This window comes from Streptomyces sp. NPDC003379, from assembly GCF_053589195.1.
Genome location: NZ_JBSFRK010000001.1, coordinates 279,775 through 395,117, shown reverse-complemented (window position 1 = coordinate 395,117; position 115,343 = coordinate 279,775). Strand labels below are relative to the sequence as shown.

The following is a 115,343-nucleotide window of genomic DNA, read 5'->3' as shown; positions in this document are numbered from 1 at the left end:
CCGTCAGGGAGATGATCCGGGTCTGCCGCTCGTCGAGCGGCCGGTCCGTGGCGAGGATCAGCGTGCCGAGCAGTTCCTCGCCCGCCAGGATCGGGCACACCCAGGTGCCGCTGGGTGTCATCACCGGCTGCCTCCCGGAGTGCACCCCCATGGCGGCCTCGCGGAGCTCGGCCTCGTCGAGACCCAGGACCGGCGTGGCCGTCAGATCGGTGCCGCTGGGGTCGCGGACCAGGAACGTACCTCCGAGCAGCTCGCCGGCCTCGTCCACCAGGGCGTGGAGATCGCCGCCGCGCAGCACCAGGTCGACGAGTTCGGCGTAGACGACGTTCAGCTGCCGCGCCGAGGCGTACGAATCCTCGGCCCGGGAAGCGTCGAGCCGGAGCTCGCTCGCCTCGTCCTGTGCCTGGCCGAGCCGTTGCGCCTTCTCGATCGCGACCGCCGCCAGGTCACCGAGCGACGACATCAGGGTGATCTCGTCCGCCGTGAACGGGCGCATTTGCCGGTGCCCGACGTAGAGCACACCCAGGATGGTGGCGTCCCGGCGCAGAGGCACACCGAGGACGGCCCGCAGCCCCTCCGCCCGCACCGCACCGTGTGTGGTGTCGGTGCGGGGGATCTCGTCCTCACTGAGATAGTCGGCGGTCCACACGGGGGCGGCTCGCTCGGTCACCAGATTGCCGAGCCCGCCCGAGGCGGGCACCTTCATCCCCACGCTGACCATGCTGATGTGGCCGTCGGCCGCGTGCACCACCGACTCACCGCCCGAGGGGGAGTGGATCGACAGCCAGGCCATGTCGAGGCCGAGCAGGAAGCGGGCTCGGCGCGCGATGACATTGAGCAGGCTTCCCAGATCGTAGGGGCGGGTCAGTTCGCGCGCGGTGTCGATGAGCGCCGCGAGGCCGGTCTGCCGGTTCTGCTGCTGGGACATCAGCCCCTGTACGCGCAGCGCGAGGTTCCTGGCCCGTTCCACCTGCTCAAGCCGATCGGCGTCCGCGCCTCGCTCACGTGCCCGGAGCAACGGTTCCTCAAGCCGCTCAGGTGGTGCTCCTGTGGCCAACAGGGCCAATATTTCCCCGATTTCGTCTTCGTCGTGTCCGTTGTCCTTGTTCATGGTTCCTCCGCCGTCATGGTCTTCCGCCCCGACTCGTGTCGAGCCTTCGCCCGCAACCGCAGAACCCTAAAGAAGGGTCACCTGGAGGTCAACAGATTGTTGAAGTGAAAGGCGCAGGTCAGACGGGGGTTTGGTGGCCCGGTCACCGTTGGTGGTGGCCCGGCCTGTCGCGGAGGCGCCTTCCCGCCGTATTTCCGGGGCGGCAGGGTGATGCCTACATCCGATGCTCTTACCGGTACCGCTCCCTCCATGAGTGCGCCTATGTCGACGTCGGCTACCGTGCCCACCGCCGCTTCCTGGCCGAGGCTCCCGACCGACTGCTCGTCGCCGGTCAGTGGGCAGCGGCGTGCCAGGCGTTCCGGCACCGGGTCAGCTCCGCCGCGAGCAGACCCGGGGCCGTCCCGGGCCCGGCTCCGTCCGCGTCGGACAGGAGCAGTGCTTCCTCTCCTTCCCGTAGGCCCGGCATGGCATCGCCCGTCAACTCCGCCTTCAGGGCAGCTGATTCCAGCTGAGGCGCGGTGAGGGCGACCCCGGTGTTCCAGCCGACCAGCCGGGGCAGGTGGTGGGTCTGGAGCGACGACCACAGAAGCGTCGGGGGAGCGACACTGCCGGCCCGCAGCACCCGCCACCAGGTGTTCCGCAGGCGTCGTTCGCGGAGCGCGTACAGCAGCCGGGCCATCGCCACGCCGGCGGTTGGTACGCCGGCGGTCCGTGCGTCGGCGGTCGGTACGTCGGCGGTCCGTGCGTCGGCGTTGTCCAAGAGGCCCACCGGACAGGTCAGGAAGACTCTGGTCTCCATCGGAGCGGTGCCCGCGACCAGGGCGCGTTCCATGCCGCCGAGCAGTGCGTCGAAGACCCGGTCGGCCTGCTCGACCGTGCAGACCAGCGTGGCGTTCACGCTGATGCCCCGGGCCAGACACTCGCTCATCGCTTCAAGGCCCGCCTCGGTTGCCGGAATCTGGACCAGCAGATTCGGCCGGTCCACGTCGGCCCGGAGCGACCGCGCGGCCCGCACGAGGGACGGAGCGTCATCGGCGAACGCGGGGTCGACCGGAGCCGACACCAGCCCGGGCGACCCGCCGATCAGGAACGTGGGCGCCTTCCGTGCTCGCTCGCACAGCCGCTGTACAGCCTGCGGATCGGGCGGCACGTGCGCGGGAAGCAGCACACCGTCAGGGGTCCGGAGCAGGTGCGGGAGCTGGTCCGGTACGGCGATGTGCGGTGCGTCTCCCACGGCCAGCCATGACTGGACTCCCTCGGCGGCGAGTTGTTCCACGAGGCCGACAGCCCTTTGGCTCATCATGCGGCGGATCTTAGAGAGGGCCGTCCCGCCGGAACAGCGCTTCCCGCAGGCTCTGTCAGGTCTTCGGCGCAGCGGGGACGAAGCGGGACAGATTCCATGCCACTTGACGAAGTCGCAGGCCACGGCCTGTGCCGCCGGCCGCCGGATACCTACTGTCTTGCCCGTCGCCGACGAGTCCCTTTCCGCTGAACCCGCCCTCAGGAGTACGCATGACCATCGCAGACATCAAGGTGCCCGACAGCGTCCTGGCCAAGGAGGCCACAGAGCTGGTCCGCGACACGGCAGACGAACTGATCTTCCATCACTCCCGCCGCGTGTACCTCTTCGGCGCACTGCAAGGGGACCGTCGCGGTCTGACGTACGACCCCGAACTGCTCTACGTGGGCGCCATGTTCCACGACCTCGGGCTCACCGAGAAGCACCACGCCTCCACTCGCCGTTTCGAGATCGACGGCGCCGAGGACGCCAGGGAGTTCCTTCTGGCGCGCGGCGTCACGAAGGACGCGGCCCGCGTGGTGTGGGAGGCCATCGCCCTGCACACCACCCCCGAGATCCCCACCCATATGGCCCCGGAGATCGCCCTGGTCACGGCCGGTGTCGAACTCGACGTCCTGGGCATCGGCTACGACGACATAACCGACGAGCAGCGGGCCGCCGTGGTCGCGGCGCACCCGCGCCCCGACTTCAAGCGCCGGATTCTGCAGGCTTTCAACGACGGCATCGCGCACCGCCCCGACACCACCTTCGGCAACATCAAGGCCGATGTCCTCGCGCGCTACACCGAGGGCTACGTCCGGCCGAACTTCGTCGACGTCATCACCGACTCGCGCTGGCCCGAGTGATGCACCGCCCGCCGCCCGCCGACCGCTCCCGCCACCCCACTGAGAATGGGTCCGTGAGACGTCATGAAGTCCATCTGTCTCCATACGCGCTCCCTCAAGCGCTGGGCGGTCTTCGGCTCCTCACCGCCATGACTTTTGCCACCACGGTCACTGGTCCCGCGTCCGCGGCGGCCGGCGGCGCCGGGGCGAACCCGGCGCCCCCGCCAGGCCTCTGCCCAGCCGCGCGCCGCGCCGCGCCGCGCCTGACATGTCCCCTTGCCCCGTAACCGGCCCGGAATTGCCGGGCATGTCGCCCTCCGCCCTCCCACCTCCCACGCGCCGCGACTGAGACCCTTGGAGCGGAAAGGGGCAGCACGTGGATGGGGCAGTGGCGGGATCCGGCTCGGGAGACGGTGAGCAGCAGGCGCTTTTCGGGTGGGCGGATGCCGTGCCGGGGCGCGCCGTGCACGGGGCGTTTCGGGACAGTCCGGAGGCGCGGCGGATGCTCGATGTGCGGGAGGTCTACGCGGAGCCCGCGGCTCTCGACTCTCCGCGCGGGCAGCAGATCATGGCCCGGCTGCCGGGGGTGCGGGTGACCGAGGTCGACAGCCACTGGCGGATTCCCTCGCTGCACGGGAACGACGGCAACATCGGTCGGTGGGTGCGTATCAAGACCGAGACGCTTGTCCTCGGGGTCAAGCACCATCTCGTGACGCGGCCCAACGGCAGGTCGGCCGACTGGATCGCCCCCGGCCCCTCCAACGGGTGCGCGATGGCCTGCGCCTACTGCTATGTGCCCCGTCGCAAGGGTTACGCCAATCCCATTACCCTGTTCACCAATATCGAGGCGATCGTGGCCCATGTCCGGCGCCACGTACGGGCGCAGGGGACCAAGACGGCACCCAACCAGTGCGATCCCCGGGCGTGGGTCTACGACATCGGCGAGAACGGTGACTGCTCCGTCGACGCCCTGGTCTGCGACAACACCGCGGATCTGATCGCCGCGTTCCGCGGCCTGCCGACGGCCAAGGCGTCCTTCGCGACGAAGTTCGTCAATCCCGATCTGCTCGCGCTCGATCCGCAGGGGCGTACGCGGGTGCGCTTCTCCGTCATGCCGCCCGACGACGCCCGGCTCCTGGACATCCGCACCAGTCCGGTCGATGAGCGGATCGCCGCTGCCGCCGACTTCCTCGACGCCGGCTACGAGGTTCATTTCAACCTCTCGCCCGTCGTCCTGCGCCCCGGCTGGGAGCGGGACTGGGCCGACCTGCTCACCCACCTCGACGACGTGCTGCCCGCCCGGGTGAAGGAGCAGGCAGCCGCCGAGGTCATCATGCTGACCCACAACCAGGCGTTGCACGAGGTCAACCTGGGGTGGCACCCCCGCGCCGAGGAAGTGCTCTGGCAGCCGGACATCCAGGAGGTCAAGCGCTCACAGAACGGGGCCTTGAACGTTCGCTACGCCCTTGAGGTCAAGCAGCAGTCCCTGGCACGGCTCCGGCAACTCCTCGCGGAGCTCGTGCCCTGGCTGCGCGTCAGGTACGCCTTCTGATGCCTACGCGTCCGCTCAGCTCCTCGGCCGACAGGCCACCCGGCTGCCGGCGCATGCGCACGCTCTCCCGGGCGGCATCCTGGAGGGCCGCGTTCACCGGGGTGGGCACGCCGTGCCGGCGGCCCAGCAGCACCATCTCTCCGTTGAGGTAGTCCGTCTCGATCGAACCCGCGCCCCTCGCCAGGCTCTGCCAGGACGAGCCGCGGGCGCGCTCGCCGGGTATCGGCTGGGGGTCGACCGTCCCGGTGCGCAGCTCGGTTATCTCGGCACCGCTCGCGTAGGCGATCCCGGCGGCGTCGAGGGCCGCGGCACCCTCGGCCTTCGCCCGAGCGATCAGGTCCTTCGCGGGGGCGTCCGACGCGGAACCGCACACCGCCTCTACGACGTTGGCGAGGTTGCCCAGGAGTTTGCCGTACTTCCAGCGCATCACGTCCGTCACCACCGGTGCCAGGAACTGGGCCTTCTCCAGGTCGTCCGCGATCCGCCGGGCGGTGTCGTCCGTGCCCCCCGTCCCCTCCTCATCCACGGCCGCCCCGTACCGGCCGATGACCAGCGCGCCGGTGTACGGGCCGCAGGGCGCGACGACCTCGCCCGGGTTCAGATGGCTGCTGGGCAGGATGACGCAGACCCCGTACACCTCGCGGAAGCGGCGCAGCGCCAGGCGTTCGTTCTCCACGCCGTTCTGGGCGCACACCAGAGGCAGGCGTTCGCCCGCCGTGCCGCCGCCCGCCACCGGCCGCGCCGCCCATGCGTCGAGGGCGGCCACGCTGTCCTGGGTCTTGACGGCGAGTACGAGTACGTCGTCGGCGCGCAGTTCGACGTCCTCGGGGCGTGTCACGACCGGTACGTCGAGAGTGAGCGTGCCGGTGGGGACCGTGAGGCGCAGCCCGCTGTCGCGCAGCGCCTCGAAGTGCGCGCCGCGGGCCACCAGGACGACCGGCCGACCGCTTTCGTGCAGCCGTCCCCCGATCGAACCGCCGACTGCTCCGGACCCGATGATGATGTAGCGCATTCCGTTTCCGCTCCCTGGCTCTCCGCGACGTGAATTGTTATCAGGTGCGGGCGTCCCCATGGCTGTCCCCGTGGCCGTCCCCGTAGTCGTGCCTGCGGTCGTGCCTGCGGTCGTGCCCGTGGTGGTCGTCCTCGCCGTGGTGGCCCGTCCACCGCACCCCCTCGGCGTACCACCGGGCGAGCTCCTGTGCGCGCCGCTCGACCTCCTGGTCGTCGGCGCCGGTCAGGACGTAACCCGCCACGTACATACCGGACTTCTCGCCCCCGTGGTACGCCGTGCCCACCGTACCCCGCAGGCGTTCCTCCGCCACGAAGGGCGGGGGGTCCGCGGGGAGGGCCGCCAGCGTGGCCCGTTCGGGGTAGAAGACGACCCAGCCCGCGCTCCGTCCGGGCGCGACGCCGTGCATCCCGGTGTCGAGGGTGCCGTGCGGGGCCACCTGGGCCCGGAACCACTGCTCGTCGAGGTCGAAGCCGGTGGCGGCGCGGATGGCGGGGGCGGTCAGCGCGCCGCCGGTCCTGCTGCCGATCTCGCACAGCACGAGGCGGTCGTCGGGCGTGTGGAAGACCTCCAGGTGGAAGGTGGTGCACTCGGGGGTGGGCAGCGCGTCGAGGATCTTCCGCGCGTAGCCGATGAGCCGGTCCGTCAGCGGGTGGTCGCGGGTCAGCTGCGCCGAGCCCAGGTACGTGCCGTCGCGGAAGGACAGGCAGTCGTTGAGGTAGCGCGAGACGAACGCGGCCACCGGCGCGCCCGCCACCACCAGTCCGTCGACCACGTACATCGGGCCCTCCACGAACCGCTCCACCTCGGCCTGTTCGGGCAGGCCATCGGCGAGGAGCCGGGTCAGGTCCGCGGGGCCGCGCAGCACCTGCGTGGCCGTGGAACCGGAACCGAAGGCGGGTTTCACCACCACCGGATAGCCGTGCTCGCGGACGAAGCCGAAGAGGTCGAAGGCGACGCGTACCGGGGCGAACTCCGGTACCTCCAGGCCGCTGCGGCGCACCAGCGTCTTCATGTGGACCTTGTCGCGGAACCCGAGGGCGCTGGCGAAGTCCTGGCCCGGCACGCCCAGCAGCTCCCGCAGCCGCGCGGCGCGCAGCAGGTCGCCCTCCATCCGGGCGACCACCGCGCCGGGCGGCATGCGCGCGGCGAGGTCGAGGGCCGTCCGCTCCGCGTCGCCGCCCTCCCGGTAGTCGGCGATGGAAGTGGTGTCCGGAACATGCCGATACTGCGGGAATTTGGCCGCGGAGACCAGAAGGTGCGGACGTACGCCCGTATCGTCGGCCCACTTGTCGTACGGAGTGTCCGCATAGTCGCTGTCCACAAAAGCCAGAACATTCCGTTCTGCTCCAGTTTTCACCGGCACCTCCCAGGACTCCTGAAAAGCACGCGTCCGGTCGCGTGCGGGACCAAGGCTAGGTGCATGTGCCCAGGTCAGGGCCATCGTGACGAATACCTTCGCTTTACCTCGGAAAGATTGTTCTGCTCATTCCGGCCGTGTAGGAATGCAGGGGACTTGAGATCGTGATCTTGCACAGGGGGGAAGTTGAAGAACCAACTGAATTTCTTGGCAACGCCGTCGGTCCGTGACCATGAGCTGGCGAATTACCTGCACACCCTCGCGGGCCTGCTCGATCTGAAAATGTACGGACGGGCACGGCAGTTCGTCGCCGAACTCGCCGGTGAGCCCGCGCCGGAGCGGCGGTCCGAGTCGCTCCTGCACGCCCTCCTCGCCGGCAAGCGGGTGGCCGCCGCCGAGCGGGGCGTCACCCTCCGCCTCGCCGACCAGCCGCCGCCGTCGCGCGCGTCCCGCGCCGCCGTCGCCTCGCACGACCTCGTGACAGTGCTCGGCAATCTCATCGACAACGCCGTCGACGCGGCGGCCACGCACTCGGCGGCCACCCATCCCACGGCCACGCACCCCACCTCCACGCCCCGTGCGGCAAAGCCCTTCGCCGAAGTCGGCGTGTGGTCGGAACCAAGCGGCGCCACCGTGCTGCGCGTCGCCGACAACGGACCCGGCGTGCCGGCCGCCCTGCACACCGCGGTGTTCCGCGAGGGCTGGTCGACGAAGCAGGCGCCGCCGCACCGCGGCCGGGGGCTCGGCCTCGCGCTCGTCCACGGCGTCGCGCGACGCTACGGCGGGTCGGTCCTGCTGAGCGAACGGCCGGGCGGCGGGGCCGTGTTCACGGTCCGGCTGCCCCGCGCACTGCCTGTCGCGGCGGGAACCGCATCATGATCGACGTTCTGGTCGTGGACGACGACTTCTACGTCGCCGAGGTCAACTCCGCCTACGTCTCCCGCATCCCGGGATTCCGCGTCGTCGGCCGGGCGCACACGGCCGCCGGGGCGCTGGCGGCCGTCGAACGCGGCGGCGTCGATCTGATGCTGCTCGACCACTACCTCCCCGATGAGGACGGGCTCCAGCTGGTGCGCAGGCTCCGCCGACTCGGCCACGAGACCGACGTCATCATGGTCTCGGCGGCCCACGGCGCGGAGCTGGTGCGCTCGGCGCTGAGCAACGGCGTCCTGCAGTACCTCGTCAAGCCGTTCGGGTTCCCGGCGCTGCGGGCCAAGTTGACGTCGTACGCGCAGATGCGCAACCGTCTCGACCGGTTCGACGACCTGGGACAGGGCGAGGTGGACGAGATCTTCGGCACGCTCCACGCGCCGGTCCCGGTGGAAGCGCCGCCCAAGGGGTACTCAGCCGCCACCACCGAGCGCATCCGCGATGTCCTGCTCCAGGCCGGCAAGGCGCTCTCCGCGCAGGAGGTGGCCGACCTCACCGGGGTCAGCCGCTCCACCGCGCAGCGTTACCTCAAGCGGCTGCAGGAGCGCGGCAGCGTCCAGCTCACCCTGAAGTACGGGGGCGCCGGCCGCCCCGAACACCACTACGAGTCCGCACGACACGGCGACGCCTCCCACGCGCGCCCGCGCCCTGCCTGAGCGGCCCCCTCTCAGCGGCCCCCGCGTCCACCAGGCCCCGCATCCCCGAAGGATGCGGGGCCTGCGCCGTTCCCTCGGGCCATCGGGCGCCGACGGGCGTCACTCGCCGTTACCGCCCGGTAGTCAAAAGAAGCAGAGGGCGCTTTCCGCGGTAAAGCCACAGTGCACGCAGAACCGTGTCCCGCCCCGTCCCCTGATCTAGTGTCCGTCTCGTTCCGAAGCCCTCACCACAGCCCTCACCTGCAAGGACACCGGAGATCCGCTATGGGCGCGACCCGCCGTACGCTCCGTCTGGGAGCCTTTCTGCTGACCCCCGGGTACCACGTGGCCTCCTGGCGGCACCCCACGGCCCGCGCGGACGGCGGCCTGGACTTCGCCCACTACCGCGAGCTCCTGCACACCGCCGAACGCGGCAAGTTCGACATGTTCTTCGTCGCCGACGGAGTGGGCATCCGCACCCCGTACCGCGACGCCGACGAGCTGAGCCGCTGGGGCCGCTTCCTCCAGTTCGACCCGCTGACGCTGCTGTCCGCCCTCGCCGTGCACACCACGCACATCGGTCTCGCGGCGACCGCGTCGACGACGTACAACGAACCGTTCCACATCGCCCGGAAGTTCGCCTCGATCGACCACCTCAGCGCCGGCCGGGCCGCCTGGAACATCGTCACCTCGGTGACGGACGCCGAGGCGCGGAACTTCAACCGCGAATCCCAGCCCGACCACGCGTCGCGCTACCACCGGGCCAGGGAGTTCATGGAGGTCGTCACCGGCCTCTGGGACAGCTGGGACGACGACGCGTTCGGGTACGACAAGGAGTCCGGGCGCTACTTCGAGCCCGCCGGGATGCACGTACTGGACCACAAGGGCGAACACTTCTCGGTGCGTGGCCCGCTCAACGTGGCCCGCTCGCCCCAGGGCTACCCCGTGCTCATCCAGGCGGGCGCCTCCGCGGACGGCCAGGACTTCGCCGCCCGCTGGGCCGAGGTGGTGTTCACCGCCGCCCAGACCCTGGACGAGGCCCGGACGTTCTACCGCGGCATGAAGCGGCAGGCCGCCGCCTACGGGCGCGACCCGGGCCGGATGAAGGTGATGCCGGGCCTCTTCCCGGTGATCGGCCGCACCCGCGCGGAGGCCGAGGACAAGTACGCCGTACTCCAGGAACTGGTCGACCCGGTCGTCGGTCTCGGGCTGCTCACCCAGCTCCTCGGCGACATCGACATCTCCGGCTGCCCGCTGGACGGACCGCTGCCCGAACTGCCGCCCACCGAGGGCAGCACGAGCCGCCAGCAGCTCGTCTACGACAAGGCGCGCCGCGAAGGTCTGACGATCAAGGAGCTGTACCGGTCCCTGACCGGGGGCCGCGGACACCGCATCGTCATCGGCACCCCCCAGGACGTCGCCGACCTCATGGAGGAGTGGTTCACCGGCGAGGCCGCCGACGGCTTCAACGTCATGCCGCCCGTCCTCCCCGAGGGCCTGGACGACTTCGTCGACCTCGTGGTGCCCGAACTGCAGCGCCGGGGCCTTTTCCGCACCGAGTACGAGAGCACCACCCTGCGCGGAAACCTCGGCATCGACCGGCCCGCACGGGGCGCCGCCGCCGGACTTCCGCTCGGCCCAGGCCCGTTCCAAGTCCAGGAGTAAGTACACCTCATGCCGTCCTTCGGTAGAACCCTCAGCGAGATACCACCCTCCCCGCTGGTGGCCGTCGACCGGCTGCTGCGCTCCGGCGCGCACGCCGAACCGGTACCGCTGCAGCAGGGAAAGACCGTCTTCGAGCCGTGCGCGCGCCCTGCCACCTGGGAGCGCGCGGAGTTCGGGATCGCGGCCCACGAGCACGCGCCGCCCGCCGGAGTCCCCGCGCTGCGCACGGCGTTCGCCGACGCGGCGAGCCGACGCCGGGGCACCCCCGTCGACCCCGGGCAGATCCTGGTGACGAGCGGCGCCACCCACGCCATCGCGGTGACCCTGCACGCCATCCTGAGCCCGGGCGACGAGGTCCTCATCCTCTCCCCGCAGTGGCTGTTCGCCACCGGACTGGTGTGGGCGGCCGGCGGCACGCCGCGCGAGGTGCCCGTCTTCCTGGAGCTGTGCGAGGACCCCGGCTTCGACTTCGTCGCGGCGATCGAGCGGGCCGTCGGGCCGCGCACCCGCGCGATCTACTTCAACAACCCCAACAACCCGACGGGCTTCCGCCTGGACGAGCGTGCCCTCGGCGCGCTCGCCGAGCTGGCCGAGCGGCACGACCTGTGGCTGATCGCCGACAACGCGTACGAGAACTACGACTTCGACGACGGCGGTTTCCTCGACACGGCGACCGTCCCCGGCGCGGCCGAGCGCACCTTCTCGGTGCACAGCTGCAGCAAGACGTACGCGATGCCAGGCGCCCGCGTGGGCCATCTGATCTCCCCGCCCGGCGCGGAGGAGACCCTCACCAAGTGGTCGCTCCACACGCTGTACTCCGTGTCCACGGCCGCGCAGTACACCGCGTTCCGCGCACTGGCCACCCCCGCCGACGAACTCGCGCGGCGCCGCGCGCTCGCGGAGCGGGCCTGGCACCTCGCCGACGCCGCGCTGGAGGTCCCGCACACCCGCGTCGCGGGCGGGCTCTACACCTTCCTCGACCTGAGCCGGTACGGCGACGGCGCGGCCTTCGTGCGCCGCTGCGCCGAGGCGGGGGTCGGACTCGCACCGGGCCGGGTCTTCGGCGGCCACTGCGACGGCTGGGCCCGGCTCTGCTTCACCGCGGCACCCGAAGAGGCCGTCGCGGACGCCATCGGCCGAATCAACAAGATCTACTGGGAGGGCGGCGGCCTTGACCGTTGACACCACCATGACCAGGCCGGCGGCGGCTTCCGCGCTGGCTCCGTATCTGCACCGGTACGACAGCCCGGCACAGCTCGGCCTCAAGATCAACGCGTATCGGGGCTACGAGGTGGAGGGCCTCGCCGAGGCGCTGCGCGCACCGGATCTGCGCGGCGCCCCCGTCGAGTGCGTGATGGTCGGCGACTCGTACTTCATGACGCACCTGGGCCGTGGCACCACCGCGCTGTCCGGCCCCGACGAGCAGGAGTGGGGCCTCGCGACCCTGACCGGCCTGGTGGCCGAGGTGCGCAAGGCGCTCGACGCCGAATTCCCGGCGGACAGGCGGCCGTTCCTGCTCGCCGACCTGCCGGACGGGGCGACCGCCGACACCGCCGCGGCCCGCGCCGCCGCCGCCCGGTTCGCCGACGCGGGCGCCGACGCCGTCAAGATCGAGGTGGCGGGGGAGGGCGAGTTCGGCTGCGTCGAGGCGGTGGCCGCGACCGGCACACCCACCCTGGCGCACCTCGGCTACACCCCGCAGCGCGGCGGCCTGGCCCGGCACGGCGACGCCCTGGACGGCGCGCTGATCCTCTTCGCGCAGGCCCGCCGGGCCCGGGACGCGGGCGGCTGCGGACTGATCGTCGAGATGGTCAGCGAGGCCGTGAACCAGGCGCTGAGCAGGCCACACCCCGAAGGGCTGCCGCTGTACTCGGTGTTCAGCGGCCGGGCCCGCTGGGGCGGCCAGAGCCTCAACCTGTGGGACGCCGTCGTACGCCCCGTGCCCGGCGGCCGGTACTTCCCGCCGACCCCGGTGATCGACGCGGCCGAGGTGGCGGAGCGCTACACCCCGGAGCTGATCGCCGACCGCATGCGCGAGCTGCTGCGGCTCAGCCTCGCGGGCTGGTTCCCGCTCTCCCCGCGCACCGCGCTGACCCCCCGCGAGACGGCCGAGATCACCGGCATCGACCCTTGGAGTGCCTCATGACCACCGCCGAACCGGTCACCGCCGAACCGGTCACCGCCGAACCGGTCACCGCCGAACCGGTCACCGCCGAACCGGTCACCACCGACCCGGTGACCCCTGGGACCGACACGGCCGTCTTCGACGAGCTCGAATCGGCCGTACGCACCTACTGCCGCCGTTTCCCCGCCGTCTTCACGCGGGCGTCGGGACACCGCATGTGGGACGCGGACGGCCGCGAGTACATCGACTTCCTGTCGGGCGCCGGCGCGCTGAACTACGGCCACAACCCGCCCGAGGTGCGCGCCGCCCTCATCGACTACCTCCAGGCCGACGGGCCCGTCCACGGCCTCGATCTGCACACCGGCGCCAAGGCCGCGTTCCTGCACCGCTTCCGCGAGGTGGTGCTCGCCCCGCGCGGTCTCGACCACCGGGTGCAGTTCACGGGGCCGACCGGCACCAACGCCGTGGAAGCGGCGTTCAAGACGGCCCGCCGGGTCACCGGACGCACCGACATCATCGCCTTCACCGGCGGCTTCCACGGCCTCTCGCTCGGGGCGCTCGCCGCGTCCGCCACCTCGTTCAAGCGCGGCGCGGCCGGGGTGCCGCTCGGCCACGTCACGCGCATGCCGTACGAGGGGTACGCGGGTGAGGGCGTCGACACCATCGACTACCTCACCCGGATGCTCGACGACCCGGGCAGCGGCATCGACCTGCCCGCGGCCTTCGTGGTGGAGACCGTGCAGGGCGAGGGCGGCCTCACGGCGGCGAGTGCGCCGTGGCTGCGCAGCCTCGCCGACGTGGCGCGCGAGCGGGGCATCCTGCTGATCGTCGACGACATCCAGGCCGGGTGCGGACGTACCGGCACCTTCTTCAGCTTCGAAGAGGCGGGCATCGTCCCCGACCTGATCTGCCTGTCCAAGTCCATCAGCGGCTTCGGCCTGCCCATGGCCCTCGTCCTGGTCCGCCCCGAGCTGGACCAGCTGGGCCCCGGCGAGCACAGCGGCACGTTCCGCGGCAACAACCTCGCCTTCGTCACCGCCACGGCCTGTCTGGACCGCTGGGCGGAGCCGGAGTTCGCCGCGCGGGTGCTGCGCAACGCCGCCGCGCTGGAGGAGCGACTCGCCGAGCTGGCCGCCGAGTTCGCGGACCTCGGCTGCACCGTGCTCGGCCGCGGTCTGATCCGCGGGCTCGGCTTCACCGACCCGGCGCTCGCGGACCGGGTGTCGCGGGCCGCCTTCACGCGCGGGCTCCTGGTGGAGACGTCCGGCGCACGCGGCCAGGTCCTCAAGATCATGCCGCCGATCGTGGCGGACGCCGGAGAGCTGGCGCCCGGCCTCGCCCTGCTGGCCGATGCCATCACCGCGGCCGCCCAAGGCGCCGTAAACGAAGGGGAGTCGAGTTGAGCATCACCGAGCACGAGCACACCGTCGAGGACGGGTTCGAGCACATCGACGAGACCGTGCTGCGCCGGATCGCCGACACCTGGCCGCGGCGCGCCACGATCCGCACCGATCTGGACCGGATATCGGAGCCGGAGGAGTACGACGAGCGGCTGCCGGACTACCCCGAGCACCTGCTGCCGTTCGCCGCGCACCCGCTGTACCTCGCGGCCACGCCCGAGCAGCGCCAGAAGGTCCTCACCATGGCCTGGCTCGTCTACAACGAGCGGGTCATCGCGGCCGAGGAGTACGTCGCCAACCCCACCTTCGCCATGATCATGCACGGTGCCTTCCCCGGTGCCGACGGAATCCAGCTCAAGCGCGCCGTCCAGCAGACGCACGTGGACGAGGTCTGGCACACGTACATGCACATGATCGCGATGCAGCGCACCCGCGACGTCCGGCAGATCACCGGCGAGCCCGCCTATCCGCACACGGTCACCTACCGCCGCCTCCTGGAGGCCGACGCGAAGCTGTCGGAGCGCTGGGAGAAGGACCTGCTGAAGCTGGTGTGGACGACTGTCTCGGAGATCAGCGTCAACGCCTATCTGGAACTGCTCTCCCGCGACAGGACCGTCCAGCCGCTGCACTCCCTCGTGCCCCGGCTGCACGCCCGCGACGAGTCCGCGCACTCCTCCGTCATGGTCGAGGTCGCCAAGGCGCTGTACGTGCACATGAACGCCGAACAGCGCCGCGCCTTCGCCGACTCGCTGCCCAAGGCGCTGCACGCCTTCGTGGAACAGGACTTCGCGGTGTGGCCCGGCATTCTGCGGGCGGCCGGGTTCGAGAAGGCCGACGAGATCGTCGAGGACTGCCGCCGCCAGGCCGGCACCGGCCTGCTGGTGCGCGACTTCTCCGGGGTGCGGCGCATCGTGCGCGAGATGGAGCTAGAGGACCAGGTCGACTTCGACTTCGGGGACGAGTGACGTGAAGCTCACCGCGGGCGGCCGCAGGCTCGCCGTCGCCGCGCTCGTCCAGTCGCTCGGCATCGGCCTGTTCATGGCGAGTTCCATGGCGTACTTCACCCGGCAGGTGGACCTCTCGGCGAACCAGGTGGCCTCCGGGCTCGCCCTCGCCGGGATCGTGGCCCTCGGGATCTCGCTGCTCGGCGGGGTCCTCGCCGACCGGTACGGGGCGCGGCGGGTGCTCGCGGCCGTGTACCTGGGGCGCGGGGTGTGCTGTGTGGCGTACGTCTTCGTCACGGACTTCTGGCAGTTCATGGCGGTGACGCTGTGCGCGGTGGCGTGCGACCGGGCGGGGCCTCCCGTGCTCCAGGCGCTGGTCGCGGTGGCCGTGCCGGAGCGTCAGGAGCGTACCCGGCTGCTCGCGGTGGTCAATGTCGTACGCAACTGTGGTCTCGGCGTCGGCGCGATGGCGGCCGGTGTCGCGCTGATCGGCGACACCCAGGCGGCCTACCGGGTCACGCTGGTGACCATCGGGCTGGCCTTCCTGGGCGGCGCGGTGCTCGTGCTGCGGGTGCCCGAGCTGGCGGCGCCGACGGCCGCGACCTCCTCGGTGGCCTCGGCGGCCCCCGGCGGGGAACGGCCGGTCAAGGGGCGGGTGTTGCCCGACGGGCGCTATCTGGCGCTGACCGGGCTGAACTTCCTGCTGTTCTTCTTCGACACGATGCTGCTGGTCGCGATGCCCGTGTGGGTCCTGGAGCACACGGACGCCCCGCGGGTCACCGTGTCCGTGCTGTTCGCGCTGAACACCGCGCTCGTCGTGGTGCTGCAGATCCCGGTCAGCAAGCTGGCGACCGGTCAGCGGCGCACCGCCCGGATGCTGACGTGGACGGGCGCCGTGCTCGCGGTGAGCAGCCTCTGCTTCGCCGCGTCCGGCTCCGTCGCGTCCGGCCCGGCGGTGGCGTGGCTGGCCACCGCCGTGGTGACGCTGTCCCTCGCCGAGGTGATCGCCAACTCCGCGGTGTGGGACCTGTCCATCGCCCTGGCCCCCGAGGAGCAGCGCGGACGCTACCTCTCCGTCTTCAATCTGAGCGTGGCCGGACAGCGGGTCCTCGGCCCCGTGCTGGTCACCGGGCTGCTGATCGGCTCCGGTCCGCTCGGCTGGGTGGTGGCCGCGGCGGTGCTCGTGGTGGCGGGCGGCGCCGCCGAGCGGGTCGCCCGCGCCGCCGGGGAGCGGATGCGCGCCGGGGTGCCCGTCGATGCCTGAACTGCCCGTCCTGGTCTGCGCGTCCGTCGCGGTGTTCCTCGGCGCGCTCGTCCAGGGCAGCCTGGGAGTGGGCCTCGCCCTGGTGTCGGCGCCGGTGGTGCAGATCGCCGCGCCGCGTCTCATGCCGGGGTCGCTGCTCCTGGTCGCCGCCGTCCTCGCGGTGCTCGGGGCGGTCAGGGAGATCTCCCACACCGACTGGCGCGGCGTGTCCTGGGCGATGGGCGGGCGGATCGCGGGCACGGCGGCGGCCTCGTACGTCATCCTCGTGGTCTCGGTGCCGATGCTCGACCTGCTCTCGGCGGGCATCACCCTGGGGGTCGTCTCGCTGCTCGCCTTCGACCCGGCCAGACTGCCGAAGAACCGGGGCACCCTGATCGCCTCCGGAGCCGTGGCGGGCCTCACCGGGACGACGTCGTCCATCGGCGGCCCGTTCATCGCGCTCGTCTACCACCGGGAGTCCGGGCCCACGATCCGCGGCACCCTCAGCGTCTTCTACACGGCGGGGACGCTGCTCTCGCTCGGCTCCCTCACCGTCGTGGGCCGTCTGCCGGGCGAGCAACTTGCGTTCGGCGCCCTGCTGTTGCCCGCGGTGGTCGCCGGGTTCGCCCTGTCGGGGCCGGTCCGGCGGCATGTCGACGGCGGGGGCCGGGCGCGCGGCGCGGTGCTCGTCCTCGCGGTGGTCGCGGCGGTCGTCCTGATCGTGCGGGGGCTGGTCGCCATATGAACGGCATGAGCGCGTCCGTCCGGACGCGTGAGCACAAGTACGAGAAGGGAATGGGTTGATCATGCGGGTGGGATGTGTGGGCCTGGGGTCCATGGGCGGCGGGATGTGCCGCAGGCTCGCGGAGCGCGGCTTCGACGTGGTCGCGTACGACGCCGATACGAGCGTCGCCACGGCGGCCGGTACGCACCCGGGCGTGCGCGCGGCGGCGGACATCGCGGACCTGGCCGCTCCGGTGGTCGTCACCATGCTCCCCGACGGGGCGGCCGTGCGGCAGGTGGCGGAGCGGCTGCTCCCGCACCTCGCCGCGGGCTCGCTGATCGTCGACACGGGCTCATCGGCGCCCGAGGACACGCTGGCCCTCGGCCGCGCGGCCGCCGCGTACGGCGTGTCCGTGGTGGACGCGCCGGTCTCCGGCTCACCGGCCGCCGCGCGCGCGGGTGAGCTGACGCTGATGGCCGCGGGCGACCCCGGGGACGTGGAGCGGGCGGAGCGGGTGCTCGGCGCGCTCGGCACGGTGTACCGGGTGGGTCCGGCGGGCGCGGGACACGCGCTGAAGGCGCTCAACAACCTGCTCTCCGCGGTCAATCTCGCCGCGGTCGCCGAAGTGATGCTCGCCGGGCGGGCGTTCGGCCTGGAACCCGCGGCGATGCTGGAGGTGATCAACGCGTCCACCGGCCGCAACCACGCCTCGCAGACCAAGCTCCCCGACCATGTGCTGCCCGGCACGTTCGACTCGGGCTTCGCGCTGCGCCTGATGCTCAAGGACATCCGTATCGGCACGTCGCTGCTCGACTCCGCGGGCGGCCCCGCCGCCTTCGGCCACGCCTGCCGGGAGCTGTGGGAGAAGGCGCACGACGAGCTGCCGGAAGGCGCCGACAACGTCGAGGTCGTGCGCTGGCTGGAGAACGCGTCGGGACGGGAGCTGCGCGCATGACACACGGGAACGCACCGCGGATCGCGGTCATCGGTGGCCAGATCGCCGCCCTGAAGAAGGCACGGCAGGCCGGTTTCGACATCGTCTGGGTGCACGGGCCGCACGAACTCGACCATGCCGGGCTGGAGCTGGTGGCCGAGGCCCACCTCACGGACTACCGTGACCCGCGGGCCGTCGCCGATCTCCTCGCCGCCGTGCACCGGCACCGCCCGCTGGCCCGCGTCGTCTCGATGATCGAGGACGGCCTGGAGTCGGCGGCGGCCGCGACGACGGCGCTCGGCCTGCCGGGCACCGGCCTCGACACCGTGCGCGTGCTCCAGGACAAGCTGGCCTTCCGGACGCTGCTCGCCGACCGCGGCATCGAAGGGGTCGCCGCCCGCCTCGGGCACACCGAGGCCGACATCCGCGCCTTCGTCACCGAGTACGGGCCCGCGGTGATCAAGCCCAGGTACGGCTCCGGCAGCCTCGGCGTGCGGCTGGTGAACGGCCCCGGCGCGGTCTCCGAAGTCGCCGCCTGGGCCGCGGAGTTCGGGCTGCACACGTTCGTGATGGAGGAGTATCTGCGGGGCCCCGAGTTCAGTGTGGAGGCGTTCAGCTTCGCGGGTGAGCACGTGGTCGTCGCGTACACGGCCAAGGAGAAGCTGGACTCGTTCGTCGAGGTCGGGCACGTACAGCCGGCGGGCCTCGACGCGGACGGCACGACCCGCATCGCGTCGCTGGTCACCCGGATGCTGGACGCCGTCGGCATCGAGGACGGCCCCTCGCACACCGAGGTGATCGTCACGCCCGACGGCCCCCGCCTGGTGGAGTCCCACAACCGGCGCGGCGGCGACCGGATCGCCGACCTGGTCGACGAGGTGTACGGGACCGACATCGACGCCCTGGCCTTCCTCTGGTACGCGGGCCGCACCGAGCCCATCACGCCGGGCCCGGCCAGGGGTGGCGGCGCCATCCGCTTCCTGACCGCCGAGCCGGGCGTCGTCGAGTCCGTCACCGGAGCCGACGAGGTGCGCGCCGATCCCGGGGTGGTGGCGCTCCAGCTCTCCGTCGCGCCCGGTGACACGGTGGCGCCCATCGCCTGGTCGTACGACCGGTCAGGGCTGCTCATCGTGCGCGGCGACTCGGCCGACGACGCGCGCGCCCGCGCCCACGAACTGGCCGCCCGCATCACCATCAAGACCCGGCCCGACACCGGGCCGGGCGCACCCCGCTCCATCGCGGCCGTGGCCCCCCGGCCCGAACGGCTGCTCGGCACCCTGCCCGCCGGGACGGGGTCGTGACCACGGCGGCGCCCACGGTCGGTGCCGGGGAGCTGCGCTCCGCGCTGCGGGGACACGCGTCCGGCGTCGCGGTGCTCACCGCGGCCACGCCCTCCGGCCCCGCCGGGGTGACGATCACCTCGTTCACCTCGGTGAGCGCCGAACCGGCGCTCGTCTCCTTCGCGCTCGCCGAGACGTCCTCGACCTGGGCCAGGATCAAGGACTGCCAGTGGTTCGGGATCCAGCTGCTCGGCGCCGCCCAGCGCGACCTGGCCGAGCGGTTCGCGGCCGTGGGCGTCGACCGCTTCGCACCGCCGACCCGCTGGCACACCGGGCCGCACGGCGTACCGCTGCTCGACGGCTGCGCCGCCTGGCTGGTCTGCGAGCGCCACCGCCAACTGCGGCTCGGGGACCACGCGTTGACCGTGTGCGCGGTGGAGTACGTACGGACCGGGCCGCCCGGTGACGGCCTGGTGCATCTGCACGGGGGCCTGCACGCCGCCCCCGGAACGCCCCGTCCACCGGGGGAACCGGACAGCTCAGAGACTGCAGAGAGGTAACCCCTATGGGCAAGCTCTACGAGGGGCTGACCCCTCCGCTGCGTGACTTCATCGCGCAGGCACCCCTGTACTTCACGGCCACCGCCCCCCTGTCCGAGGACGGGCACGTCAATGTCTCCCCCAAGGGCGGCATGGACACGTTCGCCGTCCTCGACGACACGACGGTGGCCTACCTGGACCTCATAGGTTCCGGGGCCGAGACCATCGCGCACGTGCGGGAGAGCGGCCGGATCACCTTGATGTTCTGCTCGTTCACCCGCCGCCCCAAGACCCTCCGCCTGTACGGCACCGCCCGCTGCGTCTTCCCCGACGCCCCCGAGTGGGACCGCCTGATCGGCCACTTCGGCAAGCACCCGATCCCGCGCTCCATCATGGTCGTCTCCCTCACCCGCATCACCGACTCGTGCGGATTCACGGTGCCGGAGATGGACCTCGTCCGCGAGCGTGACCTCCAGGACCAGTGGGGTATGCGCAAGTCGGACGAGGAACTGGAGGAATACATGCGCCGGAAGAACTCCACCAGCATCGACGGCCTGCCGGCCCGTCCGGAGCCTCGCATGGTGCGTGACATGGACATCTGAGGGACGATCGTGAGGTACGGAACTGGCTGGGAGGAACGTATGGACCACTCGCGCGTACCGGTTCTTGAGGCGTTGCAGGAGTTCCGACGCCGCGGAGACGTGGTCTTCGGGCCGCCGGGGCACAAGCAGGGCCGTGGCGTCGACCCGCGGGTGGCGGACATCGTCGGCCTCGACGTGTTCCGCGCGGACGTCCTCTCCCTCAACGGCCTCGACGACCGCCGCCAGTCCCAGGGCGTGCTCAGTCGGGCGCAGGAGCTGATGGCCGACGCGGTCGGGGCCGACCAGGCGTTCTTCTCCACCTGCGGCAGCTCCCTGTCGGTCAAGACCGCCATGCTGGCCGTGGCCGGGCCCGGCGAGAAGCTGCTGCTGTCCCGCAACGCGCACAAGTCCGTCATCGCGGCCGTCGTGGTCAACGGGGTGGTGCCGATCTGGGTCCACCCGAAGTTCGACGCGGAGCGGCACCTCGCGCACCCGCCGGAGCCCGACGACGTACGCCGCCGCCTCCAGGAGCACCCGGACGCCAAGGGCATGCTGCTCATCACGCCCACCGACTGGGGCACCTGCGCGGACGTGGCGGGCGTGGCCCGGGTGTGCCACGAGTTCGACGTGCCGTTGATCGTGGACGAGGCGTGGGGCGCCCATCTTCCCTTCCATCCGGAGCTGCCCGTCTGGGGGATGGACTCCGAGGCCGACCTGGTGGTGACCAGCGTCCACAAGATGGGCGGCGCCATCGAGCAGAGCTCCGTCTTCCACCTCCAGTACGACCGGGTGTCGCCCGAGGCCCTCAAGCAGCGGGAGGACCTGCTCGGCACCACCAGCGCCTCGTCGCTGGTCTACGCGACCCTCGACGGCTGGCGCCGTCAGATGGTCGAACAGGGGCACGATCTCCTGGACGCGGCGCTGCGCCGCGCGGAGCGGATCAGGTCGGCCGTCGGTGATCTGCCGGGCCTGCGGCCCATGGGCGGGGAGGTCGTCGAGGAAGGGTTCGCCGCCGACTTCGACCCGCTCAAGATGGTGATCGACGTACGGGAACTGGGCATCAGCGGCATGCAGGCGGCCGAGTGGCTGCGCACGCACCGGCACGTGGATGTCGGCGGCTCCGACACCTGCCGGATCAGCGCCTCGATCACGCACTCCGACGACGACGAGACGGAGAAGATCCTCCTTGACGCCCTGCGCGCGCTCGTCGACAGCGCCGATTCCATCGAGAAGCAGCCGCCGGTCCGCCTGCCCGAACCCTCGGCCCTGGAGCTGGAGCAGGCGATGCGGCCGCGTGACGCGTTCTTCGCCCCGGTGGAGCACGTACCCGCCGAGCGCGCGGCAGGCCGTATCGCCGCCGAGATGATCAGCCCCTACCCGCCGGGCGTGCCCGTCGTCGCTCCCGGCGAGGTCATCACCGACGAGGTGGTGGAGTATCTGCGCAGCGGTGTCGAGCACGGGGTCCTGATCCCGGACGCGGCCGACTCCTCGGTCGAGACGTTCCGCGTGGTGGCGCGGGACTGACGCGGTCGCGGAGGATCGTCCGAGCCGGTCTCACCCGGTCTCACCCGGGCTGATGAGGAGCAGGGCGATGTCGTCGCCCGGGGTGGGCGCGTGCCGGATGAGCGCGTCGGCCATGGCGTCGAGGTCGGTGGGGTCCGCCTGTTCGAGGAGGCCGGCGAGGGCCGCGGTGGCGTCGTCGATGTCGACTCCCGGGGCCTCGACGAGCCCGTCGGTGTAGAGCGCGAGCACACATCCGGGCGGCAGCGGGAACTCCCGTGCCGTGTAGAGCGCGTCCGGTTCGATGCCGAGCAGGAGGCCGGGCGGGACGCGCAGGAGTTCGGTGCGTCCGTCGGCATGGCGCAGGAGGGGCGGCGGGTGGCCGGCGGTGGCCAGGCAGGCCCGGTTCCTGGCCAGGTCGAGGTGCACGTAGGCGCAGCTCGTGAAGAGCCCGGGGTCGAGATCGGTGAGCAGCCGGTTGGTGCGGGCCAGGACGTCGTCGGGGGACGCGCCCACGGTGGCGTGGGCGTGGACGGCGGTGCGGACCTGCCCCATGAGGGCCGCGGCGTCGACGTTGTGTCCCTGCACGTCGCCGATGGTGGCACCGGCCGTGTGCGCGTCGAGGCGGATCAGGTCGTAGAAGTCGCCGCCGATGCCCAGGCCCCGGGCGGCGGGCAGGTAGCGCGCGGCGACGCGCAGGCCGGGGACGCGGGGCAGGGCGTGCGGCAGCAGGGCGGACTGGAGGCGGTGGGCGAGGTGGTGCTTGGCGTCGTAGAGGCGGGCCCGGTCCAGGGCCTGCCCGACCAGGCCCGCCAGCGAGGTCAGCACGGCGCGTTCGCCGGGCGGGAAGTGGCGGGGCCGGTCGTAGGCGAGGAGGAGGGAGCCGATGGGGCGGCCGGACGCGATCAGCGGCAGGAAGGCCCATGAGGCCATCCCGTCCTCGTGCCGGGTGGACGGGTAGGCGCGCTTCAGCTCGGCGAAGGTCGTGAAGAAGTCCGGGACCCCGGTGGTCAGGACCTTGCCGCCGGGGATGTCCGAGTTCAGCGGGATGGCGTCGAAGCGGTCCATCAGCTCGGCGCGGTAGCCGCGCTCACCGAGGATCATCAGACGGCCGTTCTCCGCGGTCATCAGCACCATGGCCTGTGCGCCCAGGGCGGGCAGCAGCTGGTCGGCGGTCTGCTCGACCACGTCCTGTACGCCGACGGCCTCGGTCAGGGTGGCGGCCAGGTGCATCAGGTGGTAGAGCACGGTGGCGCGGCTGGGGCCCGCGGTCGGCGCGGACGGCGACGCGGGCGCCTCCTCGGAGGGGCCGCCGCGTGTGATGCGGACGCTGATGCCGGAAGGGTCCGGGTACAGGTCGAAGGCCAGCCACACATCCGGCGGGCGACGGACGGTGAACGTCTGTGGCCGGCGGCTGACCAGCGCGGCCCGGTAACGGTCCTCGACCTGGGGTACGTCCATCCACGGCAGCGCCTCCCAGGGCAGGGCGCCCAGCAGGGCGGCCGGATCGGCACCGAGGAGGCCGGCGGCGGACGGGGTGACGAAGGTGATCCGGCCCTGCACGTCGAGCGCGCAGGACCCGCCGGGCAGACGGTCGACGAACGCCGCGAGCGCCGCCGCCTCGGCGGGGGAGGGGGTGCGCCCGGCCGGCGGCGACAGGGTCATCGGGCGGTCGGCGGGCAGCAACGGTTCGCCGCGGTCAGCGGCCTCTCGCAGGGCAACGCCCAGGCGGCGGCAGCCTGTCTCGATGGCGTCGCTCTCGTCAGGGCTCAGCCGGGGTGGATGGGCCCCGGACCACAGCAGAACCAACCCGCCCCGGACCGTGGTGCCGGAGGCGACGGGGGCGGCCGCCAGCGCGAAGTCGTACGGCAGTACGAGCGCCGGCCGGGGGTAGCGGCGCGCCATCTCCTCCTGGCCGCTGATCCAGACCAGGCGACGCTCGCGTACGGCGTCCGCGACCGGCATCGCGTCGGTCAGCGCGATCCGCCTCCACGGAGCGGCGATCCCGTGCGGAACCCCTGCCACGATGACCAGCCACAAGGCGTCGTCGCCCGGAGGACACACATAGAGCAGCCCGCCGAACGCGCCGGTCTCACGGATGACGGAGGCCATCGCGGATTCCATCAGTCGCCACGCCCAACATCGCCCATAAGCGGACACTACGCCCAATCGGCGGTGCGGGCATCCGGCACCGGAGCGTTCCCGGAAACGCCTATCGGGCGCCTCCTCACAGGACCGCGAGCGGTTTCGCCCGCCCGACGGGAAGCCGCGTAGCCAGCGTGGCCGCTGTCCGTGCGAAGGGGGTGGTCATGATCCCGGCGACGCTGGTGCGGCCGGCGATATAGGCGTCGAGGCGGCGCCACGCCGGAGGCAGGCGGGTCAAGGCGGTGTGGACGAGGCCGGGGTTGCGGGCGAAGAGGGTCATCAGGGTGCCGCTGGCGCGCATCTCGGCGCCGAGGATGTCGTTGACCTGCCGTCCGTAGTGGTCGGCGGCGTCCTCCTCGGCGGTGGCGTCCCCCTCGGCCGCGCCGGCGAGGCGGGTGGCGGCGTGCCCCGCGAGTCTCCCTGAGCGCAGGGCGTAGGAGATGCCCTCGCGTGACCAGTGGTCGACGAGCGCCGCGGCGTCACCGGCGACCAGTACCCGTCCGCGGGCCAGCGGCGAGTCGGGGCGGCGGCACCGGGTCAGGTGGCCGGTGTCGTGGAGGGGGCGGGGGCCCAGCAGGCCCTGGCGTGCGAGGAAGTCCTCCTTGTAGGCGCGGAGGGCGGCGGGGTTGCCCCGGGCGGCCACCACTCCGGCCGTACAGACGTCCCCCTTGGGGAAGACCCAGCCGAAGGAGCCCGGCAGCGGGCCCCACTCCATCAGGGCGCGTCCTCGCCAGCGGTCGGCCGTCCTCTCGTCGACCGGCACCTCGGCCTCCAGGGCGAGGTCGACCTGCGCGCACCGCACTCCGACGTACCGGGAGACCCTGCTCGCGCTGCCGTCGGCGCCGACGACCGCCCGGGCGCGGAGGGTGTCGCCGCGGTTCGTCCGCACGGTGACGGTGTCGCCCTCCTGCTCCAGGGTGGTCAGCGCGGTGCCGTCCCGGACCTCGGCGCCCGCCGCGGCGGCGGCCTCGGTCAGTGCCGCGTCGAGTTCGCTGCGGTAGACCATGGCGCAGGTCGGGGAGGTGGAGTCGAGGGTGCGTTCTCTGCGGCCGTTGTGGGCGAAGGTGAACCGGCGGGCCGTGTCGCGGACGTTCAGGGGCAGGCCGGGAGGCAGGGCCGCGAGGGAGGCTCCGATGAGGCCGCCGCCGCAGGTCTTGTAGCGGGGGATGGCGGCGCGCTCCAGCAGCAGCGTCGCGCAGCCGTTCTCGGCGGCGACGCGGGCGGCGGTGGTACCGGCCGGACCGGCGCCGACGACGATCACGTCCCAGGTGCCGGGTGCGCGGGTGGGCACGGGAGGAGGGGGTGGGGGAGGAGGCATGCGGTGGTCACCTAGCGGTTCGGTGGGAGGGGCTGCGAGAGACGGGCGTGGGCCGTGTCAGTTGGAGGCGGCCGAGCAGACTGCGGAGGATTCCGGCGCGGAATCCGTCTCGTCCGGCCCTTGCTCGGGGTGGAGACGGCCCAGGAGATAGCGGGTGAGCGCGGAGGCCGTCGGGTGGGTCCACATCACCGTGGTGGGGATGTCGAGGGCCAGTTCGCGCTGGAGGCGGTTGCGCAGGGCGATGGCCATGAGCGAGTCCAGGCCGAGCGTGACCAGGGACGTGTTGGCGTCGAACCGGTCGGTGCCGAGCCGCAGGACCGCGGCGATGTGGCCGACGACCTCCGGTTGCAGCAGCTGCCGCCGCCGCTGCGGGCTGTCCGCGTCCCGCAGCGAGTCCAGCAGGGCGCTGCGGGCACCGGCGGCCTCCGCGCCCGCCGCCGGGGTGGCCAGCTCGGCGAAGAAGGCGGTGCGGCCGGTCGCAGGGTAGGACTCCAGCCACCGGGACAGGTCGACGGGCGTGTAGGCGGTGCGGTCGCGGTCGTGGCTGAGGATGCGCTCCAGGGCGGCGATGCCCTCGGCGGGCTCGATCATGGCGTAGCCGCGTTCCGCCATCCCGGCGCCCCGGCCGACCTCCGCCCACGGCCCCCAGTTGACGCAGGTGGCGGGCAGTCCCTGGGCCCGGCGCCAGGACGTGAACTCGTCCAGCCAGGCGTTGGCGGCCGCGTAGGCGCCCTGTCCCGGGTTGCCGAGGAGGGAGGCGGCGGAGGAGAAGGTGACCCACCAGTCCAACTCCTGGCCGCTCACGGCGTGGTGGAGCAGCCAGGCTCCCGTCGCCTTGGGGCGCCAGACCCTCTCCAGAAGGGCGGCGGAGAGGGTGGCGACGGTGGCGTCCTCGACGACGGCCGCGGCGTGGACGACACCGCGCAGGGCGTGGCCCGTGTCCAGGGCGGCCCGTACGAGGTCATCGGCGACGCCCGGCTCGGCGAGGTCACCGCTCACCACCTCGACGCGGGTCCCGAAGTCCTCGGTGAGCGCGTCGAGGGCGGCGCGCGTGGCCGCGGTGGGTGCGCCGCGGGAGGTCAGTACGACGGCGGCGGCGCCCCGTTCGGCCAGCCACTGGGCGACCAGGAGCCCCAGTCCGCCGAGCCCGCCCGTGACCAGATAGCTCCCGTCGCGCCGGACGACGGGCACGTCCTCGGGGCGCACGTGCAGCAGGTCGATGCCCGTGGTCGGCCAGGTGAGGACGAGCTTGCCCGTGTGCCGGGCGGCGGCCATCGTGTGGAAGGCCGACGACGCCTCGGCGACGGGGTGCTCGGTGACGGGCAGCAGCGGCAGGGTCCCGGCCGCGAGCATCCCGGCCAGCTCCCGGTAGCCCTCGGCGAGCAGCTCCGGGTCCTGCCGCATCAGCATCAGTACGTCGACACCGGCGAAGGTGACGTTGCGGTGGAAGGGCAGCAGCCCCAGACGGGAGTTGGCGTAGATGTCCCGCTTGCCGAGTTCGATGAACCGGCCCCGGTGCGCGAGCAGACCGAGACCGGCCGACTGCGCCGGACCGGTGAGGGAGTTCAGTACGACGTCGACGCCGCGGCCCCCGGTGAGGTCGCGCACCTGGTCGGCGAAGTCCAGGGTGCGGGAGTCCATGACGTGCCGGACGCCGAGGCCGCGCAGGTACGCCCGCTTGGCCTCGCTGCCCGCGGTGGCCAGGACCTCGGCGCCGCAGGCCCGCGCGAGGTTCAGCGCGGCCAGACCGGTGCCGCCGCTCGCCGAGTGGATGAGCACCTTCTCGCCCCGCCGGAGCCGGGCCAGGTGCCGCAGGGCGTACCAGGCGGTCAAGTAGGCGCACGGCAGGGCGGCGGCGTCCCGCGTGCTCACCTCGTCCGGCACCGGCAGGAGGCAGTCGGCGCGGACGGTCGCGAAGGACGACATGACGGCGGACTGCTCCCCGTCCACGAACATGGCGGCCACGCGGTCGCCCTCCCGCACACCCCGGACGCCGTCCCCGACGGCGGTGACGACGCCCGCGCCGTCGAACGCGCTGACCTCCCCACGCTCATCGCCCGTGCTGAAGCGCTGGTAGACGCCCAGGGCCTGGAGCACGTTGATGAAGTTGACGCTGGTGGCGTCGGCCCTGACCTCGACCTCGCCCGGTCCGGGCCCGCGGCGCGGCTGGACGACGAACTCGAACGAGTCCAGGTCGCCGGGGTGCGCCAGGTGCAGGGCCACCCGGTCCTGCTCGCGGTCGACCGTGGTCCGGCGGCGCTCCCGCCCGTCCAGCGGGGCCTTGCGCAGGCGCGCCAGGTGGCGCGTCCCGTGCCGGTAGGCGACCTCGTCCTGCTCGTCGGGGCAGGACAGCAGCTCGGCGGCCACTTCCGCGACCGGCGTCCCCGCGTCGACGTCCAGGACACCGGGGCGCAGTTCGGGGTGCTCGTAGCTCAGGACCCGCACGAGCCCGCGCAGCCCGGCCTGGCCCAGGTCCGGCTGGTCGTCGGGAGTGACCTGCTGCGCGGTGCCGGTGACGGTCCACAGGCGCGGCGCCGCCCCGCCGCCCGCGCCCTGCGCGAGTGCGCGGGCCGTCTCCGCCAGGCGGGCGACCTGCCGCCGCGCCCGGAGATCGGGTGACATGACGTCGGCCGGCGCTCCGCCGGCTCCGGTGTGGGGCGCGGGCAGATACACCACGGCCCGCGGCACCTGCCCGTCGGCCGCGGACGCCGCCGACGCCGCCGACGCCGCCGACGGAGCGCGGGTGGCGTCCCCGTCGAGCGCCCTGACGTCCACGGTGGCGCCCCGCCCCTCCAGGGCCCCGCGCAGGGCGGCCGCGTACGACTCGCGCCCCGCTTCCGCCAGAAGGGTCCAGCTCCCGGGCGCGGCATGCGGCGCCGGACGCCCGCTCGGCTCCCAGGCCGACCGGAGCAGACGCTGTTCGAAGCGCTCCTGAGCGCTCTCGGCGGGCACGTGCCGGAACTCCACGCCGGTGGCGTCGGCGACCACGGACCCGTCGTCGGCCCAGAGGCGGAAGTCCGCGAGGTACCGCTCGCCGTCGAGGAGTTGGAGGGTGACCAGGCAGTACCCGCTGAGCGGGACCGTCCCGTACAGCCGCAGCGACTCGATGCCCCGGGGCAGGATGCCCCCGGCGGGCACGGCGCCGCTGCGCAGTACGGCGCCCGCCACGGCCTGGAGGCAGGTGTCGAGCGCGACGGGATGGCAGTGCAGTGCCCGCGCCCCGGCCCGGCCCTCGTCCGGGACCCGGAGGCGGGCCAGGAGGCGCGTGCCCGGGAGGTCGGCGGGGGACCCGTCCGTGAACAGGGCCTGGAGGCCGAGGAACGGCGGGCCGTGGTGCACGCCGCGTTCCTCGCGCATCTGCCGGTAGACGTCCGCCGCGTCCACGGCGTGCGGGAACTCCGCGAGCAGCTGCCGCAGATCCCGGCCCTCCGGGGCCGGTTCGCCTTCGGGCATGCGGTGCAGGGTCGCCCGGGCGTGCTGGACGGAGGTGCCGTCGGGGGCCGTGCTGACCACCCGCCAGCGGGCGGTGTCCGGTCCTGCCGCCTCGGCGGTGGCGGTGACGGACGTGCCGCCGGACGCCGGCAGCAGCAGCCGCTGGAGGTCGACGCCGGTGACGCGCAGGCGTTCCGGGCCGGTGGTGTACAGGTCGGTGGCGGCGGCGACGGCCATCTCGCACAGCGCGGCGCCGGGCACCACGGCGACGTCGTCGACGCGGTGGGCGTCCAGCCAGGGCAGTGTCGTGGGTGTGACGCGGGTCTGCCACAGGTGGCGGCCCTCGCCGTCGGGGTCCGTGGTGTGCGGACCGGTGAGCGGGTGCGCGGCGGGGGAGGAGTGGGCGCCGGACGGCTGCCGCAGCGGCGAGGGGTCGACGACGTACCTCGTACGCTCCCACGTGGTCGGCGGTACGTCGGCCAGGGACCCCTCGCGGTAGCGGTCGGCCCAGTCCAGCGGGTGGCCGGCGCAGTGCAGCGCCGCCACGTTGGTGTGGAAGGCCAGGGCGTCGTCGGTGTCGCGCAGCAGCGAGGGCACGACCGCGGTGCCGGTGTGGCCGTGCGCCGTGAGCGTGGCCTGCACCGGGTGGACGAGCACGGGGTGCGGGCCGATCTCGACGAACAGCCGGTGGCCGTCCTCGGCCGCGGCCCGCACCGCGTCGGCGAAGCGCACCTCCCGGCGGAGGTTGTCCGACCAGTAGGCGGCGTCGAAGGCGGGGCGTTCGCGCGGATCGTCGGTGACGGTGCTGTAGAAGGCCGTGCCCGGCGATCCGCCGACGACGTCGGCGAGCGCGTCGGCGAGGTCGGGCAGGATCGGGTCCATGTGGGCGGTGTGCGAGGCGACGTCCACCTCGACCACACGGATGCCCACGCCGCGCGCGTCCCACTCCTCGACGAGGCGGCGGATGCGGTCGGCGTCCCCGCCGACGACGGTGTTCTCCGGCGAGGCGACGACCGCGACGGTGACGCCCCGTACGTCCTGTTCCGCCAGGAGCCGTTCGACCTCGTCGCGTCCCAGGGCGACCGAGGCCATCAGCCCCTGCCCGGCGGCCCGCAGGATCAGCCGGGAGCGGCGGCAGACGACCCGTACCCCGTCGTGGACGCTCAGCGCTCCCGCGGTCACCGCGGCGGCGACCTCTCCCATGGAGTGGCCGATCACGGCCGCCGGTTCGACGCCGTGGGAGCGCCACATCGCCGCCAGGCCCAACTGGACGGCGAAGATCACCGGTTGCACCCGGTCGAACCCGGTCACCACCTCGGGGTGGCACAGGGTCCGGCGCAGAGAGAAGCCGGACTCCCCGGCCACGAGCGGTTCCAGCTCGTCGACGACCCGGGTGAACTCCGGGTCGTGGTCCAGGAGTTGGCGGCACATGCCCGCCCACTGCGAGCCGTGCCCCGAGAAGACCCACACCACGCCGCGCCCGGCGTCGGGCACCGCCCTGCCGGTCGCCACGCCGGTGGAGGGCGCGGCCCCGGCCGCCAGCTCCGCCAGCCGTGCCACCAGCTCGGGCCGGTCGGCGGCGACCACCGCGGCTCGTTCGCGGGCGGGCGAGCGGCGCGTGGCCAGCGTGTGCGCCACGTCGCCCAGCGGGCTCTGTGCCCCCTCGCCCCTCAGCCACTCGGCCAGCCGGCCGGCCGCGGACCGCAGGGCCACGGGTGTGCCCGCGGAGAGGGGGAACACGCGCGGTGCTCCGCGGTCCCGGGCCGCGGCGGAGTCGGCGGGCGGCGCCGGACGGGGCACGCGCGGGACGGGAGCGAGCGCGGGAGGCTGCTCCAGTACGACGTGGACGTTGGTGCCGCTGATGCCGAAGGAGGACACCGCGGCCAGCCGGGTGCCGTCCCGTACCGGCCACTCGGTCGTGTCGGTGGGCACGAAGAGGCGGGTGCCGCTGGGGTCGATCTGCGGGTTCCAGCTGTTGAAGTGCAGACTGGCGGGGACCTTGCCGTGCCGCAGGGACGCGATGGCCTTCAGCAGACCCGCCACGCCCGACACGGGCTCGGTATGGCCGATGTTCGTCTTCACCGAACCCAGCGCGCACCTGTCGCGGCCCTTGCCGTAGACGGCGGCCACCGCGGCGAACTCGATGGGGTCACCCACCGCCGTGCCCGGCCCGTGCGCCTCCACCATCCCGACGTCACCGGCCTCGACGCCCGCGCGCTCCAGCGCGAGGTGGTACAGATCGATCTGCGCGGACTCCGAGGGCGCGCTCAGCCGGGTGCCGCGGCCGTTCTGGTTGACCGCCGTACCGCGCACCACGGCGAGCACCCGGTCCCCGGCCCGTACGGCGTCCGACAGGCGCTTGAGTACGACCACACCGCAGCCCTCACCGCGTACGTAACCGTCGGCGGCGGCGTCGAAGGCGTGGCAGCGGCCGGTGGGCGAGAACACGCCCCACAGCGCGGGGGCGATGACGCCCTCGGGCCCCAGGGTCAGCATGGACGCCCCGGCCAGCGCCACGTCCGACTCGCCGGTCCGCAGGCTCTGGCAGGCCGTGTGCACGGCGACGAGGCCGGACGCGCACGCGCTCTCCAGGACGACCTGAGGACCCCTCAGATTCAGCATGAAGCCCACGCGGCCGGGCCCGATGCTGTCGAAGCCGGTGTACATCGCGTAGGCGTCGACGTCCTCCAACGGCCGCTGCACACGCAGCATGTAGTCCTTCTGGTAGATCCCGAAGAACATGCCCGTCGGCGTGCCGGACAGCCGCCGGGCCGGAATCCCGGCGTGCTCGACGGCCTCCCAGGCCACCTCGGACAGCAGCCGGTGCTCCGGATCGACCCAGGGCGCTTCGTCCGCGTTGATCCCGAAGAACTCCGGCTCATAGGCGTAGACATCGTCGTCCAGGAAGCAGCCGTAGCGCAGCCGGTCCGCGACCCGGGCGGGGAGACCGGCCAGCTCCGCCCGCTCCCACCGCTCGGCGGGCACCTCCCGCACCGTCTCCCGGCGCGCCATCAGCAGGCGCCACAGCGAGGTGAGGGAGCCGACCTCGCCGGGGAACCGGCAGGCGGCTCCGACAATCGCGATCGGCTCGTCCTGGCCCGCTCCGGGCTCCTGGAAGCCGGGTCGTGCATGCATGGGCGGTTCGTCCTTCGTCACGAGGAAGCCGGGAGACGGCCGGCTTCCGGCGCACTCCCCGCCACGCGGTCGGATCGATCGTGCGCGGCAGTAGACATTTCGGCATGTGACGGGACGTAGGCAAAGGGCGTACGGGCTTCGGGTGGTGGCACGTTGCGGGAGTGCCCACACCCCAACACACCAGGTTCAGCCACTTGGGCGGGCGCTTAAAGAATCATCGTTCCGGTGAGCGGTCAGGCGTAATGCCGATAAACCGCCTGCGCCACGCACGCCGGCTTCTCGCTGCCCTCGACCTCCACGGTGAACGTCAGCGGCATCTGCACGCCGTCGCCCTTCACCTCCTCCACCGTGCCGACCGTGCCGTGCAGGCGGATCCTCGCGCCGACGGGGACGGGGCTCGGGAAACGGGCCTTGTCCAGGCCGTAGTTGACGCTCATGGAGACGCCCGTGATGTCCAGCAGCTCGTTGAAGAGCGGGATGATGAGGGACAGGGTCAGGTAGCCGTGCGCGATGGGGGCGCCGAAGGGGCCCGTCCTCGCCTTCTCCGGGTCCGTGTGGATCCACTGGTGGTCGTCGGTGGCGTCGGCGAAGGTGTTCACCCGCTCCTGGGTGATCTCGCGCCATTCGGTGCGGCCGAGATCCGCGCCGGACAGGGACGTGAGTTCGGCGAGGCCGTGGGCGGTGGTGGCGGTGGTGGGCACGGGGGTGTCCATGGGGGTGGTGTCCTTTCGTCAGCGCGTGAAGGCTTCGCGCACGGCGGGCTTGATGATCTTTCCTGAGGGGGTACGGGGGAGAGCGTCCGTGAAGACCACGGACTTGGGGATCTTGTACTTGGCCAGCCGGCCCCGCAGATGGTCGAGGACGTCCTGTTCGTCGGCGTCGGCCGACGGCCGCAGGACGATCACGGCACGGCCCACCTCTCCCCAGACCTCGTCCGGCACCCCGATCACCGCGCACTCCGCGACCGCGGGGTGGCCGAGGAGCGCGTTCTCGACCTCGGCCGGGTAGACGTTCTCGCCGCCCGACACGAACATGTCCTTGACCCTGTCGACGATGTACGCGTATCCGTCGTCGTCGGTCCGGGCGATGTCGCCGGTGCGCAGCCAGCCGTCGGCGGTGAAGGCCGCCGCGGTCTCGTCCGGGCGGCTCCAGTAGCCCGTCATGACGTTGGGGCCGTGGGCCAGGATCTCGCCGGGGCGGCCCGGCGGGGCGTCGGCGCCGTCGGGCAGCACCACGCGCGTGTCGGTGAAGAAGTGCGGCACGCCCGCGGAGCCCGCCTTGGACGCGCTCTGCTCACGGTCCAGGTAGAGGACCCCGGGGGACGCCTCGGTCATGCCGTAGCCCTGGCAGAAGGCGAGGCCGCGGTCGACGTAGGCGGCGATGGTGCGGGCGGGGACCGGTGCCCCGCCGCAGTTCAGCGTCCGCAGGCTGGAGAGGTCGGTGTCGGTCCACCTGGGCCTCGCGGCCATGGCGTCGTACATGGTGGGGACGCCGAACATGTAGGTGACCCGGGCCGTTTCGATGAGCCCGAGGACACGGTCGGGGTCGAACGCGCCGAGCAGCACGACCCGGCCGCCCTTGAGGAGTGTGGGCAGGCAGATCATGTTGAGGCCGGCCGTGTGGAACAGCGGGGCCACGACCAGCGCCACCTCGTCGGCGGACAGATCGGTGTCGACGAGGACGTTGACGCTGTTCCAGACGATGTTGGCGTGGGAGAGGACCGCGCCCTTGGGGCGGCCGGTCGTCCCGGAGGTGTAGAGGATCATGCAGGGCTCGTCGAGCGCCACGCTCACGTCCAGCGCCTCGACCCCGCCGTCCGCCAGCAGATCCTCGTACGCGAGGGCCCCGTCGTGGGCGCCCCGGAGAGCGACACGGTGGTGCACACCGGCCTGGGCCGCGGCCGCCTCGGCGGCCTCCGTCTGCTCCGGGGCGTGGATGAGCACCGTGCAGCCCGAGTCGGAGAGGTTGTACGCCAACTCCGGCGCCGCCAATCGCGTGTTGAGCGGTACGAAGATCGCTCCCAGCGTCCCGGCGGCGAACAGGGTCTCCAGGAAGGCGGGATGGTTGGCGCCCAGATACGCGACCCGGTCGCCGCGGCCCGTTCCCAGCGCGCGCAGCGCATGGGCCAGGCGCAGCACCCGCCGGTGCAGTTGCCCGTAGGTCCAGGTGCGGTTCTCGTGGACCACGGCGATCCGGTCGGGCGTCTTGCGGGCCCGGCGCGCGGGCCAGGAGCCTATGCCTTGGTTCAACACGGCGAACCCCTTTCAGTCCTTGAGCAGGCCGAGCAGGCGGGCGGCGTTCTCCTTGAGGATCTTCGGGCGGACCTCGGGCTTGATGTCGAGCTTCTCGAAGTCGGCGAGCCACCGGTCGGGTGTGATGACGGGGTAGTCGGAGCCGAAGAGGACCTTGTCCTTGAGCAGCGTGTTGGCGTACCGCACCAGTTGCGGCGGGAAGTACTTCGGTGACCAGCCGGACAGGTCGATGTACACGTGCGGCTTGTGCGTGGCCACCGCCAGCGCCTCGTCCTGCCAGGGGAACGACGGGTGCGCCAGGATGATCCGCAGCTGCGGGAAGTCCACGGCGACATCGTCGACCAGCATGGGGTTCGAGTACTTCAGCCGGATCCCGCCGCCGCCGGGAACACCCGCGCCGATGCCGGTCTGACCGGTGTGGAACAGCGCCGGTACGCCCAGTTCCTCGATGGCCTCGTACAGCGGATAGGCGAGCCGGTCGTCGGGGGAGAAGGCCTGGATGCTGGGGTGGAACTTGAAGCCCCGCACCCCGTGCTCCGCCACCAGGCGGCGGGCCTCCCGCGCTCCGGCCCGGCCCTTGTGCGGGTCGACACTGGCGAACGGGATGAGTACGTCGGCGTGTGCCGCGCAGCTCCCGGCGATCTCTTCGTTGGAGATCCGCGGGTGGCCGGTGGCGTGCTCGGCGTCCACGGTGAACACCACGGCGGCCATGCGGCGCTCACGGTAGTACGCGGCCATCTCGTCGATCGTCGGCTGCCGGTGGCCGTGTGCCTTGAAGTACTTCTCGGAGGCGCCGAACAGTTCGGGGCTGAGGGCTCCGTGGCCGTCCTTCGACACCTCGGCGTGCGTGTGCACGTCTATGGCGGTCAGCCGGGCGAGGTCCAGCATCTCGATCATGCCCCCGGAGCCTGGGGAGCCGGGATGCCGTACGTCTCCGGTTCGGCGCCGACTCCGCCGTGCCACCCGGCCGCGATCGCGTCGGCGCTCCAGCCGCCGTCGGCAAAGGCGACCGCCTTCTCCTTGGGGTGCGCCCAGAGGGCCAGCCGGTCGCCGCCGATACCGATGGCCTGGCCGGTGACGTCCTTGGCGGCGTCCGAGGCCAGAAAGGTGATCAGCCCGGCGACGTCCTCGACCGTACCGAGCCCCTCGTCCTTGCGCAGCCACTCCGGCAGCGGTTCGCCGGTGCGCTCCGACTCCGCGATGACGGGCGCGAAGGCCGGGATGGTCCTGGTCATCTCGGTGGCCGCGACGGGCACGACCGCGTTGACGGTGATACCGGCCCTGGCCAGCTCCATCGCCCAGGTCCGTGCCATCGCGACGATGCCCGCCTTGGCGGCCGCGTAGTTGGTCTGACCGAAGTTGCCCCGCTGCCCGGCCGGTGAGGAGATGAGGACGATGCGGCCGCCGGTGCCCTGTTCGCGCATCCGGACCGCGGCCGCCCTGGCGCACGTGAACGTGCCGCGCAGATGGACCTTGACCACGGCGTCGAAGTCGTCGTCGGTCATCTTCCACAGCACGCGGTCGCGCAGGATGCCCGCGTTGCTGACGAGCACGTCCAGGTGCCCGAACTCCCGCACCGCCGTGTCCACCAGCCGGTCGGCCGCCTCGCTGTCACCCACCGCGGCCACGACACCGGCCGCCCTGCCGCCCGCCGCGGTGATCTCCGCGACCGCCGCGTCGACCGCCTCGCCGTCCACGTCGTTGACGACGACGGCGGCTCCGGCCGCGGCGAGAGCCCGGGCGTAGCCCAGACCGAGGCCGCGCCCGCTTCCGGTGACGACGGCGGCTTTCCCGTGCAGATCCATGTCCGGCACCTCTCGTGTGGTGCGGGATGCCGAGAGCGCCGGCCCCGCTGGTAGATCGACAATCGACAGGAATCCTGATGAACGCGTTGGGCGTCAGTGTTCGCGATGATCAGGATTCCTGTCAATGACCTAGGGTGGAGACCATGAGTCCTTCGCTGCTCTACCTGGTCAAGCGCGCCGAACTCGTGGTGCGGGCGCGCCTGGAGGAGATGCTCAAGCCCGCCGGCATCACGGCCCTGCAGTACACGGCCCTCACCGTCCTTCAGCGGCACGACGGCGTGTCCGCCGCCCAGCTCGCCCGGGACTCCTTCGTCACGGCGCAGACCATGTCCGACATGGTGCGGGCGCTGGAGAGCCGCGCCCTGATCCGCCGCGAGTCCAACCCGCTCAACCGCAGGGAGAGGCTCATCCTGCTCACCGACGCGGGGCGCCGGCTGCTGGCCGAGTACGCCGAACCGGCCGCGCGGCTCGAAGAGCGCATGGTCGCCGAGTTCAGCGCCGAGGAGGTCGGGCGGTTCCGTGACGCCCTGAACCGTGCCTGGCGGTCGCTGTCCTGAGGCGTGCCGCCTCCACTCGCCGCCTCTATCGGAGCGCGTACATGCGGATGACGACCACGTCGTCGCCCTCGGGGCGGGCCAGGCCGACGAAGACCGTCCCGGTCAGCCACCGATGGGCGGGGGCGTCGGTCCGGAAGACCGGTGACGTCCGGTAGTAGTGCCCGGCCTCCGAGACCTGGAGCCCACCGTCGTACTGGTCCGGGCTGTCGGCCTTCGGCCGGTAGAAGCCGCGGTTGGCGATGTCGATCACCGCGCCGTCCTCGGCCCGGATCAGGTACCGCGCGTCGAGCTCGCAGACCTCGCCGCGGGTGCTGCTCCAGTCCCCGCCGCCCGCGAGGACCTCGCCGCGGAGCAGGGGGCCGTCCACGCTGCCGCCGACGATGGGGGTGAACTCGGTGACCTCCCCGTCGCCGTGGCCGATGTGGAGCGTTTCGGTGACGTGGGCGCGGATCTCGAAGGCGAAGTCGAGTACGGGGGCGAAAGGCATGGCGGGCTCCTCTGAGTGGTGGTGGCGGGGGTCTTGACTCGTCAGCTCACCAGATGCGAGCGTGAGATGCAACAGCGTTATATGACACTCATTTACGACGTCTCGCCGGCAGCTCCCATGCCGTGAGGTGAGCGTCCCTCTCCCTTACCTCCGCTCGGCAAGGAGCATCAGTCATGGCTGCGAGAAAACGGATGCTGACGTTGCTCATGGGTGTGGGGCTGCTGGCCACGGCCGCCTGCACCTCCGCGTCCGACGGGGCCGACGGCCCGCCCCGGACCACGCGCCTCACCACCACCACGCCGCCCGGCCCCGCCGCCGTCGACCGCGTGACCTGGGCCCTGCCCTACGGCGAGCCGACGACCCTGGACCCCGCGAAGGTGGGCGACTACTCGCCCCAGACGGTCGGCGCGAACCTCTGCGACACGCTGACGCGGATGAACGCCGACTTCTCCCTGAGCCCCGGCCTCGCCCGGAAGACCACCTGGTCCGACAAGCGGACCCTGGTGCTGGACCTGAGGTCCGACGTGCGGTTCTGGGACGGCTCCCGCATGACGCCGAAGGACGTCATCCACAGCCTGGAGCGGCAGCGGGACCCCAAGACGCAGGCGCTGTACGGGAACTACCTCTCCGCGGTGACGTCGATCAAGGCCACCGGAGCCCACCAGGTGACGCTGCGCACCAGGACGTACGACCAGACCCTGCCCAAGGCGCTCGCCACGTCGTTCGGCGCGGTGAACAAGAAGGCGTACGCCGAGAAGGCCGGCCCCGCCTATGGCACCGCCAAGGGCGGCCTCATGTGCACGGGACCGTTCGAGCTGGGCTCGTGGAAGTCCGGCGCCGGCATCACCCTCAAGCGCAACGGCGCCTACTGGGACGCGAAGCTGAAGCCGAAGGCGGAAGAGATCGACTTCAAGTTCATCACCAACAGCAATACGCTGACCAGCGCCCTGCTGTCCGGCGAGGTGGACGGCACCTACGAACTGCCGCCCAGCAGCGCCACCGCGCTCGCCAAGGCCGACAACGGCGCGACCCACCTCGGCCCCTCCACGCAGAACGTCCTGCTGATCCCCGCCAATGCCAAGTCCCCGGCCGCCGACCGCCGGCTCCTGGACGCGCTGTCGTACGTCATCGACCGCGACGCCCTGATCAAGAACGTCTTCGGCGGCGACGCCACCACCCTGAAGTCGCTCGTCCCGCCGCTCACTTGGCGGGGCGACCCGGAGGCCGCCCGGTTCGACGCCGCGTACAAGGCGCTGCCCGCCGTGCCCAAGCCGGACCTGGATCGCGCCAAGAAGCTGGTGAAGCGGGCTGGTGCGCCGGCGCGGCCGCTGGTGGCCGCCATTCCCGCCGGGGACCAGCGGGGGCTCCAGGCGCTGACGTTCATCCAGGCGGCGGCCAAGAAGACCGGCGTCGACATCCGCATCAAGCAGCTCCAGCCCACCGAGATGTCCTCCCTCTTCTACGACCCGTCCGTACGCGAGGACCTCGACCTCGTCCTGACCTTCGGATACGTCGGCATGCCCGACCCGGCGTCCTACGTGGCGGAGATGGTCACCCCGCGCGGCATCTTCAACTGGACCAACTACCGCAACGCCGACGTGAGCCGGCTGCTCGACCGGGCCCGCACGTCCTCCGACCCCGCCAAGTCGGCCAAGGCGTACGCCGAAGCGCAGGCCCTGTTCACCCCCACCGTCCCGGTGGTCCACCTCGCCACCACCCATGAACGCATGTTCATGAACGAGCGCGTCAGCGGCGCGCCCACCTCCTTCGCCTACATGAGCATGCCGTGGGCCGCCCACCTCGGCGGCACGGCCAAGTGACCCCGCACACGCCCACCTCACAGGAGACGACGATGACCGACACCCCGGGCGACACGCCGCTGTGGGACCGCCCGGCCGCCGAACTGGCCGCCGGGATCCGCGACAGAACCTTCTCCGCCACCGAGGTCGCCGCCGCGTTCCTCGCGCGGATCGACGCGACCAACCCGGCACTCAACGCCCTCGTGGACATCCGGCCCGAGGAGGTGCTCGCCGGGGCGGCGACCGCGGACGCGGCGGTCGCGGCCGGTGCGGAGCTGCCTCCGCTGCACGGCGTACCGGTCTCCACCAAGATCAACACGTCGCTGCGCGGCCACGTCAGCTCGCACGGCGTCAAGGCGTGGGCCGGTGCCGTGGCGCCGGACGACGCGGAGTGCGTCGCCGCGCTGCGGCAGGCCGGCGCGAACTTCCTGGGCCGCAGCAACAGCCCGGCCTTCGCCGTCCGCTGGTTCACCGGCAACGACCTGCACGGCAAGACGCTCAACCCGTGGGACAGCGGGCGCACGCCGGGCGGTTCCTCGGGAGGCGCCGCATCGGCGGTCGCGGCCGGGATGGTGCCGATCGCGCAGGGCAACGACATCGGCGGGTCCGTCCGCTTCCCCGCCTACTGCTGCGGCGCGGTCGGGCTGCGTCCCACGATGGGCCTCGTCTCCGGAACGGAACCGCGCGGGGCCGAGGAGTTCGACAGCCCCATGTCCTTCCAGACGATGGCCGTGCACGGCCCGCTCGGCTGGACCGTCGACGACGTCCGGCGAGGGCTGCACGCCATGGTGACGCCGGACCTCGTCGACCCCGTGGGCCTCCCGGCGAGGCCCCCGCTGGGTCTGCCCGGCCGGAAGAAGATCGCGATCGTACGGAGTGTCGGCCTCGCCGAGCCGCACCCCACCGTGAACGCCGCGCTCGACCGGGCGGCGCGGTGGCTGAGCGAGGCCGGGCACGACGTGGAGGAGGTCGAACTGCCGCTGCTCGGCGAGGCGGCCCTGCTCTGGTCGCTGCTGCTCTATGAGGAGCTGCGGACGATGCTGCCCGAGATCGAGCGCTTCGGCGACGAGTCGGTACGGGTCTCCCTCACCTCCTCCTTCGCCGCCGCCGCGGAGACCTGGGGCGAACGGCCCACCCTGGACGCCTACATCAAGGGTTACGCCCGGCGCGGCACCCTCGTCAGCCGCCTCCAGCGGTACCTGGGCGACGACCGGATCCTCATGACGCCGGTCTCCGCCGAACCGCCGTTCGAACAGGACGCCGACCTGGCCGGCGACGCCCGGGTACGGGAACTCCTCGCCGCGCAGTGGCCCATGCAGGCCGTGCCGGTGCTCGGATTCCCGGCGATGTCCGTACCGACGGGCACCCGCGATGGCCTCCCGACAGGCGTCCAGCTGATCGGCGGCCGCTTCCGCGAGGACGCGCTGCTCCACGTGGCATCGGACATCGAAACCAGGACGGACCGCACACGCCCGCCCCTGGCCTGGACCCACGCCGACTGACACGCGGGGCCCCCGCAGACGGTCGCGCCCCCGCCGGTCTCCTGGACCGGCGGGGGCGCGGGCGTTTGCGGCGGGGGCGGCACCCGAAGTGGAGCGAGGGGAACGACTGACCTGCCGGGTCTTCGGCGCGTGTCCGCCGTGCGGGTCTTCGGCGCGTGGCGCCCCGTGGGTCTTCGGGGCGTGGCCGCCCCGCCGATCTTCGACGTGCGACCACCCCCGTCCGCTCAGGCCGCGGGCTCCCGCGGCCTTCTCCGTGGTCTCCAGCCCGGCTTCGGGATGGAATCGATGAGGCGCCGCGTGTATGCGTCCTGAGGGTCGTCGAGGACGGCGGCGACCGGTCCGTGCTCGACGACCCTTCCCGCCCGCATCACCAGCACCTCCTCACTGATGTGCCGGACGGCGCCGAGGTCGTGCGTGATGAACAGGAGCGCCGTCCCGGTGGTGGCGCGGATGTGCGCGAGGAGGCCGAGGATCTGGGCCTGGATCGACACGTCGAGCGCCGCGATCGCCTCGTCGAGGATCAGCACCCGCGGCTCGGCCGCCAGCGCACGGGCGATGGCGACACGCTGGCGTTGGCCGCCCGACAGCGCCTTCGGCAGGGACCGCGCCTGCCGGTCGTCCAGGCCGACCATGTCGAGCAGCTCCGCCACCCGGTCCCGGAGCGCGGCCGAGGACGGTGCCCGGTGGAGCCGGACCGCCTCGGCGATCGCGTCGCCCACGCGCTGGCGCCGGTCGAGCGACGAGTACGGGTCCTGGAAGACCATCTGGATCTGACGGCTGCGGGCGCGCCGCTCCCGTGACCGGGGCCGTCCGGGCGGCCGTTCGTCGCCCGCGACGACGATCCGGCCGCCGCTGGGCGTCTCCAGCCCGGCGATCATGCGGGCGGTGGTCGTCTTGCCCGACCCCGACTCGCCGACGACCGCGAGGGAACTCCCTCGCGCGAGCGAGAAGCCGACGTCGTCCACCGCGACGAAGTCGCCGAAGACCTTGCGCAGATCACGTACGTCGAGCATGGCTCTCTGCCTCCTCGGGCAACGACGTGTGGGGGAAGTGGCAGGCCGCCGTGCCGTCGCCGGCCGCCCGCGGCTCAGGCGCCTGCTCGCGGCACAGGTCCCGCACACGGGGACACCGGTCACCGAAGGCACACCCGGCGGGCGCCTCGAAACCGGACAGCGGCCTTCCGGCGATGGACCGCAGCTCCGCGCCGGGGTCGCCGACCGGCGGGCGGGACGCGAGGAGCGCGCGCGTGTACGGATGCGAGGCGCTCTCCCGGAGCCGTCCCGCGGGGAGTTCCTCGACGGTGCTCCCCGCGTACATCACCACGATCCTGTCGCACACGGCGGCGGCCAGTTCGAGGTCGTGCGTGATGAACAGCATGGCGAGCCCGCGCGCCTCGCGCGCCTCCCCGATGATGGCCATCACCTCCTCCTGGGTGGTCACGTCCAGCGCGGTGGTCGGCTCGTCGGCCAGCAGCAGCCGGGGTTCGGCGGCCAACGCGGCGGCGATCATGACGCGTTGGAGCAGCCCGCCCGACAGTTCGTGGGGGCGCTGCCGCATCCGCCGGTCGGCGTCGCCGATGCCCACCTCGCGGAGGATCTTCGTCACTCTGGCGACTGCCTCGGCGCCGGGGACGCCGCGTGCGGTCGTCAGGCCCTCCACCAGGAAGTCCCCCACGCTGCGGGCGGGGTTGATGTGGGCCCTCGGGTCCTGGAAGACCATGGCGACATCGGCGGCCCGGAACCCGCGCAGCCGCTCCGGTGACATGCCGGGCACGGACTCGCCCGCGAAGAGCAGGTCCCCGCGTACTCCGGCCCCTTCCGGCAGCAGCCGCAGCACGGAGCGGGCCGTCAGTGACTTCCCGGACCCCGACTCGCCCACCAGGGCCACGGCCGTTCCCTCGGGGACGGCCACGTCGGCGCGGTGGACGACGGTACGTACGACTCCGTCGACCGGGAGATCGATGCCGAGCGCGTCGATGTGGAGCAGGGGCGGGGGCAGGGGCAGGGGGAGGGGAGGGAGAGGTGTCCGGCTCATGCGTTCTCTCCGAGCAGACGTCGGGACAGACCGGCCCCGAGCAGATTGAACGCCACCACGACGACGAGGATGACCAGCCCCGCGTACAGCGACTGCTGGGGGTGGCCGGAGAGGATCGACGGGGCTCCGTTGGTCACCATCAGCCCCCATTCGGGGTCGGGAGGCTGGCTGCCCAGGCCGAGGAAGGAGATGGCGGCCACGTCGAGCAGGGCGTAACCGAACCCGATGGTGGCCTGGACGAGGATCAGCGGCAGCAGGTTGGGCAGCAGGTGCCGCAGCCAGATGCGGGCCGTGGGGGCGCCGAGGAGCTGGAGCGCCGATACGTAGGGAAGAGCGCGTTCCTTGACGGCTGCAGCCCGCACGACGCGGGTGATCAGCGGCAGATACGCGATCGACAGCGCCACGACCGGTGCGACGAGGCCCGCGCCGAAGACGGCGGCGGCGAGGACGGCCATGATGAGACCCGGGAACCCGAACACGACGTCGAGCACCCCCGACACGAACCGGTCGAGCCACCCGCCGAACCAGGCGGCGGACAGCGCGAGCAGCGTGCCGAGCGTCGTCGAGACGGCGATGATCACCGCCGGGGCGGCGAGGCTGGCGCGGGTGCCCATGATGAGCCTGGACAGGATGTCGCGCCCGGTGTCGTCCGTGCCGAGGAGGTGCGCCGCGGAGGGGCCGGCGTTGACGCCCAGCGCGTCCACGGCGTTCGGATCGTGCGGGGCGATCAGCGGACCGAGCGCGGCCAGCAGGACGAACAACCCGACCACACACGCCGCGCAGAGCGTCAGGTGGTCCTTCGGGCGTCCGGCTCCCGCCACGGCCCGGGGCACGCGGGCGAACAGAGCGGTGGTCATCGGGCAGCCCCCTTCCGGGAGAGTCGGGGGTCGAGCGCGGCGCTGACCAGGTCGACCGCGGTGTTGATGACGACGAACACGACCATGAAGATCAGCGACACGGCCTGCACCACGGCCATGTCCTGCTTGGACGCCGCCTCGATCATGAGAGCCCCCAGGCCGCCGGTGCCGAACGCCTGCTCGGCGACGGCGGCGGTGGCGACGAGCCCGGCGACGCCGACTCCGGACACCGCGAAGACGGGACCGGAGGCGTTGTGCAGCACATGGCGCCGGATCACGGTCCGTTCGGGTACGCCGCGGCTGCGCGCCGTCTCCACGTGCTCGGCGCGCAGTTCGGCGCGGACGGCGGTACGGGTGACCTGGGCGACGTAGCCGATCCAGGTCATCGCGAGCGCGAGCGCGGGCAGCGTCAGGTGGGAGAGCGTGCCGGTGAGGCCCTCGCCCGAGCCGTACACCGGGAACCAGGGGAGCCGGACGGCGAAGAGCCAGATGAGCAGCACCGACATGACGAACGTCGGCACCGCCATGGCGCCCGCCGTCACCGTGGTGACCAGCGTCTCCGTACGTCCTCCGCGCAGCGCGGCGACCGTGCCGACGACCGTGCCCACGGTGAGGACGAGCACGGCGGCGTAGCACACGAGGGCGAGCGTGTCACCGGCGCGGGCGCCGATCAGGTCGGCGACGCTGTCGCGGTAGACGAGCGACGTGCCGAAGTCGCCGCGCAGACAGCCGCTCAGCCAGTGCCAGTAGCCCCCGATGAACGGGTCGTCGAGGTGGTACTCGCGGCGGATCCCGGCGAGGACCTGTGGATCGGGGTCGCGGCTGCCGCCGACCAGCAAGGTGGCGGGGTCGCCGGGGCTCAGGAACATCGCCCCGTAGATGGCCAGACTGGAGACGAGGACGGTCACGACGAGTGTGGCAAGGCGGGTGGCGACGAAGCGGAGGGTCATTGTGGGCCCCCGTCGTCCCCGCTCGCCGACGCGGACGCCGACGCGGAAGCGGACGCCGGCAGGACGGTCAGGCACAGGCGCGAGGGGTGGGCGGGTCCGGTCCGCAGCTTCTGCAGGCTCGCCTTGGGCGCGGTCGTCAGCCACGGGTCCTCATGCGAACCGGAGTTGGGCAGGTGGTTCGGGAAGTCGCTGCCGGCGACGGCCAGCGCGAGACGGTGACCCGGGCGTACCCGGTAGCCGGTGTGACCGAGGTCGACCCGCACCTCCCCCGGGGCGTCCGCCTGCACGCAGCCGCGGACGATCAGCCGTGCCGTGCCGTCGGGGGCGAGGTCGAGGAGCCGGACGAAGACGTCGAAGGTGGGCGCCGTGCTCTCGACGTGCAGCCGCGCGTGCACCGGGCCGACGAGGTCGAGCGGGATGTCGGACGCGGGGCCCGTGAAGACGAGGACGTCGTCCCGGTCGGCGGTGGGCCGCTCGTCCGGATGGTCGCGCAGCCGCATGAAGGTGTCGGCCGTGGCGGAGGGCACGAGGTCGTCGGGGTCGTACCGCCACTCCACGTACTCCTCCGTGTCGGCTGCCGGGCGGGCGGCGAGACGGCCGCCGGGCACCGGACCCGTCGCGGACTCCGGATCTCCGAGATGGAGCTCGCTCTGGTGCGTCCCCGGCGGCGGCCAGGTGGCCGAGGTGCGCCAGCCGACGTGCCCGAGCTTCCAGCGCACCCTGGGCAGCGACTCGGGCGGGGCGGTGCCCTTCAGGAAGACGTCGAAGAACTCCAGCGCCGGTCCCGTATAGGAGTCGAGCATGCGCTCCAGAGCGGCGTCGTCGACGGCGTGGTCGGTGGCGGGGGAGACCGGGGCGTCCTCCAGCGAGTAGTTCTCGTGGTCGGTCGTATCGGCGTTCAGGTACTGCACCGCCGCCCAGCCGGGCCGCCGGGCCAGTTCGGTGTAGTCGCGCATGTGGGCGGTGCCGAGGTTGTCGAACCAGCCCACGCAGTGCAGGACGGGCACGGGGCGCGCGTCATAGGGGTGCGGCCCGCTGTAGGGGGCGAGGCGGACGCCGCCGACGATCAGGTCGAAGCCGGCCGAGCGCTTCCCCAGGGCCTCGAAGGCCTCCTCGTACGCGGCGATCAGCGGGCGCTTGGTGAGGTCGGCCTCGTACTCGTAGCTGTCGTTGTCCACCCAGACGTGCGCCTGGTAGTCGGCGCCCTCCAGCCACAGGGGCTGCGGGCCCGCCCCGGCGTCGTAACTGGCCACCCCAGGCCCGTTGTTGACGCACGTCACGCGCGGGACGATGGCGCGCAGGGCCGGGTGCTGGCTGGAGACCGCGGACCACTGCGTGAAGCCGTAGTACGAGTCCCCGAACATGCCCACGACCCCGTCCGACCAGGGTTGCCGCGTGACCCACTCGATGGTGTCGTACCCGTCGTCCACCTCACCGGTCCACGCGAGCGTGCGGCCCTGCGAGCGGAACTTGCCGCGGACGTCCTGCACCACCACGACGTATCCCCGCGCCGTGAACCGCTCGGCGACCCTTTCGAAGAAGACGTACCGGCTGTTCTTGTCGTACGGCAGGCGCACAAGAACCGTCGGGGAGGGGCCGGTCGTGGTGTCGGCCCCGTACACATCGGTGGCCAGTAACACGCCGTCCCGCATGCGCACCATGTGCTGGCGCGCGTGCCGGGGGACGGGCTCGGGGGTGACGCGCCGGACGACGAGGCTCATGGACCCTCCAGGGCGGAAAGCTTTTAAAAAACAGCGTGATATAACAGCGTTGCATTTGAGTCCGTTCAGCGTCAACCCCCCTCTGAGCTAGGTTGCCTTCATGCCGATCGACGTCGACGAAGTCCAACGCCGCAGGGAAATCGCCCAGGCCACCCTTGCCGTCGCCGCCCGCGACGGCGCGCGCGCGATCACCATCCGCGCCGTGGCCAAGGAGCTGGGCGGCTCCACGGCGATGGTCACGAACTACGTGCCGACGCGGACGGCCCTGATCACCAACGCCGTCCGCGCCGCGGAGTCCCGCTGGCGCGCCGACCTGGACGAGCGGGTCGGTGAGCTGGACGGCAAGGAGCGCCTGCGGGCCACCGTGGAGTGGCACTTGAGCACGGAGCCCGAGGACCTGCTGCTGCGCACGCTCTGGGTCGAGATGCTCTCCTCGGCGCACGCCGACCCCCAGGTGGTCGACCACCGGGAGCCGCACGAGTCGCGACGGGAGTTCCTCGACGCGTCCGTCGCCGCCGGGGTGCCCGACGCCGAGCTGGCGGCCGACGTGCTCTCCCTGCTGACCCGCGGATACTTCGTCTCCACGGTGGAGGACCCGGACTACTGGACGCCCGAGCGGGCCGGCCGCGTCGCCCGTGCCGTCGTCGACGCGCTCGTCGGGGAGTGAGCGCGCCTTGAGTCTCCCGTTACGGGAGACATGAGAGTGGAGGCATGGACGACGACAGCCCCTGTGATACCGACACCGACTCCCGCGCCCACGGCGACACCGACACCGACACCCTCTGCTCCATCGGTGAACTCGCCCGCCGCACCGGGCTTCCGGTCAAGACCATCCGCTTCTACTCGGACTCCGGGGTCGTGACACCGGCCGACCGCACCCCGGGCGGGTACCGGCTCTACGGCGCCGACGCCGTGGCCCGGCTGGGACTCGTGCGGACGCTACGGGAGTTGGGGCTCGACCTGGCCACCATCCGCCGGGTCGTGGACCGCGAGATCCCGCTCGCCGAGGTGGCCTCGGCGCACGCGGAGGCGCTCGACGTACAGATACACACCCTGCGCCAGCGCCGGGCCGTGCTGACGGTGGCCGCCAGGCGCGGCTCCACGCCCGAGGAGCTGGACCTCATGCACCGGCTGACCAAGCTCTCCGAGGACGAACGGCGGCGGCTGGTCTGTGACTTCCTCGGCGCCGTCTTCACCGGGCTGCACACCGATCCCGCCTTCCCGGCCGTCATCCGCTCGATGACTCCCGAACTCCCCGCCGACCCCAGCCCGGAGCAGGTCGAGGCGTGGGTGGAGCTGGCCGAGCTGTTCCGGGACGCCGACTTCCGCTCCAGCGTGCGGGGAATGGCCCGGAACATGGCCACCGACCGGGCCCCGGACGACGCCACCGGGCTGCCCCGCATCCTCGCCGAAGCCGTCCGCTCACTCGTCGGGCCCGCGTTGGCCGAGGGCGTCGATCCTGCCGGGCCCCGGGCGGACGCGGTCGTCGCGGCGCTCGCCGGGCACTACGCGCACACCGTCGGGCTGCCGGACGGCGACGCGCTGCGCCGGCGGCTGGCCGGGCATCTGGAGAGCATGAACGACCCCCGCCGGGATCGGTATCTGCGGCTCCTCGCGGTCGTCAACGACTGGCCCGCTCCGGAGAGCCTGGCGCCGGTGCTCGACTGGGCCGTTCAGGCCCTGCGCACCCACGGCGCCCCGAATCGGTGGAAGAAGTCCCGTCCCTCGTGCGTGAAGTGAGTCACATTCAGATCGTTGAAGGAGGCATGCACCCGGGGGAGCTTATAGCTTGCGGAGTGGCGGTGTATTGATAGCTTATGCAAGTTGCTTATGGTGTTCCGGGTGGTCGCCACGGTGCGATATGCCGCGCGCGGCTGCCTTCTCGTAACCATCGTGAGAGGAACGCATGACTGTTCGTGTAGGTATCAACGGCTTCGGCCGCATCGGGAGGAACGTCTTCCGGGCGGTTGCCGCCAGGAACGCGGACCTGGAGATCGTCGCGGTCAACGACCTCGGCGACGTACCGACCATGGCCCACCTCCTGACCTACGACTCGGTCCTCGGCCGTTTTCCCGAAGAGATCACCGCCGAACCCGGAGCGATCCGGGTCGGCGACCGCAAGGTCACCGTCCTCGCCGAGCGCGACCCGGCCCAGCTGCCCTGGGGCGACCTGGGTGTGGACGTCGTCATCGAGTCCACGGGCATCTTCACCAAGGCGGAGAAGGCGCGCGCGCACATCGACGGCGGCGCCAAGAAGGTGATCATCGCCGCGCCCGCCAGCGACGAGGACGTCACGATCGTCCTGGGTGTCAACGACGACACGTACGACCCCGAGCGGCACACGATCATCTCCAACGCCTCCTGCACCACCAACTGTCTGGGTGTCCTCGCCAAGGTGCTGCACGACACCGTCGGCATCGAGTACGGAATGATGACCACGGTCCACGCCTACACCCAGGACCAGAACCTCCAGGACGCCCCCCACAAGGACCTGCGCCGCGCCCGCTCGGCGGCCGTCAACGTGGTGCCGACGTCCAGCGGCGCGGCCAAGGCCATCGGCCTGGTCCTGCCCGAACTCCAGGGCCGCCTCGACGCGTTCTCCCTGCGGGTCCCCGTGCCCACCGGGTCGGTCACCGACCTGACGGTCACCACGACCCGCCGCACCACCGTCGAGGAGCTCAACGAGGCGTACGCGAAGGCCGCCGCCGGCGCGTACAAGGGGCTGCTCTCCTACACCGAGGCGCCCATCGTCAGCTCCGACATCGTCACCGACCCGGCCTCCTGCATCTACGACGCGGGCCTCACGCGTGTCAACGGACCGCAGGTCAAGGTCGTCGGCTGGTACGACAACGAGTGGGGCTACTCGAACCGCCTCATCGACCTGGCCCTGAAGGTCGGCACCTCCCTCTGACCCGCCCGCCCACACGGTCCGGGCTCCTCCTCTTTCGGCCCTCAGCCCCTCCTGCGCGCCCCAGCAATGTCGCTGGGGCGCGGCAAGGGGGCAATTCCCATGCGCGACCGCGGCTTCGACGCCGTGACTGATGCCGCTGCTCATCGCGCTCGCCGGTGCATGACGTACACGTTCGATGACGGGGAGGACGGCGGATGCGTTTCGAGGCGAGTACGGCCGTGGTCACCGGGGCGGCGAGTGGCATAGGCCGCGCGCTCAGCGCCCGGCTGGCCCGGGAGGGCGCGCGCGTGGTGATGACGGACGTCGACAGCGAGGGACTCGCCCGCGCGGCAGGGGAGTTGGCGGGAATCGGCGCGGACGTCGTCAGCACGTTCGTCGCCGACCTCGTCGACGCGGAGGCGGTCGAGAAGTTGGCCGCCGTCGCGTACGAGCGTCTCGGCGCGGTGGACGTGCTGTGCAACAACGCCGGTGTGGTCGGGCCGGTGGGCCGGCCGCTGTGGGAGGTGCCCCTCGACGAGACGCGCCGCGTCCTCGACGTGAACTTCTGGTCGCACCTCCATGTGGCGCGCGCCTTCGTGCCCCGCATCCTCGCCGGCGGGCGCCCCGCCCACCTCGTGCAGACCGCGTCGATGTCGGCGTTCGTCGTCGGCGCGGGCTCCGCGGCCTACGCGGCGTCCAAACACGCCGACCTGGCCCTGGCCCGCAGCCTGCGGGCCGATCTGCGCGACTCGCCGGTACGGGTCTCGGTGCTCTGCCCGGGGCGGGTCGACACCCCCATGACCCGGGGCCTGGTGGCGCCGCGCGACGCGGTCGGCGCCACCACGATCAGCGCCGACGAGGTGGCGGGCACGGTCTGGGAGGCGCTGGGCTCCGACCGCTTCTACCTCTTCACCAACGCCGACGCCCCGGACCGGATCGACGCCCAGTTCACCGACGTACGGCAGCACTTGCCCCCCTATGCCTCCTGAACGTCAACACGCCCAGCCGAGAAGGAGCCAACGCACATGGACGTACCGCCCATACCCGGCTCGTCGTTCGGCGCCGTCGTGCGCGGCGCCACCATCTCGGGTGACATCACCCGCGCCGGCCCCGAGCACAACGAGATCGCCGAGCCGTGGCGCACGGGGGGTGCCGGGTGAGTGCGACACCGAGCAGCCTGCACCGGGTCCGCGACACACTCACGCCCGCCCTGAGCGCGGCCCTCGACCGGCTCGACGAGGAGAGCCGCCACCAGGCGGCCTACCACTTCGGCTGGATCGACGCGGCGGGCACCCCGGCCTCCGACGGCGGTGGCAAGGCCGTACGGCCCGCGCTGGCGCTGCTCTCCGCGCAGGCGGCGGGCGCCCGGCAGGAGACCGGCCTGCCGGGCGCCGTCGCCGTCGAACTCGTCCACAACTTCTCGCTGCTGCACGACGATCTGATGGACGGCGACGAACAGCGCCGCCACCGCCCCACCGTGTGGTCCCTCTGGGGAGCCTCGGGCGCGATCCTCACCGGTGACGCCCTGCTCGCGCTGGCTCAGGAGGTGCTCCTGGAGTGCGGGCGGCCGACCGCGGCCGCCGCCGCCCGGCTGCTCTCCCGCGCCACCCGCGAGCTGATCCGCGGCCAGGTGCGGGACATGTCGTTCGAGAGCCGGGCGCACGTCACCGTCGAGGAGTGCGTCGAGATGGCCGCCGGCAAGACCGGCGCGCTGCTCTCGGCGAGCGCCGCCATCGGCGCCGTCCTCGCCGGGGCGCCGGTCACCGTCGTGGACGCCCTCGCGCTCTACGGCGACCAGGTCGGCATCGCCTTCCAGCTCATCGACGACGTGCTGGGCGTCTGGGGCGACCCGGCCCGCACCGGCAAGCCGGTCCACAACGACCTGCGTACGCGCAAGAAGTCGCTGCCCGTCGCGTACGCGCTGAACAAGCAGGGCACGTCGAGCGTCGAACTGGCCGCCTGGCTCAGCGCCCCCGACGAGCCTGACGAGGCGGAACTGCGCCGCGCCGCCGACCTCGTCGAGGAGGCCGGCGGCCGCGCCTGGGCTGTCGCCGAGGCGACCCGCCGCCTGGAACTCGGCGAGGCCGCGCTGCGGGACGCCGCCCTCGACCCGGCGGCGCGCGACGAACTCATCGCGCTCGGCGCCTTCGTCGTGGGCCGCGACATGTAGCCCCCGCGCCCACCCCCGTCACCCCCGCGCCCGCCACCCGACACCGGCATCCCGCCCCCGATACCGCCCCGCCCGCCCCCGACATCGGCACCCCGCCCCTGACACCGCCGCCCCCCCCCGACACCGGCATTCCGCCTCCGACACTGCCGCGCCCGCCCCTGACACCGGCACCCCGTCCCTGACACCGCCCCGCCCGCCCTCGACATCGGCGCCCCGTCCCTGACACTGCCGCCCCGCCCCCGGCACCGGCATCCCGCCTCCGACACTGCCGCGCCCGCCCCTGACACCGGCACCCGTCCCTGACACCCCCGCACCCGCCTCCAACACCACCGGCCGCCCCCGACATCGGCATCCCGTCCCTGACACCGCCGCGCCCGCCCCCGACATCCGCATCCCGCCCCCGACACCGGCACACCGCCTCCGGCACCTCAACCCCACCCGGCACCTCAGCTCCCCAGCCCCACCCAGCGGACCTCCTCACCCTTCACTCACCGGACGGTGCCGCCCCACCGCACCCCACGCGGGCCGCCCCCACGGCCCGCCGCCCCAACCTCGACCCCAGCCCCGCCCCCCACCGCACCGCGGACAGCGTCGCCCCGGTCCGGCGGGTCCATGTCACCCCACCCCACCCCACCTCGGGCGCCAGTCCGTGCCCCTGTAAAGCCCAGGGAGATTCCCCCATGCCACAGGACATCGATTTCTCCATACCCCTGCCCATGCGCCGCAGCCCCGACCACGCCCGCGCCGAGGCCGAGCACATCGCCTGGCCCCGTTCCTTCGGCCTGATCAACACCGAGGCCGCGGCGGAGCGCCACCGCAAGGGCGGCTACGCCGATCTCGCCTCGCGCTTCTACCCCTCCACCAGCGGGCCCGACCTCGACCTCGGCGTCGACCTGATGTCCTGGTTCTTCCTCTTCGACGACCTCTTCGACGGCCCGCGCGGCGAGGACCCGCGACAGACCAGGCAACTTACCGACGCCGTCGCCGCCGCCCTGGACGGCCCGCTGCCCGAGTCGGCGCCGCTGATAGCCCACGGCTTCGCCGACATCTGGCGCCGCTCCCGCCGGGGCATGTCGAAGGAGTGGTGCGCCCGCAGCGCCCAGCACTGGCGCAACTACTTCCAGGGGTACGTGGACGAGGCGAGCGGCCGCTTCGACGACACCCCCTGCGACTCCGCCCGGGAGTACCTGAACATGCGGCGCCACACCATAGGCGTACAGCCCACGGTCGACCTCGCCGAGGCCACCGGACACTTCGAGGTGCCGCACCGGGTCTTCGACAGCGCCGTGATGTCGGCGATGCTGCGGATCGCCGTCGACGTCAACCTCATGCTCAACGACATCGCGTCGCTGGAGAAGGAGGAGGCGCGCGGCGAACTGAACAACATGGTCTTCATCCTCATGCGCGAGCACGGCTGGCCCAGAAGCCGCAGCATCGCGTACATGCAGGACCAAGTGCGCGTACGGCTGGAGGAGTTCCTGCTCCTGGAGAGCGCCCTGCCGAAGGTCTGCGACGCCTTCTCGCTCACCTCGCACGAGCGCGAGGCCGTCGAGCGCTACCGGCTCGACGCGGTGCGCCCCGTCATCCGCGGCTCCTACGACTGGCACCGCTCCTCGGGCCGCTACGACGCCGAGTTCGCGCTGGCCGCCAGCCGCCAGGGCTACCTGGAGGAGCTCGGCAGCCTCCGCTAGGGCTGTCAACCGGCCGCCACAGCATGCACTCGAAGACTCCGAGGAAGAAGAGGAACACCCCATGACCCAGCAGACCTTCGTCGCGGGAACGGCGCCCGGAGCCGCACCCTTCGTCGGACACGCCTGGCAGATGATGCGCCGCCCCCTGCAGTTCATGTCGTCACTGGCCACACACGGCGACCTGGTGAAGATACGCCTGGGCCCCACGGAGGCCCATGTACCGACCCACCCCACCCTGCTCCGCCAGGTCCTGACCAGCGACAACGAGTACGACAAGGGCGGCATCTTCTACGACCGGGCCCGTGACATCGCGGGCAACGGCCTGGTCACCTGCCCCTACGCCGACCATCGCCGGCAGAGGAGGCTGATGCAGTCGGCCTTCACCCGCCCCCAGCTCAAGCGGTACGCCTCGGCGATGCACGCGGAGATCGAGACGACCGCGGAGCGCTGGAGCGACGGCGTGGTCGTCGACGCCTTCCCGGAGATGTACGGCATGGCCCTGCGCACCGTCGGCCGCACGCTGTACTCGACCCCGGTCAGCAAGGAACTCGCCGACAGCGTGGAGCGCGCCTTCGACGCCGTGCTCAAGGGCCTCTTCCGGCAGATGTTCCTGCCCGCCGCGGTGCGCAGGATGCCGAGCCCCGGCAACCGCCGCTACCGCGAGAACCTCGACTATCTGCACCGCACCACGCAGACCCTCATCGACGACTACCGCCGCGACGGCGTCGACCACGACGACCTGCTCTCCGCCCTCCTCGACTCGCGCGACGACGACGGCGGCCGACTGGACGACAAGGAGATCCACGACCAGGTCATCACCGTGATGGCGGCCGGCACCGAGACCGTCGCGGCCACCCTCACCTGGATCTTCTACCTGCTCTCGAAGTACCCGAAGATCGAGGAGCAGCTGTACGCGGAGATCGACGACGTCCTCGCGGGCAGGGCCCCGGAGTTCGACGACGTCGCGCGGCTGCGGCTGACCGACCGGATCATCACCGAGACGCTGCGGCTCTACCCGCCGGCCTGGCTCTTCACCCGGATCACCGCCACCGACCTGGACGTGGCGGGGCTGCGGCTGCCCGCGCGGAGCACCGTCGTCTTCAGCCCCGCCGCGGTGGCGCTCAACACCGACGCCTTCCCCAAGGAGCGGCAGTTCGACCCCGACCGCTGGCTGCCCGACCAGGTCTCGCCCCTGGCCCGGCAGGCGTTCATGGCGTTCGGCACCGGCGCCCGCAAGTGCATCGGCGACCTCTACGCCCGCACCGAGGCGACCCTCGCGCTCGCCACCATCCTCAGCAAGTGGCGGGTCACCTGCGAGCCCGGCGTCGACGTGCGGCCCATCCCGCTGGCCACCGTCTACCAGCCGCGCCGACTCCGCCTGCGCCTGACCGCCCGTACGCCCGGTCAGTAGGGAGGAGGCTTCTGCGCGGCGGGCCCAGCGGCCACGCGGTGACGGATCGTTCCCTCATCCACGTACGAGTGATAAAGGGCGTATCGGGTGCGATGGCTGGGGAGTCACGGAGCGGCCCGGCATGAAAGGCCGGACCGCTGGCAACTCCGCCGAAGCGAAGGAGACTTCACATGCGCCGTTACGCCGCCGTCGTCCTCGGGGCCGTCACTCTGCTGGGAATCCTCGCCGTGCCCGCCAACGCTGTCCCGGACCCGGCCGCGGCCATCGACTGCCTGGTGCAGGCGCCCGGTGACATTACGGGGATCATCGATCCGACGTCCCCCTCGCTCCCCAGCGAGATCCCGGTCACGGGCTGCGTCGCCCCGTGACCTGAACACCGCCGCGGCACTGCGGGCTTGCGCGGGTACCGGGATCCGCACAAGCCCGCGACGGTGACGGCTACGAACGGCGCGCGGCCGTGCCGGTCAGTTCCACTGGTACCCGTCCCCGAAGTTCAGGGTGTGCTCGAGCACATCCTCCATCGGGTCGTCGATCTGGCCGGTGTTGATCAGCGCGACCCTGGGGGCGTTGTGCGAGTTCTCGTTCGTCTCGTCGGCGTGTGCCGCACCGGAGCACAGAACGGCCGGCGCCGCCGTGACCGCCGCGACCACCGCCCAACGGGACACCGTCCGCACCCAACTTGCCTGCACCCAACTGCCGTCCATCGCAACCTCCTTGGACCATGGGCGCGGGCCGTCGTGCACGGCCCGCTCGCCGTGTGTAACCGCCGCCGAGCCCGAGAAGTCACCGACGATCATACGAACGGGTCGCCTGACGAACCGTCACCAGCGCATCGCAGCTCCGTCCAGTACCGTCCAGCCGCGACAGAGAAGGCAGCCCTATGCGTCACCGTCACGCCCTGACCGCCATGCTCCTTGGACTCCTCGCCCTTTTCGTCGTCGCAGTGGAGGGCCCCGGCCCGCTGCCCGTGTTCACCGACTCGCTGATCACGGAAGGAGTCACGGTCGAGGGCCCGTTGGTCAACAACGTCGCGATTCCCCACCTTCTGTGAGCTCGGGCGGGAATCCGGTCCAGCGCAGCTCCGCGGGCAGATGCCGCATGTCGTTGTAGAAGACCAGCGAGGCGGGGCGGCCTGGCGTGTAGCGGATGAGGGTCAGGGCCGCGTTGCAGTGGTTGAGACCCAGCCAGCGCCACGGAGGGGCGTCGAGGGCGTCCCGGACGAGCCAGCCGACCAGGAAGTTGTGCGTGACGACCAGCTCATGGCGCGGCTCGTCCCCGGGCAACGGTCCGGTGAACCGCGCCAGGGCCTCGCGGGCCAGCGCGGGCCCGCCCTCGCGCTCTTCGGCGGGGAACTGCGCCAGGCGCTGAAGCGTCGACTCGGCGCTCTCCTCGGGCAGTTCCTCCCTGAGCGGCATGTACGGGAGGTAATCCCCCGCGGCGTCGGAGCGGTGCAGGGGCACACCGTCGAGCTGCTCCCCGATCAGTCGGGCGGTCTGCGTGGCCCGGGGCAGCGGCCCGTGATGGATCGCGGAGAGAGGCACGCCCCGAAGCCGCTCCCCGAGAAGAGCGGCCTGCCGACGCCCGCCGTCCGTCAGCCCGCTCTCATCGTCCGTGGCCTCGCCGTGCCGGGCGAGATAGAGGTACCGCACGGCGCCGCCGGTCACGAATCGGCACCGTCCTCCAAATTGCCCTCGGTCTCCAGGTAGGCCTGCCGCAGCGCTTCGAGCAGCGCCGGGTCGGGCTTGGCCCACATGCCGCGGGACTCCGCCTCCAGGAGGCGTTCGGCGATGCCGTGCAGGGCCCAGGGGTTGGCCTCCTGGAGGAACTGCCGGTTGGTGGGGTCGAGGACGTACGTCTCCGTGAGCTTGTCGTACATCCAGTCGGCGACGACGCCCGTCGTGGCGTCGTACCCGAACAAGTAGTCCACGGTGGCGGCGAGTTCGAAGGCGCCCTTGTAGCCGTGGCGGCGCATCGCCTCGATCCACTTGGGGTTGACGACGCGCGCGCGGAACACGCGGGAGGTCTCCTCCACCAGCGTGCGCGTGCGGACCGTCTCGGGGCGCGTCGAGTCGCCGATGTACGCCTCGGGGGCCGTGCCCCGCAGCGCGCGCACGGTCGCCACCATGCCGCCGTGGTACTGGAAGTAGTCGTCGGAGTCGGCGATGTCGTGCTCGCGGGTGTCCGTGTTCTTCGCGGCGACCGCGATGCGCTTGTACGCCGTCTCCATCTCGGCGCGGGCCGGGCGGCCTTCGAGGCCGCGGCCGTACGCGTAGCCGCCCCACACCGTGTAGACCTCGGCGAGGTCCGCGTCGGTGCGCCAGTCGCGGGAGTCGATGAGCTGGAGCAGCCCGGCGCCGTACGTGCCCGGGCGGGAGCCGAAGATGCGGGTCGTGGCCCGGCGCTCGTCGCCGTGCTCGGCCAGGTCGGCCTGGGCGTGGGCGCGTACGTAGTTCTGGTCGGCGGGCTCGTCGAGCGAGGCGGCCAGGCGTACCGCGTCGTCGAGCAGGCCGATCGTGTGCGGGAACGCGTCGCGGAAGAAGCCCGAGATGCGCAGCGTCACATCGATGCGCGGGCGGCCCAACTCCTCGTACGGGATGGCCTCCAGGCCCGTGACGCGGCGCGACGCGTCGTCCCAGACGGGGCGGACGCCGAGCAGCGCGAGGGCCTCGGCGACGTCGTCGCCCGCCGTGCGCATCGCGCTCGTACCCCAGAGGGACAGGCCCACGGACGTGGGGTAGTCGCCGTTGTCGTTCCTGTACCGCTCGATGAGCGAGTCGGCGAGGGCTTCGCCGGTCTCCCAGGCGAGGCGGGACGGGACGGCCTTGGGGTCGACCGAGTAGAAGTTGCGGCCGGTCGGCAGGACGTTGACCAGGCCGCGCAGCGGGGAGCCCGAGGGGCCCGCCGGAACGAAGCCGCCGTTCAGCGCGTGCACGGCGTGGTCGAGCTCGGCGGTGGTGGCCTCGAGGCGCGGGACGACCTCGCGGGCCGCGAACTCCAGGATGGCGGCGACCTGTTCGCCCTGGTCGGCGGGGACCGCGGAGAGGTCCCAGTCCGCGTCGTCCATCGCCTGGACCAGCGCGCGGGCCTTGTCCTCGGCCTCGTCGGCGCTCACGCGCGTCGCCGCGGACTCGTCGAGGCCGAGGGCCTCGCGCAGGCCGGGCAGCGCGGTCGTGCCGCCCCAGATCTGGCGGGCGCGCAGGATCGCCAGGACGAGGTTGACGCGGTCGGCGCCCGCCGGGGCGGTGCCGAGCACGTGCAGACCGTCGCGGATCTGCATGTCCTTGATCTCGCAGAGCCAGCCGTCGACGTGCAGCAGGAAGTCGTCGAAGCCGTCGTCGTCCGGGCGGTCCTCCAGACCCAGGTCGTGGTCGAGCTTCGCGGCTTGGATGAGCGTCCAGATCTGCGCGCGGATCGCGGGCAGCTTCGCCGGGTCCATGGAGCTGATCTGCGCGTACTCGTCGAGGAGCTGCTCCAGGCGCGCGATGTCACCGTAGGAGTCGGCGCGGGCCATCGGCGGCACGAGGTGGTCGATGAGCGTGGCGTGCACGCGGCGCTTGGCCTGCGTGCCCTCGCCCGGGTCGTTGACCAGGAACGGGTAGATCAGCGGGAGGTCGCCGAGCGCGGCGTCGGGGCCGCAGGCCGCCGAGAGGCCCGCGTTCTTGCCGGGCAGCCACTCCAGGTTGCCGTGCTTGCCGAGGTGGACCATCGCGTCGGCGCCGAACCCGCCGTCGTCGGCGGACGCGGCGATCCAGCGGTACGCCGCCAAGTAGTGGTGCGACGGCGGCAGATCGGGGTCGTGGTAGATCGCGATGGGGTTCTCGCCGAAGCCGCGCGGCGGCTGGATGAGGATGAGCAGGTTCCCGCGCCGCAGCGCCGCGAGCACGATGTCGCCCTCGGGGTCGCCCCCCTGGCCCACGCGCGAGCGGTCCAGGAACATCTCGCCGGGCGGCGGCCCCCAGTGCCGCTCGACCGAGTCGCGCAGCTCCCGCGGCAGCGTCGCGTACCAGCGCTTGTAGGCGGCGGCCGGGATGCGGACGGGGTTGGCGGCCAGCTGCTCCTCGGTGAGCCACTCCCGGTCGTGCCCGCCCGCGTCGATCAGCGCGCGGATGAGTTCGTCGCCGTCACCGGAGACGAGGCCGGGGATGTCGGCCTCGGGACCGAAGTCGTAGCCCTCGACGCGCAGCCTGCGCAGCAGCGCGACGGCGGACGCGGGGGTGTCCAGGCCGACCGCGTTGCCGATCCGCGAGTGCTTGGTCGGGTACGCGGAGAGGACGAGGGCCAGGCGCTTGTCGGCGGCCGGGATGTGCCTCAGGCGCGCGTGGCGTACGGCGATACCGGCGACCCGGGCCGCGCGCTCGGCGTCCGCGACGTACGCGGGGAGCCCGTCCTCGTCGATCTCCTTGAACGAGAACGGCACGGTGATGAGCCGGCCGTCGAACTCCGGCACCGCGATCTGGCTCGCGGCGTCCAGCGGCGAGACGCCCTCGTCGTTCTCCTCCCAGGCCGAACGCGACCCGGTCAGGCAGAGCGCCTGGAGGATCGGCACGTCGAGGCCGGTCAGCGCGCCCGCGTCCCACGACTCGTCGTCGCCGCCCGCGGAGGCCTCGGCGGGCTTGGTGCCACCGGCGGCGAGGACGGTGGTGACGATGGCGTCGGCGGCGCGCAGCTCGTCGATCAGCTCCGGCTCGGGGGCGCGCAGCGAGGCCACGTACAGCGGCATCGGGCGGGCGCCCGCGTCCTCGATGGCGCCGCACAGGGCGTCCACGAAGGCGGTGTTGCCGCTCATGTGGTGGGCGCGGTAGTAGAGCACCGCGATGGTCGGGCCCTCGACCGCGCGAGCGGTGCGCTCCAGCGGGCCCCAGGACGGGGCGGGCGCCGGCGGGTCGAAGCCGTGGCCGGTGAGGAGCACGGTGTCGGAGAGGAAGCGGGCGAGCTGCTCCAGGTTCGCGGGGCCGCCGTGCGCGAGGTAGGCGTGCGCCTCGGCGGCGATGCCGATCGGCACGGTCGAGGAGGCCATGAGCTGGGCGTCGGGCGCCTGTTCACCGGTGAGCACGACCACCGGCAGGCCGCTGGCGGTGAGCTGGTCCAGGCCGTCCTGCCAGGCGCGGACGCCGCCGAGGAGGCGTACGACGACGAGGTCGGCGCCGTCGAGGAGCGAGGGCAGCTCGGTGAGGTCCAGGCGGGAGGGGTTGGCGAACCGGTAGTCGACCGGCCCTCCCGCCGCGCGGGCGCTGAGCAGATCGGTGTCGGAGGTCGACAGCAGCAGAAGCATGCGGGCGCAGGCCTTCCTCGGGGTGTCCGCGCCCCGGGTGGTCGTATGGACGGCAGGAGTTCCTGGCTCACCCCACGTCGGTGGGGCTCACAGTGGCGGGACCGCGCCGGATTCGCACCGGCCTTCCTCCCCAGGGTCCTGGTGGACCCACGCCGTCGCTGGCGTCGACGGACCTGGCGGCCCGCCGCCTGCATAGTAAGTCCTGCCCACCTCCGGTGGGGCGGCCGCCTGCCGGGACGGCCCGCCTCGGGAGGCGACCCGGCGGATCGGCGTGGGTATGCTCGCCGCCATGCCGCCCACCCGAGCAACCTCCACAAAACAGGGCGAACCCCCCATACGTGAGCGGATGCGCGACCGGGGTGACGCCTGCCCCGGAGCCCTCCGCCTGCACCGCGCCGACGACGGCGCGCTGGCCCGACTCCGCCTGCCCGCAGGGCTGCTGACGTCCCGTCAGGCGGCGGCGCTGGCCGACGCGGCGGAGCGCTTCGCGGACGGGAATCTCAGCGTCACCTCACGCGGCAACGTCGAGCTGCGCGGCCTCGGCGACGACTGCGGCGGGGCGCTCGCCGCGCTGCTCCAGGACGCGGGCCTGCTGCCCTCCGCACGCCATGAACGCGTCCGGAACGTGGTGGCCTCCCCGCTGGCAGGACTCGACCGACTCGGCCACGCCGACGTGCAGTTGTGGGCCCGTGAGCTGGACCGGCTCCTGTGCGCCGAGGAGTGGACGACAGCACTTTCCGGCCGCTTCCTGTTCGTCCTGGACGACGGGCGCGGGGACGTGGCCGGGCTCGGCGGCGATGTGACCTTGATCGCAGAATCGGGCGGCACGGTGCTGGTACGCGTCGGGGACGGGACCCAGCGCCTGCCGGGCCCCGCCGCCCCGCGCGCCGCCCTCGCCGCGGCCGACGCCTTCCTCACCGCGGCCCGCGAGGCGGGCAACGGCGCCTGGCGGGTAACGGAACTGCCCGAGGGGCAGAGCGTGGACCTGACGGGAGCGCTCGCGAGGGCGGGCTTGGCGGGGGTGCCGGTGCCGCCGGGCGCCGCGGAGGCTGTGCCGGTGCCGCCGGGCGCCTCGCCGACTGACCCCGCTTCGACCGACGGTTCGACGGTCGTGCCCGCATCCGCGCCGCCCGTGCGCAGCGCCCCGCCCGCTCCCGGTGTCGTCGGGCACGCCGTCGTGGTGAGCGCCTCCCTCGGCCGGGTGAGCGCCGCGCAGTGGCGTGCGCTGCTCCCCGCGCCCGGCGGGGAGATCCGGGTCACCCCCTGGCGCGGCTTCGTCATCCCGGGCTTCGCCGACGAGGGGGCGGCGCGTGAACGGCTGCGTGCGCTGGCCGACGTCGGCTACCTCACCGACCCCGCATCGCCCTGGCTCGGCGTCGGCGCCTGCGCCGGGCGGCCCGGCTGCGGCAAGTCCCTCGCCGACGTCCGCGCCGACGCCGTCCCCGGCGCCGGGGGCCTGCCCGTCCACTGGTCCGGCTGCGAGCGGCGGTGCGGGCATCCGCGCGGCGACTGGGTGGACGTACTCGCGACCGGGGAGGGGCGGTACGAGGTGACGGTGCGTACCGGCGGCACGGCGGCGCCCGTGAGCGGCGCCACCTTGACCGAGACGGTGACGACAGCACGTACGAACGTACGACGACATCCGTAATCATGACAGCAACGGCCACGAGATGAGCGAGAGCACAGTGTTCGACTACGAGAAGGACGGCGCGGCGATCTACCGCGAGTCCTTTGCCACCATCCGCGCGGAGGCGGACCTCGCCGGTCTGCCCGCCGACGTCAGCCAGGTCGCGGTGCGGATGATCCACGCCTGCGGGATGGTCGACCTCGTCCGCGATCTCGCCTTCAGCCCGCGCGTGGTGGCCGACGCCCGCAAGGCGCTGCGCGACGGCGCGCCGATCCTCTGCGACGCGAACATGGTCGCCAGCGGCGTCACACGCAAGCGGCTCCCCGCCGGCAACGACGTGATCTGCACCCTCACCGACCCGTCGGTCCCGGACCTCGCGGCGAAGCTCGGCACCACCCGCAGCGCCGCCGCCATGGAGCTGTGGCGCGACCGCCTCGAAGGCTCCGTCGTCGCCATCGGCAACGCCCCCACCGCGCTCTTCCGCCTCCTGGAGATGATCGAGGAGGGCGCCCCGCGCCCGGCCGCCGTCCTCGGCATCCCGGTCGGCTTCGTCGGCGCCGCCGAGTCCAAGGACGCGCTCGCCGCACACCACGCCGGCCTGGAGTACCTGGTCGTACGCGGCCGCCGTGGCGGCAGCGCCATGGCCGCTGCCGCGATCAACGCGATCGCTAGCGAGGCGGAGTGAACACCGAGAGCAACGCGCGAGGACGGCTGTACGGAGTCGGGCTCGGACCCGGCGACCCCTCCCTGATGACCGTGCGCGCCGTCGAGGTCATCGCCGCCGCCGACGTGGTCGCCTACCACTCGGCCCGGCACGGCCGCTCCATCGCCCGCTCGATCGCGGCGAAGCACCTGCGCGGCGACCACATCGAGGAGCCGCTGGTCTACCCCGTCACGACGGAGACCACCGACCACCCCGGCGGCTACCGAGGCGCCCTCGACGACTTCTACGAGGAGGCCGCCGCCCGCCTCGCCGCGCACCTCGACGCCGGCCGCACGGTCGCCGTCCTCGCCGAGGGCGACCCGCTCTTCTACGGCTCCTACCAGCACATGCACAAGCGGCTCGCCCACCGCTACCCGACCGAGGTGATCCCCGGCGTCACCTCGGTGAGCGCCGCCGCCGCCCGCCTCGGCGAACCCCTCGTCGAGGCCGAGGAGGTCCTCACGATCCTGCCGGGCACCCTCCCCGAGGAGGAGCTGGCCGCGCGCCTCGCGGCGACGGACTCGGCGGTCGTCATGAAGCTCGGCCGTACGTTCGGCAAGGTGCGCGGCGCCCTGGAGCGCGCCGGCCGCCTCGACGAGGCGCGGTACGTGGAGCGCGCCACCATGGAGGGCGAGCGCACCGGCCGACTCGCCGACGTCGACCCGGACTCGGTGCCCTACTTCTCGGTGGCGGTGCTGCCAAGCCGGGTGGCGCCGCTCACGGGCGGCCCCGCGCCGGAGCCCGCCCCGGACCGCCGGGGCGAGGTCGTCGTGGTCGGCACCGGCCCGGCCGGCCCCCTCTGGCTCACCCCCGAGACGCGCGGCGCGCTCGCCGCCGCCGACGACCTGGTCGGCTACACCACGTACGTCGACCGCGTACCGCACCGCCCCGGACAGCGGCGCCACGGCTCCGACAACCGCGTGGAGTCCGAACGCGCCGAGTTCGCTCTGGAACTGGCGCGGCGCGGGCGGCGCGTCGCGGTCGTCTCGGGCGGCGACCCCGGCGTCTTCGCGATGGCCACGGCCGTCCTGGAGGCCGCCTCGCAGGACGCGTACGAGGACATCCCGGTCCGGGTGCTCCCGGGCGTGACCGCCGCCAACGCCGCCGCCGCCCGCGCGGGCGCCCCCCTCGGCCACGACTACGCCACCATCTCCCTCTCCGACCGCCTCAAGCCGTGGGAGGTCATCGCCGAACGCCTGGCCGCGGCGGCCGCCGCGGACCTGGTGCTCGCGCTCTACAACCCGGGCTCGCGCAGCCGCACCTGGCAGGTGGGCAAGGCGCGCGAACTGCTGCTCGAACACCGGACGCCGGACACGCCGGTCGTCCTCGGCCGGGACGTCGGCGGACCCGAGGAGAGCGTGCGGGTCGTGCGGCTCGGCGATCTCGACCCGGCGGACGTCGACATGCGGACGCTGCTGATCGTCGGCTCCTCGCAGACGAGGGTCGTGCGGCGGCGCGGGGGCGCGGAGCAGATCGTGTGGACGCCCCGCCGTTATCCGGAGGGCGGGGCCGAGGGCGTAGCGGGGGACGGGGCGCTCAGCGGCTGAACCGGCGTAGCCAGGTGGCCGCTTCCTCGGGGGTGGCCGCCAACGGGATCCCCTCCGGCACCGGGGGCCGTTCCACGACGACCACCGGGACCCCCGCTTCGCGCGCGGCGACCAGCTTGGGGGCGGTCGCCGCGCCGCCACTGTCCTTCGTCACGACGACGTCGACGCGGTGGCGGCGCAGCAGCTCCCGCTCCCCGTCGAGGGTGAACGGGCCCCGGTCGAGGAGGACCTCCATGCGGGCCGGGAACGGCGGCTCGGGCGCGTCCACGGAACGTACGAGGAACCAGAGAGCGTCGAGCTCCGGGTCCCCGGCGAACGCGGCGAGGCCCATCCGCCCGGTGGTGAGGAACACCCGCTCGCCCAGCGCGGGCAGGACCCGCGCCGCCCGCGCGAGGGAGTCGACCGGATGCCAGTCGTCGCCCTCACCCGGCACCCAGCCGGGCCTGCGCAGGGCGAGCAGGGGAACATGGGTGGTGGCGGCGGCCGACGCCGCGTTGAACGAGATCGTTCCGGCGAAAGGATGGGTGGCGTCGATGAGCGCGTCCACGCGGTGCTCCCGCAGCCACGCCGCCATCCCCTCCGCCCCGCCGAACCCACCGACGCGGACCTCGCCGGGCGGCAGCCGGGGCGCCGCGACCCGCCCCGCGAGGGAACTGGTCACGCGGAGCCCCGCCTCGCCCGTGAGCAGCTCCGCCAGACGGCGGGCCTCGGTCGTTCCCCCCAGAATCAGTACGTGCACGGAGTTCGGTTTCCTTCATGAGTGAGCCAGGCAAGTCAAGCGAGCCGAGCGGGGCAAGCGAGCCAAGCGGGGCCAGCGGGTCCGGCGAGGCAAAGGGCGGGCGCAGCGCCCAACTCAAGCACACCGGTCTGCGGCCCGGATGGACGACCGGCGCCTGCGCCACGGCGGCCACCACGGCCGCGTACACGGCGCTGCTGACCGGCGACTTCCCCGACCCGGTGACGATCACGCTCCCCAAGGGCCAGACGCCCGCCTTCGCGCTCGCCGCCGAGGAGCGTACGGACGCGTACGCCATGGCGGGCATCGTCAAGGACGCGGGAGACGATCCGGACGTCACGCACGGCGCGCTGGTGCGCTCCACGGTACGGAGGCTGCCGCCCGGCTCGGGCGTCGTCTTCAAGGCGGGCCCGGGCGTGGGCACGGTGACCCGCCCCGGCCTGCCGCTCGACGTCGGCGAACCCGCGATCAACCCCGTGCCGCGGCAGATGATGCGCGACCACGTGGCGCTGGTCGCCGAGCGCGCCGGAACCACGCCGGACGTGGAGATCACTGTCTCCGTCGACCACGGCGAGGAGATCGCCCGCTCCACCTGGAACCCCCGCCTCGGCATCCTCGGCGGCCTGTCGATCCTCGGCACCACCGGCATCGTCGTGCCCTACTCCTGCTCGGCGTGGATCGACTCGATCCGGCGGGGCGTGGACGTGGCGCGGGCGGCCGGGCGCACGCACGTCGCGGGCTGCACCGGCTCGACGTCGGAGAAGACGGTCGTCGCGGAGTACGGCCTCCCGGAGGACGCCCTGCTCGACATGGGCGACTTCGCGGGCGCGGTCCTGAAGTACGTACGCCGCCACCCGGTCGACCGCCTCACCATCTGCGGGGGCTTCGCCAAACTGTCGAAACTGGCGGCGGGCCACCTCGACCTCCACTCGGCGCGCTCCCAGGTCGACAAGAACTTCCTCGCGGAACTGGCCCGCGCGGGCGGCGCGGGCGAGGCACTGGCGACGCGGGTGGCCGCCGCCAACACGGGCCTTGAGGCCCTGCGACTGTGCGAGGCGGCGAGCGTACCGCTGGGCGACCTGGTGGCGACGACAGCGCGGGACGAGGCGCTGGGCGTGCTGCGGGGCGCCCCGGTAGCGGTGGACGTCATCTGCATCGACCGGGCGGGCACGGTGGTGGGGCGAAGCGCCCTCAAGTCAGTTGCTTGACCGAGCACGTCTAGCCACGCCCACGGTCCGTACGCGATCAGGGGCCCCAAGGGCCGGTACGGCCCCCACCCGGCGGCGGGTGAACTGCCGTTGGGCCAGCCCGCGAACCGTTTTTCTCAGCGTCACCTGGTACCGGGTGGTACGGATTGTCCGACGTGCACATCCGCTTCAGGTGCCGCGCCTTCGCCGACGTGTTGAGGCATGCACGCTGTTCCGTTCTCTGCCAGGTGCTCGGTGACGGTGGAGTTCGGGAAGCCACTCCCTGTTTATCTGAGAGTGTCTATATCAGACACTGCGGATCAGCACTTGCGCAGTCCGTCAAATCCTGCAAGCCGATTCGGACGCTCGCTGTGCCACTGCTCACCCTTCCTGATGGTGAAGCAGTCACTGTCCCTACCGGCCGACCAGACAAACTTGATGGTGTAGGCCGAATTGCAACTGCTCTTCGCGTAGGCGTAGTTCGTGGTGGTCCACGACTTGACGCAGCTCGGCGGGGCAGCCTGGGCGCCGATCCCGCCGGTCGAGGTGGCGGAGGCGGTACCCATGGAGCCCATGGTGAGTGTGGAGCAGATGTGCGAGCAAGGCGATGCGGGCATGCAGAAAGGGCTGGAGAGGCGTATGTGGAACCGTGGAATTCACTCGATGATGTGGAACTCCATAACCCACTTCGCATCTGGAATGGTCATCCAGAATCGCGCTCACCCAGAGTCAGGCCCTCCCTGGAGAAGCGGAACCGTAATCGCCGCACCCCCGGATGACCGTGGTGTGACTCGGATCACATGCAGGTCGCGAACCGGTCGCCGCCCGTCGTCCGACGACCAGGCGTGGAAGTGAGCATGGGGGAGGAGCCCTCTGACGCCGAGCTGCTGGATGCGCTGCGGGAGCGTGACCGGGCGGCCTTCGAGATGTTGTACCGGCGCTATGCGCCCTGGCTGATCGCGCGGCTTCGGTACCGGTGCGCGGATGCCGCGCAGCTCGACGACATCGTCCAGGACACGTTCCTCGCCGTATGGCACCGGTGCGAAGAGGGGCGGCAGCCCGAAGTACGGGACTTCGCGGGGTGGCTGTGGCGGATCGCCGCACGGCGGGTCGTGGACGCCGCCCGCGTCCACGGTGCGCAGAGTCGGCTACGGCAGGCGCTCGCGGCTCTACGGCACAGCCCACGGCCGTCCGCAGAGGAACAGGCGCTGGAAACAGGCGAGTTCGGGGCGGTGCAAGCGGCACTCGGACGGCTTGCGCCGGATCTGAGGGAGGTCGTGCAGGCCACCGTCCTCGACGGCCTCACGACACGTCAGGCCGCACGGCTGCTCAGCCTGCCCACCGGGACGGTCAAGACCCGCGCCATGAGGGCCCGCAAGCACCTCCGCGAGGAGCTTGCGCGCGAGGAGCGACAAGAGAGGGAGCAGCGATGACCGACCGGCCGACCACCCCCGTGCACTTGCCCGGCGAAGTGCTGCGCCGATACGCGCTCGGTACGCTCGCCCCCGACTCCCGTCACCGTGCCGAGCCTCATCTCGACGTCTGCCCGCACTGCCGCTCACGCCTCGTCCCCTTCACGGACGCCGGCGCGCTGGATCGGGTGTGGCAGCGACTCGACCTGGCCGTCGATCTGCCCCGACCCGGCTTCTGGGAACGGGTGTTGCTCGCCCTGCGCGTCCCCGACCACGTCGCGCGAGTTCTGACGGCCACACCGGCGCTGCGCCTCTCCTGGTTGTGCGGCACCGTTGTGACACTCCTCTTCGCGGCGCTCACCGCGCGCCTGGTCCAGCCGGACGGGACCCCGCTTCCCTTCCTGGCCGTGGCACCGCTGCTGCCTGCCGCCGGGGTCGCGGGGTCCCTGGGCCGCCGCTGGGACCCCGCATACGAACTGGGGCAGGTGGCCGCGCCCAGCGCCTTCCGGCTGGTGATGCTGCGTACCGTGGCGGTCCTCGCGGTCACCACGGCGCTGACGACCGCCGCCTCGCTCGTGCTGCCGCATCTGGGCATCGCCGCGTTCGGCTGGCTGTTGCCGTCCTGCCTGGTGACGGCTCTGAGCCTCGTGCTGTCGCCCCGCCTCGGCACCGTGCCCGCCGCCGTCACCGCGGGGCTCGCCTGGCTGGTGTCGGTGGCGCTGACCCGCGAATCCGCAGTGCTGTTCTCCGTCGGCGGGCAGACGGTGCTCGCTGCGCTGCTGCTCGCTTCCGCGACCGTTCTGGTGCTGCTGCGCGCCGACTTCGACGTCGACTTCGAGAAAGGGATCCGCGCATGATGTCATCACCTGACACCGCCTCCGTACGCGAACTGACGGTCCGGTACGGCAAGTCGCTTGCCCTGGACAGGGTTTCCCTGAGCCTGTCCAAGGGGGTCACCGGGCTGCTCGGACCCAACGGCGCGGGCAAGACGACGCTGCTGCGGGCCCTCGCCACCGCCTTGGTGCCGACCGGAGGCGAGATCCGGGTCTTCGGAATGGACCCGCTGCTCCCACGAGAGCGGCAGGAGATCCGGCGCCGCACGGGGTACCTGCCTCAGTCACCGGGCTTCCACCGACACTTCACCGCATTCGAGTTCGTCGACTACGTCGCCATCCTCAAGGAGCACACGGTGCGCGCCGCCCGGCACGAGGAGGTCCGCCGAGTCCTGGACGCGGTGGGGCTGGGCGCCGAACGCGGGAAGAAGATGAAGGCACTCTCCGGCGGAATGCGTCAGCGGGTGGCCTTGGCCTCCGCGCTGATCGGCGAGCCCGAGTTGTTGATCCTGGACGAGCCCACCGTGGGCCTCGACCCCGAACAGCGTCTTCGCTTCCGTGAGTTGATCGCCGACATCGGAGCGGGGCGTGCCGTGCTGCTGTCCACCCATCAGACGGAGGACGTGGCGGCGCTGTGCGGACGTGTCGTCGTACTCGCGGGCGGGCAGATGCGCCACGACGCGACGCCCCGGGGGCTCTGCGACGTCGCACGGGGCCGCGTCTGGTTCAGCCAGGACCGCGACCCGCGAGCCGCCGCGGGCTGGCGCACCGGTAACGGCACGTACCGCAACATCGGTACCCCGCCCGAGGGTGCGCAGCTCGTCGAACCGACACTGGAGGACGGCTATCTGCTGCTCAACTCCTCCGCCGTGCCGAGCGCCTCGCAGTCGTCGGAAGGAGTCGTGGCGTGAACCGCGGCACGAGCGCAGTCATCAGGCCGGTCGCCGAAACCACCATCGAGTCACCTTCTCCGGCCGCTTCCGTGCGCGCCCTCGCCCGGTCCGAGGCGCTGCGCCTCCTGCGCCACCCCGCGCTCCTCGGCTCGTCAGCACTCTGTGTGTGCCTGTGGGTCTACGAGACCGTGGTCGCGGGATCCTCTGACTATCCGGTACTGCACGACGAAGATCGTTACCTCCAGGTCGAGTTGCTCCTCGTGGCCGCCGGAACCTTCCTCGCCACGCACCTGGCCGTCCTGCGGCCCGCCAGGGACGGCACGGACGCCTGGTTCCAGGCGCTGGTCCTGGAACGGTGGCAGCGGGTGGCGGCCCACCTCCTCGCTGTTCTCCCGGCGGTGATCCTGGCCGCGGTGCTCGCCGGGCTCCGCACGCTCTGGTTGGCGCTGCTGCCCGGTGCCGTCGGCACCGCGTCCGCAGCCGAGCTCGCGACCGGTCCCGTGCTCGTGCTGTTCGCCGGTGCCTTGGCGGTGCTGAGTGGCACGGTCTCCCGGTCGGTCGCGCTCGGCCCGATCACCGTCGGGGTCCTGGGCGTCGCCACGGTCACGGGCTCACTGGCCGTCCACTCCGGTGTGCGCTGGTGGGGGCTCATCGCCATCGAGGACGACACCCATGCCTCCCTCCCTTCCGAACTCCTCGCACGCCCGGCCGCGCTACATCTGCTCTACATCGCCCTCGTCAGCGTCGTGCTCGCCGCTGCCGCACTGCTGCGTTCCGGCCTGCGGGGCGGCCGACGCCCGGTCCAGGCCGTGCTGGCCGTAGCGCTCGTCGGGACGCTCGGGGCAGGAGCGGCCCAACTGCGGTCCGTGCCGGACTCGGTCACCGCGGCCCGCGAACGCGCGGCGACGGCACCGTCCGGGGACCAGCGGTGCGTGCGGCGGGAAGAGGTCACGTACTGCGCCTTCCCCGAGTTCCTCGACCGGAGCAAGGAGTGGTCCGAGGTCGCGGACGGCATTCTGCGCCGCGTGCCGGAGTCGGCGCGCGACAGGCACTACACGGTACGCCAACACGTCACACCCTTCGTGACCTCGGGCGGCTTCGGCCAGGACGATGTACCGGTGGAGCAGTGGGCCGCGGACGACCGCCGCGCGGGCACTCCGGGCGCTGTCGTGGTCGGCACCGACTGGGGCAACGGTGACGACGCGGCGAACGACGCCACCAGCGGCCTGGCCACCGCTTTCGCCCAGCGTGTCGTGCAGGGACGGACCCCTTCCACCGGTTCGCCCGCCCTCGACCAACCGCTGGTCTGCGGGGCGCAGGGCATCGTCACGCTCTGGCTGGCGGCTCAGGCCACCCCGGAGACGGCACCCGCGATCCGCGACCGTATGGACCGCAACTTCGGTGGGCTCGTGACCTTCGGTTTCGGGCCCCTGACCACGATGGACGCGGAACTCGCAGATACCGACACGGCCCTGCGCCTGCTCGATCGCCCTGCCGACGACGTGGCGGCGGCACTTGCCCGGCACTGGCAGGTGCTGACCGATCCGGACACCACCTCCACCCGCGCCGCCGACCTCCTGGGCATCCGCGGCCCGGTGACCGATCCGGCGACCGAGAAGGACAGCGCATGCGCCAACAGATGACCACACCTCCCTCGATCCGATGACCTGGGAAGGCGCCACATGCGTACGCACTTGACCGTGATGCCGCTGCTGCGGCCGGAATTCCGCGCGACCCGTACCCTGCCGCTCTGGTGCGGTGCCGCTCTGGGGGTGGCCCTCTGCGCCGTGCCCGGCGTCTTCTCGATCGGAATCGGGCCCGGTCCGGCAGCCGCGCTGCTGCACCTCGCCGCCGTCCTCGGCAGTCTGGGTCTGCCCTTCGTTCTGGACGATCCGGCGGCCACCACCACCTCCCAGTGCCCATCCCCGTGGTGGTTGCGCCGTTCGCTGCGCGTCGCGGGAGGCCTCCTCGTGGTGGTCACCGCTTGGGCCATCGACACGGTGCTCGTCAGCGCTGCTCTCGACGACGAACCGCGTCCTGCCTTCCCACACCTGGACGTGGCCGTCGAGACCCTGGCCCTCGCCCTGCTCGCGGTGGCCCTCACCCTCGTCGGCCTGCGCTACACACAGGGGCGGGCCGGTGGCCCGGTGGCGGCCTCCGGTCTGATCGTCATCGTCCTGACGCTGCTTCTCCTCCCCGACGACCTGGCCTTCTTCGTCGACCCGTCCCAGGTGCAGCACTGGGAGAGCGCGACGACGCGGTGGTACGGGTTGGCCCTTGCGGCACTGGCGGCCACTCTGGTCCTGCTGCCGAGGCGACCGGCTGAGCGTCGATAACCGTCGGCGTCAGCACACGTGCCGGTCCCGCTCCACCGAGTACAGATGGCTGTCGCGGAACTGCGAGGCGCCAAGCGTGCGGCCCACCATGATCACGGCGGTTCGGACGATCCCCGCCTCCTTCACCTGCCCCGCGATATCGCCGAGAGCACCCCGCAGAATCACCTCGTCAGGACGGCTGGCCATCGCGACCACGGCGACAGGGCAGTCCGCCCCGTAATGGGGCAGCAACTCCTCGACCACCCGGTCGACATATCCCGCGGCCAGATGCAGCACGAGCAGCGCCCCACTGCGTCCCAGCGTGGCGAGGTCCTCGCCCTCCGGCATCACCGTGGCCCGCTGTGCGACCCGGGTGAGAATGACGGTCTGCCCGACGGTCGGAACCGTCAGCTCCCGCTTCAGTGCGGCGGCGGCGGCCGCGAACGCCGGTACGCCGGGCACCACTTCGTACGGGACGCCCGCCGCGTCGAGCCGCCGCATCTGCTCGGCGACCGCGCTGAACACGGACGGGTCGCCCGAGTGCAGCCGCGCCACATCGAGCCCCTGTCCGTGCGCGCTCACCAACTCGGCGATGATCTCGTCCAGGTTGAGCTGCGCGGTGTCCACCAGGCGTGCGCCGTCCGGGCATTCGGCGAGCAGCTCGCGCGGCACCAGGCTGCCCGCGTACAGACAGACCTGGCAGGCGGCGAGCGTCCGCGCGCCGCGCACCGTGATCAGGTCGGCCGCGCCGGGCCCCGCGCCGATGAAGTACACGGTCATCTGCTGTCAACTCCTGCGTCTTTATGGGGTCTTGGTAACGGGCTTGGTGATGGGCTTGGTGACGGACCATTGGGTGACCGGCATGGCCTGCCGCCAACCGGTGAAGCCGCCCACGGGCACGGCCTGCGCGACCGCGAGCCGCACCAGCTCGCCTCCATGGCGCCGGTACCAGTCGGTGAGCAGCGCCTCGGACTCCAGCGTGACGGTGTTGGCGACGAGCCGCCCACCCGGCGGAAGGGCCTCCCAGCAGGCGTCGAGGAGGCCCGGCGCGGTGAGGCCGCCGCCGATGAACACGGCGTCCGGCGTGGGGAGTTCGGTGAGGGCGGCGGGCGCGGCGCCGGTGACGACCCGTAGCCCGGGGACGCCTAGGCGGTCGGCGTTCCGGGTGATGCGGCCGGCCCGTACCGCGTTCTTCTCGACGGTGACGGCGCGGCACGACGGGTGCGCCCGCATCCACTCCACCGCGATCGATCCCGACCCGCCGCCCACGTCCCACAGCAGCTCGCCGGGCGCGGGCGCCAGCGCCGCGAGCGTGGCGGCGCGGACATACCGCTTGGTGAGCTGCCCGTCGCTCTCGTACGCCGCGTCGGGCAGCCCCGGCACGGCGCCGAGCCGCAGGGCGTCGGGGGAGCGGCGGCACTCGACGGCGACGACGTTCAGCGCGGCGCCGGGCGCGTGCGACCAGGCGTCGGCGACACCTTCGTACGACGACTCGCGATCGGACCCCAGCTGTTCGAGTACGCGCAGCCGGCTCGGGCCGAAGCCGCGCTCGCACAGCAGGGCGGCGACCTCCCCGGGGGTGTCCGCGTCGGCGCTGAGCACGAGGACGCGACGCCCGTCGTGCAGCGCGGCGGCCAGACGCGCGGCCGGGCGGCCGACGAGCGTGACGACCTCGGTCCCCTCGACGGGCCAGCCGAGGCGCGCGCAGGCGAGGGAGACGGAGGACGGGTGCGGCAGTACGCGCAGCGCGGGCGCGTGCGGTGTGCCTGCGGCGCCCAGCTCCTCGCTCAGGGCGCGCCCGATCCCGTAGAACATGGGGTCGCCGCTCGCGAGGACGGCGATCCGGCGTCCCGCGTGGGCGGCGAGCAGGCCGGGCACGGCGGGCCGCAGCGGCGAGGGCCAGGCGACGCGCTCGCCGGGGCATGGCCCAGGGGGCAGCAGGTCCAGTTGGCGGGGGCCGCCGATGAGCACCTCGGCGTCGGAGAGCGCCGCGCGGGAGGCGGCGGGGAGGCCGTCCCAGCCGTCGGCCCCGATCCCGACGACGGTGACGGCCGGTATGCCTGGCGGGGATGCGGGGGTCACTGCGGGTACCTGACCTCGGGGTTCGGAAGGGCTGCGCAGTCCGCACTCTACTGGTGACCAGGCGGCGTACCCTTATTGCGAACTACTTGCAATAGGCCGGGTGGGTGTCCCGCACGGCTTCCTGGGCGGAAGGCCGGCGCGCGATGCGCTCTGTGCCGGCCGCACGGCGCGGGCCGCGCATCCGTGTCGCAGTTGGGCTGAACGGGTGACTTGGCGTAAGAATTGCCCGGTGCAGACAACGACTACGAGCCAGGACGGGGTGGGTCAGTGAGTAGCAGTCAGCGCCACGACGTCACCGATGAACAGTGGGAAGGGCTCGCCCAGGTCGTACCGCTGCGCAGCCGCAACGAATGGCCTTCATGGCCCGGACACAGCGCGCTGCCCGACGCGGAGACCGAGACGCGCAGGCGTTTCGTGGTGATGCGGGTCAACGTCTTCTCGGACGCCCGTGACGTCGCCGAGACCGTCATGTCGCAGATCCCGGTCCTGCTGGACCTGACGGGCGCCGAGACGGAAGTGGCCAAGAGGGTTCTGGACTTCAGCAGCGGTGTGGTGCTGGGGCTGGGCTGCGGCATGCACCGGGTCGACAAGAACGTCTTCCTGCTGGCGCCGCCGGGCACGGAAGTGCAGGGTCTGGTGGACGCGGTCGCGCAGCCTTAGGGCCCGGTGTCCGCCCGTACTCCCTCCCCGGTCGACGTGGGAGATCTTGTGGGTGAATCCCCCGATCGTAGGAAGGTCGGCCGGGCGTAACGGTTCGCCTGGCGCGGCGCCGCTTAGCTTCCCGGCATGACGGTGCATACTCCGATGCCGGCCGCGCGGCCGGCGGCAGGCCAGGACCGACCGCAGGTCACCGAGGTGCGGCTGTCCGCCTTCGCGGGGCACCGCGGCACGGTGCTCCCGCTCGGCGCGCTGACGCTGATCACGGGTTCCAGCGGCAGCGGCAAGTCCAGCGCGCTCCGTGCGTACGAGGCACTGGCGCGACTCGGCGCCGGTGCCGAACTGGTCGACGTCTTCGAAGACCCCGTCGCGTGCGTGCCCGAACGCGCCCGCGCCGACGGTCAGCGGCGGCGCGGCTTCCGCATCGGCTGCACGGTCGACGGGCCCGCCGGAAACATCCGGCTCGACCTCGCGGTCCAGGCCGAACCCGAACTGCGCGTCGTCGGTGAGCGGCTGACCCGCGGCGGCCTCGTGCTGCTGGAGACGGCGCTGCGCGACCCCGGCCGACGCATGGTGCAGGCGGCCTGGCACACCGCGGGCGCGGCGCCCGTGACCCGCGCCCCGATGCCGGACGACCGGCTCGGCACGGCGCTCGTGCCGCTGCGCGTGGCGGGCAAGACGGACGGGCAGCGCCTGGTGCTCGCGGCGGCCGAGCAGGTCGTGGTCGCGCTGCGTTCGGCGTTCCCCTGCGACCCGCGGCCCGGCCGCATGCGTGCGCCGGTCCCGGCGGGGCTGATCGGTCCGGGCCGGCTGTTGAGCGGCTGCGACAACCTCGCCGAGGTCCTGTGGCGTACCCGGGCCGAGTGTGCGGTCCGCCACGCGTTGCTCGTCTCGGCGGTGCGCGACGGATGTGCGGGGCCGGTCGTCGACGTGTTCGCCGAGGAGGCGGAGGACGGTTCGGTGCAGGCCTTCGTCGACCGGGGGGACGGGGTGCGCACGCCTCTCACGCGGCTCGGGGACGGGGAGTTGAGGTATCTGGCCCTGGCGCTCGTTCTGCTCACCGGGCCCGGCGTTCTCGCCGTCGACCCGGTGGCGGAGGTCCCGGAGGCCTACCAGACCCTCACCGTCCTCGCCGACGGCTTCGACCGCCGCCTGGACGCGCGGCAGTCGCGTGCGCTCGGCGAACTGGCGGCGCGGACCTGCGCGCGTGGCCACATCCGCCTGGTCGGGGCGGTGGGGGACGCCAGGTGGGCGGCCGACGTCGCCGGCGCCGCGGTGGTAGACCTGGAGCCGTGACGGAACGATGTGATGTAGCGCGCCTGCAACGCAGGCTGGCCGAGTTCGCGGCGGCCCGCGACTGGGGGCAGTACCACACCCCGAAGAACCTGGCCGCCGCGCTGAGCGTGGAGGCGTCCGAACTGGTCGAGATCTTCCAGTGGTTGACGCCGGAGGAGTCGGAGCGGGTGATGAAGGACCCGGACTCGGCGCACCGGGTGACGGACGAGGTCGCTGATGTCCTCGCGTACCTGCTGCAGTTCTGTGAAGTTCTGGGCATCGACGCGCTGGCCGCGCTCGCGGCGAAGATCGAGCGGAACGAGCGGCGTTTTCCGGCTCCTGACGGCCCGTAAGTCGCGGGTAAGACCCGCGTAAGACCCGCGTAAGACCCGGGCAAGACCCGGTAAGACCCCTGGTTCGCCTCCCTTCCCGGCATTTTCGTCACTCTCCGGAGTGGACTGCTTGTCGAATTTCGATTAGTTGTCCACAGATTTCCGGCTTCCCCTGGCTTTTCGACCGGATGAGTATCACGCTGGGTAGTGGATGCGGGAGTTCGGGCGAGCGTGCGGCGTGTGCGCGCGGGATGGACGGGGGGTTGCGCATGAACGCGATGCGGCTGATCGAGGCGAACCGGCGCGCCCTGGCGCGGAGCGAGGACCCGGTCGGCATCGTCATGGAGGTGTGGCAGTCGCAGGCGCTCGCGCAGGCGATCGGCAGCCGCCTCGCGGTCGCGGGCCCGCCGGAGTTACGGGGCGAGGCGCTGGGCCTGAGCGAAGTCGGCGGCAGAGCCTGCGGGGTGCTGGACGCTCCCCACTTCGGTACGGAGGACATCCGGGCCGCACGCCTCACGGAGACCGGCGACGCGCACGACGTCCTGCTCGCGCTGGACCAACTGCTCAGCGAGGTCGGCATCGCCCTCGTCGGGGTCGCCATGGGCGCCGCCGACGAGGGGGTGTACTGGCAGTGCATGGAGGCGATAGACGCCGCCGACGAGTCGAGGGACCGCGTCCGGGAAATGCTGCGCAGGCTCGCGGTGCGGGAGCGGGCCCTGCCGGAGCGCGACTCGGCGGCGGGGTCGTCGTGAGGTGGTGGTGTTCTGGCCGTGGCGGGGGTCTGTGTGGCGCGGGCGGGGGCGTCGGGAGGCGGCGGTGCTCTGATCGCGTCGCGGGCGATGCGGCAGGGGCCCGGTCGGCGCGGGCGGGGTTGTCGTGAGGTGGCGGTGTTCCGGCCCCGCCGGGGGCCTATGCGGTGCGGGCTTCGCCGGCGCTGGCCGGGGCGTCGGGAGGCGGCGGTGTTCCGGTACTGCCGGGCGTCAATGTGGTGTGGGTTCCGCCCGGGCGTCGGCGTGGGTGGTGGGTGGTTCGGTTCCGTCCGTGTGGATGGTCTTCCGGCGGGCCGAGTCGCCAGCGCGGGCCCGCGTTGGCCGTCCCGTGGACGGACTTTCACCCGACCGGGGCGGCCGCGGATCGGCGGGACCGGCAGGGTTGGCGGGCCTTCGAGCGTGCAGGATGGAGCCATGGATCTTCGCATCTTCACCGAGCCCCAGCAAGGGGCGACCTACGACACTCTGCTCACCGTCGCCAAGGCCACGGAGGACCTCGGCTTCGACGCGTTCTTCCGCTCGGACCACTATCTGCGCATGGGCTCCGCCGACGGGCTGCCCGGTCCCACGGACGCGTGGATCACGCTGGCCGGGCTGGCGCGCGAGACCAAGCGGATCAGGCTGGGCACGCTCATGACCGCGGGTACCTTCCGGCTGCCCGGCGTGCTCGCGATCCAGGTGGCGCAGGTCGACCAGATGTCGGGCGGCCGCGTCGAACTGGGCCTCGGCGCGGGTTGGTTCGAGGAGGAGCACCGGGCGTACGGCATCCCCTTCCCGAAGGAGAAGTTCGCCCGCCTGGAGGAGCAGCTGGAGATCGTCACCGGCCTGTGGGCGACGGAGACCGGCCAGACCTTCGACTTCGACGGCAAGCACTACCAGCTGACCGACTCCCCGGCCCTGCCCAAGCCCGCGCAGCCCAAGGTGCCGGTCCTCATCGGAGGCCACGGCGCGACGCGCACCCCGCGCCTGGCCGCGCAGTTCGCCGACGAGTTCAACATCCCCTTCGCCTCGATCGAGGACAGCGAGCGCCAGTTCGGCCGGGTCCGCGCGGCCGCCGAGCAGGCCGGGCGCAAGGGGAGCGACCTGGTGTACTCCAGTGCGCTGGTGGCCTGCGTCGGCAAGGACGACGCGGAGGTCGCCCGGCGCGCGGCGGTCATCGGCCGGGAGGTGGACGAGCTCAAGGCCAACGGTCTGGCGGGTTCGCCGGCCGAGGTCGTCGACAAGATCGGGCGGTACGAGGCGATCGGCGCCGGCCGCGTCTACCTCCAGTTTCTGGACCTGGCCGACCTGGATCACCTGGAGCTCATCTCCTCACAGGTGCAGTCCCAGCTGTCCTAGCAACCCCAAGCGGCCCCCTCCGAGGTGGCCCCCAGAACGTGGTCGCCGGGCGCACCCCTCCGGTGCCCGGCGGCCGCCCCCCTCCCCCTCCCCTCCCCTTCCTCGATCTGTGACGCGTCACAACGGGCGCTCGCTGACTCTGGAGTACATTCCACCTCCGTTTCCGCGGCAGGACCGCAGGATGTGAGGCGCGGTACTTCGGACGGTCGAGGATGACGGAGGTCGGTATGAGGCTGCGTGGACGTTTCGGGGCGGGGTGTGCGGCGGTGGCCGCAGGGGCGGCGCTCGCCGCGGTGACCACACCGGCACAGGCCACGGAGGAGGTACCCCGAGAACCCCTGGAGTACGTGGCGATGGGGGATTCCGCGGCGGCGGGTCCGCTGATCCCGCAGCAGGACATCAACCTGCTCTGCCTGCGTTCGAACCGCAACTACCCCGCCGTGGCGGCGAAGGCGCTCGGCGCGCGGCTGACCGACGTGAGCTGTTCCGGCGCCACGACGAAGGACTTCGCGGGCCGCAGGCTCGGGCTGCTGCCGCCGCAGTTCGACGCCCTGAAGAAGAGCACCGATTTGGTATCGGTCACGGTCGGTGCCAATGACAGCGGCCTGTTCCAGCAGGCGCTCGACTGTCTCAACTTCCTCCCCGAACCGGTCGGCCTGTCCTGCGCGGACCGGCTCACGGCGGGCGGCGAGGACCGGCTGGATGAGGCCGTCGAGAAGTGGGCGCCGACGTTCGGCGCCGCGCTGGAGGAGATCAAGCGGCGCGCCCCGCACGCGAGGATCATCGTCACGGGGTACGGCACGTACATACGCGAGGGCGGCTGCCATCCGAAGCAGCCGGTCTGGGCCCGCGACGGGGACTATCTGCAGGGCGTCATGAACAAGATCAGTGCGGTGGTCCGGGACCAGGCGAAGGCGCACGGCGCGCGGTTCGTCGACGTCGCCGCGCTGACGGTGGGGCACGACATCTGTGCCGCGCCGAAGGACCGCTACCTGGAGGGCCTGGTCCCCGCGCACCCGGCAGCTCCGCTGCACCCGAACGAGCAGGGCATGGCCGTCTATGGCGACGCCGTCGCCGCCGCGGCCCGTTGAGGGGGAGCGCGGGCATGCGAACCGCACGCGCGGGCATGCGAACCGCAAGCGCGGGCATGCGATCCGGCGACACAGCCAGGCGGTCCGTGCACCGCAGGGCGGCCCTCTTCGCCTCGGCGGCCGCCCTCGTCGGAGCGGCCCTGACCGGCGCCCCGTCGGCGGCAGCGGCAGCCACACCCGCACCCGCAACCGCACCCGCGCCCGCACCCTCAACCACACCCGCGCCCGCAGTCGCACCCGCAGCCACACCCTCACCCGCGCCCGCAGCTGCACCCGCACCCTCACCCGCGCCCGCAGCCGCAAGCTCACCCGCACCCGCCGACAGGGATAACCGGCTCCCCGTGGTCTACCACTCCGTCCCAGGAGTGGTCGCCTCGCTCGCTCGTCCGGGCGGCGCCCCGCCCGGCGCCAACGACTGGTCCTGCCGCGGTGAGAAGCACCCGCGCCCCGTGGTCCTGCTGCACGGCACCCACGTCAACATGGCCATCAACTGGAGGGCCCTGTCCCCGCTGCTCAAGAACGACGGCTACTGCGTCTTCGCGCTCAACTACGGCGGCCTGAAGCTCGGACAGGTCGGCGGCACCGGTGACATCCCCGCCTCCGCCGGTGAACTGGCCGGCTTCGTCGACCGCGTCCTGCGCGAGACCGGCGCCGCCGAGGTCGACCTGGTCGGCCACTCGCAGGGCGGCACCCTCGCCCAGTACTACGTGAAGTTCCTCGGCGGCGCGCCGAAGGTGCACGACCTCGTCGGGCTCGCGCCGACCAGCCACGGCTCGACCGCGCTCGGCCTCGACAAGGGCATCAGGGCGCTGTTCAAGGTGTTCCCCGGCCTTGAGGGGATCGCCAGCACCCTCGATCCGGCCGCCCGTCAGCAGCTGCGCGGCTCGGACTTCATCAACAGGCTCAACTCCCTGCCGGACACGGTCTCCGGGGTGCGCTACACCACCCTCGCGACCACGTACGACCCGGTGGTCACCCCGTACAGGTCGCAGTTCCTCGACGGGCCCGGGGCGCGCAACATCACGGTCCAGGAGCTGTGCGGCAACGACTTCGCCGACCATCTCGCCCTCGCCTACGACCATGTGGCGCTGCGCGAGGTGCTCAACGCGCTCGATCCGGGCACCGCGCGCGGGCCCGACTGCTCAACCCCCGTCCTGCCGGTCCTCGGCGGCTGAGCCGCGCCGGGCGGAGCGGGCCGCGAGCGCCGCGTGGAGCAGGGGGATGTCGGGGGTGCGCGCCGGGTCGATGCCGGTGAGTTCGGCGATCTTGCGGAGGCGGTAGTCGACCGTGTTCGGGTGGACGTGGAGCTCGGCGGCCGCGGGCCGTCGGCTTCCGCACCGCAGATAGACCTCCAGCGTCCGCAGCAAATCCTCGTCCGCCTCGACGGGGTGGAGCAGGGCCGCGAGACGGTCCAGGGCCTCGCCGGGGCGGGAGAGCTGGTATTCGAGCAGGACGTCGTCCAGGCGGTACAGACCGTGGGGGCGCCCGAACCGCACGGCGACGTCGAGGATCTCGCGGGCGGTGGCGGCGGCCCGTACCACCGCGGAGGGTTCCGCCGCGGTGGCGCCCGCCGTGACGTCCGCTCCGGCGGCACGGCCGACGTCGGCGACGATCCGGGTCAGTCGGGCCCAGTCGCCCGCCGTCAGCTCGGCGGCCGCCACCTCGCTCGGCAGCAGCGCGATGCCGCCCTGCGAGGTGAGGGACGACAGGACGGGACCACGGACCTGTCGCTCCAACTCCGCGCGCAGCCGGCGCAGTTTGCGGCGTCCGGCGACCGCGGGATCGACGCCCGACGCCGTCTCGTCGGGGTGCGGCCCCACCGTGAGCGCGAGCACCAGATAGCAGGGCGGCAGCCGCAGCCCCGCCCGGGACGCCGCGGCGTCGGCCGGGGTGCCTTCGAGGAGCGCGGAGAGCAGCGTGTACCGCGCGGAGCGCTCGTCGTCGAACAGCGTCTGGCGCTCGTCGAGATAGCCCGCGCCCACGGCGGGTGCGACCAGCTCCAGATAGCGCAGGACCAGGGTGTTCGCCGCCATCACGTCGACGACCTCGGACGGCCGGACCTCGGGCGTCAGGGACTCCCACATCACCTGCATCCCCACGTGGTACGCCGTGAGCACCACGTCGATCGGAATGCCCTCCTCGGCGCGGCGCGCGGCGGACTCGCGCAGGAAGTCCAGCTCCTCCCGCGCGGGCAGTTCCTTCGTACGCAGTACGTCGATGAAGGACCGCAGGGTCTGTTCGATCACGCGTCTGATGTCACCGCCCAGTTCCTCGGTCGGCAACAGGCCGTACGCGGGGATGCGGGCGGTGACCTCGGCGAGGACCAGGTCGGCGTAGGCGGGCAGGCCGGCGGCCAGGCGCTCGTGCAGTGCCCGGCCGCCCACCACGAAGACTCCGTTGCTGTCAGCCACCGTCGGAGGTTAGCCGAGTGATGTCGACCGAGCCCGCCCCCGTTCTCGGTTCGGGGACGGCCGCCCACAGGGCCACCGGCGCGAGGACCGTGGCGAGGACGGCGACGGCTCCGGTGCGGCCGCGTGCCCAGCGGGCCCGGAACCGTACCGGATCCTCCACCAGGACCTTGGAGAGCCCGGCCGCCGCCACGGAGACGGCGACGACGACGGCCGTGCGGGGCCGTCCCGACAGTCCGAGCCGCTCCTCGTCGAGGAGGACGAAGAGGGGCCAGTGCCAGAGGTAGAGGCTGTACGAGAGCAGCCCCGCCCGGCGCAGGGGAGCGCTGGCGGGAACTCGGCCGGCCGGGCTGCCGGGTGCCCGCGCCAGGCAGGCGATGAGCAGGGCGGCGGCCAGTGCGTGGAGGAACAGGCCACCCTGGAAGAGGGACGGGGAGTTCTGTCCGTCCGGCACGATCCAGTACGCCCCGAGCGCGTGAAAGCGCTGGTCGGGAGGGCTGTCATCGTTTGCTCACAGAGCGGTGGAGGTCCCGTCACGCGGCGCGCGCGTGACGGGACCTCCGGCCGTGGAACCCCTTACCGCCCTGCCGATTACTGCCCTGCCGAGCGGCCGAAGAACTCCAGCTCGGCGATGGCCACCTGGCGGTCCTCGGCGACGCCGTACGCGGAGCGCAGGATCAGCCGGGCGCTCACCGCGTCCCGCACCCGTACGTCGATCTTCTGTACGCCGCCGTCGTTGATCCGGCGGTGCAAGGTGTGCTCCTTGCCCGCCGAGTCGCTGACCACCAGGTCGAACTCCATGGGCCTGGCCTGCGCGGCGGCCTGCGCGGTGCGCGCGGAGCTGCCCGGCGTGATCAGGAGGTTGAGCAGGTCGGTGGGCTGGCCGAAGTCGGCCTGCAGCCACTGGCCCGCCGAGTCGCCCGCGTAGCCCGTGCCCCACCAGGTGTTGGAGTAGCCGTCGAAGGCGAGCTTCGCGGCCTGCTTGGGGGCGGAGTGCGAGGCGCTGAAGCCGGTGGGGTGGACGGGGACCCGCTTGGCGAAGTGGTCCTGCACGGCCCGCGCGGCCGGGGGCCCGCCGAAGATGCCGCCGACCACCAGACCGGCGATCACCGCGATCCCCACGGCGCGGGTGATCCATCGGGTGCGGTCCCGGTGCAGGCGCGGCCGCTGACCCGCGTAGGGGCCCTCGGCGGTCGGGGCGGCGGAGTCCTTCAGGGGGTGGGCGCAGCTGCGGCAGAAGTGCCGGCGCAGCGCGTTGGCCGTCCCGCAGCTGCGGCACGCCGCACCGGTCTCGGGCTCGGCGGGCACGGCGGCCCGCCGCACCCTCGGGCGCGCCGCGTCGGGCCTGCCCGGCAGCACGCCGCCCGGCGTCTCCGGCGGCGCGACGGCCTCGGAGGCCTCCGGCACGGGGACGAGCAGCGAGCGTATGGCGGTGTCGGAGGAGGAGGGGCCGGAGGAGGAGGGGCCGGACGAGGAGGTGCTGGTGGGCTCCGCGGGTCCGGTCGTCGTCGCCGGGAGCGGGGCGGTGGTGTCGGTGCCGCCGGATGCGGGGGCAGGGGCAGGGGCCGGAGCCGGAGTCGGAGCCGGTGCGGCGTCCGGATCGGCGTCGGCCTGCCGCGTGGGCGCGGGGGCGACGCCCGCCGGGGTGTCCCAGCGCAGGAAGGCGCCGCAGGAGTCGCAGAAGGACTGGCCGCGCTGCTGGGCGGGGGTGCCGCACTCGGGGCACGGGGGCGTGGTGGAGGAGGTGTGGGGCATCTCAGGTTCCTTCAGGGGCAGGCATGGCGGTCACCTCGGCCGTGAAGGGGAGGTGCGCCGGGCGGGCGGCGGCGACGACGGACCGCAGGCGGTACGGGTCGACCGCCGCCGGGTCGGGCACGCGCAGGGTGACGTGCAGGGCGGGGCGCGGGGTGCCGGGGAAGGCGCCCAGTGGCCGCGCGGACCAGGTCGCGCCGCCGCTCTCGCCGATGTGCGGCCGTATGCCGAAGGCGAGTTCGACGGCGGCGGAGAGGCCGCGGCGGGTGCCGCGGACGCGGTGCAGGGCGACGGCGGACGCCACCGCGTGACGGCGCACCGGCAGCGGCTCGCTGCCGTCGAGCTCCGTGCCGACCCAGTCCGTCAGCCACCCGAGGAAGTCCTCGGGTGCCAGGGCGGGCATGAAGTACGCGTCCAGGCAGTCCAGAACGGTGAAGACCGGCGCGAGCACGACATCGAGCCCGGAGACGAACCGCAGCGCGAAGTCGTCGTCGGCGAAGACGGCGGGCAGCTGCTCGGCGAGCGGATGCGCGGAAACCATCCCCGGCAGCGAGCCACGGCACGACCCGCCCCGGGGGCCCGGTCCTGGACCGGCTCCCGAGCCGCGCCCGGAGCCGGACCCGCCGCCCGCCCCTGAGCCGAAGCCCTTGCTCGGACCGAGTCCCGACCCGGGCCCAGAACCCGAGCCGAGCCCCGTCCCCGCACCCGACGCCGAAGGCGCACCCGCCTGCGGCCCCCGGCCCGGACCGGTCACGTCCGCCTTCCGCAGGTTCCCCGCCCCCCTCGGCTCCCGCCCCGTCATCGCGCCTCTATCACACGGACGCGGTGGTCGAATGGGAAGAGCAGCGCGGACGGTGTCAGTTCGATGCGGTCGGTGGCGTCGCCGCGGCGGGTGGTCAGGGGGTCGGCGGGGTGGAGGAGGACCTCGTCGACCAGTTCCACTCCCGGTACGCGCTGGAGCGCGGCGAAGATCTCGCCGGAGCGCAGCGGGCGGCCGAACGGCCAGCCCGTGCCGTGCGCCCCGCCGGTCAGCGGGTCCAGGTAGGCGTAGAGCGCGTCGAGGGCGTCGGCACGTACGCGTTCCGCCTGCGCGGCGCGGAAGGAGTGCAGCGTGGCGACGACCGTGACGCCCTGGTAGAAGGGCGGGCCGACGGCGAGCCGGGTGCCGAGCGGGCGGCGGTCGTCGAGGAAGTGCGTGACGCGGGAGAGGAGTTCGTCGCCGGGGACGAGCTGTTCGAAGCGGAGGCGGCCGCCGCGGTCCGGCACGGCCTGCGGGACGACGAGGACCCGGACCGCGTTCTCGCCCGCCTCGGAGGACTCCGCGGCCAGACAGTGGATGCGGGCCGTCTCGGGCGCCGCGCGCCGCGCCAGCTCCTCGTAGTCGCGCGCGGTCACCGCCCGCTCCTGCGCGCGCAGCGCGATCGGCGCGCGGACCTTCGCCTCCTGCACGGTCTCGCCGTCCACACCGCCGCGCGCCGCCTCGCGGTTCTCCACCCGGGCGACGTACGGGATGGAGCTGCGCAGCACCTGGATCGCGCCGCGCGCCACATTGCCGGCGCGCCCGCCGCCGGTGCGGTAGCGCGTGGCGCGGAGCGCGGCGCCCTTGGCGGGCACCGCACCGAACTGCCGGAGGGTGCCGTCCGGTTCACGTACCGCGGGGCCGAAGGCGATCTCGCCCGTCGCGGCGTCCAGGGTGACGTGGCGGTCGTACGGTCCCGACGCGGCGAAGTGGTCGACGACCTGCCACGCGTCCCAGCCCGACTCCTCACCGTCGGAGACCTCCAGGAGCAGCGGCGGCCGGTCGGCGACGACCGGTGCGTGCGTGAGCCGGACGCGCTGCCCGGGGACGCCCGTGGAGTCGCCGAGGGGTTCATCGCGTACGACATCGGCGTGCGCGACGGCGGTCGTGCCGCCGATGGTGAACGCGGACGCGGCCCGCACGGTCGGCGACGCGCTGTAGAACGGCTGGCCCTGCGCGGCCTCGACCACCCGGCAGCGCAGCCAGCCCGCGTCCTGCCGCCCCACCCGGGAGACGATGTGCCCGACCGGGATGTGCAGGACCACGTCGCCGGGCCGGTTGAGGCCACCGGTGGAGTCCTCCTCCACCTCGCACCGCGCCCAGCCGTCGGCGGTCCACGCCTCCCACACCAGCGGCGGCTGGCGCGGGTCGACGCCGACGCCGTCCACCCGGCTGTCCAGCTGGAGCACGGCCACACAGGCGGGCACCGCGGCGCTGAGTCCGAAGAGCAGCGTGTCGCCGGGCCGCGGGGCCTCGGCGAAGACGCCGACGTCACGCCCCCCGAACACGTCCTGCCCGCGGTCCTGCGGCGTGCCGTCCGCCTCCTGGCGCAGCACCGCCTCCAGTACGCAGGGCACCACCGTCAGGTCCGCCTCGGTCGCGAAGGCCACCGCCTCCTCGGTCTCGGTACGGCTGGTGGCCACCTCGGTCCCGGCGGGCAGCACCACCGGCTCGGGCTGCGGCGCGGAGAGCCAGAAGGTGACGTCGGCGCGGGCCGCGGAGGGCGGGAAGAGGGTGACGCCGAGCAGGTCGAGGAAGGCCAGGTGGTTCTTCTCCGGCACACGGTTGAGGCGGTAGACGACCTGGTCGGCCATGTGCGCGACCGCCTCGACGAGGGTGACGCCCGGATCGGAGACGTTGTGGTCGGTCCACTCCGGGCAGCGCTGCTGGATGTAGCGCTTGGCGTCGTCGACGAACTGCTGGAAGCGCCGGTCGTCGAGGTGGGGTGCGGGCAGGGCCATCGGACTTCAGACTCCGCTCTCTGATTCCGTGGACGGGATCACGTAGAAGGGAAAGACGAGGCTGCGCGGGTTGTTGATGCCGCGCACGGTGTAGCTCACGTCGATGAACAGGACGGACGGTTCGTCGGGCGCCGGGCTGACCTCGACGTCCAGGACCTCGATGCGCGGCTCCCACCGGTCGAGGGAGGTGCGCACCTCGTACCGGATGCGGCCCGCCGTCGCCTCGTTGACCGGCGCGAACACCAAGTCGTGTACGGCACAGCCGAATTCCGGCCGCATCGGCCGCTCACCGGGCGCGGTGGCCAGCACGAGCCGGATCGACTCCTCGATCTCGCGCTCGCGGCGGGCCAGCGCGATGCCGCCCCCCGCGTCCGTACGCAGCGGGAACGTCCAGCCCGCGCCGACGAACTGCTCACTCACGACCCTCAACTCCCCTGGACACGGACTTCAACTCCAACTGGAACTCCCTGGACGCGAGGCCCAAGGGCCAGAACCCGCCTAGAACGGCAGGGTGTTGCGCAGCACGGCGGGTGCCATGAGCGAGACGGTGGCGACCGAGGTGAGCGTGACCGGGCCGACGGCCTTGACGCCCACCAGGCCGGTCGCGTTGATGTCCGCCGCGCCGCCCGCCGTGACGCCGAACTTCCCGCCCGCCTTGATGTCCACGGCCCCCGCGGCGCTCAGCGTCAGCGACCCCCCGGCGGTCAGCGACAGATTGCCGCCTGCTCTGATGTCCACGCTCCGTGTCCCCGAGATGGACACGGACCCGTCGCTGCGGATGGTCACGCTGGTGCGCGTCTCGTCCATGTGGACGGTCAGCCGTCCGTTCCCCGTCTGGAGCCGGATCCCGCTCTTCATACGGGACTTGGCGTCGACCAGCTCGACGGTGTGACCGCTGCGCGAGGCGAGGGAACGCCAGTTGACCCGGCCGCTCGTCGGGTCGACGGCCGGCAGGCCGTCCGGGTCCGGTGTCGGCTTGTCGACGCCGTTGTACAGCCCGGCGAGCACGTACGGATGCTCCAGCGAGCCCCGGTCGAAGGCGGCGAGCACCTCGTCACCGACCTCGGGCAGCATCAGCCCGCCGCCCCGCACGCCGCCCAGCTGCGCGACGCGGCACCAGTCGCTCTCGTACGTGTCCGAGAGCCACGGAAAGCGCAGCTTGACGCGGCCCAGCTTGAGCGGGTCCTTGGCGTTGCTGACCAGGGCCATCGCGACGCCCGGCAGCGGCGGGGAGGCGTCGGCGCCGCCGGAGGCGAGGCCGTAAAGCGAGCGGAACTGCCGCCCCGAGACGGTCAGCCACGTCGTGAACTGCCGCCCCGACTCGAAGAGATGGCGCACACCCGTCGCCGTGTACTTGCCCTCGAAGGGGAAACCGGCCCCCTTCAGCGCCACCGGCCGCCCCGGCCGCAGCTCGGGATTGCCGGTGACGGCGACCTCCACCTCCGCGAAGGACCCCGCCACATCGTCGGCCAACGCCCGTGCGGCGTGCGTGACTTGGGCCTGCGTGGTGTACGGGGTCTGCGTCCCGGTCAGCTCGGATGTGCCGAAGGGGCGCGAGAGCTGGCCGGGCGTGATGTCGGTGACGATGTCCTTGCTCATGGCCGCCGGTGACCGGGCGGACAGGGCCCGCTTGGCCCGCATGTCCCAGCCGCGCGCCCCCGCCGTGGCGACCTGCCCGGCGGCGGTCACCGCGACGCGGCTGTGCAGCGCGTTGTGCCCGAACTCCAGGACGTACGGGCTCTGCGCGGCGGGAGTCGTGTCGGCGGGCGCGCCCGCGGCGGGCGCGAGCGCCGCGAAGCACAGCTTGCCGTCCTCGTCGAACGACAGATGGGTGTCGTTCTCCTGGGCGAGGCGGGAGAGGAAGTCCCAGTCGGTGATGTTGGGCTGGGTGGCCAGCTCGTACACGGTCGGGGTCGCGTCGACCTTGCCGAGCTTCAGCCCGCTGAGGGCGGCGACGCGCCGCACGATGTCGGAGGCCGTCATGTTCGGGAAGCCCTGCACGCGGCGGTTGCGCAGCAGCCGATGACCGGGGTCGTAGCCGCGTACGACGAGGGACTTGCCGCCCGCGTCGGCGTCGACCTCCAGGGCGGTCACCTCACCGGTGAGCATCGGCTTGCCGCGCACGCCGTCGGTGAACGGACACAGGACGGCCTTGGCGCCCACCTTGATCTGCGGGAACTTCTCCAGGATGTCGCCGCCCGTGTCGGCGAAGGTGAGCTGGAAGGCGGAGGGCACGTTGACGCTGGCGTCCACCCAGCCCTCGACGAGCAGCGCGGCCAGTTTGTCGGGCAGCACGGAGCCGCCGATCTCGGCGTGCAGGACGCTTGTGTACGTCTTCTCACTCATCGCGTGTACGTCTTCTTCTCACTCATGCGGACTCCACGTTCGCGGGGGCGGGTCGGGCCTCTTCGGCGGCGGGCAGCAGCAGCTCCGTGCCGGGTCTCAGCCGCATCGGGTCGTCGATGTCGTTGGCCTCGGCGATCAGCCGCCAGCGCGTGGCGTCCCCGTACTCCCGCCAGGCCAGCGACGCCAGCGAGTCACCGGCGACGGTGCGGTGCACCCGGCGCGCCGAGAGCGCGCCGGACGTCGGGTTCTGCCCTTTGGTGGGCATCGCCACCTCGGTGAGCGACAGCGCGCAGCTGGCACGGATCGGCTCGCCGGTCGGATTGAACAGGGTGTACGTCGCGCTGACACTGGTCACATACGCCACGAACTGCACGGTGTTGAACGACCCCCAGGAGAACCGCACCCACGGCGGCGACGGCCGCTTGGAGGTGACACTCTGCGGCGTCACCTCGCAGCAGGAGAGCAGCAGGTCCACCTGCTTCTGCACCTTGCCGGAGGCCGGCGCGCCCGAGGAGTCGAGGAAGACTTCCAGCTGGAGCGTGGCGGGCACGGACCCGGTGAACTTCGGCGGGGCGCCCCGCATATAGGCGACCGCGGGCTGCGTGCGCCACTGCGCCGACCGGCCCATCTGCAACTGCGTCGGGTTGAACTGGAACTCGACCTCGCCGATCTTCCCGCCCAGCGACCCGCCCAGGTCGGTGGGCGGCTGGTGGATGGCGAGCGCGGCCCGCACCAGACTCGCCCCCGCCTTGCCGCCGGTCGGCGCGGCCATCTCAGGCACCTCCCGCGTCGGTGAACCCGTGGTGCGCGATCTCCAGCGTCTCCGTCGCCACGCTCGGGCTGTCCGGGCTGAGGCTCGGCCCCTGCCAGCGCACGGGCAGCACCTCCACGAGCCCCCACTGCGCGACGACGGACCCGTCCGCGCGCAGGGCGGCGATCTGGGCCGTGGGCCGGGAGATCCCGGTGGCGATGGAGGAGATCCACGCGGCCACGCGGGAGGTGTCGGCGGTGAGGGGCCGGGTGAGGCGGATGGTGGAGAAGGTCACGCGGGTGGGCAACTGCCAGACGAACCCGTTGTTGCCGCCTTCCTGCCGCTGCTCCACCTCCACCTCGGAGGACAGCCCGTCACAGCCGTTGAACAGGCCGAGGTCCTGACCGTCGATGGTCAGCTTGAAGAAGACGGTGGAGCCGGGGTCCAGGGTCGAGGGCATGGGTTCTTTCCTGTGGCGGAGGTGGCTGGGGCGTACGGGTGGTGGGGCCGGTCGGCGTGCGAGTGGTGGGGCGGAGCGACGATCAGCGGCCGTGGTCGCGCAGCCGCCCGATCCGCTCACGGTCACCGCGGAGCTCTGCGCGCAGGAGGCGGGAGAGCGGGGCGAGGAGGCGCCGGGCGAGGTCGTCGAGGTCGGCGGGGCCGGTGGGGCCGGATTCGGGGGAGGGGTGGGCTGACGGCTCCGGATGGGTGGTTGTTCCGGTTTTGGTGCTGCCGCCGTAGTTGTTCGCGGGGCTGGTGGGGCGAGCGGCGGGGGTGGGAGGGGGTGGCGGCGCGGCGGCGGGGACAGGGCCGGGGCCGGGCCTGGGGGCGGGCTCGGCCGAGCGCCGCTGGACGGCCGGCGGTCGGCCGGTTGCCGGGCGGGCGGCCGCCGGGGGCTGAGTGGCGGGGCGTACGGGGATGACGGGCGGTGCGGGTGCTCGTCGCGGTGCGCGGTGGCCGGACTTGCCCAGAGGCACGACGACCGGAGCGGCGGCCCCGACGGAGGAACCGCCTCCGCTCTGCGGACCGGCTCCCTGGGACCGCTGGAGCGGCACGGGGGCCGGGGCCGTCTGCGGGGCGGGCCGCGTGGCCGAAGCGCCGCGGTGCGCTGCCGCGGGCTGGACGGTGAGGCTCCGGGAGGGGGCCAGGGGGAGAGCGACGGCGCGGGCTGCCGCGGGCCGATAACCGCCGGGGGCGATACGGCGGTTGAGCGGGGCGACGGGCAGTGGTTTGGGGGTGCTCGGTGGTACGGGGCGGTGGGTGTTGCTTTGCGGGGGTGCCGGTGTGGGGCTGGGGGGCGTGGCCTTCTGTACTGGGGTGGTCGGTGCGCTGATTGGGGCGCGGTGTGTATCGCTGTGCGGGTTCGCCGGTATGGGGCCGGGGGTGTTGCTTTGGGCGGCGGAGGGCGGCTGTGTGGGTGCCGGGGTGGGTCCGGGGACGGCGGTGCTGGTGTCGGCGGATGGGGGGCGCGTCGGTGCGGGGGTGGTGGCTGTGGGCCGTTGGGCGGGGGTGATTGGCGCGCCGATCGGGGCGCGGCGTGTACTGCCCTGCGGGGCTGCCGGGGTGGGGCCGGGGGCGGTGCTGGTGTCGGCGGATGGGGGGCGCGTCGGTGCTGGGGTGGTGGCTGTGGGTCGTTGGGCGGGGGTGGTTGGCGCGCGGCCTGTGTCGCCCTGCGGCGCCGGGTCTGGGCTCTGCTGGCTCAGCGGCCGGCCGAGTCCGGTGCGGGGGTGTCCGCCGTCTGGGGCGGTGCGCCGGACCCGGCGTACGAGAGGCCGTCGCTGTACGGGCTGGATGGGGGAATCCGCCCGCACAGCGACGGGTTCCGCTGCCGTGGCCGCCCTCCCTGGACGGGAAGCGGCGGCGGCAGGGATCCCCGGGCCGGCGGGGGGCACCGGCCCGGGGACATCGTGGGCCCGGACGGAGGCGTCCGGGTCGTTCGTGGGTGTGGCCCTGACGGCGAACAACTGCCGTCGCGGCACGGCGCTCGGCGCGGCGGCCACCAAGGGGGAACGCCCTGCGGGCGTGGGCCGCACCAGGGGCACGGAGCCCGTACCTGACGCGGCGGAGCCGGAGGCCACGGAGCGCTGAACGGCCGGGACGGCCGGGGTGCCGCTCGGGGGCGGCGCATTGCGGGCACTGCTGAGCGGTGCGGTGTCGGCCGCGGCCGGGGTATTGGGCGTTTCGGCGTGCCGCTGCGGTGCGTTGTGGCTGGGTTGGCCTTGGCCCGTGCTGGGGGCGGCGGGGGTTCGGGTGCTGGTGAGTGGTGCGGTGGTGTTGGTCGTGGTCTGGGTGGGCGCGGGCTTGTGGCCGGGGCTGACTGTCTTGCGTTGCACGGGCTGGGGTGTGCCGGGGGCCGGGGTGGTGACGTTCGGTGTGCGGCTGGCGGCGACCTTGGGCGGCCCGCCAAGTGGCTGCGGGCGTAGTGCGTTGTGGCCGTGATCGGGCTGGCTTCGGCCCGTGTCGGTAGGCGGGGTGGTGTCGGTGTTGGGTGTTCCGCCGTTTGGTTGCGGGTGAGGTGTGCTCCGGGGGAGATGGGGCTGGTCTCCGCTGGCGCCGGTGGCCGCGGTGGTGGAGTTCGACGCGCGGTTGGCGGCGGCCTTGGGCGGCCCGCCAAGCGGCTGCGGGCTCAGTACGTTGTGGCCGTGATGGGGCTGGTCCCGGCCCACGCCCGTGGCCGGGGTGGCGGCGGCGTTGGGCGTCCCGCCATGGGGACGCGGCTGCGGGGGCAGTGCGTTGTGGCTGGGCCGGGCCTGGCCCGTGCCGGGCGCCGGGGCGTTGGGGTCCTGGTCGGGCGCGTCTTGGGCCGGGCGCCCGGCTGGGGGCGTTCGGGTGCCGGTCAGTGGTGAGGTGGTGTTGGTCGTGGTCTGGGTAGGGGCCGACTTGTGGCTCGGAGTGGTTGCCTTGCGCTGTACCGGCTGGGGTGGCGCGGTGTTGGGCGTTCCGCCGTGTGGTCGTGGCTGTGGTTGTAGTGCGTTGGGGACGTGCGTGGGTTCGTTCTGGGGCGCGTCGGTGAGTGGGGGCGTGTTGCCCTCGGGGCTGCTTGGGATGGGGCTTCCGGAGCGGGGAGCGGTGCGTCGGGCAGTCGTACCGCTAGGGGGAGTTGAACCAGAGGACGGCGCCCCGTGGGCGCCAGGGCCCGCGCCCCGCCCCCTGCGCGCACCGCCACCCGAAGCGGGAGCCTCGCGCCCCCCAGCAGCCGAAGCCGAAGCCGAAGCCGCAGTCGCAGACGGAACCGCCGGCCGCTGAACCGAACCCGTACGCCTCTCCTCACCCTCACTCTCACCCTCCACCAGCCCACGCACAGGCAGCTTCAGCACCGGCAGGTCAAGCCTCGCCGGGTGCCCGGCCACGGGCCTGAGGACGTCGTGGAGGAGGCCGCCCGGCGCCGAGGCGGTCACCGCATGGGCCAACTCCCCGCCGAAGGACGGGTCCTGGTGCGCGGCGAGGGTCGCCCCGAAGCCCCGCTCGGCGACCGTACGCGGCGCCGCCAGAACACGCTGGACCGGCGGCACGACGGCCCAGCCGCCGACCCCGCCCCGCGCGCCCGCCGCCACCGCATCGGCCCCGTGGCCGGAACCGGCGTCGACGCCACCACGCGGCGCCGACTCCACGGGCCCGCGATCGGACGTCGTACGCTCGGACGCCGCACGCCCGGACGCCGCACGCCCGCGCGCCCCACGTCGCCACCCGAACAAGCCCATCACTTACCTCGACTCACCAACGCCCCAAGGCCCCAAGGCCCCAACAGTCCCGCGTCCGACGGCACCCGCATCACACCGCCGCCCGTCACTCACTCACCCCCTCACTCCCTCGCCGCGGCCCGCTCCACCAACGTGGCCGTCCGCGACACGTACGCGCGCCGGTCCCCGTGTTCGAGGTCGAGGATGTCGTCCATGCCCCAGTGGAAGTGATAGGCGAGGTACGCGACTTCCTCCTCGATGCGGTCGGCCGCGTACGTCACGATTCCCCCAGGCGGCTCCCGGCCAGCTCCACCTCGAAGGACTCCTCGCAGTGCGGGCACGCCACGGCCGCCCGCGTGTGCCCCTCCGCGTTGATCTGCCGGTAGAAGTCCTGGAGGAAGGCGAGGTCGGAGGCGAACATGTTCTCCACCGTGCCGTCGTGGACGGAGCCGAGCGTGCCGAGCCGGGTGATGACCCGGCCGAGCAGGACCACCGACAGATACGCGGGGTTCTCGCGCACGCGCACGTCCCGCAGCGGGACCAGCTCGTCGCGTGCCGTCGCGAGCCGCATCGCGCCGTTGCGGTGCACGGTCCCGGACTCGTCCACGAAGCCGCGCGGCAACTCGAACTCGAACTCCGTGCGCAGCGGTTCACGGCTCCCCGCCGCCCCGCCCGCGGCGGCAGCCGCACCCGATGCCGCCCCCGCCGGGCCTTCGCGCCGCATTATTCGATGACCAGCTCTTCGAAGACGATGGTGACCTGCTCGGTCAGCGCGGCGGCGTCGCCCGCCTTGACCCCGCTGGTCTCCACCTTGCTGCACCAGGCGTTGCGCAGGTTGTACCGCTTCACCGGAGTGTTCTGGTAGTCCATCATCATGATCGTGGCGTTCTTGCGCGCCGAACCCATGTCGCCCGCGATGGACTTGTTGATCCACTCGCTGAAGACGGGGCTCTGCGTCATGCCGCGCGTGACCGTGCACTCGCCGGCCTTCTTCACGCCGGGCATCTTCTTGACGACGGGCTTCCCGTCCGCCGACACCTGCTGGTACTCGATGACGTCCTGCTCCATGGAGAGGCCGCTGACCTCCTGCAGGTACTCGACCATGACGCCGTCGATCTGCAGGCCGAAGTTGTGTGTGGTGAGGGCGTCACCGGGCTGAAGGGACAAGGGGTTTCACTCCTGTTGTGATGGTTCTCGGGGGACCTGAGTCGAGTACGCGGTCTACTCCTCCAGCTCGCCGCCCCCGCCGGAGAACTGCGCCAGCCGGAACACCACGAACTCCGCGGGCTTGACCGGCGCGATGCCGATCTCGCAGACGACCCGGCCGACGTCGACCGACTCGACGGGGTTGGTCTCCGCGTCACACTTGACGTAGAAGGCGTCCTCGGGGCGCGAGCCGAACAGCGCGCCCGACCGCCACTCGTTGACCAGGAACGCCGAGACGTTGCGCCGGATGCGCGCCCACAGGGCCTGGTCGTTCGGCTCGAAGACGACCCACTGGGTGCCGATGAGGATCGACTCTTCGAGGTAGTTGAAGTAGCGGCGCACGTTCAGGTAGCGCCAGGCCGGGTCGGAGGCCATCGTCCGCGCGCCCCACACCCGGATGCCGCGTCCCGGGAAGGCGCGGATGCAGTTGACGCCGATGGGGTTGAGCAGGTCCTGCTCGCCCCGGGTGATCTGGAGCTCCAGGTCCACCGCGCCGCGCACGATCTCGTTGGCGGGCGCCTTGTGCACGCCGCGCTCGGAGTCGTTGCGCGCCCATACGCCCGCCATGTGGCCGGACGGCGGCACGATCACGGACTTGCCGCTTGCCGGGTCGAAGGACTTGATCCACGGGTAGTAGAGCGCCGCGTAACGCGAGTCGTAGCCCGCCAGCTCCTGGCGCCACTGACGCACCTGGCGGGCGTTGAGCGCCGGCGGCGGGTCGATGATGGCCATCCGGTCGCCCATCAGCTCGCAGTGCGAGATCAGTCCGAGCTGGACGGCCTTGACCTGCTCCTCGTCGATCAGGCCCTGCTGGTAGGCGGCCATCAGGTCCGGCACCGCCACCATGTTGATCTCGTCCAGGGCCTCCAGGCCGCCGAAGCCGGTGCGGTCGGCGGAGTCGCCGATGAACTGGGCGGTCTCGACGCGGGCCGCCGCGCCGTCCGCCGAGGACGCCGAGGACGCCGAGGACGCCGAGGACGCTGTCACGGCGGCGGCGGGCGCGGGCGGTGCGAGCGTCACGGTCTGCGCCTCGGGCCTCGCCAACTGGCCGCCCGTCGCCGCCGACGCCTCTTCGAGGACGATGGTCTTGGAACGCTGCTTGACCTGGGTGACGACGTAGTTGCGCGCGGTCTTCTTCGCGCTCACGTCGAAGCTCTCGACGACCTTCTCGCCGTCCTTGACGACCAGCTTGAAGCGGTCCGCCGCGCTCTCGCCCTCACCGTCCTGCACCTCGACGGTGAGCCCACCGCCCGTGGAGCCCGCCGCGATCGCCGACACCGCGAAGGCGCCGAGCGCCACGGGCTCGCCCGCGGTCAGCTCCTTGGGCGCCCGCGCGGGGGCCGGCGACTGCTCCTGGGGGCCGGTGGTGTCGGTGCCGCCGACTCGTACGACGTACGCGGCGGCGCCGCCGTTGTTGAAGAACCCGTACACGGAGTGCGCCAGGTAGTACCCGTCCGTGAACTCGCCGAACGCGGCCACGTACTGGGACCAGTTGGTCACCAGCGTCGGCTCGTTGAGCGGCCCGCGCGGCGCCAGACCGACGAAGGCCGCCACGGATGTGCCGACGCCCTCGATGGGGCGCGAACCGCTGGCCACTTCTTCGATGTAGACGCCGGGGGACAGGTACGTGGGCATGGTGGCCTGGCTCTCTTCCTGGAAGGGCGGAAACTGGAGGGAAGAAGGAAAACGATGTCCCACGCGCGTGCCGGTGCGTAGAGACAAACGGACGTCAACGAGGGCAGATGCCGCTGCCCGTTCGGCCGCCCGGCCGCCCGGCCGGTCACCGCGACAAGGGGGGCGCGGCCCGGTGCGCCGGGAGGATGTCGGCGGGGGCAGCGGACGTTGCCCGTCCGGACATCCGCGCCGACGCGGGGGAGGGGCGGAGAGCGGCTCACGTTCCGTCCGCCGCCGCATCCGGCCGAATGTGAATGCTCCTTGGCGCATATGCCCCGCACCGCGCCCCAGCGGCGTCAATACCTGGTCAACAAGGTGGCACAAGTGCCCCGGGGGCTCGGGAGGCCGGTGCGACTGTCGTAACGTTTGGTGCTGATGGACATCCGTGGCCGGTACGAACGGGCAGACGCGCGGTGTGTCACGGGGCAAGGGGTGGGGGTGCGGGGCCGACGATGCGGGGCGACGCGGACGGCGAACCGGGCCGGAACGGCGAGAGGGGGCCTGACCGGGACGAACCCGGCGGGGCCTTCCGGTTCCAGGTCCTCGGACCGGTGCGGGCCTGGCGCGACGGGCAGCCGCTGACGCTCGGCTCACCGCAGCAGCGCGCCACCCTCGCCGTGCTGCTGCTGCGCGACGGGCGGCCCGTCTCCGCCGCCGAGCTGGTGGACGCCCTGTGGGGCGAGGAGCCGCCGCCGCGGGCGGTGGGCACGCTGCGTACGTACGTGTCCCGGCTGCGCGCCCTGCTCGAACCCGGCCGGCGCTCCCGCGCGCCCGCCCGGCTCCTGGTGTCGGCGGGCGACGGCTACGCCCTGCGGGTGCCGCGCGGCGCCCTCGACGCCCGCGAGCTGGAGGACCGGGTGACCGCGGCGCGGCGGCTGCGCGACAGCGGCCGGCACGCCGACGCGTACGAGGAGCTGACCGCGGGGCTCGCCCTGTCGGACGGCGCCCCGCTGGCCGGTCTGCCGGGGCCCTACGCCGAGCGTCAGCGCGACCGGCTCACCGAACTGTCCGTCACCGCCCAGGAAGAGCTGTTCGCCTGCGCCCTCGAACTGGGCTGCCACGGTGAGACGACCGGCGCCCTGCGGGTCTTCGCCGCCGAACACCCGCTGCGCGAACGCGCCCAGGCCCTGCTGATGCTGGCCCTGCACCGCGGCGGCCGGCAGGCGGACGCCCTCGCGGTGTACGAGGCCACGCGCCGCACGCTGGCCACGGAGCTCGGTGTCGACCCGGGCGAGGAACTCGCCGCGCTGCACGCGGACCTCCTGACGGGCCTCCCCCTCCCACGGGCCGCCGCCCCGCGGCCACCGCTCCGTACGGCGCCGCCCCTCGCGGACACCGGGCGGCGCCGCACACCCACCCGACCGGACACCGGACACCCCGGCCCCCCGGGTACGGGGTCGCGGGGCGCGCGTCCCGCCCCTCTCGTCCCCGCACAGCTCCTCCCCGACCCGCCCGACTTCGTCGGCCGCGAGGCCGAAGTCCGTCAGCTCACCGAGACGTTGCGCGGTGCCGCGTCCGGCGACGCCATGGCCGTGGCCACGCTCACCGGGCTCGGTGGCGTCGGCAAGACCGCGCTCGCCGTGCACGTCGCGCACGCCCTGCGCGAGGAGTTCCCCGACGGGCAGTTGTACGTGGATCTGCGCGGCGCCGACCCGGCGCCCGGCGTGGAGAGCGGCGGCGCGCTCACCGGGTTCCTCCGCGCCCTCGGCGTGCCCGAGAGCGCCGTGCCCGACGGCCTGGACCAGCAGACCGCCCTGTACCGCTCGCTCCTCGCCGGGCGCCGCGTCCTCGTACTCCTCGACAACGCCCGCGACACCGCGCAGGTACGGCCGCTGCTCCCCGGCACCCCGGGCTGCGCCGTCCTGGTGACCAGCCGCTCGCGGAGCATCACGCTGCCCGGCGCGCGCCTCGTCGCCGTCGAGACGATGGACGAGAGGGAGGCGCTCGGCCTGCTCGCCGCCATGATCGGCCGCGACCGCGTGGCCGGTGAACGCCCCGCCGCCCGCGAACTGGTCGCCACCTGCGGCGGGCTGCCCCTCGCCGTCCGTATCGCCGCGGCCCGGCTGGCCGCGAGGCCCGGCCGTTCCGTCGCCGACCTCGCCGCCCGGCTGCGCGACGAACACCGCAGGCTGGACGAGCTGCGGGTGGACGACCTGGGCGTCGAGGCCACCTTCCGGCTCGGCTACGAGGCCCTCGACCCCGGCCTCGCCCGCGCCTTCCGCATGGCGTCGCTCTGCTACATGCCCTCCTTCTGCCGCGGCGCGGCGGGCGCCCTGCTCGACGTGGGCGACGAAGAGGCGGAGACGGCGGTGGAACGCCTGGTCGACGCGGGCCTCATGGAGCTGCACGGCGAGGACCGCTACCGCTTCCACGACCTCGTCAGGCTCTTCGCCCAGCAGCAGTGCGAGCGCCAGGAGAGCGCGCGGGAGCGCGCCGAGGCCCGGCTCCGCTTCCTCGACTACGTCCTTGCCACCGTCGTCACCGCGATCCGCCGCACCAAGCCGCACAGCGTGCTGCCCGCACTCCTGCACCGACCGGCCTCCCCGGGCAAGCCCCTCCCGGACGAGACCGCGGCCCACGACTGGCTGGTCGTCGCCCACTCCCGCCTGTACGCGGCAGCCGAAAACGCCCTACGCCACGTCCCGGACCACCCGCCCTCACACGACAACGGCGGGGCGCCCCCCGGGCTGCGGCCCACCGTGGACCTGCTCACCGCCTGGTCCCATCTTCTGGTCGGCACCGCCCGCCACCGTGACCTGGAGCCTCTCGCCGAGCTGGCTTTGGAGACCGCTCGGCGGCACGGTGACGATCTGTGTGCGGCTCGTGCCCTGCGGCTTCTCGGGGCGCCGCACTACGGCACCGAGACCTACGGCCGTGCCGAGCGGATGCTGCGCGAGAGTCTGCGTCTGGCCGCGGTGGCGGGTGATCCGCTGGTCGGTGCCGAGGGCAGTCACGAGCTGGGCATCGTCCTCATGGGCACCGGCCGCCCCCACGCCGCCCTGGAGCAACTGCGGCTCTCCTACGCGAGGTTCGGGGCGCTCGGCGGGCACAGCGACCGGATCCGCGTGCTGTCCCACATGGCCCGGGTGTACGTCACCCTCGGGCGGCGCGCGGAAGCCGACACCGCGCTCCGTGAAGCGGTGCGCCAGGCACGGCAGTCGGGCAGTACGTCCACCCTCGCGCACGTCCTCTACCAGTCGGGCTGCGCCCTGCTGAAGGACGGCCGCGCCGCCGAGGCCGCGGACCGGCTGCGCGAGGCGGGGCGCCTGCACGCCCGGTCGCGCGACCCACGCTGGGAGGCGCTGTGCTGGGCCCGCCTCGCCTCCTGCGAACTGGACCTGGGCAGCCCCGGCAAGGCCATGGACTGCGCGGACGCGGCGCTGGCCGTCGAGGGCGAGCTGGGCGACGCGTTCTGCCACGCCCTGGCGATGGCCGCGCGGGGCCGTGCGCTGCTCGCCCTCGGCGACCTCGACCGGGCCAGGGCCGCCCTGCTGATCGCCTACCGCGTCATGGACCGGCGCGGCGCCATGGAGGCCGCAGAGATCGCCGCGCTGCTCGCCCAGTGGAAGCCGCGCACCGGCACGCCCCGGCCCGTGCTCTCGGCACACGGCTGAGCCGCCGCCCCGGGCCGCGCGGAGGCCGGCGGCGGCGCGTGCGTACGGGCCCTGCACCGCCGTCCGTACGGGAGGGCAGTACGGGCTGCCCCTGACGTGGCCCTTTCGTACAAGGAGCAACCCCGCGGCGCCCCCTACCGTGCCCGTATGACGTGGTGGAACTCCCTTGACCCGGCCGCGGTGACCGTTGACCCCGGTGGCCGAGCGACCGTACGGCTTCGCGTACGCAATACGGGAGACACGGTCGAGGAGTACCGGCTGGGGGTGGTCGGCACCCCGGCGGGCTGGTCCCGCGTCGAACCGGACGTGCTGCGCCTCTACCCGGGCAGCGAGGGCACCGCCGAGATCTCCTTCGCGCCGCCCCGCTCGCCGGACGCGACCGCCGGGCCGACGCCGTTCGGCATCCGCGTCGAGCCCCGGGAACAGCCCGAGGCCCGCGATGTCGTCGAGGGTCAGGTCACCGTCACGCCCTTCTCCGAGATACGGGCCGAACTCCTTCCGCCCACCATCGTCGGACGCGTCCGCGGCCGGGCCTCCGTCGCCGTGGACAACCTCGGCAACACCCCGCTCACCGCATCGCTGACCGCCCGCGACGACGCCGACCGGCTCTCCTTCGACGTCCTGCCCACGAGCATCCAAGTCGCCCCTGGCAGAGCGGTGTTCGCGAAGATGACGGTGCGTCCGCAGCAGGTGCGGTGGACGGGCCCCGCGCAGGCGCACCCGCTCACCGTCTCCGTGCGCCGTTCCGGCGACGAGACCGCCCACGAGCTGCCGGGCAGCTTCGACCAGCGTGCGCTCCTGCCGCGCCGGCTCCTCGCGCTCGGCAGCGTCCTCGCGGCGCTCACCGTCGCGTTCGTGGTGCTCTGGTTCTCCTTCACGCCCAAGATGACGGGCTCCGCGCGCGAGAACCAGGCCGCCGCGGCGCCGGACGCGGCCCCGCAGGGCGGCGAGAAGGACGAGCTCGGCGACGCCCCGCCGCCTCCGAAGGAGAAGAAGACCGGCGACGCCCCAGGCGGTGGCGGCATCGGCGGCGGGGGTGCGGGGCCCGGTGGCGGAGGTGACGATGGCGGCTCCGGTGGCTCGTCCTCGTCCGGCGGGGGCGGAGGCGGGGGCGATGGTGGCGGAGGTGGCGGAGGCGGCGGAGGCGGTGGCAGCGCCGGTGACGCGACCGGCGGAGACAGGCCGAGGCCCGGCGCCAAACGGGGCGCCACCCACGCGGGACCACCGTGGAAGCGGGGCTACAAGCCGGACGTCGTGGTCGAGTACGCCCAACGCCGCCTCGCCGCCCTCGGCTCCAGGAACGCATGCACCCTCGACGGCCGCTGGACCCCCGGCGTCATCGACGCCAACACGGAGGACTCGTTGATCTGCTACCAGGAAGCCGTGGTCCGTAGCGGCCGGAGCAGCGGCAACAACACCGCGCAGATTTTCGCCACCGACAGGAAGGGCACGCTCGGCCGGGCCACGCTCACCTCCCTGTGGGCACAGGGTGTCCGCGCCGCCGACGTCCGTTCCGGCGCCGACAGCTGGGAGGTCGTGCAGGTGCAGGCGGCGTTCTGGTGGGCCTCGCAGGCCGGCATCAGCGACGACGACCTGGCCCGGGACCGGGCGTACGCCCAGCACGGCGTCGCCTACTTCGAGAACGGCCGCATCCCGCCCACGACGGCCAGGTACAGCGGCAACACCGCCGCCCACATCAAGGAGTACCAGGGCGCGGTCGGCCTCCCCCGGACCGGCGTCGCGGACACCGCGACCCTCCGGGCGATGGTCGGCGGAAGCGTGAAGAGCCCCGGCGTGGCGGGGCGGTGATCGGCATGTGGACCGCACTCGAACCCGACGTCACCACCGTGGAGCCCGGCTCCACCGCGACCGTGCGGCTGCGCGTGCGCAACACCGGCGACACCGTCGAGGAGTACCGCCTCCAGATGGTCGGCGACGCGGCCGGCTGGTCCCGCGTCCAGCCCGACGTGCTGCGCCTGTACCCGGGCGCGGAGGCCACGGCCGAGGTCGTGCTCGCGCCGCCCCGGACCCCGGACGCGCAGGCGGGCCCGGTGCGGTTCGGCGTCCGGGTGCGCCCGCGCGAGACGCCGCACACCGCGGACGTCGTCGAGGGCCAGGTCACCGTCGGCCCGTTCACCGAACTCCGCACGGAACTGCTGCCGTTGGTCGTACGCGGCCGACTGCGCGCCAAGGCGGCGGTGGCCGTCGACAACCTCGGCAACCAGCAGCTGACCGTCTCCTTCTCCGGCCGCGAGAACGGTGAGGAGCTTGAGGTCGAGGCCGAGCCCGGCTCGGTCCAAGTCGCCCCGGGCCGCGCCGGTTTCGCGGAGCTGAGCCTGAAGCCCGGCGCGGTGAGCTGGATCGGCGGCACCCGCAAGCATCCGTTCACCGTCTCCGTGCTCCGGGCCGGGGTGCCCGATCCGGTGGAGCTGCGCGGCACCTACGTACAGCCGTCGGTGTTCCCGCGCTGGGTGATGGCGGTGTTCTCCGTCCTGGTCGCGCTGGGCGTGGCGGCGGCCGTGCTGTGGTTCCAGCACAAGCCGAACATGACCACCCAGGCCAGGGAGAAGCCCGGCAAGCAGCAGCAGCTCCCGCAGGGGGACGGCATGAAGCAGGCGCCGAGCCCCAAGCCGAGCGCCGACGAGAAGGAGAAGAAGGAGAAGCCCGCGCCCCCGGATGGCGGCGAGGAAGACGCGCCGAAGTCCGAGCCGGACGGCGGCGGCGAGAAGGCCGAGAAGGACGAGAAGAAGGACGCCACACCCAAGGGCCCCGAGACGCACACCATCCGCAGCGCCGAAGGCAGCGGCTGGTATTTGGAGGTCAAGAAGGGGGAGCAGGCCGACGGCACCTACGTCGGCCAGAACCCCTCCCTCACGGACGAGTTCGGCGAGAACCAGGACTGGGTCCTGCACCATTACCCCGAGTCCGACACCTACGCCCTGGAGCCCGCCAACGCCCCGGGCACCGTCATGGACCAGAAGGTCAACACCAACATCGTCCAGATCTTCCGTGCCCCGCCGGAGAACATCAGGACCGGCCGGCTGCCGGACAACCAGAAGTGGAAGCTGGAGAGGCGCGACGACGGACTGACGCGGATCGTCGCCGTCGGCTCGGGCGAGTGCCTCGTCGACATGCAGAACGACACCAGCGCGGTCACGTGGAAGTGCGACGACCGCAAGAGCATGGGCTGGACGATCTCCGACTGGCCGCGGTAGCGGTTCTGCGTGTTGCCCCGTGTTGCCCCGTGTTGGGGTGGGTCACTGCCAGGGCAGTGACCCACCCGGCTCCAGCCGGCCCATCTTGCGGTACTCCCGCCGCGCCCCGGCCCGTACGTCGGCTCCCGAGACCGGGCCGCCGCGCCCCGCCGCCAGATAGGCGGCGGTGACGGCCGCCGACCGGATGCCGCCGCCGGAAAGCTCGAATTCCTTGGCGCAGGAGAGGAGTTCGCCCTCAAGCTCACGTGCGCCGGGCGTGCCCGCCAGGGCGGTCCGCCACAGGGTGACGCGCTGCTCGACGTCCGGGAAGGGGAAGTCGACCACGAGGTCCAGACGCCGTGTGAACGCGTCGTCGATGTTGGCGCGCAGATTGGTGGTCAGTACGGCGATCCCGTCGAAGGCTTCCAGGCGCTGGAGCAGATAGGCGCTCTCCAGGTTGGCGTACCGGTCGTGGGAGCTCTTGACCTCCGAGCGCTTGCCGAAGACGGCGTCGGCCTCGTCGAAGAGCAGCACGGCGTCCGTACGGTCGGCCTCGGAGAAGATCCGCTCCAGGTTCTTCTCCGTCTCGCCGATGTACTTGTCGACGACCGCCGACAGGTCCACCACGTACAGATCCAGTCCCAGTTCACCGGCCACCACCTCGGCGGACAGCGTCTTCCCGGTGCCGGAGTCCCCGGCGAACATCGCGATCACCCCACGCCCGCGCCCGCCTCCGGTACGCAGCCGCCAGGTGCCGAGCACCATGTCGCGGTGCCGGGCGCGCAGAGCCAACTCGTGGAGCTGGGCGAGTGGTTCATCGGGGAGCACGAGGTCCTCGAAGCCGACCTCGGGCCGGATGCGCCGGGCGTGCTTGTCGAGGACCGGCGCGGATTGCAGGCGGGCGCTGCGCTGGATGTGCGCGGCGGTCGGCGCGGTGCCGTCGAACGCGGCCAGCCCGACGGCGGCCCGAGCGGCCCGGCGGATCTGCGCCTCACCGAGCCGGTAGGGGGCGACGGCCTCTCCGAGATCGAAGCCGAGATCGAAGCCGAGATCGAAGCCGGGGTCGGGGCCGGGGCCGGGGTCGGTGTCCGTGGCGGTGCCGCGGTCCGGCTTGTTGGTGGGTGCGTGCCGGATGAGTTCGGTGCGCCACGCGCGGGGTGCGTCGATGTCGTCCCGGGTCGGCGCGTCCAGGGCGAGCAGTCCCGCGTCGGGTGCCCATCCGGGGTCGTACGGCTCACTCCCGACGAACACCACCGGTACGTTTCCGGTCGCCAACGAGCGTACGAGGGGGCCCGGGTCGGGAGGGAGCGGCGACACGACGAGTGCGGCCCGCCGCAGCCGTGCCTCGCGCAGCAGCGCGACGGCGGGCCCGGCATCCGCGCTGCCGGGCCCGGCCGGGGGCAGATGGTGCAGCACGGGCAGCCCGGCGGCGCGCAGCGCGGCGATCACCGGCTCGGCGGCGGTGGTGCCTCTGCGCTCGCGCAGATGGACGAGTACGGGCCGCGCTGCGGCGATCTCCGCGAGGCGCGCGGCCAGCGGATCCGCCACCCGTGACTCCTCCGGACGCAGCAATTCAACGGCGCTGCCCACGAGTTCCGGGTCCAGCGCGTCGTCACCGAGCAGCCACGCCACCACCCGCTCCGGCACCCGCACCGCGCGCCCCGGCAGCGGCCGGTCCTCCTCGTCGAGGGCGAGAAGCCCTCCGGCGCGCAGCGGCGCCCGGGGATGGAAGCGGGCGCGCGCCTGCGGGTCGTACGGACCGGTGCCCGCGAGGTCGAGGGTCAGCGCGACCGTGGCGCGGCGCCGCCCCACGTCGTCGTTGAGGAAGCCGTACAGCGGCTCGAAGCGGCGGTCCACGTCGGGCGCGAGGGCGGCCAGCAGAATACGAACGTCCAGTGGCGTGAGCCCGAAGAGCTCGGCCAGGTCGCCGAGGCGGCCGCTTGTTTCGTACGCCCCGAGGGCGGGGGAGGACGGGACGACCGGCGGCGGGGACGTGGCCAGCCGGTGGGCCGTCTCCGGTGACACGTACAGGCCGCGCAGCGGGTCCGCCGCCGTGGGATCGGCCGCGCCGCGCCGCTCGACCAGCTCGGCCACGCGCTCGCGCAACACGTCGAGCTGGGCGAGCACCGTTCCGGACGCGTTCAGCGTCGCGGACGCGTTCACTGGCTCGGGCGCGTTCACTGGGCAGCCTTTCCGTCGCGCGACCGGCTCCGCAACCGCCGTGGCCGCGCGTCGCCCGGCTCGCCGTCGATGCCGCGTACGACGACGGCGCCCTCGGTGACCGGCGGTGCGACGTCGTACGTCGGAGACACCGGGAACGGCACGGTGATGACGACGTCCAGGGACGGCTTCAGCTCGCCGCCCAGCGCCGACCAGATGTCCGCGATGGACCGGGACTCGGGCGGCGGCACCGCGACGCTGAGCGGCAGCGGCGCCCGCAGCGCGGCGAGCGCGTCCGGCAGCCGGTCGGGCGGCAGCAGCTCGTGCGCGAGCAGGGTGCCCAGCGCCGCCGAGAGGAGCCGGTGCTCGTCCTCGGGGCGGTTGGTCCAGGCGGTGAGCAGATACGAGAGCCGGAACCAGCGCGGCGGCTGCCGCCTGCGCAGCACGACGCCGTCCGGGCCGTGCTCCGCGTACGCGCCGCGCTCACGCCGGGCCACGTCCTCGCGGATGTCGTACAGGTACGAGTTGAGCGTGGGCGCGTTGCGGCGCGCCGCCCAGTCGCGGTTCGGCGCCTCGAAGACGACGTCGCCGGTCCCTTCGGGGAGCGCGCCCCGCAGCAGCCGGCGCAGCGCTTCGTCCACTTCGTGGATCACGTCGACGCCCCGGGCCCGGCCGGGCGTCGGAGGTGGTGGGTCGGCGGCATCAGATGTATCCCTCCCGCAGCGCGTACGCGACGGCATGCGCGCGGTTCTGCAGCTGCAGGCGCGTCATCAGCGCGTGCAGCACGTTCTTGACGGTGCGTTCGGAGTAGGCGAGCTTCTCCGAGATCCGCTTGGTGTCCAGGCCCTCCGCGATCAGCCGCACCACGTCCACCTCGCGGGGCGCCATGCCCAGCGTCGGCACGAGCGCGCCGGCGGCCGACGGCGTGCCGTCGAGCGCCGAGAGCCGCAGCCGCCCCAGCTGGGTCATGAGCCGGTTGATGAGGTCGGGCGGCAGCTCCCCTTCGCCCCGCGCCGCGCTGTGCACGGCGCGCAGCAGCTTCTGCGGGGTCGCCTGGTGCCGCCAGAGGATGGCCCGTACGCCGCACTCGACGACCGCGAGCAGCTCCGGCTCGCGCAGCTCGCTCGCGATCAGCACGACGCGCTGCTCGGCGGACCTGGCGAGGCGGCGCAGCTCGGTGCCCGCGGGGTCGTCGAGCCGGTCGACGAGCATGACGGCGACCCGCTCCGGTGCGGGCGCCGCTTCGTGCGTGGTCCTGGGTGTCTGCGATGTGTCCTCGGTACGGTCCACCAGCTCGACGCTGGGCTGGTGGCGGAGGTGACTGATCACTCCGGCCCGACTGAGGGGGTCGGTGGCGTGCACGGCCACCGATATGCGTGTATCCGACACTGGTGTTCCCTGTCTTCCCCCGAATATCGACGGGCACAGGGTGAGCGAGGTCGATCAATAAACGATTACCGATGGATCAACGCGGACGTTTACGGACGTGAGTGGACGTGAGTGGACGTCAGCGGGACGTCAGTGCGCGTGAGCGGACGCGAATGCACGTGCGCGCCCGGGGCCTCCCGCGCGGTGCCTGACGAGGGGAAATTCCCGGGTGCGCCCGCGGTGGGCGCTGTACTTTGAAGGACCTGACCACCCCCCTCAGCCCTGACCCCGTTTCGAGGCCGACCCACCGTGTTCCTGACGATCAGCACCACCGGCACCCCAGAACGCCCGGCGACCGACCTCGGGTTCCTGCTGCACAAGCACCCCGACAACGCGCGGGCGTTCTCCACCTCCTACGGCACCGCGCACGTCCTCTACCCCGAGGCGACCGCCGAGCGCTGCACGGCCGCGCTGCTCCTGGAGGTCGATCCCGTCGCGCTCGTGCGGCGCGGCAAGGGCAAGGGACGGGGCGGGGCACCCGACGCGGCGCTCGCGCAGTACGTGAACGACCGTCCCTACGCCGCGTCGTCGCTGCTCGCCGTCGCGCTGAGCGCGGTGTTCTCCAGCGCCCTGCACGGCGTGTGCAAGGCGCGTCCCGAGCGGGCCCGGCAGCCGCTGCCGCTGCGCGTCGAGGTGCCGGCGCTGCCCGCGAGCGGCGGCGGTGAGCTGGTGCGGGCGCTGTTCGAGCCGCTGGGCTGGACGGTGACGGTGACGCCCGTACCGCTGGACGAGCGGTTCCCCGAGTGGGGCGATTCACGGTACGTCGGACTCGTACTCGACGCCACAGACGACAAGTTGACCCTGGGCGAGGCACTCCGGCACCTGTACGTCCTGCTGCCCGTCCTCGACGACGCCAAGCACTACTGGGTCTCGGCGGACGAGGTCGACAAGCTGCTGCGGGCCGGTGAGGGCTGGCTCGCGGACCACCCGGAGCAGCAGCTCATCACCAGCCGCTACCTCGCGCGGCGCCAGTCACTGACCCGCGAGGCGAGGGAGCGGCTCGAACTGGTGCGGCTCGCCGACGCCGACGACACGGACGTCGACGAGGTCGACAACGCCGTCGACGAGGAGTCCGACACCGACGAGAAGCCGGTGCCGCTCGCCGTGCGGCGCCGTGAGGCGATCCTCATGGCGCTCATCGCCGCCGGGGCGGGGCGCGTGCTCGACCTGGGCTGCGGGCAGGGCCAGCTGGTGCAGGCGCTGCTCAAGGACGCCCGGTTCACGGAGATCGTCGGCGTCGACGTGTCCATGCGCGCGTTGACCGTCGCCTCGCGGCGGCTGAAGCTGGACCGCATGGGCGAGCGCCGGGCGGAGCGCGTCACACTCTTCCAGGGCTCGCTCGCGTACACCGACAAGCGGCTCAAGGGGTACGACGCGGCGGTGCTCAGCGAGGTCGTCGAACACGTCGACCTGGAGCGGCTGCCCGCCCTGGAGTACGCGGTGTTCGGCTCCGCGCGGCCCCGCACCATCCTGGTGACAACGCCGAACGCCGAGTACAACGTCCGCTGGGAGACCCTCCCGGCCGGCCACGTCCGCCATGGCGACCACCGCTTCGAGTGGACGCGCGAGGAGTTCGGGTCCTGGGCCCGCCAGGTGGCGGAACGGCACGGCTACGACGTGGAGTTCACACCGGTCGGCGACGAGGACCCCGAGGTGGGCCCGCCGACCCAGATGGCGGTCTTCACACGGAACGAGGACAAGCGCACCGGCACCGGACCCGCCGGGAGCACGCAGGGAGTGAAGACGGCATGACCGACGACAGCAGCACCGACAGCACCAGCAGCACCAGCAACACCCACAGCACTGACAACACCAACAGCACCGGCAGCACCACCAGCAGCAGTACCGAAGCACCTCAGGCAGGGCGCACGCTGTCCGTCACCGACCTCTCCCTCGTCGTCCTCATAGGCGCCACCGGCTCCGGCAAGTCCACCTTCGCCCGGCGGCACTTCAAGCCCACCGAGGTGGTCTCCAGCGACTTCTGCCGCGGTCTCGTCGCCGACGACGAGAACGACCAGGGCGCCAGCCGTGACGCCTTCGACGTGCTGTACTACATCGCGGGCAAGCGGCTGGCCGCAGGGCGTCGTACGGTCGTCGACGCGACCAACGTACAGAGCGACAGCCGCAAGCAGCTGATCGAGCTGGCCAGGGAGTACGACGTGCTGCCCATCGCCATCGTGCTCGACGTGCCCGAAGAGGTCTGCGCCGCGCGCAACGCCACGCGCGCGGACCGGGCCGGCGTCCCGCGCCGCGTCATCCAGCGCCACCAGCGCGAACTGCGCCGCTCGCTGCGGCACTTGGAACGCGAGGGCTTCCGGAAGGTGCACGTGCTGCGTGGGGCGGAGGAGATCGACGGCGCCGGGATCGTCACCGAGAAGCGCTACAACGACCTCTCCCACCTCACCGGCCCCTTCGACATCATCGGCGACATCCACGGCTGCGCCTCCGAACTGGAGACCCTCCTCGACAAGCTCGGCTACGTCGACGGGAGGCACCCCGAAGGCCGTACGGCCGTGTTCGTCGGCGACCTCGTCGACCGCGGCCCCGACACCCCCGGCGTGCTGCGCCGCGTCATGGCGATGGTCGCCGCGGGCACCGCGCTGTGCGTGCCCGGCAACCACGAGAACAAGCTCGGCCGCCACCTGAAGGGCCGCCGCGTCCAGCACACCCACGGACTCGCCGAGACCATGGAGCAGTTCGAGCGGGAGAGCGACGAATTCCGCGCCGAGGTGCGGGAGTTCGTGGACGGGCTCGTCTCGCACTACGTCCTCGACGGCGGCAAGCTGGTCGTCTGCCACGCCGGTCTGCCCGAGAAGTACCACGGGCGCACGTCCGGGCGGGTCCGCTCGCACGCGCTGTACGGCGACACGACCGGCGAGACCGACGAGTTCGGTCTTCCGGTGCGCTACCCGTGGGCGGAGGACTACCGCGGCAAGGCCGCCGTCGTCTACGGCCACACCCCCGTGCCCACCGCGTCCTGGCTGAACAACACCATCTGCCTGGACACCGGCGCCGTCTTCGGCGGCAAGCTGACCGCGCTGCGCTGGCCGGAGCGGGAACTCGTCGACGTACCCGCCGAGCGCGTCTGGTACGAGCCCGCCAAGCCGCTGCGCACCGAGGCGCCGGGCGGTCACGACGGACGCCCGCTCGACCTGACCGACGTACACGGCCGCCGCGTGGTCGAGACCCGGCACGCGGGCCGCGTCGCCGTCCGCGAGGAGAACGCGGCCGCCGCCCTGGAGGTCATGAGCCGCTTCGCCGTCGACCCGCGCCTGCTGCCCTACCTGCCGCCGACGATGGCACCCACGGCCACCTCCCGCCGGGAGGCCCGCGGCGGAGCCGCTGATGGACACTTCCTGGAGCACCCGGTCGAGGCCTTCGCCTCGTACGCGCGGGACGGCGTCGCCCGCGTCGTGTGCGAGGAGAAGCACATGGGCTCGCGCGCGGTGGCCCTGGTCTGCCGCGACGCGGCCGTGGCCCGTGAGCGCTTCGGCGTCGAGGAGGGCCCGACCGGCTCCCTCTACACCCGCACGGGCCGCCCCTTCTTCAGCGACGCGTCCGTCACCGAGGAGATACTCGCCCGGCTGCGCGCCGCCGTCAGCGAGGCGGGCCTGTGGGAGGAGCTGGACACGGACTGGCTGCTGCTCGACGCCGAGCTGATGCCGTGGTCGCTCAAGGCGTCCGGCCTGCTCCGTACGCAGTACGCGGCTGTCGGCGCCGCATCCCGGGCCGTCTTCCCCGGCGCGCTGGCCGCCCTGGAGGCCGCGACGGCGCGCGGCGTCGACGCGGGCGCACTCCTCGCCAGGCAGCGCGAACGCGCCGTCGACGCCGCCGCGTTCACCGACGCCTACCGCCGCTACTGCTGGCCGACCGACGGCCTGGACGGCGTACGGCTCGCGCCGTTCCAGATCCTGGCCGTCCAGGGCCGCAGTCTCGCCGCGCTCCCGCACGACGGGCAACTGGCCCTGATCGACCGCATGGTGGAGCACGACGGGTCCGGTCTGCTCCAGACCACCCGCCGCCTCTACGTCGACACCGGCGACGAGTCGTCCGTCAGGGCGGGCGTCGACTGGTGGCTGGAGATGACCAGCCGCGGCGGCGAGGGCATGGTCGTCAAGCCCGTCGCGTCCCTCGTCAGGAACGACCAGGGACGGCTGGTGCAGCCCGGCATCAAGTGCCGGGGCCGCGAGTACCTGCGGATCGTCTACGGCCCCGAGTACACGCGCCCGGAGAACCTGGACAGGCTGCGGGACCGCTCCCTCGGCCACAAGCGCTCGCTCGCCACGCGCGAGTACGCGCTCGGCCTGGAGGCCCTGGACCGCCTCGCGGAGGGCGAGCCGCTCTGGCGCGTCCACGAGTCGGTCTTCGCGGTCCTCGCGCTGGAGTCGGAGCCGGTGGACCCGAGGCTCTGAGCGCCACCGCGTACGGCGTTGGCCGCACGTACGGCGTTGACAGCGCGTACGGCGTTGACCGCGCGTACGCCGTCCGGCCGGGGAAAGATGGACCCCATGGGATTCCATGTCGACTCCGAGGCCGGGCGGCTGCGCCGCGTCATACTGCACCGCCCCGATCTGGAGCTCAAGCGGCTGACTCCGAGCAACAGGAAAGCGCTGCTCTTCGACGACGTGCTGTGGGTGCGCAGGGCCCGCCAGGAGCACGACGGTTTCGCGGACGTGCTGCGCGACCGGGGCGTCGAGGTGCACCTCTTCGGTGACCTGCTGACCGAGACCCTGGACGTGCCCGCGGCCCGCCTCCTCGTCCTGGACCGGGTCTTCGACGAGAAGGAGTACGGCCCGCTGGCCACCGACCACCTGCGGGTCGCGTTCGAGACGATGCCGTCGGTGGAGCTCGCCGAGGCGCTGGTGGGCGGCATGACCAAGCGGGAGTTCCTGGAGGCCCACCCCGAGCCGACGTCCGTGCGCTTCCACTGCATGGACCTGGACGACTTCCTGCTCCGCCCGCTGCCCAACCACCTCTTCACCCGCGACACCTCCGCCTGGATCTACGACGGCGTCTCCATCAACGCCATGCGCTGGCCCGCCCGGCAGCGCGAGACCGTGCACTTCGAGGCGATCTACCGCCACCACCCGCTGTTCCGCGGCGAGGACTACCACGTCTGGTCGGAGGGCCAGGCGGACTTCCCCTCGACCATCGAGGGCGGCGACGTCCTGGTGATCGGCAAGGGCGCGGTGCTCATCGGCATGAGCGAGCGCACCACACCGCAGGCCGTGGAGATGCTGGCGCACAAGCTGTTCGCGGCGGGCTCGGCGCGGACGATCGTGGCGCTCGACATGCCGAAGCGGCGCGCCTTCATGCATCTCGACACGGTCATGACGATGGTCGACGGCGACACCTTCACGCAGTACGCGGGCCTCGGCATGCTCCGCTCGTACACCATCGAACCAGGCGTCGGCGACCGGGAGTTGAAGGTCACCGACCATCCGCCCGAGAACATGCACCGCGCCATCGCCGCCGCGCTCGGCCTCGACGCGATCCGGGTGCTCACGGCCACGCAGGACGTGCACGCGGCCGAGCGCGAGCAGTGGGACGACGGCTGCAACGTCCTCGCGGTCGAGCCGGGCGTGGTGGTCGCGTACGAGCGGAACGCGACCACCAACACGTATCTGCGCAAACAGGGCATCGAGGTGATCGAGATCCTGGGCAGCGAGCTGGGGCGCGGCCGGGGCGGGCCCCGGTGCATGAGCTGCCCGGTGGAGAGGGGCGCGGTGCCGGGGGTCTAGCCGCGGCATGCGGCCCCGGGTGCACGGAGTCTCACCTGCCTGCATTACCTGCACTGCTTGCACTGTCTGCACTGCCTGCATATAAATGTCGAGGATCGTATATAGTTTCAATTCCCCTGTCCCCGTTCTCGCGTCCCAGGAGCATCACCATGGCCACACACCTCACCGGTCGCCACTTCCTCAAGGAGCTGGACTTCACCGCCGAGGAGTTCCGCGGCCTGATCGGCCTGGCCGCCGAGCTGAAGGCGGAGAAGAAGGCCGGGACCGAGACGCGGCGCCTTTCCGGCAGGAACATCGCCCTGATCTTCGAGAAGAGCTCCACCCGTACGCGCTGCTCCTTCGAGGTCGCCGCCGCCGACCAGGGCGCCTTCACGACGTACATCGACCCGTCCGGCTCGCACATCGGCAAGAAGGAGTCCACCAAGGACACCGCCCGGGTGCTCGGCCGGGTGTTCGACGCGATCGAGTTCCGCGGGGACGCCCAGGAGACCGTGGAGACGCTCGCCGCCCACGCGGGCGTGCCCGTCTACAACGGCCTGACCGACGACTGGCACCCCACCCAGATGCTCGCCGACGTCCTCACGATGACGGAGCACAGCGCCAAGCCGCTCGCCGACATCGCCTTCGCCTATCTCGGTGACGCACGCTTCAACATGGGCAACTCCTACCTCGTCACCGGCGCCCTCCTCGGCATGGACGTCCGCATCGTCGCGCCCAGGGCCTACTGGCCGGCCGAGGAGATCCTCGCTCGGGCCCGCGAGCTCGCCGCGGCCAGCGGCGCCCGGATCACGCTCACCGAGGCGGTCGACGAGGGCGTCCGGGGCGCCGACTTCGTCACCACCGACGTCTGGGTCTCCATGGGCGAGCCGAAGGAGATCTGGGACGAGCGGATCACCGCGCTCGCGCCGTACGCGGTGACGATGGACGTCCTGCGCGCCACCGGCAACGCGGACGTGAAGTTCCTGCACTGCCTGCCGGCCTTCCACGACCTGGGCACCGAGGTCGGCCGCGAGATATACGAGAGCCATGGGCTGACCTCCCTGGAGGTCACCGACGAGGTCTTCGAGTCGGCGCACTCCGTCGTCTTCGACGAGGCCGAGAACCGCCTGCACACCATCAAGGCAGTACTGGTCGCGACCCTCGCCTGACCCGCCGTACGACGCACGCACCACGCACCACGCACAACGCATCGCGCACAACGCACCACGCACCACCAGAATCGAGAACCACCCCATGAGCCCCAAGAGTCCGCACGGGGCGCGCATGTCGCGCATCAAGTCCCCCGACCAGCTCGTCGCCGAATCCGGCGCCGACCTGGAAGGGCACGGCCTGAAGCGGACCATGGGGCTCTTCCAGCTCATGTGCTTCGGTGTCGGCGCCATCGTCGGCACCGGCATCTTCGTCGGCCTGTCCGACTCCGTCGCAGAGGCGGGCCCCGCCGTCGCCGTCTCGTACGTCCTCGCGGCCGTGACCTGCGTCTTCACCGCGTTCTCGTTCGCCGAGCTGGGCGGCGCGATCCCGGTGTCGGGCAGCTCGTACTCCTTCGCGTACGCCTCTCTCGGCGAGCGCGTCGCGTTCCTCGTCGGCTGGTGTCTGCTCCTGGAGTACGGCGTCTCCGTCTCGGCGGTCGCGGTCGGCTGGAGCCAGTACCTCAACGAACTCCTCGACAGTCTCACCGGCTGGCAGCTGCCCGCCGCCCTGTCCGCGGGCCCCGGCCAGGGCGGCGCCGTGAACCTGCCCGCCGTCGTCGTCATCCTGCTCGCCGCCGTGCTCCTGGTGCGCGGCATCCGCGAGAGCGCCGGCGCCACGGCCGCGATGGCGGTGCTGAAGATCGGCATCCTGCTGATGTTCCTGGCCATCGCCTTCACCGCGTTCAAGGACGGCAATCTGACGCCCTTCGCGGGTACGGGCGTCTCCGGCATCACCTCGGGCGCCTCGCTCGCCTTCTTCTCCTTCATCGGCTTCGACGCCGTGACCACGGCCGGTGAGGAGGTCAGGAACCCGCGGCGCAACATCCCGCTCGCGATCATGATCTGCATCGGTGTGGTCACCCTGCTGTACGTCGCCGTGGCGCTCGCGGCCATCGGCGCGCTCGGCCCGGACGCCGTGGCCGACAAGCCCGCCGCGCTCTCGCTCATCGTCGACCAGGTCACCGACTCGGCCGTCGGTGGCGGCATCATCGCCTTCGGCGCGGTCGTCGCCATCGCCTCCGTCGTGCTCGCCGTGATGTACGGCCAGACCCGCATCCTGATGTCGATGTCCCGCGACGGCCTCATGCCGCGCGTCTTCGAACGCGTCTCGCCGCGCACGTCGACGCCCGTCGCGGGCACGTGGATCGTCGCGGCCGTCGTCGCCGTCCCCGCCGCCTTCTCCTCGCTGGACGTGGTGGTCAACCTGACCACCATCGGCACGCTCTCGATCATGGCCGTGGTGAACGTCGCGGTGCTCGCGCTGCGCCGTTCGAACCCCGGCCTGCGGCGCACCTTCCGCGTCCCGCTCCACCCCGTCAGCCCGCTTCTCGGCGTCGGCTTCTGTCTCTATCTGATCTGGGGCACGGGCTGGTCGACGTGGGTGCAGTTCACCGTGTTCCTGGTGGTGGGCGCGGTGGTGTACGCGCTCTACGGCCGTAGCAGGTCCCGCCTCGCGAACGCGCCCGATCAGGCCGTGACGCGGGGCCCCGCCCAGTAAGCCGATCCGGCCGGGCGAGGAGACGCCGCGCACGCGCGGGTCGGCAGCGTGAACCACACCGCCTTGCCGGACGCCGTGGGGCGGTGGCCGCAGGACGAACTGAGGGCGCGGACCAGGAGCAGGCCGCGCCCGTGCTCCTGCCAGGGGTCCGGCTCGCCGGGCGGTTCGGGGGCGGTGAGATCGCCGGGCGGCAGCGGACTCCGGTCGTGCACCTCGACCTGACAGCCGGTGGGCAGCAGCTCGATCACCAGCTCTATGGGGCCGTGCCCTCCGGTGTGCTCGACGGCGTTGGCCACCAGCTCCGCGGTGAGCAGCTCGGCGGTGTCGGTGTCGGTGTCTGTGTCGGCGGACGACTCGATGTCGGTGAGCGCTGTACGGACCAGAGCGCGCGCGACGGGCACTGCTGCCGTGGTGTGCGGCAGCGCGACGCGCCAGGAGGCGAGGGTGAGGGGCTCGTACAAGGCGGATCCGTTCAGGGCAGCAGGCGGTCCTGCTTCGGGCGGTCCAGCTTTCAACGGTACGAATCTTAAGCGCTAGGGCGACAGGGGCGGCTGTCGGGCGGGTCGCGGTTATATCGCGCAGTCATGACGACGGTCACGAAGGAGTGATAACTTCAGGAAGGGAACCACAGCGCACAACGAGCAGCGCACAACGAGCAGCGAACTCCAGCCCCCGCCCCCGCCCTAGCCGCAGCCGCAGCCGCACGGCCGAGGAGGCCGCACATGATGAGTCCCTTCACCGGCTCCGCGACCCGCACCCCCGACTGGCGGCATCTGCGCCTGGCCGTCGACGACGGGGTCGCCACCGTCACCCTCGCCCGTCCCGACAAGCTCAACGCACTCACCTTCGGTGCCTACGCCGACCTGCGGGACCTCCTCGCCGAGCTGTCCCGAGACAGGTCCGTACGCGCTCTCGTGCTCGGCGGCGAGGGGCGCGGCTTCTGCTCGGGGGGTGACGTCGACGAGATCATCGGCGCGACGCTCGCCATGGACACCGCTCAGCTCCTCGACTTCAACCGCATGACCGGCCAGGTCGTGCGGGCGGTCCGGGAGTGTCCCTTCCCGGTGATCGCCGCCGTGCACGGGGTGGCGGCGGGCGCCGGCGCGGTGCTCGCCCTGGCCGCGGACTTCCGCGTCGCGGATCCGAGCGCCCGCTTCTCCTTCCTCTTCACCCGGGTCGGCCTCTCCGGCGGGGACATGGGGGCCGCCTACCTCCTGCCGCGCGTCGTCGGCCTCGGCCATGCCACGCGGCTGCTCATGCTGGGCGAACCAGTGCGGGCCCCCGAAGCCGAACGGATCGGCTTGATCAGCGAGGTGACGGAGGAAGGCAAGGCCGCCGAGGCCGCCCGAACCCTGGCCCGCCGCCTCGCGGACGGCCCGGCCCTCGCGTACGCGCAGACAAAGGCGCTCCTCACCGCGGAACTGGACATGCCGCTGGCCGCCTCCATCGAACTGGACGCGTCGACGCAGGCCCTCCTGATGACCGGCGAGGACTACGCCGAGTTCCACGCATCCTTCACAGAGAAGCGCCCACCGAAGTGGCAGGGACGGTGAGCGCGGAGGTGCCGACGCCCCCTGGACCGCAGCGACCCTCGCCCCCCACCGGCCCGCCCCCGAGCGATCCCACCGAGGCGGCGGACACGCCCCGGGCGCCCCTGTCGTCCCACATCACGACAGCCGGACACCCCATGCCCACGCTGCTCGCGGCGGGCGTGGGGATGCCGGGGGCACCGGAGTCACCGCGGGCGAGTGCGGGGCCGCTGCCGCCCTCGATACCCGCCGCGGCCGGCCGGGTCGTACCTGCGGGCCCGGCCCAGGGCGGCCTCGCCGAGACGCCCGCCGCGGCCCGGATGCCCACGCCGCTCGCGGCGGGCGTGGGGATGCCGAGGGCGCCGGAGTCGCCGGGGGCGAGTGGCGGGCCGCTGCCGCCCTCGATGCCCGCCGCGGCCGACCGGGCCGCATCTACGGGCCCGGCCCAGGGCGGCCTCGCCGAGACGCCCGCCGCGGCCCGGATGCCCACGCCGCTCGCGGCGGGCGTGGGGATGCCGAGGGCGCCGGAG

At 72.6% G+C, this 115,343-nt stretch carries 96 protein-coding genes, 2 pseudogenes and 1 riboswitch (1 of these 99 running past the window's edge); of the genes and pseudogenes, 55 read left to right on the top strand and 43 right to left on the bottom strand.

What is annotated here, in order from left to right; translation table 11 throughout:
* Together ACWDVB_RS01685 and ACWDVB_RS01680 are read right to left on the bottom strand one after the other, a co-directional pair.
* A pseudogene (locus ACWDVB_RS01685) lies at positions 1–928 on the bottom strand (helix-turn-helix domain-containing protein) (its annotated part extends 707 nt beyond the left edge of the window); the annotation flags it as partial.
* Positions 929–1,442: 514 nt separating this feature from the next.
* Entirely contained in the window at positions 1,443–2,414 is a 972-nt protein-coding gene (locus ACWDVB_RS01680; RefSeq protein WP_451515507.1) for a transaldolase family protein, read from the bottom strand.
* A gap of 209 nt (positions 2,415–2,623) precedes the next feature.
* On the opposite strand from ACWDVB_RS01680, the gene ACWDVB_RS01675 reads away from it, so the two are divergent.
* Together ACWDVB_RS01675 and ACWDVB_RS01670 are read left to right on the top strand one after the other, a co-directional pair.
* Positions 2,624–3,256, top strand: coding sequence for an HD domain-containing protein (locus tag ACWDVB_RS01675; protein ID WP_451515508.1), 633 nt, complete (start codon positions 2,624–2,626; stop codon positions 3,254–3,256).
* A 355-nt stretch (positions 3,257–3,611) separates the two neighbouring features.
* A complete protein-coding gene (locus ACWDVB_RS01670; RefSeq protein ID WP_451515509.1) occupies positions 3,612–4,787 on the top strand; it encodes a spore photoproduct lyase family protein in 1,176 nt (391 codons plus the stop codon).
* Here the strand turns inward: ACWDVB_RS01670 and ACWDVB_RS01665 are convergent.
* Both ACWDVB_RS01665 and ACWDVB_RS01660 read right to left on the bottom strand, forming a co-directional pair.
* Positions 4,771–5,799, bottom strand: a complete 1,029-nt coding sequence (locus ACWDVB_RS01665) for a ketopantoate reductase family protein (protein WP_451515510.1) — start codon at positions 5,797–5,799, stop codon at positions 4,771–4,773. The two genes, ACWDVB_RS01670 and ACWDVB_RS01665, sit on opposite strands and share 17 nt — an antisense overlap.
* 40 nt (positions 5,800–5,839) lie before the next feature.
* Positions 5,840–7,120 carry an ATP-grasp domain-containing protein gene (locus ACWDVB_RS01660; protein WP_451515511.1) on the bottom strand — a complete coding sequence of 427 codons (1,281 nt, stop codon included), beginning with the start codon at positions 7,118–7,120 and terminating at the stop codon, positions 5,840–5,842.
* A gap of 243 nt (positions 7,121–7,363) precedes the next feature.
* On the opposite strand from ACWDVB_RS01660, the gene ACWDVB_RS01655 reads away from it, so the two are divergent.
* From ACWDVB_RS01655 to ACWDVB_RS01590, 14 genes are all read left to right on the top strand, one after another.
* Positions 7,364–8,035, top strand: a complete 672-nt coding sequence (locus tag ACWDVB_RS01655; protein WP_451515512.1) for a sensor histidine kinase — start codon at positions 7,364–7,366, stop codon at positions 8,033–8,035.
* Entirely contained in the window at positions 8,032–8,742 is a 711-nt protein-coding gene (locus tag ACWDVB_RS01650; RefSeq protein WP_451515513.1) for a DUF7342 family protein, read from the top strand. The genes ACWDVB_RS01655 and ACWDVB_RS01650 overlap by 4 nt, the downstream gene beginning before the upstream one ends.
* A gap of 264 nt (positions 8,743–9,006) precedes the next feature.
* Positions 9,007–10,386 carry an LLM class flavin-dependent oxidoreductase gene (locus ACWDVB_RS01645; protein ID WP_451515514.1) on the top strand — a complete coding sequence of 460 codons (1,380 nt, stop codon included), beginning with the start codon at positions 9,007–9,009 and terminating at the stop codon, positions 10,384–10,386.
* Positions 10,387–10,395: 9 nt separating this feature from the next.
* The gene (locus tag ACWDVB_RS01640; protein ID WP_451515515.1) at positions 10,396–11,568 is read left to right on the top strand and encodes a pyridoxal phosphate-dependent aminotransferase; all 1,173 of its coding nucleotides are present in this window, start codon (positions 10,396–10,398) and stop codon (positions 11,566–11,568) included.
* Complete coding sequence (locus ACWDVB_RS01635; RefSeq protein ID WP_451515516.1) at positions 11,558–12,532, top strand: 3-methyl-2-oxobutanoate hydroxymethyltransferase; 975 nt, start codon at positions 11,558–11,560, stop codon at positions 12,530–12,532. Before ACWDVB_RS01640 ends, ACWDVB_RS01635 begins: the two co-directional genes overlap by 11 nt.
* Complete coding sequence (gene ectB / locus ACWDVB_RS01630) at positions 12,529–13,914, top strand: diaminobutyrate--2-oxoglutarate transaminase (RefSeq protein WP_451515517.1); 1,386 nt, start codon at positions 12,529–12,531, stop codon at positions 13,912–13,914. The genes ACWDVB_RS01635 and ectB overlap by 4 nt, the downstream gene beginning before the upstream one ends.
* Positions 13,911–14,876, top strand: coding sequence for a diiron oxygenase (locus ACWDVB_RS01625; protein WP_451515518.1), 966 nt, complete (start codon positions 13,911–13,913; stop codon positions 14,874–14,876). Before ectB ends, ACWDVB_RS01625 begins: the two co-directional genes overlap by 4 nt.
* A 1-nt stretch (position 14,877) precedes the next feature.
* Complete coding sequence (locus ACWDVB_RS01620) at positions 14,878–16,119, top strand: MFS transporter (protein ID WP_451515519.1); 1,242 nt, start codon at positions 14,878–14,880, stop codon at positions 16,117–16,119.
* Positions 16,112–16,843, top strand: coding sequence for a TSUP family transporter (locus tag ACWDVB_RS01615; RefSeq protein ID WP_451515520.1), 732 nt, complete (start codon positions 16,112–16,114; stop codon positions 16,841–16,843). The genes ACWDVB_RS01620 and ACWDVB_RS01615 overlap by 8 nt, the downstream gene beginning before the upstream one ends.
* A gap of 61 nt (positions 16,844–16,904) precedes the next feature.
* Positions 16,905–17,777 (top strand): NAD(P)-dependent oxidoreductase, encoded by an 873-nt coding sequence (locus tag ACWDVB_RS01610; RefSeq protein WP_451515521.1) that lies wholly within the window; start codon positions 16,905–16,907, stop codon positions 17,775–17,777.
* On the top strand, positions 17,774–19,057 hold the full coding sequence (locus ACWDVB_RS01605) for an ATP-grasp domain-containing protein (protein ID WP_451515522.1): 1,284 nt from the start codon (positions 17,774–17,776) through the stop codon (positions 19,055–19,057). Before ACWDVB_RS01610 ends, ACWDVB_RS01605 begins: the two co-directional genes overlap by 4 nt.
* Positions 19,054–19,596 carry a flavin reductase family protein gene (locus ACWDVB_RS01600; RefSeq protein ID WP_451515523.1) on the top strand — a complete coding sequence of 181 codons (543 nt, stop codon included), beginning with the start codon at positions 19,054–19,056 and terminating at the stop codon, positions 19,594–19,596. The genes ACWDVB_RS01605 and ACWDVB_RS01600 overlap by 4 nt, the downstream gene beginning before the upstream one ends.
* A gap of 5 nt (positions 19,597–19,601) precedes the next feature.
* A complete protein-coding gene (locus ACWDVB_RS01595) occupies positions 19,602–20,177 on the top strand; it encodes a pyridoxamine 5'-phosphate oxidase family protein (RefSeq protein WP_451515524.1) in 576 nt (191 codons plus the stop codon).
* A 39-nt stretch (positions 20,178–20,216) separates the two neighbouring features.
* A complete protein-coding gene (locus tag ACWDVB_RS01590) occupies positions 20,217–21,680 on the top strand; it encodes an aminotransferase class I/II-fold pyridoxal phosphate-dependent enzyme (protein WP_451515525.1) in 1,464 nt (487 codons plus the stop codon).
* Between the two features lie 30 nt (positions 21,681–21,710).
* On the opposite strand, the gene ACWDVB_RS01585 is transcribed toward ACWDVB_RS01590, so the two are convergent.
* The 7 genes from ACWDVB_RS01585 to ACWDVB_RS01555 all read right to left on the bottom strand — a co-directional run bounded on the left by ACWDVB_RS01585 (position 21,711) and on the right by ACWDVB_RS01555 (position 35,752).
* Positions 21,711–23,780: a SpoIIE family protein phosphatase gene (locus tag ACWDVB_RS01585; protein ID WP_451515526.1), complete on the bottom strand. Its 2,070-nt coding sequence runs from the start codon at positions 23,778–23,780 to the stop codon at positions 21,711–21,713.
* Between the two features lie 103 nt (positions 23,781–23,883).
* A complete protein-coding gene (locus ACWDVB_RS01580; protein WP_451515527.1) occupies positions 23,884–25,092 on the bottom strand; it encodes a geranylgeranyl reductase family protein in 1,209 nt (402 codons plus the stop codon).
* 84 nt (positions 25,093–25,176) lie between these two features.
* A complete protein-coding gene (locus tag ACWDVB_RS01575; protein ID WP_451515528.1) occupies positions 25,177–31,686 on the bottom strand; it encodes an SDR family NAD(P)-dependent oxidoreductase in 6,510 nt (2,169 codons plus the stop codon).
* Between the two features lie 233 nt (positions 31,687–31,919).
* Positions 31,920–32,399 carry a MaoC family dehydratase gene (locus tag ACWDVB_RS01570; RefSeq protein ID WP_451515529.1) on the bottom strand — a complete coding sequence of 160 codons (480 nt, stop codon included), beginning with the start codon at positions 32,397–32,399 and terminating at the stop codon, positions 31,920–31,922.
* A gap of 18 nt (positions 32,400–32,417) precedes the next feature.
* Positions 32,418–33,938, bottom strand: a complete 1,521-nt coding sequence (locus ACWDVB_RS01565) for an acyl-CoA synthetase (protein WP_451515530.1) — start codon at positions 33,936–33,938, stop codon at positions 32,418–32,420.
* 12 nt (positions 33,939–33,950) lie between these two features.
* The gene (locus tag ACWDVB_RS01560) at positions 33,951–34,823 is read right to left on the bottom strand and encodes an amidohydrolase family protein (protein ID WP_451515540.1); all 873 of its coding nucleotides are present in this window, start codon (positions 34,821–34,823) and stop codon (positions 33,951–33,953) included.
* Positions 34,824–34,831: 8 nt separating this feature from the next.
* Positions 34,832–35,752: an SDR family oxidoreductase gene (locus ACWDVB_RS01555; protein WP_451515531.1), complete on the bottom strand. Its 921-nt coding sequence runs from the start codon at positions 35,750–35,752 to the stop codon at positions 34,832–34,834.
* Positions 35,753–35,886: 134 nt separating this feature from the next.
* Here ACWDVB_RS01555 and ACWDVB_RS01550 point away from each other — a divergent pair, with 134 nt between their 5' ends.
* Positions 35,887–36,300, top strand: a complete 414-nt coding sequence (locus tag ACWDVB_RS01550) for a MarR family winged helix-turn-helix transcriptional regulator (protein WP_451515532.1) — start codon at positions 35,887–35,889, stop codon at positions 36,298–36,300.
* Between the two features lie 25 nt (positions 36,301–36,325).
* Here ACWDVB_RS01550 and ACWDVB_RS01545 read toward each other — a convergent pair whose 3' ends face one another.
* Positions 36,326–36,787: a DUF3237 domain-containing protein gene (locus ACWDVB_RS01545; protein ID WP_451515533.1), complete on the bottom strand. Its 462-nt coding sequence runs from the start codon at positions 36,785–36,787 to the stop codon at positions 36,326–36,328.
* Positions 36,788–36,960: 173 nt separating this feature from the next.
* Here ACWDVB_RS01545 and ACWDVB_RS01540 point away from each other — a divergent pair, with 173 nt between their 5' ends.
* On the top strand, positions 36,961–38,607 hold the full coding sequence (locus ACWDVB_RS01540) for an ABC transporter substrate-binding protein (RefSeq protein ID WP_451515534.1): 1,647 nt from the start codon (positions 36,961–36,963) through the stop codon (positions 38,605–38,607).
* A gap of 32 nt (positions 38,608–38,639) precedes the next feature.
* The gene (locus tag ACWDVB_RS01535) at positions 38,640–40,088 is read left to right on the top strand and encodes an amidase (protein WP_451515535.1); all 1,449 of its coding nucleotides are present in this window, start codon (positions 38,640–38,642) and stop codon (positions 40,086–40,088) included.
* 224 nt (positions 40,089–40,312) lie between these two features.
* Here the strand turns inward: ACWDVB_RS01535 and ACWDVB_RS01530 are convergent, their stop codons facing one another.
* From ACWDVB_RS01530 to ACWDVB_RS01510, 5 genes are read right to left on the bottom strand one after another with little or no spacing between them, the layout of a single operon-like run.
* A complete protein-coding gene (locus tag ACWDVB_RS01530; RefSeq protein WP_451513513.1) occupies positions 40,313–41,101 on the bottom strand; it encodes an ABC transporter ATP-binding protein in 789 nt (262 codons plus the stop codon).
* A complete protein-coding gene (locus ACWDVB_RS01525) occupies positions 41,085–42,122 on the bottom strand; it encodes an ABC transporter ATP-binding protein (RefSeq protein WP_451513512.1) in 1,038 nt (345 codons plus the stop codon). Before ACWDVB_RS01525 ends, ACWDVB_RS01530 begins: the two co-directional genes overlap by 17 nt.
* Positions 42,119–42,979, bottom strand: a complete 861-nt coding sequence (locus ACWDVB_RS01520) for an ABC transporter permease (protein WP_451513511.1) — start codon at positions 42,977–42,979, stop codon at positions 42,119–42,121. Before ACWDVB_RS01520 ends, ACWDVB_RS01525 begins: the two co-directional genes overlap by 4 nt.
* On the bottom strand, positions 42,976–43,929 hold the full coding sequence (locus ACWDVB_RS01515) for an ABC transporter permease (RefSeq protein ID WP_451513510.1): 954 nt from the start codon (positions 43,927–43,929) through the stop codon (positions 42,976–42,978). Before ACWDVB_RS01515 ends, ACWDVB_RS01520 begins: the two co-directional genes overlap by 4 nt.
* Positions 43,926–45,650, bottom strand: coding sequence for a CocE/NonD family hydrolase (locus tag ACWDVB_RS01510; RefSeq protein ID WP_451513509.1), 1,725 nt, complete (start codon positions 45,648–45,650; stop codon positions 43,926–43,928). Before ACWDVB_RS01510 ends, ACWDVB_RS01515 begins: the two co-directional genes overlap by 4 nt.
* Before the next feature lie 100 nt (positions 45,651–45,750).
* On the opposite strand from ACWDVB_RS01510, the gene ACWDVB_RS01505 reads away from it, so the two are divergent.
* From ACWDVB_RS01505 to ACWDVB_RS01465, 9 genes are all read left to right on the top strand, one after another.
* Positions 45,751–46,317 (top strand): TetR/AcrR family transcriptional regulator, encoded by a 567-nt coding sequence (locus ACWDVB_RS01505; protein WP_451513508.1) that lies wholly within the window; start codon positions 45,751–45,753, stop codon positions 46,315–46,317.
* 44 nt (positions 46,318–46,361) lie between these two features.
* Complete coding sequence (locus ACWDVB_RS01500) at positions 46,362–47,390, top strand: helix-turn-helix domain-containing protein (RefSeq protein WP_451513507.1); 1,029 nt, start codon at positions 46,362–46,364, stop codon at positions 47,388–47,390.
* Between the two features lie 166 nt (positions 47,391–47,556).
* Entirely contained in the window at positions 47,557–48,561 is a 1,005-nt protein-coding gene (gap, locus tag ACWDVB_RS01495; protein WP_451513506.1) for a type I glyceraldehyde-3-phosphate dehydrogenase, read from the top strand.
* Between the two features lie 194 nt (positions 48,562–48,755).
* A complete protein-coding gene (locus ACWDVB_RS01490; RefSeq protein ID WP_451513505.1) occupies positions 48,756–49,529 on the top strand; it encodes an SDR family NAD(P)-dependent oxidoreductase in 774 nt (257 codons plus the stop codon).
* A gap of 36 nt (positions 49,530–49,565) precedes the next feature.
* Complete coding sequence (locus ACWDVB_RS01485; RefSeq protein WP_451513504.1) at positions 49,566–49,700, top strand: hypothetical protein; 135 nt, start codon at positions 49,566–49,568, stop codon at positions 49,698–49,700.
* The gene (locus ACWDVB_RS01480) at positions 49,697–50,710 is read left to right on the top strand and encodes a polyprenyl synthetase family protein (RefSeq protein WP_451513503.1); all 1,014 of its coding nucleotides are present in this window, start codon (positions 49,697–49,699) and stop codon (positions 50,708–50,710) included. Before ACWDVB_RS01485 ends, ACWDVB_RS01480 begins: the two co-directional genes overlap by 4 nt.
* A 680-nt stretch (positions 50,711–51,390) precedes the next feature.
* Positions 51,391–52,401, top strand: coding sequence for a pentalenene synthase (ptlA, locus tag ACWDVB_RS01475; protein WP_451513502.1), 1,011 nt, complete (start codon positions 51,391–51,393; stop codon positions 52,399–52,401).
* 61 nt (positions 52,402–52,462) lie between these two features.
* Positions 52,463–53,812: a pentalenene oxygenase gene (gene ptlI, locus ACWDVB_RS01470; RefSeq protein ID WP_451513501.1), complete on the top strand. Its 1,350-nt coding sequence runs from the start codon at positions 52,463–52,465 to the stop codon at positions 53,810–53,812.
* Between the two features lie 170 nt (positions 53,813–53,982).
* A complete protein-coding gene (locus tag ACWDVB_RS01465) occupies positions 53,983–54,180 on the top strand; it encodes a hypothetical protein (protein ID WP_451513500.1) in 198 nt (65 codons plus the stop codon).
* 96 nt (positions 54,181–54,276) lie between these two features.
* On the opposite strand, the gene ACWDVB_RS01460 is transcribed toward ACWDVB_RS01465, so the two are convergent.
* Positions 54,277–54,516 (bottom strand): hypothetical protein, encoded by a 240-nt coding sequence (locus tag ACWDVB_RS01460; protein ID WP_451513527.1) that lies wholly within the window; start codon positions 54,514–54,516, stop codon positions 54,277–54,279.
* A gap of 176 nt (positions 54,517–54,692) precedes the next feature.
* On the opposite strand from ACWDVB_RS01460, the gene ACWDVB_RS01455 reads away from it, so the two are divergent.
* Positions 54,693–54,863, top strand: a complete 171-nt coding sequence (locus ACWDVB_RS01455) for a hypothetical protein (protein ID WP_451513499.1) — start codon at positions 54,693–54,695, stop codon at positions 54,861–54,863.
* Here ACWDVB_RS01455 and ACWDVB_RS01450 read toward each other — a convergent pair.
* On the bottom strand, positions 54,832–55,476 hold the full coding sequence (locus ACWDVB_RS01450) for a histidine phosphatase family protein (RefSeq protein WP_451513498.1): 645 nt from the start codon (positions 55,474–55,476) through the stop codon (positions 54,832–54,834). The two genes, ACWDVB_RS01455 and ACWDVB_RS01450, sit on opposite strands and share 32 nt — an antisense overlap.
* Entirely contained in the window at positions 55,473–59,084 is a 3,612-nt protein-coding gene (gene cobN, locus ACWDVB_RS01445; protein WP_451513497.1) for a cobaltochelatase subunit CobN, read from the bottom strand. The genes ACWDVB_RS01450 and cobN overlap by 4 nt, the downstream gene beginning before the upstream one ends.
* A 40-nt stretch (positions 59,085–59,124) precedes the next feature.
* Positions 59,125–59,250, bottom strand: a riboswitch (cobalamin riboswitch).
* 111 nt (positions 59,251–59,361) lie between these two features.
* Here cobN and ACWDVB_RS01440 point away from each other — a divergent pair.
* The 3 genes from ACWDVB_RS01440 to cobJ all read left to right on the top strand — a co-directional run bounded on the left by ACWDVB_RS01440 (position 59,362) and on the right by cobJ (position 62,961).
* On the top strand, positions 59,362–60,732 hold the full coding sequence (locus ACWDVB_RS01440) for a cobalamin biosynthesis protein CobG (RefSeq protein ID WP_451513526.1): 1,371 nt from the start codon (positions 59,362–59,364) through the stop codon (positions 60,730–60,732).
* Between the two features lie 37 nt (positions 60,733–60,769).
* On the top strand, positions 60,770–61,396 hold the full coding sequence (locus tag ACWDVB_RS01435) for a precorrin-8X methylmutase (protein WP_451513525.1): 627 nt from the start codon (positions 60,770–60,772) through the stop codon (positions 61,394–61,396).
* 65 nt (positions 61,397–61,461) lie between these two features.
* Positions 61,462–62,961 carry a precorrin-3B C(17)-methyltransferase gene (gene cobJ, locus ACWDVB_RS01430; protein ID WP_451513524.1) on the top strand — a complete coding sequence of 500 codons (1,500 nt, stop codon included), beginning with the start codon at positions 61,462–61,464 and terminating at the stop codon, positions 62,959–62,961.
* On the opposite strand, the gene ACWDVB_RS01425 is transcribed toward cobJ, so the two are convergent.
* Positions 62,951–63,700, bottom strand: coding sequence for a cobalt-precorrin-6A reductase (locus ACWDVB_RS01425; RefSeq protein ID WP_451513496.1), 750 nt, complete (start codon positions 63,698–63,700; stop codon positions 62,951–62,953). The genes cobJ and ACWDVB_RS01425 overlap by 11 nt on opposite strands.
* Positions 63,701–63,717: 17 nt before the next feature.
* On the opposite strand from ACWDVB_RS01425, the gene ACWDVB_RS01420 reads away from it, so the two are divergent.
* Complete coding sequence (locus tag ACWDVB_RS01420) at positions 63,718–64,905, top strand: cobalt-precorrin-5B (C(1))-methyltransferase (protein ID WP_451513495.1); 1,188 nt, start codon at positions 63,718–63,720, stop codon at positions 64,903–64,905.
* 299 nt (positions 64,906–65,204) lie between these two features.
* On the opposite strand, the gene ACWDVB_RS01415 is transcribed toward ACWDVB_RS01420, so the two are convergent.
* Positions 65,205–65,450, bottom strand: coding sequence for a hypothetical protein (locus ACWDVB_RS01415; protein WP_451513494.1), 246 nt, complete (start codon positions 65,448–65,450; stop codon positions 65,205–65,207).
* Positions 65,451–65,741: 291 nt separating this feature from the next.
* On the opposite strand from ACWDVB_RS01415, the gene ACWDVB_RS01410 reads away from it, so the two are divergent.
* The 5 genes from ACWDVB_RS01410 to ACWDVB_RS01390 are packed head-to-tail and all read left to right on the top strand — an operon-like array spanning position 65,742 to position 70,358.
* Positions 65,742–66,317: an RNA polymerase sigma factor gene (locus tag ACWDVB_RS01410; RefSeq protein WP_451513493.1), complete on the top strand. Its 576-nt coding sequence runs from the start codon at positions 65,742–65,744 to the stop codon at positions 66,315–66,317.
* Entirely contained in the window at positions 66,314–67,153 is an 840-nt protein-coding gene (locus ACWDVB_RS01405) for a hypothetical protein (protein WP_451513492.1), read from the top strand. Before ACWDVB_RS01410 ends, ACWDVB_RS01405 begins: the two co-directional genes overlap by 4 nt.
* Entirely contained in the window at positions 67,150–68,040 is an 891-nt protein-coding gene (locus tag ACWDVB_RS01400) for an ATP-binding cassette domain-containing protein (RefSeq protein WP_451513491.1), read from the top strand. The genes ACWDVB_RS01405 and ACWDVB_RS01400 overlap by 4 nt, the downstream gene beginning before the upstream one ends.
* On the top strand, positions 68,037–69,665 hold the full coding sequence (locus ACWDVB_RS01395; RefSeq protein WP_451513490.1) for an ABC transporter permease: 1,629 nt from the start codon (positions 68,037–68,039) through the stop codon (positions 69,663–69,665). Before ACWDVB_RS01400 ends, ACWDVB_RS01395 begins: the two co-directional genes overlap by 4 nt.
* A 39-nt stretch (positions 69,666–69,704) precedes the next feature.
* Complete coding sequence (locus ACWDVB_RS01390; RefSeq protein WP_451513489.1) at positions 69,705–70,358, top strand: hypothetical protein; 654 nt, start codon at positions 69,705–69,707, stop codon at positions 70,356–70,358.
* A gap of 9 nt (positions 70,359–70,367) precedes the next feature.
* Here ACWDVB_RS01390 and cobM read toward each other — a convergent pair whose 3' ends face one another.
* Positions 70,368–71,117, bottom strand: a complete 750-nt coding sequence (gene cobM, locus ACWDVB_RS01385; protein WP_451513488.1) for a precorrin-4 C(11)-methyltransferase — start codon at positions 71,115–71,117, stop codon at positions 70,368–70,370.
* A 21-nt stretch (positions 71,118–71,138) separates the two neighbouring features.
* Positions 71,139–72,419 (bottom strand): precorrin-6y C5,15-methyltransferase (decarboxylating) subunit CbiE, encoded by a 1,281-nt coding sequence (gene cbiE, locus ACWDVB_RS01380; RefSeq protein ID WP_451513487.1) that lies wholly within the window; start codon positions 72,417–72,419, stop codon positions 71,139–71,141.
* 267 nt (positions 72,420–72,686) lie between these two features.
* On the opposite strand from cbiE, the gene ACWDVB_RS01375 reads away from it, so the two are divergent.
* The 7 genes from ACWDVB_RS01375 to ACWDVB_RS01345 all read left to right on the top strand — a co-directional run bounded on the left by ACWDVB_RS01375 (position 72,687) and on the right by ACWDVB_RS01345 (position 79,057).
* Positions 72,687–73,079: a cell division protein SepF gene (locus ACWDVB_RS01375; protein ID WP_451513486.1), complete on the top strand. Its 393-nt coding sequence runs from the start codon at positions 72,687–72,689 to the stop codon at positions 73,077–73,079.
* Between the two features lie 126 nt (positions 73,080–73,205).
* A complete protein-coding gene (locus ACWDVB_RS01370; protein WP_451513485.1) occupies positions 73,206–74,372 on the top strand; it encodes an ATP-binding protein in 1,167 nt (388 codons plus the stop codon).
* Positions 74,369–74,704 carry a nucleotide pyrophosphohydrolase gene (locus tag ACWDVB_RS01365; protein WP_451513484.1) on the top strand — a complete coding sequence of 112 codons (336 nt, stop codon included), beginning with the start codon at positions 74,369–74,371 and terminating at the stop codon, positions 74,702–74,704. The genes ACWDVB_RS01370 and ACWDVB_RS01365 overlap by 4 nt, the downstream gene beginning before the upstream one ends.
* A gap of 248 nt (positions 74,705–74,952) precedes the next feature.
* Complete coding sequence (locus ACWDVB_RS01360; protein ID WP_451513483.1) at positions 74,953–75,435, top strand: DUF6099 family protein; 483 nt, start codon at positions 74,953–74,955, stop codon at positions 75,433–75,435.
* A 432-nt stretch (positions 75,436–75,867) separates the two neighbouring features.
* On the top strand, positions 75,868–76,791 hold the full coding sequence (locus tag ACWDVB_RS01355; RefSeq protein WP_451513482.1) for an LLM class F420-dependent oxidoreductase: 924 nt from the start codon (positions 75,868–75,870) through the stop codon (positions 76,789–76,791).
* A 227-nt stretch (positions 76,792–77,018) separates the two neighbouring features.
* Entirely contained in the window at positions 77,019–77,882 is an 864-nt protein-coding gene (locus ACWDVB_RS01350; RefSeq protein WP_451513481.1) for an SGNH/GDSL hydrolase family protein, read from the top strand.
* Between the two features lie 341 nt (positions 77,883–78,223).
* Positions 78,224–79,057 (top strand): esterase/lipase family protein, encoded by an 834-nt coding sequence (locus ACWDVB_RS01345; protein ID WP_451513480.1) that lies wholly within the window; start codon positions 78,224–78,226, stop codon positions 79,055–79,057.
* Here the strand turns inward: ACWDVB_RS01345 and ACWDVB_RS01340 are convergent.
* From ACWDVB_RS01340 to ACWDVB_RS01295, 10 genes are all read right to left on the bottom strand, one after another.
* The gene (locus ACWDVB_RS01340) at positions 79,025–80,293 is read right to left on the bottom strand and encodes a PucR family transcriptional regulator (protein WP_451513479.1); all 1,269 of its coding nucleotides are present in this window, start codon (positions 80,291–80,293) and stop codon (positions 79,025–79,027) included. The genes ACWDVB_RS01345 and ACWDVB_RS01340 overlap by 33 nt on opposite strands.
* Complete coding sequence (locus tag ACWDVB_RS01335) at positions 80,286–80,744, bottom strand: hypothetical protein (protein WP_451513478.1); 459 nt, start codon at positions 80,742–80,744, stop codon at positions 80,286–80,288. Before ACWDVB_RS01335 ends, ACWDVB_RS01340 begins: the two co-directional genes overlap by 8 nt.
* Positions 80,745–80,881: 137 nt before the next feature.
* Positions 80,882–82,045 (bottom strand): NADase-type glycan-binding domain-containing protein, encoded by a 1,164-nt coding sequence (locus ACWDVB_RS01330; protein ID WP_451513477.1) that lies wholly within the window; start codon positions 82,043–82,045, stop codon positions 80,882–80,884.
* A gap of 1 nt (position 82,046) precedes the next feature.
* Positions 82,047–82,583 carry a phage tail protein gene (locus ACWDVB_RS01325; protein ID WP_451513476.1) on the bottom strand — a complete coding sequence of 179 codons (537 nt, stop codon included), beginning with the start codon at positions 82,581–82,583 and terminating at the stop codon, positions 82,047–82,049.
* A 257-nt stretch (positions 82,584–82,840) separates the two neighbouring features.
* Positions 82,841–84,802, bottom strand: coding sequence for a putative baseplate assembly protein (locus ACWDVB_RS01320; RefSeq protein WP_451513475.1), 1,962 nt, complete (start codon positions 84,800–84,802; stop codon positions 82,841–82,843).
* Positions 84,803–84,808: 6 nt separating this feature from the next.
* Positions 84,809–85,222, bottom strand: a complete 414-nt coding sequence (locus tag ACWDVB_RS01315; RefSeq protein ID WP_451513474.1) for a GPW/gp25 family protein — start codon at positions 85,220–85,222, stop codon at positions 84,809–84,811.
* A 78-nt stretch (positions 85,223–85,300) separates the two neighbouring features.
* Positions 85,301–87,148, bottom strand: coding sequence for a VgrG-related protein (locus ACWDVB_RS01310; RefSeq protein WP_451513473.1), 1,848 nt, complete (start codon positions 87,146–87,148; stop codon positions 85,301–85,303).
* Positions 87,149–87,170: 22 nt separating this feature from the next.
* Positions 87,171–87,920 (bottom strand): CIS tube protein, encoded by a 750-nt coding sequence (locus ACWDVB_RS01305; RefSeq protein WP_451513472.1) that lies wholly within the window; start codon positions 87,918–87,920, stop codon positions 87,171–87,173.
* A 1-nt stretch (position 87,921) separates the two neighbouring features.
* Entirely contained in the window at positions 87,922–88,359 is a 438-nt protein-coding gene (locus ACWDVB_RS01300; RefSeq protein ID WP_362991594.1) for a phage tail protein, read from the bottom strand.
* An 82-nt stretch (positions 88,360–88,441) separates the two neighbouring features.
* Positions 88,442–88,876, bottom strand: a complete 435-nt coding sequence (locus ACWDVB_RS01295; RefSeq protein ID WP_451513471.1) for a hypothetical protein — start codon at positions 88,874–88,876, stop codon at positions 88,442–88,444.
* Between the two features lie 961 nt (positions 88,877–89,837).
* Here ACWDVB_RS01295 and ACWDVB_RS01290 point away from each other — a divergent pair.
* A complete protein-coding gene (locus ACWDVB_RS01290) occupies positions 89,838–89,987 on the top strand; it encodes a hypothetical protein (RefSeq protein ID WP_451513470.1) in 150 nt (49 codons plus the stop codon).
* A 1,714-nt stretch (positions 89,988–91,701) separates the two neighbouring features.
* On the opposite strand, the gene ACWDVB_RS01285 is transcribed toward ACWDVB_RS01290, so the two are convergent.
* Genes ACWDVB_RS01285 through ACWDVB_RS01270 form a run of 4 tightly spaced genes read right to left on the bottom strand, consistent with a single transcriptional unit; the run spans position 91,702 to position 94,420 of the window.
* Entirely contained in the window at positions 91,702–91,860 is a 159-nt protein-coding gene (locus ACWDVB_RS01285) for a DUF6760 family protein (protein WP_451513469.1), read from the bottom strand.
* Positions 91,857–92,303, bottom strand: a complete 447-nt coding sequence (locus ACWDVB_RS01280; RefSeq protein ID WP_451513468.1) for a hypothetical protein — start codon at positions 92,301–92,303, stop codon at positions 91,857–91,859. Before ACWDVB_RS01280 ends, ACWDVB_RS01285 begins: the two co-directional genes overlap by 4 nt.
* Entirely contained in the window at positions 92,303–92,746 is a 444-nt protein-coding gene (locus ACWDVB_RS01275; protein ID WP_451513467.1) for a phage tail protein, read from the bottom strand. Before ACWDVB_RS01275 ends, ACWDVB_RS01280 begins: the two co-directional genes overlap by 1 nt.
* 54 nt (positions 92,747–92,800) lie before the next feature.
* A complete protein-coding gene (locus tag ACWDVB_RS01270; protein WP_451513466.1) occupies positions 92,801–94,420 on the bottom strand; it encodes a phage tail sheath family protein in 1,620 nt (539 codons plus the stop codon).
* A gap of 491 nt (positions 94,421–94,911) precedes the next feature.
* Here ACWDVB_RS01270 and ACWDVB_RS01265 point away from each other — a divergent pair, with 491 nt between their 5' ends.
* The 3 genes from ACWDVB_RS01265 (at position 94,912) to ACWDVB_RS01255 (ending at position 101,288) form a co-directional block, all read left to right on the top strand.
* Positions 94,912–98,073 carry an AfsR/SARP family transcriptional regulator gene (locus ACWDVB_RS01265; protein WP_451513465.1) on the top strand — a complete coding sequence of 1,054 codons (3,162 nt, stop codon included), beginning with the start codon at positions 94,912–94,914 and terminating at the stop codon, positions 98,071–98,073.
* A 147-nt stretch (positions 98,074–98,220) separates the two neighbouring features.
* A complete protein-coding gene (locus ACWDVB_RS01260; RefSeq protein WP_451513464.1) occupies positions 98,221–99,882 on the top strand; it encodes a peptidoglycan-binding protein in 1,662 nt (553 codons plus the stop codon).
* A 5-nt stretch (positions 99,883–99,887) separates the two neighbouring features.
* Positions 99,888–101,288 (top strand): RICIN domain-containing protein, encoded by a 1,401-nt coding sequence (locus tag ACWDVB_RS01255; RefSeq protein ID WP_451513463.1) that lies wholly within the window; start codon positions 99,888–99,890, stop codon positions 101,286–101,288.
* A 42-nt stretch (positions 101,289–101,330) separates the two neighbouring features.
* On the opposite strand, the gene ACWDVB_RS01250 is transcribed toward ACWDVB_RS01255, so the two are convergent.
* Genes ACWDVB_RS01250 through ACWDVB_RS01240 form a run of 3 tightly spaced genes read right to left on the bottom strand, consistent with a single transcriptional unit; the run spans position 101,331 to position 104,816 of the window.
* Complete coding sequence (locus tag ACWDVB_RS01250; RefSeq protein ID WP_451513462.1) at positions 101,331–103,448, bottom strand: AAA family ATPase; 2,118 nt, start codon at positions 103,446–103,448, stop codon at positions 101,331–101,333.
* The gene (locus ACWDVB_RS01245) at positions 103,445–104,080 is read right to left on the bottom strand and encodes a DUF4255 domain-containing protein (RefSeq protein ID WP_451513461.1); all 636 of its coding nucleotides are present in this window, start codon (positions 104,078–104,080) and stop codon (positions 103,445–103,447) included. Before ACWDVB_RS01245 ends, ACWDVB_RS01250 begins: the two co-directional genes overlap by 4 nt.
* 49 nt (positions 104,081–104,129) lie before the next feature.
* Entirely contained in the window at positions 104,130–104,816 is a 687-nt protein-coding gene (locus tag ACWDVB_RS01240; RefSeq protein WP_451513460.1) for a response regulator transcription factor, read from the bottom strand.
* 288 nt (positions 104,817–105,104) lie between these two features.
* Between ACWDVB_RS01240 and ACWDVB_RS01235 the strand changes: the two genes are divergently transcribed.
* The 5 genes from ACWDVB_RS01235 (at position 105,105) to ACWDVB_RS01215 (ending at position 113,284) form a co-directional block, all read left to right on the top strand.
* Positions 105,105–106,607: a 3' terminal RNA ribose 2'-O-methyltransferase Hen1 gene (locus ACWDVB_RS01235; RefSeq protein ID WP_451513459.1), complete on the top strand. Its 1,503-nt coding sequence runs from the start codon at positions 105,105–105,107 to the stop codon at positions 106,605–106,607.
* On the top strand, positions 106,604–109,267 hold the full coding sequence (locus ACWDVB_RS01230) for a polynucleotide kinase-phosphatase (protein ID WP_451513458.1): 2,664 nt from the start codon (positions 106,604–106,606) through the stop codon (positions 109,265–109,267). Before ACWDVB_RS01235 ends, ACWDVB_RS01230 begins: the two co-directional genes overlap by 4 nt.
* Before the next feature lie 96 nt (positions 109,268–109,363).
* Positions 109,364–110,596 carry an arginine deiminase gene (locus tag ACWDVB_RS01225; RefSeq protein ID WP_451513457.1) on the top strand — a complete coding sequence of 411 codons (1,233 nt, stop codon included), beginning with the start codon at positions 109,364–109,366 and terminating at the stop codon, positions 110,594–110,596.
* 149 nt (positions 110,597–110,745) lie between these two features.
* Positions 110,746–111,744 (top strand): ornithine carbamoyltransferase, encoded by a 999-nt coding sequence (gene argF, locus ACWDVB_RS01220; RefSeq protein ID WP_451513456.1) that lies wholly within the window; start codon positions 110,746–110,748, stop codon positions 111,742–111,744.
* A gap of 85 nt (positions 111,745–111,829) precedes the next feature.
* Entirely contained in the window at positions 111,830–113,284 is a 1,455-nt protein-coding gene (locus ACWDVB_RS01215; RefSeq protein WP_451513455.1) for an amino acid permease, read from the top strand.
* On the opposite strand, the gene ACWDVB_RS01210 is transcribed toward ACWDVB_RS01215, so the two are convergent.
* Complete coding sequence (locus ACWDVB_RS01210) at positions 113,254–113,745, bottom strand: ATP-binding protein (RefSeq protein WP_451513454.1); 492 nt, start codon at positions 113,743–113,745, stop codon at positions 113,254–113,256. The genes ACWDVB_RS01215 and ACWDVB_RS01210 overlap by 31 nt on opposite strands.
* A gap of 264 nt (positions 113,746–114,009) precedes the next feature.
* On the opposite strand from ACWDVB_RS01210, the gene ACWDVB_RS01205 reads away from it, so the two are divergent.
* Positions 114,010–114,837 (top strand): enoyl-CoA hydratase family protein, encoded by an 828-nt coding sequence (locus tag ACWDVB_RS01205; protein ID WP_451513523.1) that lies wholly within the window; start codon positions 114,010–114,012, stop codon positions 114,835–114,837.
* On the opposite strand, the pseudogene ACWDVB_RS01200 reads toward ACWDVB_RS01205, so the two are convergent.
* A pseudogene (locus tag ACWDVB_RS01200) lies at positions 114,800–115,343 on the bottom strand (hypothetical protein); the annotation flags it as partial. The gene ACWDVB_RS01205 and the pseudogene ACWDVB_RS01200 sit on opposite strands and share 38 nt — an antisense overlap.

Bases quoted from the DNA above. Each gene is read 5' to 3' on its own strand.
- ACWDVB_RS01645 (WP_451515514.1), top strand. From the start codon at position 9,007: ATGGGCGCGACCCGCCGTACGCTCCGTCTGGGAGCCTTTCTGCTGACC.
- ACWDVB_RS01215 (WP_451513455.1), top strand. From the start codon at position 111,830: ATGAGCCCCAAGAGTCCGCACGGGGCGCGCATGTCGCGCATCAAGTCC.
- ACWDVB_RS01550 (WP_451515532.1), top strand. From the start codon at position 35,887: ATGAGTCCTTCGCTGCTCTACCTGGTCAAGCGCGCCGAACTCGTGGTG.
- ACWDVB_RS01640 (WP_451515515.1), top strand. From the start codon at position 10,396: ATGCCGTCCTTCGGTAGAACCCTCAGCGAGATACCACCCTCCCCGCTG.
- ACWDVB_RS01205 (WP_451513523.1), top strand. From the start codon at position 114,010: ATGAGTCCCTTCACCGGCTCCGCGACCCGCACCCCCGACTGGCGGCAT.
- ACWDVB_RS01680 (WP_451515507.1), bottom strand. From the start codon at position 2,414: ATGATGAGCCAAAGGGCTGTCGGCCTCGTGGAACAACTCGCCGCCGAG.
- ACWDVB_RS01585 (WP_451515526.1), bottom strand. From the start codon at position 23,780: ATGGAATCCGCGATGGCCTCCGTCATCCGTGAGACCGGCGCGTTCGGC.
- ACWDVB_RS01260 (WP_451513464.1), top strand. From the start codon at position 98,221: ATGACGTGGTGGAACTCCCTTGACCCGGCCGCGGTGACCGTTGACCCC.
- ACWDVB_RS01370 (WP_451513485.1), top strand. From the start codon at position 73,206: ATGACGGTGCATACTCCGATGCCGGCCGCGCGGCCGGCGGCAGGCCAG.
- ACWDVB_RS01665 (WP_451515510.1), bottom strand. From the start codon at position 5,799: ATGCGCTACATCATCATCGGGTCCGGAGCAGTCGGCGGTTCGATCGGG.
- ACWDVB_RS01255 (WP_451513463.1), top strand. From the start codon at position 99,888: ATGTGGACCGCACTCGAACCCGACGTCACCACCGTGGAGCCCGGCTCC.
- ACWDVB_RS01545 (WP_451515533.1), bottom strand. From the start codon at position 36,787: ATGCCTTTCGCCCCCGTACTCGACTTCGCCTTCGAGATCCGCGCCCAC.
- ACWDVB_RS01650 (WP_451515513.1), top strand. From the start codon at position 8,032: ATGATCGACGTTCTGGTCGTGGACGACGACTTCTACGTCGCCGAGGTC.
- ACWDVB_RS01610 (WP_451515521.1), top strand. From the start codon at position 16,905: ATGCGGGTGGGATGTGTGGGCCTGGGGTCCATGGGCGGCGGGATGTGC.
- ACWDVB_RS01500 (WP_451513507.1), top strand. From the start codon at position 46,362: ATGGACGACGACAGCCCCTGTGATACCGACACCGACTCCCGCGCCCAC.
- ACWDVB_RS01595 (WP_451515524.1), top strand. From the start codon at position 19,602: ATGGGCAAGCTCTACGAGGGGCTGACCCCTCCGCTGCGTGACTTCATC.
- ACWDVB_RS01265 (WP_451513465.1), top strand. From the start codon at position 94,912: ATGCGGGGCGACGCGGACGGCGAACCGGGCCGGAACGGCGAGAGGGGG.
- ACWDVB_RS01405 (WP_451513492.1), top strand. From the start codon at position 66,314: ATGACCGACCGGCCGACCACCCCCGTGCACTTGCCCGGCGAAGTGCTG.
- ACWDVB_RS01575 (WP_451515528.1), bottom strand. From the start codon at position 31,686: ATGCATGCACGACCCGGCTTCCAGGAGCCCGGAGCGGGCCAGGACGAG.
- ACWDVB_RS01305 (WP_451513472.1), bottom strand. From the start codon at position 87,920: ATGGCCGCGCCGACCGGCGGCAAGGCGGGGGCGAGTCTGGTGCGGGCC.
- ACWDVB_RS01615 (WP_451515520.1), top strand. From the start codon at position 16,112: ATGCCTGAACTGCCCGTCCTGGTCTGCGCGTCCGTCGCGGTGTTCCTC.
- ptlI (WP_451513501.1), top strand. From the start codon at position 52,463: ATGACCCAGCAGACCTTCGTCGCGGGAACGGCGCCCGGAGCCGCACCC.
- cobM (WP_451513488.1), bottom strand. From the start codon at position 71,117: ATGACCGTGTACTTCATCGGCGCGGGGCCCGGCGCGGCCGACCTGATC.
- ACWDVB_RS01400 (WP_451513491.1), top strand. From the start codon at position 67,150: ATGATGTCATCACCTGACACCGCCTCCGTACGCGAACTGACGGTCCGG.
- ptlA (WP_451513502.1), top strand. From the start codon at position 51,391: ATGCCACAGGACATCGATTTCTCCATACCCCTGCCCATGCGCCGCAGC.
- ACWDVB_RS01460 (WP_451513527.1), bottom strand. From the start codon at position 54,516: ATGGACGGCAGTTGGGTGCAGGCAAGTTGGGTGCGGACGGTGTCCCGT.
- ACWDVB_RS01355 (WP_451513482.1), top strand. From the start codon at position 75,868: ATGGATCTTCGCATCTTCACCGAGCCCCAGCAAGGGGCGACCTACGAC.
- ACWDVB_RS01350 (WP_451513481.1), top strand. From the start codon at position 77,019: ATGAGGCTGCGTGGACGTTTCGGGGCGGGGTGTGCGGCGGTGGCCGCA.
- ACWDVB_RS01415 (WP_451513494.1), bottom strand. From the start codon at position 65,450: ATGGGTACCGCCTCCGCCACCTCGACCGGCGGGATCGGCGCCCAGGCT.
- ACWDVB_RS01530 (WP_451513513.1), bottom strand. From the start codon at position 41,101: ATGCTCGACGTACGTGATCTGCGCAAGGTCTTCGGCGACTTCGTCGCG.
- ACWDVB_RS01485 (WP_451513504.1), top strand. From the start codon at position 49,566: ATGGACGTACCGCCCATACCCGGCTCGTCGTTCGGCGCCGTCGTGCGC.
- ACWDVB_RS01410 (WP_451513493.1), top strand. From the start codon at position 65,742: ATGGGGGAGGAGCCCTCTGACGCCGAGCTGCTGGATGCGCTGCGGGAG.
- ectB (WP_451515517.1), top strand. From the start codon at position 12,529: ATGACCACCGCCGAACCGGTCACCGCCGAACCGGTCACCGCCGAACCG.
- cobN (WP_451513497.1), bottom strand. From the start codon at position 59,084: ATGCTTCTGCTGCTGTCGACCTCCGACACCGATCTGCTCAGCGCCCGC.
- ACWDVB_RS01510 (WP_451513509.1), bottom strand. From the start codon at position 45,650: ATGAGCCTCGTCGTCCGGCGCGTCACCCCCGAGCCCGTCCCCCGGCAC.
- ACWDVB_RS01280 (WP_451513468.1), bottom strand. From the start codon at position 92,303: ATGCGGCGCGAAGGCCCGGCGGGGGCGGCATCGGGTGCGGCTGCCGCC.
- ACWDVB_RS01540 (WP_451515534.1), top strand. From the start codon at position 36,961: ATGGCTGCGAGAAAACGGATGCTGACGTTGCTCATGGGTGTGGGGCTG.
- ACWDVB_RS01515 (WP_451513510.1), bottom strand. From the start codon at position 43,929: ATGACCCTCCGCTTCGTCGCCACCCGCCTTGCCACACTCGTCGTGACC.
- ACWDVB_RS01390 (WP_451513489.1), top strand. From the start codon at position 69,705: ATGCGTACGCACTTGACCGTGATGCCGCTGCTGCGGCCGGAATTCCGC.
- ACWDVB_RS01440 (WP_451513526.1), top strand. From the start codon at position 59,362: ATGCTCGCCGCCATGCCGCCCACCCGAGCAACCTCCACAAAACAGGGC.
- argF (WP_451513456.1), top strand. From the start codon at position 110,746: ATGGCCACACACCTCACCGGTCGCCACTTCCTCAAGGAGCTGGACTTC.
- ACWDVB_RS01270 (WP_451513466.1), bottom strand. From the start codon at position 94,420: ATGCCCACGTACCTGTCCCCCGGCGTCTACATCGAAGAAGTGGCCAGC.
- cobJ (WP_451513524.1), top strand. From the start codon at position 61,462: ATGACCGTGCGCGCCGTCGAGGTCATCGCCGCCGCCGACGTGGTCGCC.
- ACWDVB_RS01525 (WP_451513512.1), bottom strand. From the start codon at position 42,122: ATGAGCCGGACACCTCTCCCTCCCCTCCCCCTGCCCCTGCCCCCGCCC.
- ACWDVB_RS01520 (WP_451513511.1), bottom strand. From the start codon at position 42,979: ATGACCACCGCTCTGTTCGCCCGCGTGCCCCGGGCCGTGGCGGGAGCC.
- ACWDVB_RS01300 (WP_362991594.1), bottom strand. From the start codon at position 88,359: ATGCCCTCGACCCTGGACCCCGGCTCCACCGTCTTCTTCAAGCTGACC.
- ACWDVB_RS01360 (WP_451513483.1), top strand. From the start codon at position 74,953: ATGAACGCGATGCGGCTGATCGAGGCGAACCGGCGCGCCCTGGCGCGG.
- ACWDVB_RS01535 (WP_451515535.1), top strand. From the start codon at position 38,640: ATGACCGACACCCCGGGCGACACGCCGCTGTGGGACCGCCCGGCCGCC.
- ACWDVB_RS01455 (WP_451513499.1), top strand. From the start codon at position 54,693: ATGCGTCACCGTCACGCCCTGACCGCCATGCTCCTTGGACTCCTCGCC.
- ACWDVB_RS01330 (WP_451513477.1), bottom strand. From the start codon at position 82,045: ATGCCCCACACCTCCTCCACCACGCCCCCGTGCCCCGAGTGCGGCACC.
- ACWDVB_RS01505 (WP_451513508.1), top strand. From the start codon at position 45,751: ATGCCGATCGACGTCGACGAAGTCCAACGCCGCAGGGAAATCGCCCAG.
- ACWDVB_RS01310 (WP_451513473.1), bottom strand. From the start codon at position 87,148: ATGAGTGAGAAGACGTACACAAGCGTCCTGCACGCCGAGATCGGCGGC.
- ACWDVB_RS01225 (WP_451513457.1), top strand. From the start codon at position 109,364: ATGGGATTCCATGTCGACTCCGAGGCCGGGCGGCTGCGCCGCGTCATA.
- ACWDVB_RS01420 (WP_451513495.1), top strand. From the start codon at position 63,718: ATGAGTGAGCCAGGCAAGTCAAGCGAGCCGAGCGGGGCAAGCGAGCCA.
- ACWDVB_RS01490 (WP_451513505.1), top strand. From the start codon at position 48,756: ATGCGTTTCGAGGCGAGTACGGCCGTGGTCACCGGGGCGGCGAGTGGC.
- ACWDVB_RS01465 (WP_451513500.1), top strand. From the start codon at position 53,983: ATGCGCCGTTACGCCGCCGTCGTCCTCGGGGCCGTCACTCTGCTGGGA.
- ACWDVB_RS01605 (WP_451515522.1), top strand. From the start codon at position 17,774: ATGACACACGGGAACGCACCGCGGATCGCGGTCATCGGTGGCCAGATC.
- gap (WP_451513506.1), top strand. From the start codon at position 47,557: ATGACTGTTCGTGTAGGTATCAACGGCTTCGGCCGCATCGGGAGGAAC.
- ACWDVB_RS01570 (WP_451515529.1), bottom strand. From the start codon at position 32,399: ATGGACACCCCCGTGCCCACCACCGCCACCACCGCCCACGGCCTCGCC.
- ACWDVB_RS01590 (WP_451515525.1), top strand. From the start codon at position 20,217: ATGGACCACTCGCGCGTACCGGTTCTTGAGGCGTTGCAGGAGTTCCGA.
- ACWDVB_RS01675 (WP_451515508.1), top strand. From the start codon at position 2,624: ATGACCATCGCAGACATCAAGGTGCCCGACAGCGTCCTGGCCAAGGAG.
- ACWDVB_RS01325 (WP_451513476.1), bottom strand. From the start codon at position 82,583: ATGGTTTCCGCGCATCCGCTCGCCGAGCAGCTGCCCGCCGTCTTCGCC.
- ACWDVB_RS01230 (WP_451513458.1), top strand. From the start codon at position 106,604: ATGACCGACGACAGCAGCACCGACAGCACCAGCAGCACCAGCAACACC.
- ACWDVB_RS01320 (WP_451513475.1), bottom strand. From the start codon at position 84,802: ATGGCCCTGCCCGCACCCCACCTCGACGACCGGCGCTTCCAGCAGTTC.